The following is a 115,343-nucleotide window of genomic DNA, read 5'->3' as shown; positions in this document are numbered from 1 at the left end:
ATCTACACCATAACGTTGAAGAGCGGTTATCTCTGTTTCTTCGTTTGATGCTCCGTCCGTAGACACGGTCATAATCACATATCCATACTTGCTGGCGGCATCTTGAGCGCCTAAAATCATAAGACCTGCATAGGGTGTGGTTGCTACCTCTTCGCTGAGGAAGCCTAAAATATGCGTTTGGCTGGTGCGCAATCCGCGCGCCATCAGGTTAGGAGAGTAGCCGAGATCTTTGGCAATCTTTCGGATTTTTTCCGCGATAGCAGGTTTGATACGTCCAGAATCACGATTATTCAAAACCAGCGAGACGGTAGAGATGGAAACACCTGCAATCTGTGAAATCTCTTTCATTGTCGTCATTGAATCTATCCTTACAAGGCTTGTCTCTTCGTTGAACTGGCGCTTATGGTCAGACTCGTTACGAGTCTGCTTGAATATCCTTTTGCATGATACATGGCACTGAAAACCTTCACATGGGTGAGTCGCGTCCCGCACAATTTCTTGTATTGATTATGGGTGTCATCCCTTCTGAATCGAGGAATAACGCCCATAATCAAATACTTTTAGCCAATCAAGCTGTTAATCAAGCTGCTCAGAAGAAGCCATCTGAGCAGTCATGCCCTTGTTAATATGTTTCTTCAGAGGGTCTCCATCAACGTCCTGAGTATCTTTCTTAATAATAATCAAGCCGTAAACGAACGCTATAAAGGTAATAGCTGTCATAACCATAAAAGTAGTGGTGCTGCCTGTGCTATCGAGCAAGTAACCCAACGGGGTAGAGAAGATAATTTGACCGCCCTGAGAAGCAAACTGGAAACCAACCAAGTAGAGCGTAGCAGACATCTTCGTGTTGTAATGTAAAGCGAAGTAGCGCATAGCAGGCAAAACTGTAAATGACATCTGCAAAGCGTGCATCATGCGGTCTGCAGAGAGCAGATAAATGTTATTTCCCATAAGAAGAACAAGACCAATGCGAGCAAACATAACGAAACCGCCCAAAAGCAGAGAGTTACGCACGCCAATTTTTTCCATAATGATTGGAGCCAAAGCCATGCACGCTGCTTCTAAGAACACCTGAACGCCGTTAATAACAGCATATGTATCCGTTCCCACAACAGAATCAGAGAACTGATCAACATAGTAGGAAGGGAACATTTGCTGGTCGAAAACGTTATAGAAAGAGTTCGTGAACAGCATGAAGGCCATAATAATCCATACTTCTGGCATGCGCAGAACGCCTAAAATATCATGCAAAGATGGGGTAGTAGCAGCCTGCGATGTTGAGCCTGCTTCCTGATGCATAAGCTCGCGCTGTTCTTGTGGAATCCAGAAGGTGCAAATAGCCAAAACGCCTACTGCAAAGAATGATCCTAACCAGAAAATAAGTAATGGATGAATGGTGGAAGCTACGCCAGCAAAAAGAGCTACGATAGCATAGCCTAATGAACCCCAAGCGCGGGTTTGGCCGAATACAAAGTTGAATTTACGTGAGCATTTTTCGCCGATTGCCTCAACGAGCGAGTTACCAGCAATAAAGCCTGCGGATAGTACTACAGCGCCCACAAGAATACCAATAAAACGTACAGCTCCAGGGGTGCTCAACATAGGCGCATAGATGAAGGTGACGAACGGTCCAATAAGTGCTGCAATAGTGGATACTGCAATAATAAGATGACGACGAATACCCAACTGGTCTTGAACTGCACCGTACACGAGGAGAAGGATAAGGGCGACTAATGAGTTGGCAGAGTAAACCTGACCAACTTCGGTTGCGCTGAGATGAACACTCTCCTTTAACCAAATACGGAAGAATGACCACCAAATTCCATAGGCGCAGAAGAACAGGAAAATGCCGGCCGAATTTTGCAAGTAGGACGGATTTTTCCACATGGGTAAACTACGTTGTTTCATTTTTCGCTTTCGTTTCTGTTTCATTTTAGCGAGTGTGAACACTTGTGCTAAAAGCCCAAACAGACTTTATACTAAGCATTCAAACGATTGACGTCAAACGATTGAAATTAGTTTTTCTGGGAAAGAAAACCAATATGGGGGATATTGCTGGAAATGAACATATGATATGTTCGTTTTGTGCTGTTATATATCTTTATTCGTGTTAGATTTCGAACGGGTTCGAAGCATGAAAAATAGCTGATTATAGGGAAAGGCTATATGTTTGTTCGTTCGTTCACCTTTAGGACAGTGAACGACTGTGATAAATTGCACATTTGACACATTGTGAGACGAAAATATGAGAAAGCAAGTTAACGGTGTTGACTTACGTGATATGGGGAAGTGATTACTAGCTAGTGTGATGCTGATGGGATTTTGCTTCACTACATCTGGAGAGAAAGCAAAGCTGATACAGTGCGTGTGATTTTAGTGGGTGTTTTATTCTTTGGATTCCTGAGGCAGGTCGGAGTGCTTGGTTGGTTCGTGAAAATATGCTTTGCACTAGCACTTCACGATCCACGCATGTATGAGGACTTTAATCGCTCTTAAAAGTGCGTGTGTGCGTTGTTAGCGCTCGGTGCTAGCAACTTCTACGTAGTCGCGAGCGAGAATTGAGAGGGTTTTTCGAGCGCACTTTTAACCTTAAAATTGGACGCCGGCGTTGTTAGCGTTCCGCACCCACAACTTCCACGCACCTACAACCTACAAAACCTACAAAACCCCGGTAAATCGAACGAACCAGAAAAAGTAATTCCAGCAGCAACCAATCCCATATCTGATTCCAATATCCGATCCCATACCAATCCAGGGTTGTGCTTCCCAGCAAAGAAAACCTCCTTCATCTGCTCAAGAGCAAAAGAAGGAGGTCTCAATAAATCAATATAAATCAATAAACGTTATGCATAAGCTATATGCTCACCAATAACGCTTTTGCAATATTTACTCGTTAATCTCAGCGAAGTGCAAGAGAGTACGAATCATGTTGCAGGTGAAGCCATACTCGTTGTCGTAGAATGCTACGGTCTGAACGAGCTGCTTGTCGCCAGCAGTGTTTACTACGGTCTGAGTTGGATCGAATACGCCACCGTGAGTGTCGCCGATGATGTCAGAAGATACAATGCCGTCTGCATTGTAGCCGTAGTACTCAGTGTCGGAGAATGCTTCCTTGAATGCTGCGTTGATCTCATCAGCAGTTACCTTCTTGCGAAGCTGAGTGGTGAGCTCGGTGATGGATCCATCTGGAACCTGAACGCGCTGTGCATGACCTTGGAGCTTGCCGTCTACGGAAGGAACAACCTTACCAATAGCCTTAGCTGCACCGGTGCTGTGAGGAATGGTGTTCACAGCAGCTGCACGATTGTTACGACCGTTCTTGTTGCGAGGGCCGTCGAGAATCATCTGGGTGCCGGTGTATGCGTGGATAGTGGTCATGAAGCCAACTTCGATGCCCCACTTCTCATCGAGAAGCTTAACCATTGCAGCCATAGAGTTGGTGGTGCAAGAACCTGCGGAAACAATTGCATCTGCTGGGGTCAAGATGTCGTGGTTTACACCGTATACAACGGTAGGAGTGGTGTCGTCCTTAGCAGGAGCGGAGATAAGAACCTTCTTAGCGCCTGCATCCAAGTGAGCCTGGGACTTCTCAGCAGAAGTGTAGAAGCCGGTGCACTCAAGAACGTACTCAACACCATCATTCTTTACCCATGGGATATCCTTAGCATCGCGCTCTGCGTATACTGGATATTCCTTACCGTCAACCACGAGAGCAGTGTCAGTTGCGGAAATCTCATATGCAGTGCCATCGTCATGCTTGAATGGACCTTGGCTGCTGTCGTACTTGAGCAGGTAAGCGAGCATGGATGGGGTGGTCAAATCGTTGATTGCTGCAACATCGATGTCACCAGCTGCACCGCCACGGTTCTGAAGCTCGAGAATACGACGGAATGCGAGACGACCGATACGGCCGAAACCGTTAATACCAATCTTTACTGTCATTTAATACTTCCTTATAACTGTGCCGTGATTTATATTCTGTTATATACATCACGAAACGAGGCTTATTGCCAACGTGTTTTATTTTAATGTGCGCTATGTACTGAGTGAATCGTGTCGCATAGTTTTACGCTGCGTGCTTACCTCGGCGAGGTGTTGAAACTGTCTGTATATTCAAATGTTCAGACTTCTGTGTCTGCACTGCTCCGAAATCGCCGTCCTCTATCACATGACTATCTACGAGAGGAGATGGTGCCTCACTCGGATACATAATAACGAGCGATCCACCATCAACAGCAATCAAAGCAGGAGTATCAGGTAAAAATTCGTTACTCAATCCTACAGGATTAATACTGCTCATTTCAACGTCATCAAGAGTGTATTTCAAACCTTCTAACGACACATGAGCACAGGTGCTGGAATACGAAAAAACAGACAGCGGTCGCTTACTCGCAACATATCCTGCAGGAAAACGCAAAACAGAGTCAGTAATAACAGTGCAAATCATATGGTCAGCATGCATAAAAGCAATCCCACCATGCGCTGCAATTTTTGCGGCCAACTGAATGTTTGCAAAACTGTGGTCCATCCGACCGCCAAAAACGCCGTAAAATTCGAAACTACGAATGCCGAGCTGCCAAGCGTAACGCACAGCAGCCATCATATCGGAGTCATCTTTCTCTGCAGGCAATTCAATCATGCGTGTAGAAGCAGAAACAGAATAATCATCGACAACTGAATCCATATCTCCAATAAAAGCGTGAGGAGTAACGCCTAAAGCTGTTACGTGGTCGTAGCCGCCGTCAGCAGCAATAACATAAGCATCCGCTGGAATAAAAGGCATTTCATCGAAATACTCACCTGCGCCAAAAATAACTGCTTTTTTAGCTCTACGGAAACTTGACTGCTTATTGCTAGAAATGCTCATATGTCTAATATACTGTGGGCGTATGAGTAATGAAGCAAATACAGTAGCAAGCAATGACGATGCAAACTCGCGCGTGGCTTATTTTGCAGGCGGGTGTTTCTGGGGTTTGGAGGAATACTTCAAGAAAGTTCAGGGAGTTATAACGACCCGTGTTGGATACGCAAACTCAAGTGTTGTGAACCCGAGCTATGAACAGGTCTGTTCAGGCGCTACGGGAGCAGCTGAAACTGTTGAAGTTCTCTACAATCCTGACCTCGTTAGTTTGCGCGTGCTTACCCTGTTATTCCTCGACGTGATTGATCCATGGAGTGTAAACCGTCAAGGGAATGATGTTGGTGCTCAATATCGTTCAGGCTTGTATCTGTATGGTAGCGATGAACAGCAGCAAGAGCAGAAAGACGTTTTTCGCACCGCTATCGCTCAGTTAGAAGCTCGGGAGCAGCTCTCCGGCAAGGAATGCGCAGTTGAGGTTGTTCCTCTGCAGAACTTTTATGCTGCTGAAGACTATCATCAAGATTATCTTGACAAGAATCCTCAAGGATACTGTCATATTTCTGTGCAAGCCATGTTGCGTGCTCCTCAGCGACAGAAATATATTGAGCGCATTTGGCAGCTAAGCAATTTGAGTTATGCAGTTACGCAAAATGCAGACACTGAGCGACCTTTTGCGAATACTTATGACCGCACTTTTGAACCGGGAATTTATGTTGATATTGTTTCGCGCAAACCGCTGTTTGTGTCGTCAACAAAGTTTGATTCCGGTTGTGGCTGGCCGTCGTTTAGTAAGCCAATTAATAACGACGATCTTGTTGAAGTTGCTGATTACTCGCTCTTTGGTCGTCCGCGCATAGAAGTGCGTGCAAAAGATTCAGACATTCATTTGGGACACGTTTTTACTGACGGTCCGCAGGATATGGGAGGGCTGCGTTACTGCATGAACTCCGCTTCCTTGGAGTTTATTCCGCTTGAGGATTTGGAAGAAAAAGGATATGGCGATTTGATTGAGCTCGTGCTTCAGGGCGAGAACTGATTGCTGAGATAGCGCAGGATAGTAAAAGATAGCGCGAGATAGTACATAGCGCTTTTTCTGCTTTCTTCGCGTGCTTTTTTACTTTCTTTTTTGCTGCTTGGCATGACGGATAGGTACGTGTTATGCCAAGCAGCTGTTTTTGGACATTGATTTTGGTGATTTTTCACAGCCGCGCATGTACGTTCGCGCGCAACGTGCGCAACAGCGGCTTTCGTGAGTAAAAATGCGCTGTTCGGCGTTGTAGAACAGGACGGATGCGTACTCATCGTGTGCAATAGCAGATGAGCTAGGTAACATAATCGTTACATAAAAATTCTTGTAAGATAACAGCCCGTGTATAAAATAGCGTTTTACATGTTGAGATAAAGAAGAATTAAGGAGGATATATGGCTGCCAAAAGCGTTCATGTTGGCGAGAATATTGAAAATCCACTTGTTGAACTCAGCCATGTAGAGAAGCATTACGGTGATTTGCATGTACTTAAGAATATCAATCTTAAGGTAGGCAAGGGTCAAGTAATGGTGGTTTTGGGACCATCTGGTTCTGGTAAATCAACTATGTGTCGCACTATTAACCGCTTGGAAACCATCGACTCAGGTGTTATTCGTATTGATGGTGAACCTCTTCCAGAAGAAGGCAGAGATTTGGCTAATCTTCGAGCAGAAGTGGGTATGGTATTCCAGCAGTTTAATTTGTTCGCGAATAAGACTATTCTGCAGAACGTCGCTTTGGCTCCTATGAAGGTACGTCATATTGCTAAGCAAGAAGCTGAAGATGAAGCTATGGAGTTGCTTGCACGTGTAGGCGTTGATTCCCAGGCAGCGAAAATGCCTGCACAGCTTTCGGGTGGTCAGCAGCAGCGTGTAGCAATTGCGCGCGCTTTGGCTATGCATCCAAAGGTCATGTTGTTCGATGAGCCAACTTCTGCATTAGATCCTGAAATGGTTAATGAAGTTCTCGACACCATGACCGAGCTGGCACACGAAGGTATGACTATGATCTGCGTTACCCACGAAATGGGCTTCGCTCGCAAGGTTGCCGACAATATTGTCTTTATGGCAGACGGCAAGATTTTGGAAGCAGGCACGCCTGAAGAGTTCTTCGAAAATCCTCAAACAGCTCGTGCAAAGGACTTCCTGTCTAAGATTCTTAAGCATTAAGAGGGGCAGAAGTCATGAAGAAATTTATGCATAAAGCTCTGGCAACTGTTTTAGCTGTTGCCAGTGTGTCGTCACTTGCTGCATGCGGTTCTTCCTCCAGCAGCGATGACCGTAAAATTACTATCGGTATTAAGTTCGATCAGCCAGGTGTTGGTTTTAAGAAGGGCGGCACATACACAGGTTTCGATGTGTCTGTGGCACGCTATATTGCCAACTACATGGGCTATGAAGATTATCAGATTGAATGGAAAGAAGCTCCATCAAAACAGCGTGAAGCTATGCTGCAAAATAACGATGTCGACATGATTTTAGCTTCGTATTCTATTACTGATGATCGTAAGAAAACCGTTGATTTTGCTGGACCGTATTTAGTTGCTGGTCAGGATCTGCTTGTGCGTTCCGATAACACCACGATTAAAGGACCGAACGATTTGAACGGTAAACGTTTATGCTCGGTAACAGGTTCAACCTCGGCTGTTGTTATTAAGGAAAAGTATTCCGATAAAGTTCAGCTGATGGAACAGCCAGGTTATGCTGAGTGCGCAACCGCTTTGTTCTCGGGAATTGTGGATGCGGTAACCACCGATAATATTATTTTGGCTGGTTTGGCTGCTAACTCCCGCGGCCGCTTAAAGCTCGTAAACGCACCGTTTACTCAGGAATATTATGGTGTAGGTATTCACAAGGGCAACACCGGTTTGGCTCAGCAAATTAACGCTGCTATTAAAGAAATGGTTAGCTCGGGTGCATGGCAGAAAGCTATTGAAGATAACACTCGTGGCACTGGTTTCTCTCCAGATAAGGAATATAATCCACCAAAAGCAACTGAAGGGGAGGGAAAGTAATGAACGACGTTCTTAATCTGTTCACTGAATACGATGTCGTCGGCGCTTTCTGGGTGAATATTAAACTCACCTTCTGGTCGGCTGTTATCGCCACAATTTTGGGTGTTTTGCTTATTACGATGCGTATTAGCCCAATCTCGTCCTTGCGCGGTTTCGCAGCAGGATACACCGAATTCTTTAAGAATATGCCACTGACCATCATTATGGTGTTTATGGTTTTGGGTGTGTTCGGTCAGCTCAAGGTGAGCTTCTCCGACACCTTCGCTATTAACTTCTTCTGGTTGTCTGTGGTTGGTTTGGGTGTGTATACGGCTGCATTCGTGTGCGAATCTTTGCGCAGCGGTATTAATACTGTGCCGGTTGGTCAGGCAGAAGCATCGCGTGCGCTCGGTCTCACCTTTATGCAGTCTGCAACGCAGATTATTTTGCCTCAGGCTATCCGCGGTTCCGTGGCTCCGTTAGGAAATACTTTGATTGCTTTGCTCAAGAACTCCACTGTAGCGGCTGCAGCGTCTGTAGCTACAGAAACATCGAGTTTAATGAGCAGCATGATTGAGTTCCATTCGCAGCATATTATTGCTATCTTCCTTATTTTCGCGATTGGCTACCTCATTCTTATTATTCCTATTGGTTTGCTCACCACATATTTGTCTAACCGATTGGCGGTGCGTCGATGAAAAATCAAGATACTTCTACAAAACTGCTTTTCGACGAGCCAGGTCCACGCGGTCGTCGCCGTATTCGCATCCTCAACTGGGTGGCTATTGTTCTTATTGCACTGTTCGCCGTCTCCATTTTGATGCGACTGCATAACCCTCCTCAGGGCGAAAACCAGCTGTCCTGGCAGCTGTGGCAGCCAGCTTTGGAACTCGAAGCATGGACGGATTTCTATCTGCCAGGTTTGGGCCTTACTTTGGGCGCTTCGGTTACCGGTATTATTGGCTCGCTTATTTTTGGCTTGTTCTTTGGTGTGCTGCGTTTGTTGCCAAACGTTATTTTGCGCTCCATCGCCGGTCTGATCGTTGAGTTCTGCCGTGCAGTTCCAGTGCTTATTATGATGGTCTTCTTCTGGCGTTGGTTCGCCGGCATCGGCATTAAGCACTCGTCCTATTACTCGGTTGTGCTCGCTTTGATTTTGTATAACGGTTCCGTTATCGCAGAGCTTGTACGCTCGGGTGTAGGAAATCTGCCAGGCGGTCAGCGCGAAGCATCTTTGGCTTTGGGCTTAACACGCACTCAGTCGCTTATGAGCATTGAAGTGCCTCAGGCTATTTACGCTATGTTGCCAGCAACGGTTACACAGCTTGTGGTTGCTTTAAAGGATACCGCTTTAGGTTCGATTATTCTGTACACCGATTTGTTGCAGGAATCTCGCCGACTTGGCTCCATGTACTTCAATATTTTGCAGACGCTGACTGTTGCAGCCGTTGTCTACTTTATTGTGTGCTGGATCGTATCGCGTATTGCAGAAGCCTTGCCTCGCTGGATGGCTAGCCGCACCTCGGGTGCCGTGGAAGAAGAAGTTGTGCCTCCAATTGCAGTTATGGATGCAACAAACCGTAACCAGATTAAGGCAGCAAAAACTCCTCGACCATTCGGTGGTACGCAACCTGTGTATCCAGATCACTTCCATGGTTCACACGCCCACAACGAGCACTGGGCTCATAATCATTACGTTGAGCAGGAGAATTTGGAGCGCCCTCACTATTATCGTGAGGAAGCTAAGAAATACACGAAAGAGGCCATGCAAACCCTTGGTTTAAAGAAGAAACCAAAGAAGGATGAGCCTAAGAAGTAACAGCTCTACGATGCTCCTGTTGTCTTGCTAAGCGCGAGAGGGCAGGAGCATCTGCTTTTGTCTAGGCCTATGGTAATATTATCAAGGCTTGAGAAATCAAGAAAGTGGAATTTCCCACCTGGAAGTTTTTTGTGACTTCGGGTTCAGACTTAGGTCGCACTGCACGCAGGTGCTACTAAGAGCATCGGATTCTTTACAAGAATTTATATGCCGCATCTGTATGCAGGTAGACACAGGTCTCTGGGATGTACCCACGCATAGTTTTACGAATGGAGACATCATCACTGAACCGCGTATTAACGATGAAATTCGCACACCACAGCTGCGCCTGATTGGCCCTAAGGGTGAACAGGTGGGCGTTGTTGCCACTTCAGTCGCTCTCAATCTTGCTCGCGAAGCAAATTTGGATTTGGTTGAAGTTGCACCTAATGCAAAGCCACCGGTGGCTAAACTCATCGACTATGGTAAGTACAAGTACAACGAAAAGATTAAGGCTCGCGAAGCACGCCGCAACCAAAGCACTGCTGAGGTTAAGGAGATTCGTTTCCGCCTTAAGATTGACGATCATGATTTTGAAGTGAAGAAGGGTCACGTTGAGCGATTCCTTAATGGTGGCGACAAAGTGAAAGTCACTATTATGCTTCGTGGACGTGAGCAGTCTCGTCCAGTTGGAGGCGTGGAACTTCTACAGCGTTTGGCTGACGAAGTTCAGGAGTCTGGCTCCATTGAATCACGTCCTCGTCAGGATGGTCGCAACATTATCATGGTGCTCGCACCAAAGGGCAAGAAAGTTCAGACTCAGTCTGAGCAGCGCCGACGTGGTGCAGAGTCTCGTGCAGAGCGTCAAGCACGTCAAGCCGCTCGTCTGAACGCGAAGCGTGAAGCTCAGACACAAGCTGTGGCTGAAGCAGAAAGCAAGCTGGCAGACGCAACTGCGAACAAGACTTCTTCCCAGAAGACGACAAGCAAGGAGGGCAGCAATGCCTAAGATGAAAAGTAACTCCGCTGCATCTAAGCGAATCCGCGTGACTGGTTCCGGTAAGCTCATGCAGGCAGGTTCTGCAATGCGCCACAACTTGGAGCACAAGAGCGCACGTAAGCGTCGTGCTTTGAAGGCAGACCAGGTACTCGCACCAGCACAGAGCAAGAAGCTCAAGAGCATGATCGCTAAGTAAGCGCGTGCTGGATTAGGATTTTTTAGAAAGCAGAGGAAATACTATGGCACGTGTAAAGCGCGCAGTTAATGCTCACAAGAAGCGTCGTGTTGTTCTCGAACGCGCTAGCGGTTACCGCGGTCAGCGTTCCCGCCTTTACCGTAAGGCAAAGGAACAGCTCCTTCACTCATTTAACTACAACTTCCGCGACCGTAAGGCTCGCAAGGGTGACTTCCGCAAGCTGTGGATTACCCGTATTAATGTTGCAGTTCGTGCTGAAGGCATTACATACAACCGCTTCATCCAGGGTCTTCGCCTTGCAGGCATCGAACTCGATCGCCGTGCATTGGCAGAGCTCGCTGTAAGCGATGCAGAAACCTTCAAGGCAATTGTGGAGCAGGCAAAGGCAGCTCTTCCAGCTGATGTGAACGCTCCAGTTGAGGCTTAAGTAACACTCAAGAATTACTTGGCTTAACCTGTAAGTACACGAAACCTCCGCACAGTTTTCTGCGCGGAGGTTTCGTGTAGAGTAGCACATATGAGTTTTGGGCAGCAGATCGAACAATTTAGCGTTCATATTGGCGTGGAACGCGGTTTATCGCCCGCAACAGTTAGCGCCTATCAATCAGATCTCAATAAATATATAACGTGGCTTACATCGCGAGGCATCGAAAAAGCGGAAGAAATTCACCGTGAAGATATAGAGCAATTTATCACCTCTCTCAGTGGCATGAGCGCTCGAAGTATTGCGCGATCTTTAGCCTCTATCCATGAATTTCATAAGTTCCTCAGCGCAGAAGGTATTGTTCCTGCAGATGTTTCTCAAGGAGTAAAAGCGCCGAAAGTAGGCAGTTCCTTGCCGGACGTTCTCACTATCGATGAAGTATCTCGCATAATCGACATTGCAGCTCAGTCAGCGCAAACGGGTGATCCGGTTAGTATCCGTGACCGCGCACTTTTGGAGTTTATGTACGCCTCAGCTGCACGTGTTACCGAAACTGTTGGTTTAGATTTAACTGATCTCGATCTTAACGATCGTGTGGCTCGTTTACTCGGAAAAGGTGATAAACAACGCCTCGTACCGTTAGGATCATATGCCTGTGAAGCGCTCAGTGAGTATCTTGCAACTGGGCGTGAACAGTTAGCGCTGAAATCTAAAACGGGCATAGAGCAGCGCGCAGTTTTTCTCAATAAACGAGGTAAAAGGTTATCCCGTCAAAGCGTGTGGGAAATCGTTAAACACTATGCGGCTCTAGCTCAGGTACATAAAGATATTCATCCGCATACGCTGCGTCATTCGTGTGCTACGCATCTTATTCAAGGGGGAGCAGACGTGCGTACAGTACAGGAATTACTAGGTCACGCATCGGTTACCACAACGCAAATCTATACGCATGTTTCCCCGCAAACACTTATAGAAAGCTATATTTTATCGCATCCTCGAGCGCGCTAAAGTTCTGCAAAGTTGTCTGCAAAACTTTATTCATATCACTTATCTGCTCGCATATCCCACGAAAATACTATGATGGAAAGTGAGAGATGAGAGAAAGTTACTGGTAGATATGAATACTTTTGTGAAAAAATGTGTAAATCTAGCGCCAGGTATAGCAATAAGTTTGGTGATTGGTCTTGCTGCGTGGGTTTTAGGCAAGTTTCTGCCAGAAATTGGCGGACCTATTTTTGCAATATTGCTCGGAATGCTTATTGCTTTAGCATGGAAAAAGAAGGGCGCTGCAGCATCCGGTATTAGTTTTACCTCGAAATACGTTCTGCAAACAGCGGTAGCTCTTCTTGGTTTTGGATTAAATCTTGCTGTTGTTGCTCAAACTGGATGGCAGTCTTTGCCTATTATTGTAGTAACGATTACGGTTGCTCTCGTTTTGGCATGGCTGATGAGTAAAGCGCTACGAATGACCTCTAATACAGCCACTTTGATTGGTGTAGGCTCCTCTATTTGCGGAGGTTCGGCAATTGCTGCCACAGCTCCCGTTATTAAAGCGCGTGATGAAGAAGTAGCACAATCAATTTCTGTTATTTTTCTTTTTAACGTTATTGCTGCTTTGCTCTTCCCGCTGCTGGGTATGGCGTGCGGTATGAGTACGACCTCGGGAGAGGTTTTCGGTATTTTCTCTGGAACGGCAGTCAACGATACTTCGTCTGTTACAGCTGCAGCGGCTACGTGGGACACTATGTGGCGTTTGGGATCTGCGACTTTAGATACAGCTGTTACCGTGAAGCTCACTCGTACTCTAGCCATTATTCCTATCACCTTAGTTTTGGCTATTCTCGTGCAACGCAAACAAGCTGCGCAAGAGGGTAGTGAGTCGAAGTCTACTTTTTCCTTAAAGCGCGCCTTCCCACAGTTTATTCTCTGGTTTATTGTGGCATCTCTTATTACCACTCTTGCAGGATTCATGGGTGTTGCTCCTGAATCATTTAACCTGCTCAAAGAGCTGTCTAAGTTCTTTGTGATTATGGCGATGGCTGCGATTGGCTTGAACAGCGATATAGTTCATCTGATTAAGACTGGCGGAAAACCACTGCTTTTGGGCGCTGTATGTTGGATTGGTATTACTATATCGAGTTTGCTGATGATGATTGCGCTAGGATTACTATAAGAGCAAGTATTTAGCGAACGATTGCATATGCGGTCTTGTGACCTGATGGTTGGAGACCGCATTATTTATGCTGTTTTGAGTAGAGCGGGTGACATAGATACGAAAATACAAAGTTTTTGCAACACGTTTCTGACAACGTTTGCAAAATAAAAAAATGTAGTGCATAATGGTATTATCCGTTTTACGGTGCTTGTAATCGCAGAAGATTATAGCGGAAAGATATCGATATGGTGGAGACATATCGGGAGGAGGATTCGATGATGAATCGAGTGTTGAAGTCAACAATTGCAGTAACTGCTATGGCAGCAATGTCTTTGGGCACATTAGCTGCATGTGGTAATTCCAGTGCATCTAGCAATGGTAAGGGTAAAGTTTACTTCCTAAACTTCAAGCCAGAAAATGCAGATCAGTGGAAGCAGTTGGCTAAGGATTACACGAAGAAAACAGGCGTAGAAGTTAAAGTTCAAAACGCAGCTTCGGGCACATACGAGCAGACATTAAAGTCTGAAATTGCTAAGAGCGAAGCTCCAACTCTGTTCCAGGTAAATGGACCTGTAGGCTACCAGAACTGGAAGAAGTATACTGCTGACCTGTCTAAGACTTATCTCTACGATCAGCTGGTAGATAAAGATACTGCTTTGAAGGATGGTGACAAGGTTGTTGGTGTTCCTTATGTTACTGAAACCTACGGCATCATCTATAACAAGGATATTTTGAACAAGTACTTTGCTTTGTCAGATGCAGCAGTCAAGTCTGCTGAAGAAATCAATAGCTTCGACAAGCTCAAGGAAGTTGCTGATGGTATTCAAAAGCATAAGGATGAGCTTGGTGTAGACGGTGCTTTCACCTCTGCAGGTTTTGACTCTAGCTCTGACTGGCGTTTTAAGACTCACTTGGCAAATCTTCCTCTTTACTATGAATTCCAAGAGGATAAGGTAGATAACCAGCCAGCAACTGTTAAGGGTACATATTTGAAGAACTTCAAGAACATCTTCGATTTGTACATTACTGATTCCACCACACCTAAGACACAGCTCAGCTCCAAGACAGGTGATGACGCAAACTCTGAGTTCGCTTTAGGTAAGGCTGCGTTCTACCAGAACGGTACTTGGGCATGGTCTGATTTGAAGAAGGCTGGCATGAGCGCTGATTCGGTTGGTATGATGCCAATCTATATCGGTGCTAAGGGTGAAGAGAATCAGGGCTTAACCACTGGTTCTGAAAATTACTGGTGCATTAACGATAAGGCATCGGATAAGGATAAGAAGGCTACTGAAGACTTCCTCAAGTGGGTTATTAGCTCTGATGAAGGTAAGAAGTCGATGACTGAGGAAATGGGCTTCACTGTTCCATTCAAGACCTTCTCTGATGCTACTCCAGACAACCCATTGGTGAAGATTGCTGTGGAAGATGCGCAGTCTGGTAAGAAGCCAGTTTCGTGGAACTTCACCTTCATGCCTTCCGAAACATGGAAGAACAACCTCGGTAGCGCAATGCTTGAATATGCACAGGGCACCGGGAACTGGGATGCTGTGAAGACAGCATTCGTTGATGGTTGGAAGACTGAATACGATGCTTCGCACTAAATGTTGTGAGAAGTAACTAGCTCTCTGTTAAATCCTGAGTCTCCTTTTTGGGAGGGGCTCAGGATTTTTCTATTGGTGAGGGAGACTTTGCGGGCTTTGGTAATTATTCAACCTCTGCGTCTGAGCATTAGAAACCGCATTAAAGGTTCTTTGTTTTTTGGGAGAGCAGGTGCGTGGAGGTTGTGAGCGCGGTGCGCTGACAATGTGTGCGCTCGAAAAACTCTCTCGGCCCTCGCCCATGCGTAAATCATGGAACGCTATACCAAGTCATGCTTCACGCATCACTCAAGTTCCTACGCACCGCGATAATAACCAAATGAAATAAGCTAACCCCAATCAAATCCCACGAAATTCAAAGCCCTCCTAAAATCCAAAGAACCGCTTTCGCGTAAGCCTACGAACTGATTATCTAAAGCAAAGCCCGTCCGCACAATCCTGCAGACGGGCTATCTGTATGAGCGCTAAAATGTGTAATTACGCGCGAGGTCGGGAAGTAGAGGAGCGCACAATAAGCTCAGCCTTTTCTACTACAAAAGTCTCGTCAATCTCTTTGCTGTCAATCAGCTCTAATGCCATGCGTGCAGCCTTGCGAGCCATATCCACTGGGTTCTGGCGAATTGTTGTTAATCCCAAATCTGCGCTATACGAAGCATCGTCAAATCCCATAATCGACACGTCATGCGGAATGTGAATGCCACTACGTTCGAGTAAGAATTGCAGAGGGATGGCAATACCGTCTTCCTGACATGCAATAGCTGTTGGCAGCGGATCCATAGCAAGAACTTGAGAAGCCACATCACTAATATTGTATTGCCCATTCTCACTAATCTCGCATGCAATACTGCGAATGCGTACTCCGTGATCTTTGCAATAGTTCATAAACGAATCGGTACGATTTTGCACAGAGAAGTGCAAAGAAACTTCACGATGCGTACTCACATACACAATCTCTTTGTGCCCTAATTGAATCAAATGACGAGCAGCAATCTCAGATCCATGAATATCATCAATGTTAATAGCGGCGGTGAAACCGAGCTCCTCAGAGTTGTCGGCATTAATACCAATAACAGGAACCCCGATGGAATTGAGCTGTCCTACCTCGTCGCGGTCAATACTGAAAGATGAAACAATAACAGCATCCGCATTGCGTCGCACAGGCAGAGTTTGGAAAAACTCTTTGCGCTCATCAATGCTACCAATCTGGAACACAGAAACGTCATAGCCGGCTTCATGAAAAATCTCGTTAAGTCCCTCAAAAACCGAAGAAATGAACCATAAATTCATTTTGCCGCTCATCAGCAGCGCAATGCGTAATGACTTCCCGGATTTCAAAGCTGCTGCTGAACGCGAAAGGGAAAAATGCATCTGTGCAGCAATGGAAAGAATGCGGTCACGGGTTTTTGCCGATACTAAATCCGGTCTAGTGAACGCGCGAGAAACGGTGGACGTGGATACGCCTGCAGCCTCTGCTACATCCTGAATAGTGTGTCCCATGCTTCTAACCTCCGTACTAAAAGTAGCATATTGCGCAGTGAATGCGAACGCACCCCAACGCAACTACAAACGTTTGCAACAATCTATCAATTAAGAATGTGCACAGTCTATGTGCATGTCATTTCTTTTATTTTACGTCATAAACGCTGAAATATAGCGAAAATTACAAAGTTTATTGTATGTGCTTCTTGCGCTCATACGCAATACTGTTCAAAATATCTTGCGCGACATATTGCAATAAATTTGACATTCTATGCAAACGATGTCTATTATGGTTTTACTGTTTAGATCTGCCATGCCTAACCACAGCGGAGTGTGAGCGGTGCACGATACTAATGCATAGAGGCAGGGCAGTATTTCGAAGGAGGAGAGCCATATGGTAGATATGGTCGGAAAAGCAGTCAGAAAGTGGTGGGGCTTGTTTGCGCTTCCCACATTCCTGGCCTTTATTGTTGGCTTTATTGTGCCATTCATTATGGGTGTGTACTTAAGCTTGTGTGAATTTACAACAGTAACTGATGGTGAGTTTGTAGGCTTCAAAAACTACGCGAAAGCTTTAGCAGATAAAGAATTCCTTCACGCTCTCGGATTCTCTGCAGCCTTTACAGTAGTTACTACCATTGCTATTAATGTTATTGCTTTTGCTATCGCTTATATGCTTACTCGAGCAATCAAGGGTTCATCGTTATACCGTTCCGCACTGTTTATGCCAAACCTTATCGGCGGTATTGTGCTCGGTTATATTTGGTTGCTCTTACTCAACGGTATTCTTGCTCACTGGGGTCGCGCATTAACCTACTCAGGTGTGTACGGTTTCTGGGGTTTGGTGCTGGTGGTTAGTTGGCAGCAAATTGGTTATATGATGATTATTTATATCGCTGGTTTGCAATCCTTACCATCCGATGTTATTGAAGCTGCAGCAGTAGATGGTGCAACAGGAACGCAAACAATGTTCCGTATTATTATTCCTTTGATGATGCCATCGATTACTGTATGCTCCTTCTTAACAGTGACCAACGGCTTTAAGCTTTATGATCAGAACTTAGCATTGACTAACGGCGCTCCAAGTAATATGTCTGAAGGCTTGGCAATGAATATTACCCGCACCTTCTATGGACGTATGGGTTGGGAAGGTGTAGGCCAAGCTAAAGCAGTTCTCTTCTTTATCTTGGTTGCAGTTATTGCTTTGATCCAAAACAGACTCACCACAAGCAAGGAGGTGCAGGCATAATGAATAGCAATAATACGGTCAAGCACAGTGGATTCTGGTCTGCATTCTTCGCTGTTCTCAGCTTGTTGTGGATTTTCCCTATTGTTCTGGTATTCATCAACTCCTTCAAGCAGAAGGCATATATTTCTGAAAACGCTTTCTCTCTTCCTACGAGCAAATCCTTTGTGGGGCTTGAGAACTATACGCGCGGTATTGAAACCACGAACCTCTTCACCTCGTTTGGATGGACCTTCTTTATTACAGTGGGAGCGGTTACGCTGATTCTTCTGTGCACCTCCATGTGCGCATGGTGGATTGTGCGCGTAGACAATTGGGTAGCTAAACTGCTCTACACCCTGTTCCTGTTCAATATGATTGTGCCATTCCAAATGGTGATGTTTACTCTTTCGAAGTTTGTCGATATGCTCAAGCTGAACACTCCTTGGGGTTTGTGGTTCATCTACTTGGGCTTCGGAGCTGGTCTCGCGGTATTCATCTTCACTGGTGTTATTAAGGGTATTCCAAAGTCCTTGGAAGAATCAGCAATGATTGACGGAGCATCAGTGCCACGCACATTCTTCCAGATTGTTGTGCCAATTATGAAGCCATCGATTATCTCTGTAGCAATTTTGGAAGCTATGTGGATTTGGAATGACTACCTCTTGCCATACTTGACCTTGGATATTGAAAAATACAAGACTATTTCGGTAGCAGTACAGTATCTCAAGGGAGGCTACGGCTCGATTGATATGGGCTCAATGATGGCATGCCTCGTTTTGGCGATTATTCCAATTATTATCTTCTACCTCGCTTGCCAGAAGTACATCGTTAGCGGTGTTATGGCAGGTGCAGTTAAGGGATAAACTAGATTATTGCATCACGCTCAGGAGCGTAGGGAGAGCTATCCTTACGCTCCTGAACATATAGGGCAACGCATAACGAAGTACAGTTACAAGAGCAGTGAGCTAAGAACCAGAAATCCCAGAACTAGAAGTATTAGAAGCAGAGGAGATAGGCAATGAATTGGTTATCGCCAGATTCCAAGTTTATGGAAGCATGGAATAATACTACAGACGGTATTCTTATTAATCTGCTTATGTTACTGACTTCAGTTCCGCTTGTTACCATAGGAGTTGCCTTAGCTGCAGGTAACGAAACTGCGCGCAAAACGCTGCAAGGAGAGGGAAACTCGGTGGTGCGCACTTACTGGGCGTCATACAAATCCAACCTCGGTAAAGCAACACTATTATGGTTACCATATTTACTCACTGGCATTACTTTGGTTGGTATGTGGGCTTTTTTGCATGAACCTTGGGCTATGGTAATAGAGATTTTCCTCAGTATTATGTGGATTCTTGGTTTTGAATGGACTTTTGCTGTTCAAGCCCGTTTTGATAATACGGTTGCGCGCACATGGCTTAACGCTTTTGTTTTTGCATTGGGCAATCCGCTTTTTACCGCACTTTTGATTATTATTGACGTTGCTTTTATTTTTATTATTGTGGGAACTGTTATGTATCTTCCTCCTGCACTCTTTCTCGTGATTGTTTTTGGGTACGGAAGTATGCTCATGCTTCATGTGCCCTTTACTGAGCGAGCTTTTTCTCGCTATATTCAATAAAATGTAGTGTTATTAACATATCTGAGACGATCATAGTAACAACCACAAGAGCTTTCGCCTAGACGTGCTAATCTAATAACATGCCAACAGATCTTTTGGGTCGAGAGTACGAAACTTTCCCCGCACCGAAAACACTGGAACAACACGGTCCTGCTCGAATTATTGCTATGTGCAATCAAAAAGGTGGAGTGGGTAAAACAACCAGTAGCGTCAACATTGCTGGTGCGCTTAGCCAGTATGGTAGGCGAGTTCTTGTTGTGGATTTCGATCCACAGGGTGCGGCATCAGTTGCATTAGGTGTGAACGCAAACAAAGTGCCTAATACTATTTATACGGCTATGTTTAACTCGAGCATGGATGTGCATGACGTTATTCAACACACCCGTTTCCCAGATTTGGATGTTATTCCAGCAAATATCGATTTGTCTGCTGCCGAAGTTCAGCTCGTCACTGAAGTAGGTCGTGAACAGGTGTTGGCATCTGTTCTACGCCAGGTGCGTAACGAATACGATCTGATTTTAATTGACTGCCAACCATCATTAGGTTTACTTACTGTTAACGCTCTCACAGCCGCAGACGGAGTCATTATTCCTGTAGCTGCAGAGTTCTTCGCCTTACGTGGTGTAGCCTTGCTGATGGATTCCATAGAAAAAGTAAAAAGCCGTATCAATCCTCAACTGGAAGTTTACGGCGTTTTAATGACCATGTATACGCGCACTTTGCACGCTGAAGAGGTAGTCCAGCGAATTTATGATGCCTTCCCGGGTAAGGTTTTCCACACAGTTATTTCGCGTTCTATTAAAATTGCTGACGCATCGGTGGCAGCAAAACCAATAACCATGTTTTCTCCTCAGCATGCTACAGCGAAGGAATATCGTGAAGTAGCTCGCGAAATTGTGGCTCAAGGAATTGTTGCCTAGTTTTCAGGCTGTGCGTAGGTAAGGTAAGCGGTGGCTGAAAGTTTTCACGTCAATCTTGAGGAATATCAAGGTCCTTTTGACGTACTTCTCAGCCTCGTCAGCCAAAGGCAGCTAGAGCTTACTCAGATCTCATTATCTGCTGTTACTGAGGAATTCGTAGCCTACATTAAACAGCTGGATATGCGCGATAATGCTGACCAAGTCAGCTCATTTATCGATGTTGCATCGATTTTGATTGAAGCGAAATCCGCGCAGCTTATACCTCGTGAGCAAGCGGATGAAGATTTTGAAGCACATCTTGAAGCCTTGCAGCAACGCGATTTGCTGTTCGCTCGTCTGTTGCAGTATCGCGCCTTCAAAACAGCAGGTGAGGAGTTCCGTCGCAGCTTTGCCGCTCATTCAGGACGCTTCGCTCATCCGGGAACGTTGAGTCAGGCTTTGGCACAGCTTATACCAGAAGTAGAGATGACGTTGTCTCTTGATGATTTAGCCCGTTTAGCAGCTCGTGTTGTTGCCGATGCTCCTGCGAGTGAAGTATCTGTGTCCCAGCTACACGTTCCTCTGGTTGATTTGCGCATGCAAGCAGGTATTGTACGTGAACGTTTGCGTTTAGCAGGAGATAGAGCAGATGTTACTTTTGCTGAACTGATTAGTGATGCAAAGGAAAAGATTGAAGTAGTGGCTCGTTTTCTTGCTATTTTGGCTTTCTTTAAGCAGGGAGTTGTGCAGCTCAAACAGGCACAACCTTTTGATGATTTGCATGTTCGTTGGCTTAACGAGATGGATACGGCCGAAACAGTGGATGTGGTGGCGATTTCTGAAGGAGATTTTGCATGAGTACCGATACCTCTACCGCACTTCATACCGCCAGCGCAGAACGCTCAGAACTGCATAGTGCCCTAGAAGCAGTGCTTATGGTTACTGATCATCCGTTAGAATCCGCAGAACTTGTAAATATTATGCGTGATGCAGGTTTTATTAGCGGAACGGATAATGATATTGCTACTGCTATCGAGGAGTGCTTCGAGTACTTAGCACAGGAATATACACAGCAAAACCGCGGTTTCGAATTGCATCATAATCTACAAGGCTGGCAGTTAGTCAATGCCCAAGAATTTGAGCAAGTCGTGGCTCATTTTATTGCTGATGGTCAAACAGCACGTCTATCTCAAGCAGCCTTAGAAACCCTCGCTATTATTGCCTATAAACAGCCGATGACGCGCGCTCAAGTCAGTGGTATTCGTGGTGTAAGCTCAGACGGTGTTATTCGCTCTCTAACTGTGCACGGTCTTATCCGAGAGCAGGGAAGCGATGAACAAAGTCATGCAGCCCTGCTCGTAACAACCGGTCTTTTTCTCGACAAAATGGGTATTCAATCTTTAGAAGAATTACCAAGTTTAGCGCCGTTCTTGCCTGAATCTGTTCTTGCACAAACTGAACAAGAATAATCACCTTCTCTTTATCTTCTCTCTATCTTTTTCCGTATCGCGTGCTGTGTCTGCGTGAAAGCGTACACTTGCAAAGGTTTATGTCTCGCGCACGAGCGCTTGGCTCTCAATAAGCTTTTTCAATCAGCTAATAAAGAGGTAATGAATGGCAATTCGCTCTAATATCCGTAATGTGGCAATTGTTGCACACGTAGATCATGGTAAAACTACGCTGGTGAACGCAATGCTTCAGCAGTCTAACGTCTTCTCTGAGCGTGAAGAAGTTCCAGATCGCGTCATGGATTCTGGCGATATCGAGCGCGAGAAGGGTATTACTATTCTCGCGAAGAATACCGCTATTCATTATAATGGTCCAGCAGCCCAGGCTTTGGGCGAGAGCGATGGTATTGTTATTAACGTAGTCGACACTCCTGGCCACGCCGATTTCGGTGGCGAGGTAGAGCGCGGTATTTCTATGGTTGACGGCGTTGTTCTGCTCGTCGACGCTTCGGAAGGTCCATTGCCTCAGACGCGTTTCGTGCTGCGTAAGGCTTTGGAAGCTAAGCTGCCAGTTATTTTGGCTATAAATAAGACTGATCGTCCAGATGCTCGTATTAGCGAAGTCGTATCCGAAGCAACAGATTTGCTGCTCGGTTTGGCTCAGGACGTTGTCGAAGAGGGTGTGGACCTCGATTTGGATTCTCTGCTCGATCTGCCAGTTATTTACTGCGCTGCCAAGGCAGGACGTTCCAGCGTGAACCAGCCAGCAGATGGTGACGTTCCAGATAACGATAACCTCGAGCCTCTCTTCGAAATGATTGTGAAGAACATTCCTGCTCCTCACTACAACGAAGATACTCCTTTGCAGGCTCACGTCACCAATATCGATGCGTCAGATTATTTGGGACGTTTAGGTTTGGTTCGTATTTACTCCGGAGAGCTGCTTAAAGGTAAGCAGTATGGATTGGCACGAACAGATGGCAAGATTGTTAACTTTAAGTTGACCGAGATTTTGCGCACCGAAGGCTTGGACCGCGTTCCAGCAGAAAGCGCTGGCCCTGGCGACATCGTTGCTATTGCAGGTGTGGACGATATTATGATTGGCGAGACCATCGTCGATCCTCAAGATCCACAGCCATTGCCACTCATCCACGTGGATGAGCCAGCTATTTCTATGACTTTCGGTACGAATGATTCGCCTTTGGCTGGTACCGAAGGTAAGGATCACAAGCTGACCGCTCGTATGCTCAAGGACCGTTTGGATAAGGAACTGATTGGTAATGTGTCCATTCAGGTTATCGATACTGACCGTCCAGATGTATGGGAAGTTCGCGGTCGCGGTGAATTGGCTTTGGCTGTTTTGGCTGAAGAGATGCGTCGTGAAGGCTTCGAACTGACTGTGGGTCGCCCACAAGTTGTGACGCGCACTGTTGACGGCAAGGTTATGGAGCCATTCGAGCACTCGACTATCGATGTGCCAGAAGAGTACATGGGCGCTGTAACCCAGTTGATGGCTGCACGTAAGGGACGTATGGATTCCATGACGAACCACGGCTCTGGTTGGGTGCGCATGGAGTTTACTGTGCCTAGCCGCGGATTGATTGGCTTTAGAACCCAGTTACTGTCAAGCACTCGTGGAACAGGTATTGCATCCTCGATTTCTGCTGGCTACGATGAGTGGGCTGGCGAGATTGTGGTGCGTCAAAACGGTTCTATGGTTGCCGATCGTCAGGGTAAAGCTAGCCCATACGCTATGCAGAAGTTGCAGGCTCGCGGTAACTTCTTCGTGCAGCCACAGTCTCCAGTATATGAGGGTCAGGTTGTGGGCGTTACTGGTAAGCCAGGCGACTTGGACATTAACATTACGCTGGAAAAGCATATGACGAATATGCGTTCTGCAACAGCAGATGTTCTCGAAACCTTAACTCCGCCAATTCAGATGAGCTTGGAAGAGTCCTTGGACTTCGCGAACGATGATGAGTGCGTAGAAGTAACACCTGAATCCATTCGCGTGCGCAAGATTATTCTTAGCCGCGATGCTTGGTACAAGTGGCATGCTCAGCAGCGTCGTCAGTCTAAGCAGAAGTAAGCACAAGTAAAGGTTGATTATAAAGTGTCTACCCAGCCCAAAAGCCTCACATCTTGGCTCACCACTATCGCTTTTGCCATAGTGGTGGCTGTGGTAGGCACTTTTGCATACCGTTTGGGTGCTGCCTACAATATTCCCTATGGTTTGTTCTTAACCCTTCTTGCTGTGGGCATGTCGAGCTTTATGGCAGGAGTGCGCGGCAATATTTGGCATATTTTTGCGCATGGAGCTGTGTCTATTGGCATTACGTGGGCAATGGCATTATCGAGTACGAGTACGAGCACCGTGGTGGCTTTAGGCGGTTCCTCGCTGATTACCTATTGGTCGCAACATTGTTCGCTTTACTGGTTGTATGGCATTATTGTTGTACATCTGGTCGTTATGTTTTTACCGGCTCGATGGACGAAGGCTTTCCAAGACTAAAAACCCTTAGACGCAAAGGATGCTTATGCGCTTGTACTATTTAGGTCCGCACGGTTCGTTCACGCATCAAGCAGCACAAGCAGCAGCGCAGCAGTACAGTAAGAACGGCGACAGCGTTGAGCTGAGCGCGTGCGCGAACGAGCGAGAAATCGTAACTCACGTAGAAGCTGGTGACGGCTGGGGTATTCTTGCTTGGGAAAATAATGTCGAAGGCTATATCGCCCAAAATCTCGACCGTCTTATCGACGCGCATAATATTGCGGGCATCGACCGCCTGAGCGTAAACGTTGAGTTCGACGCTTTCGTGCGCGAAGATCACGCACAGCTTACCGAAGTGAGCGCTCATCCGCACGGTTTAGCGCAGTGCACGCAGTTTATCGCGGACAATCAGCTTCGTTTAGTTCCCGCGCAATCAAATACGGCGGCCTGCGAAAACCTGCAGCCGCATCAAATCGCTTTAGGACCGCAAAACTCGGGCGAGCTCTACGGTTTGGAAACGTATAAACGCGCGGTTCAGGATTATAGTGGCGCACACACAGACTTTCTCGTTCTCGCACCGCGCGAAGCCGTTGTAGAGCGTAACCGCTTGCGCTGCGCTTCGAAGGCTTCCTGCGAAAGCATTATTACTGTTATTCCGCTGTTTACTGGTCCAGGCGTAGTAGCGAATCTGTTGGACGTGTTCCGCGATAACGGTTTGAATATGACCAGCCTTATTTCTCGCCCGATTAAGGCGGCGGATGGCACGTACAGTTTTGTGATTACTTTAGACGCGGCACCGTGGGACGCGAATATGCAGGCAGTTTTCCGTGAGATAGAAGAGCACGGTGATTGGGTAAAGATTTTAGCCGTCTATGAGCAGCGCGATATAGCACATGTGCCGGTTGCACAATGGAATTTGCCGCAGGTGGGGATTAATCCGATGTTGGTGGAGGAGTAGACAGTGAAGATTGGTATTGCAGGACTCGGCTTAATTGGCGGCTCCTTGGCTTTAGCCTTGCGCGAGAACGGTTTCGACGTTGTGGCGTGGAATCATCGTAGCGCTCCTTACGGGGCTGCGCGCACAAACGGTATCGAATGCGTGCGCCGTATAGAAGAGCTTGCCGCGGCTGAGCCGGATATTCTCGTTTTGTGCACGCCTTTGAAGGCGATGGATTCGGTTTTGCAGCGTTTAGCGTCGGTATTATCGCACAAGACAACGCTTACCGATGTGGGCAGCGTAAAGCGCGAAGTATTAGACAGTGTATCTCGCCACGGTTTGCGCTCGGTTTTTGTGGGTGCGCATCCTATGGCTGGCAATGAGCTCGCAGGTTTTGACGCTGCAGATGCACGGTTATTTGATGGTGCAACGTGGGCGTTAACTGTAGAAAAAGATACTGACCGTGAGCGTTTTATTCACGTGGGACAAATGGTGTGCGATGGCGTAAAAAACCGTTTTATCGTAACCACGTCCGTTGAGCACGATAAAGCAACGGCTCAAATTTCTCATATGCCCCATGTGGTGGCTACCGCCTTGGCTGCACAGTTGGTGGATAATCCTGTGTCGAACGTGGCGTTGGCTTTGGCTGCAGGCTCGTGGCGCGATATGACGCGCGTAGCTCTGACCACTCCTGATCGTACGCAGGCGATGGTGGACGAGAATCCCGATAACGTGGCAGTTTTGTTGCATGGCATGGCGCAGCGACTTGAAGAAGCGGCAGAGCTTATCGAGAAGGGCGCGCCTTTGGCGAGCTTCTTTATGCGCGCGCAGCCGTATCGCGAGGTGAAGGCAAAGCTGAACAAAAAGATTCCAGAGGGAGTCTTTACTGTGCGCTGTGGGGAAAGCGACGATTCCTGGGCTTCGGATTTAGTAGCAGCATCGCGTCGTGGCGGTCGCGTTGAGCATATTGATGTTGTTGAAGCTACTGTGCGTCATTTCCCGCATTTGCGCGAGGAGGAATAGGCTTTAACCGCACAATCTTGCTGACTTCAATCCGCACAATCTGAGAGGGACGCGAACCGTTCGCCGCTGCATCGCGCTGCAAAACGAGAGCATCAGAGTGTGTCTCGAGAACGTGGCCCACGAAATCGCGGAACTGCGTACGCCCTGTGAAACTATCGATACCATCGGCAGTGCGCACAACAATGCGCGCACCCACCGGTATAGACTCTAAAGACACCATAGTGAGTATTATACTGAACACAGTTGCGCGAAGGAGGGTGCATGGACGAGGCGTTGGAGCAATATCTCAACTATATTCGCACGAATAAAGGCTTAAGCCCAGCAACTTTGCGCGCCTATCGAAGCGATCTTTCCGAAGCTTTCCGTGTGTTCGCCTTACGAGGACTTAACTCTCTCGAGGATATTACTCGCGATCATATCCGCTCTTGGATGGCACACGAAATGCATCGAGGAGCCACAAAATCAACAGTAGCGCGCAAAATCGTGGCGCTGCGCGGCTTCTTTTCCTACGCGTATATGCACGGCTTGTGCAGTACTAATCCTGCAGAATCAATCTCTACGCCCAAGCATTCCTCACGCCTGCCGGAAGTCTTAAGCAAAGACCAAGCAGAAGCTTTTATGGATGCGCCAAGTGGGGGAGAAGTAGAGGAAGATTCCGTCGCTCATGCGCATACTCTGCGTGATTCGGCCATGTTGGAGCTTCTGTATGCCACAGGAATTCGTGTGTCTGAGCTGGTCGGGCTTAATCTCGAAGATATCAACCTGAGTGAGCGGCTCCTAAAAGTAACGGGTAAAGGAAATAAGCAGCGCGTTGTTCCTTTCGGTCTGCCTGCGGCGCGCGCCTTAGAAGAGTGGATAGAGCAGGGGCGTTCTCTGGTGGCGAACAAAAAAACGCCGAGTGGAGCAGTGTTCTTGGGAAATCGCGGTGGTCGCATCGATCAGCGTATTGTGCGCGCGATTGTGCATCAACGTGCTCAGGCTGCTGGAGTGCCCGATATTGCGCCGCATGCGCTGCGTCACAGTGCGGCCACGCATATGCTCAACGGGGGAGCGGATCTGCGCGAGGTACAAGAGATTCTTGGCCATTCCTCGCTGTCTACGACGCAACGTTATACGCATGTGTCTATGGATAAGCTCAAAAAAACCTATGCGCAGGCTTTTCCGCGCGCATAAAGGCGTATTCCATATTCTGAAACGACAGCTGCGGTGCATAACTATAAATTTCTTTACTCACAAAAACACTCGTTTTGCCTGTATTTATGCAATGTTTTATACATGACTATGCATAAATATATAATAATAAATATCAGATTTCTTTGATTTGGTATCCAATTCGAAACAATTTTCTGATACATTGATGCGGTATGTTCATACGAGTAATCGTGTGAGTGTACTTCGTGCATAATATCCGCCAATAAGCGGAGATGAAGAAAGAGATAGACATGAAGAAGTCGAAGTTAATGATGATGACCGCGGCCGTTGCTGCAGCTGTCATGACATTAGGCGCATGCGGCGCCTCCAAGGGTGGCTCTTCTAACAGCGCCTCTAGTGATTCTGTAATTACGGCTTTCGGTTCCGAGCCAGAAAACGCATTGATTCCAGCAATGACCAACGAATCCGGTGGTTTCCGTGCCGTTGATTTGCTGTTCTCCGGTCTCGTAGGTTTCGATACTAAGGGTAACGCAAAGAACGAAGTTGCTAAGAGCATCAAGGCTAACGACGATAACACTAAGTACGACATCGAAATTAGTGGCGACTGGAAGTTTACTGACGGTACTAAGGTAACCGCCGAATCCTTCACAAAGGCATGGAGCTACGCTGCTGTTGCTGCAAACTCGATGCTGAACAACTCTTGGTTCTCTAATATTAAGGGTTACGACGAGCTTCAGGCAGACGGTACTGCAAGCGATGCTCAGTTGAGCGGTTTGACTGTAACCGACGATACTCACTTCTCTGTAGAGCTCAAGAACAGCTCGTCCACCTTCCCAATTCAGGTGGGTTACCAGGCATTCATGCCATTGCCAGAATCCTTCTACAAGGATCCAAAGGCATTCGGTCAGAAACCAGTAGGTAACGGTGCATACAAGTTCAAGTCTTGGGAGCACAATCAGTCCATTAATCTCGTAAAGAACGACGATTACAAGGGCAACTTCCCAGGTAAGGCAAAGGAAATCGACTTCAAGATTTACACCGATATGGATACCGCATATGCAGATATTCAGGCAGGTAACTTGGATGTTATGGAATCCGTTCCAACCTCTGCAACCACTACTTTCGAGTCTGACTCTTCCGTACAGGCATACAACAAGCCTGGTTCTGTAATTCAGACTCTCACCATTCCAACCGATATGGATCACTTCCGCATGGACGACGAAGGTCGTTTGCGTCGTGCAGCAATCTCTCGCGCAATTAACCGCGAACAGATTGTAAAGAAGGTTCTCGGTGGCACTGGTACTCCAGCAGTAGACTACGTAACTCCAGCAATGCCTGGCTACTCCGAAGACCTTAAGGGCAACGAAGTACTCAAGTACGATGCTAACGAAGCTAAGAAGCTGTGGGAAGAAGCTAACAAGATTAGCGACTGGGGCAACACTAAGCTCACTTTGAGCTACAACGCAGACGGTGGTCACAAGGACATCTTCGATGCATATGCAAACTCTATTAAGAATGCTTTGGGCATCGATGCAGAAGCAACTCCAGTTGCAACCTTCCAACAGCTGCGTCAGGAAATTAACAACCGTTCCCTCAAGTCCATCTTCCGCGCAGGTTGGATGCCAGATTACCCATCCCCAGAAAACTACTTGCAGCCACTGTACAGCTCTGCTGCTGCAGACGGTAACGGTTCGAACGATGGTGACTACAAGAACCCTGAATTCGATGCTCTGCTCGTAAAGGCTAACGCTGCAGCAAGCGTAGAAGATGCAAACAAGGTATACCAGGAAGCGGAAGAGATGCTGCTCAAGGATCTGCCAAGTATCCCGATCTACTATGCAAACAGCAAGGGCGTAGCAGCTCAGGGCGTTAAGGGCTTCACCATTGGTTGGAACTCTATGCCAGACTATCGCGCTTTGACTAAGTAAGTAAGATAACTTGCTCAGTTAAGCATTAGCGAAACTCAAGAATTGGTGCTCATCTCGGGTAACATACCTGAGATGAGCACCTTCGAGGTGTATAAGGGGTCTCACAACGTCCCGTTCATCTCGAAACGCGCAGTTCACATTGTGCGCGGTGTACTATGTCTAACCGATTAACACAAGTACACGAAAAACATCAAGAAAGATTGTGGGAAAAGCACAAGGAGATAATATATGTGGAAATACTTTCTACGCCGTGTGCTACAAATGATTCCAGTTGTTCTGGGTACCACGTTGCTTATTTACGCGTTGGTATTCGCACTTCCTGGAGATCCAGTTGTAGCAATGTTTGGCGATAAGCCAGTAAACGAGGCTATCGCTCAACAGATTCGAGCTGAGTACCATCTTGATCAGCCCTTCATCGTTCAGTATTTATACTTCCTCAAGAACGCCTTAACCTTGGACTTTGGTAACACCCTGCGCGGTGGCCGTCCTGTTATCGATGTTATTGCTTCTGCTTTCCCAGTAACCATTAAGCTGGGTCTTATGGCTTTCTGCTTCGAAGCTATTTTCGGCGTTATTTTCGGCATTATTTCCGGCTTAAAGAAGGGCAAGTGGTACGACTCCGTAATTCTTATCGTATCCTTGCTGCTCATCTCGGTTCCAACCTTCGTTGTTGGCTTCCTTATGCAGTACTTCTTGGGTGTGAAGTGGGAAATCTTGCCTGTAACCGCAGGTGCGAACCCTGGCTTTATCGATTTGCTTATGCCAGCAATGGTGCTCGGCTCCGTATCGATGGCCTACATTATTCGCTTAACTCGCCGCGAAGTGTCGTCTAACCGTACTCTCGATTATGTGCGCACTGCTCGTGCTAAGGGTTTGAGTAACCGCAATGTTATTGTGCACCACATTTTGCGTAACTCCCTTATTCCAGTTGTTACGTATTTGGGTGCAGATTTGGGTGCTCTTATGGGTGGTGCAATGATCTCCGAGCGCATCTTTAACATCAACGGTATTGGTAACACCTTGTACAAGGCTATTTTGCAGGGCGAATCGAACCTCGTTGTATCTATTGTTACCGTGCTCGTGCTCATCTTTGTTATCTGCAACCTCGTTGTCGATATGATTTACGCTGTTCTCGACCCACGTATTCGTTACGCTTAAAGGAGACGAACGATAATGACTCAGAATTATTCACCACTTCCAGGTCAAGAACGTTACGTTGCTCCACTGGAAGAGACACCACTCAAAGCAGTTGATTCCGTCGATACAGATGCCCCAGCAACAAGCATGTGGGCAGATGCATGGCGTAGCCTGCGCAAGAATCCGCTGTTTATTATTTCCGCAATTTTTATTCTCTTTATCGCCTTCGTAGCACTGTTCCCAAAGGTGTTTACGAATCTCAATCCTAACTATTGCGTGCTCGACAACTCGGCTGAGCCAGCAAGCCCCGGTCACTTCTTCGGTTTCGACCGTCAGGGTTGCGATATTTACGCTCGTGTAATCTATGGCACGCGCACCTCTCTGTCCGTTGGTATTCTCACCACTCTTATTGTGGTTCTTGCTGGTGGTCTTATTGGCGCTATTGCAGGTTACTTCGGCGGTTGGGTAGATGCTCTGCTGTCCCGCATCGTCGATATCTTCTACGCTATTCCGCTCTTGCTTGGTGCAATCGTAGTACTCCAGATGTTCACCACCTCGTCTTCTATTTGGAAGATTATTCTGGTTATGGCCATGTTCGGTTGGGTATCTATTGCTCGTATTGCGCGAAGTTCCGTTTTGGAAACAAAGAACCTTGAGTTCAATACTGCATCGACCGCTTTGGGTTCAACTCCAGTGCGTAACCTCTTCCGCCACGTTATTCCTAACGCTTTGGCTCCAGTTCTTGTTGTAGGTACCACATCGCTGGCGAGCTACATTGTACTGGAAGCAACCTTGAGCTTCTTGGGTCTTGGTTTGCCATCGAGCAGCGTAAGCTGGGGTGGCGATATCTCCACCGCTCAGACCATGCTGCGCACCAATCCAATGGTTCTGTTCTGGCCATCTGCTGCATTAGCGATTACCGCTCTCGCCTTCATTATGTTGGGCGATGCTGTAAGCGATGCCTTGGATCCTAAGAGCCGTACCGAGTAGAGTAGAAGAGATTTACGATGACTGAAAATACAAACATTCCATCCCCTCTTCTTGAGGTTACCGATTTAAACGTTGAGTTCAACACCTCCGCAGGCCCTGTAAAGGCTGTGCGCAACGCCAGTTTTAACGTGTACCCAGGCCAGTGGGTAGCTATTGTAGGTGAATCCGGTTCGGGTAAGTCTACGTCTGCTATGGCTGCTTTGGGTTTGCTCGCAGGAACCGGTCATATTACCTCCGGCTCCATTAAGCTCGAGGGTGAAGAGATTTCTGGTTTCACTCCTAAGCAGTTTGAGGCTATCCGCGGTTCGAAGATGGGCTTGGTTCCACAAGATCCGATGTCGAACTTGAATCCTGTTCACCGCATTGAGCGTCAGATTAAAGAAGCTCTAGTGGCCAATAACGTCGATATTAAGCGCGAAAAGCGTATCGTTCTTACCGATGTTTTGGAGCTGTCTGAGCGTGAGCAGTCTGCTCGTCAGTTTGTGAAGGGTGATGATGATGAGCTCTTCCTCGGTTCGGCTCAGCGCGACGATTTGATTGCTGCTGCACGCGCGGCAGGCGGTTCTGCTGTGTCGGAAGAAACGTACCAGCAGTGGGAGCAGGAGTGGATTCCTGGTTCTGTTACCCGCTGGCTCGTTCTGCAAGATATGGTTACGGCAGGCATTAGCGAAGACAAGGCCAGCGAAATCGTAACCAAGTATGTTATTGGTTCTACGATGAGCGACCGTATTGCTGGTTTGCTCGACGAAGCAGGTATGCCAGATGCTGCTATGCGTGCTCGCCAGTATCCACACGAGTATTCCGGTGGTATGCGTCAGCGTGCGTTGATTGCTATGGGTTTGGCTGCTCGTCCTCGTCTGCTTATTGCCGATGAGCCAACTTCTGCTTTGGACGTTACTGTTCAGAAGAAGATTCTCGATCATTTACATGATTTGACCGATTCGCTCGGAACTGCAGTACTTTTTATTACCCACGATTTGGGTTTGGCTGCAGAACGCGCTCAGCATATTGTGGTTATGTATAAGGGACAGGTTGTAGAGTCTGGTCCAAGTTTGGAAGTTCTCCAGCATCCTCAGCATCCATACACCAAGCGTTTGGTATCGGCTGCTCCATCGCTGGCTTCCAAGCGTATGGAATCTACTGTTAAGCGTGCAGAGGTACACGAAGAGCAGGCTGCAGCAGGGCATCCAGAAAACGTAAACGACACTGTTATTTCTGTAAAAAATCTGGTGCGTGAGTTTAAGGTTCCAGGACGCAAGGAAATGTTTAAGGCCGTAGACGACGTGTCCTTCGATGTGAAGCGTGGCACCACTTTGGCTATTGTAGGTGAGTCCGGTTCTGGTAAGTCTACTGTGGCGAACATGGTGCTCCATTTGCTCGACCCAACCAGCGGTACTGTAACTTACGAGGGAGAAGATATTCACTCTTTCGATAAGAAGCAGTTGCTCGACTTCCGTCGCCACGTACAGCCAGTCTTCCAGAACCCTTATGGTTCCTTGGATCCAACGTATACGATTTTCCGCTCTATCGAAGAGCCTTTGCGTATTCACAAGATTGGCAATCCTAAGAGCCGCGAAGCTCGTGTACGTGAGTTGCTCGATATGGTAGAAATGCCACAGTCGGTTATGAGTCGTTATCCAAACGAGCTTTCTGGCGGTCAGCGTCAGCGTATTGCTGTGGCTCGCGCTATGGCTTTAAATCCAGATGTTATTGTGGCCGACGAAGCTGTATCCGCATTGGATGTGCTGGTGCAAGATCAGGTTCTGCATCTGCTCAACGATTTGCAAGCAGAACGCGGCTTAACCTATCTGTTTATTACGCATGATTTGGCAGTAGTTCGCCAGATTGCCGATGATGTTGTGGTTATGCAGCACGGTAAGCTCGTCGAACATGCTTCCACCGATGAAGTGTTTAACAACCCTCAAACCCAGTACACGTGCGATCTTTTGGATGCTATTCCAGGTGGCAAGCTCGAACTCGGATTGGACGAATAACTCTATGGTTATTTCGATTACAACATCGAATTTGAATGGTATTCGTGCTGCAAAACGCAAGGATATGTATTCTTGGGTGGAGCAGCACACGCCAGACGTGTGGGCTATGCAGGAAGTGCGTGCGCCACAAAGCGAGATTGACCCGATTTTTAGCGAAATCAGTGGTATCTACGCGCAATCGCCGAAAGGCGCCAGCATGAGCGAGCCTTTGGCGTGCCAGAACGAGATTTGCCGTATTAAGGGACGCGCAGGTGTCGGTCTGCTCAGCGCTCTGCCAGTAGTGGAGCAACGTTACGGTTTGTTCAATCTGGAGGAAGACGTCGATTCGGGTCGTTGGATCGAATCCGATATTCGCACTCCAGAAGGCTATACGATAACGGTAGTTAGCGTTTACGTGCATGCGGGTAATGTGGATCATCCTGATAAAATGGAGCAGAAGTTCCGTTTCCTCGAGAAGATGACCGAGCGTATGCGCCAACTGCAAGATATCGCTGCCGCGGGTGGCAATCAAGCGGTTCTGTGCGGAGACTTTAATATCGCGCACACGCCTATCGATATTAAAAACGCGAAATCGAACGAGAAATCAGCAGGTTTCTTGCCGGAAGAGCGCGTCTATATCGATAAATGGCTTGATGAGCTCGAGTATGTGGACGTTATGCGCGACCTGGCGGGCGAGATTCAAGGTCCGTACACGTGGTGGTCGCAGCGGGGTAAAGCTTTCGATAACGATACAGGCTGGCGCATCGACTATCAGTTTGCAACACCTGAGTTAGCGCACACAGCACGCGGCTTTAGGATCGACAAAGCGCCGTCGTACGACACGCGATGGTCCGATCATGCGGCCTTAACCATTACGTACGAGGTGTAAAACCCGCATAAAGCAAAGCCATGAGTGGAACAGATACGTTCGGCTCATGGCTCAGCATTTTTTAAGGTGCGTACCCTAATGTATTCTTGAGTTTCGTAACGCTTGCGAAAGGATTATTATGGGATTCTTCGGCTTCGGTAAGAAGAAGATAGAGGATGTCGAGGAGGAAGTCCTCGACCAGACCAGCGACAGCACTCAAGAAGATGCGCAGGATATTGAACTTCATGGTCCATGGGATATCAATGATGATGACGCCCCAGACTACGATGAATACTTGAATATGGGAGCTTTGTATCTGCCATTCCTCTTTGGCATTGAATTGCGTTTGAAGGCTTCAAACGCTGACGGCAATATTGTAAGCACCACAATCACCTATAAGAATTCCTCATTGGAAATGGAGGTCTTTGCTGCTCCAAAGTCAATGGGTATTTGGGATGAAGTGCGTCAAGAGTTCCTCGATAATCGCGCAAAAGCAGAAGAAACAGATGGTTTCTTTGGCAAAGAAATTTTGCTGCCTGTAACCGTTCAAGGCAAAGAAGTAATGTCTCGCATTGTTGGCGTTGACGGTCCTCGTTGGATGGTTCGCGCGATTTTTACCGGTCCAGCAGCCACTGACGATAATTCAGAAGAGAAGCAAGCTCTCGATAAGTTCCTTTCTGACGTAGTAGTGAACCGCGGTTCCGAGCCTTTGGCTCCACGAGATCGTGTCTTCTTAAGCCGTCCTCTTACACCGTCACAGGTTAAGGAAATGGAAGCTGCTGCTGCCCAAGCTGCAGAGAATGAAAACGATCACAGCCAATTCGAATTACCTGAAGATCCAGATGGCTATGGTCAGCAAAGTCAGGTGCAGCACACGTTGCGTCGCGGTCCGCTTTTCTCTGAGATGCGCTAATGTCTACCAGCGAAAACGGAAAGGATAAAGGCCTTAAATCTTTGGCAGATTCCTCCGATGACTTCTCCGTATGGGAAGCCATCGGAGGTTGGCGTGGTGTAGCTGAAGCGGTTGTGCCATTCGTCGCTTTTACCGTGAGCTACATTTTCACTCAAAACTTGATTTTGTCACTGATTTGTGTGGGTGTTTTGCTCACCGCAATTATTGTGGCTCGTCTTGTTCAAAAGCAAACGCTTATGGGCGCTCTTTCTGGAACCTTCGTTACGTTTATTTCTGTGGCTTTTGCTGCGCTACAGAATTCAGCTCGTGATTTTTACAGTCCAGGCATTTTTATTAATACTTTTGCGGTTTTGATTCTTATGGCTTCTCTCATACTGAGAAAGCCAGGTATTGGTTGGATACTTGATCAGTTTACCAGCGAATCGACGATGCAGAGCTTATATAAGCCGTACGTGCGGGCCACGTGGGTATGGATTGGCGGTTTCGTCTTGCGCTTAGCTGTGGAAGTGCCACTGTATATTATGCATAACGTTGAAGCTTTGGGAGCGGCACGTATTATTACAGGAGTACCGCTTTTTGCTTGTATGTTGCTTATATCTTGGCTGATTATTGCTCCTGCTCGTAAGAAAGACAAAAATGACTGATAGCTCCACTGAGTCACAGCTTGAGAACGTGGGCGATGGACGCCTCGAAGCTGACGTTGTTATTGAACGTTTTGCTGATCAGGGGCGTTGCATAACACATATTGATGGTCGCGTAGTTTTTGTGCGCTTTGCTTTGCCTGGCGAAAAAGTACGTGTGCGTATTGATGAACCACATAACCGCAAAGACCGTTTTTGGACTGCTGAAGTAACTGATGTGTATGAAGCTAACCCATATCGTGTTGAGCCTTCATGGACTCTTGCTGGACCTCTGGCATGGGGTGGGGGAGTAGGTGGAGCGGATCTCACCCATGTGTCTTTGGAAGGGCAGCTAGCGTGGAAACAAGCCAGCATTGAGGAACAGATAAAGCGCATTGGCAAGATTGACGGCATACATGTTCCTGTTCTTCGCGTTCCAGAGGACGAGGATGCTCAGGGACTGCATTGGCGTACGCGCGTTGAATTTATTACAGATGACAATGGGTTTGTGTCTATGCGTCGCCGTGAATCGCATGATCGCGTGCGTGTTACCGATATGCCTTTAGCATCTGCGCAGGTTCTCAAGGTTACTGAACATCTAGACTTGTTTAATTGTCGTTTTGAGCCAGGTTCACATCTTCGTATTACGGCCCCGGAGCCACGCGAAGGGCAAGAAGATGTTCTAGCTTCCGGCAACTGGGCTCTTATGATTAACCAGGAACTGGCAGAAGGTCGCGAATACGTACGTGAGCGCGTGCAGTTGAATGATGGCAAAGCAATGGAATACAGTGTGCTTGCTTCCGGATTCTGGCAGATGCATCGTATGGCTCCACAAGTTTTAGCTAACGATGTGCTTGATCTTGCGCGTGAATATGCACAGATAGACGATAAGAGCGTGATATGGGATTTGTATTCCGGCTCGGGACTGTTTACTATGCCTCTTGCTTCTCATATAGTACCGAACGGGGAAGTGCTCGCGATAGAGGGCGCTGAACAGGCGGTTTCTTCAGCAATCAAAAATGCGAAACGCAATAATATTAGCAACGTAACCGAGGTTGCGGGCGATGTGCTTCAGTCTTTACGTCATGTGAAGAAAAACTATGCGAACCTTGATCAGCCGGATTTGGTTGTTCTCGATCCGCCGCGTGCAGGGGCGGGCAAGAAAGTTGTGGAACAGATTGCTGCTTCTGGCGCTTTCAGCGTTATTTATGTGTCGTGTAATCCTGCTTCTCTAGCGCGTGATTTAGCTGTTTTCACTGCGCAGGGTTACGAGCTGAGCTTTATTCATGCGCATGATATTTACCCGATGACGCATCATGTTGAGACAATCGTGTTGCTTTCCAAACTAGATTCTCAGAAATATATCAGTGTAGAACTTTCGATGGACGATATGGACTTAACATGTGTCGAAAGTAAAGCAACCTATAAACAAATTCAAAAATATATTTTTGAGAAGTTTGGGTTTAAGGTAGCTACTCTGTATATTGCACAGGTTAAGAAGAAGCATGGGTTAGACGTTAGGGAACACTATAATATTTCAAAGAATGAGAAGCAGAAAATACCAAAGTGTCCAATTGAAAAAGAAGAAGCTATTTTGGATGCGCTGAGACATTTTAAAATGATATAAGCATGATAAAAAAGAAAGGACGATTCGTATGTTAAAGAAAATAGTGTATAAAAAGTTGTTTGGTGTGTTTGATTATGAAATAAACCTTAAAGAAGATGGTGTTACGATAATAACTGGCCCAAATGGATTTGGGAAATCTACTATTTTAAAATCAATAGATGCATTTTATTCATTCAATATAATATTTTTTAGTAGATTAGATTACGAAAAAATATCATTTTTTTCAGTTGAAGGCAAAGAGCCAATTTCTATCGAAAAAAAAGGTCAAAAAATAATAATAAATGGATTTGAAATAAATGTTAATGATTTTCAGGATGAAATTTTAAGAAAATTTAGAAGACCTTATTATTATAGAATTGATGAATCTAGGTGGATTGATAGACGAACAGATGAGATTATTAGCGAAGATGATTTAATTCAAGATTATATCTCAAGTCGCTACATGGATGGTGAAATTGGAATTCAAAATACTGAATTTCAGAATTTAAGAGAAAAGGTTAAAGACTATTCAGGTGAGACCAAATTTATAAAGGAACAACGCCTTTTAAGAGAGCGGTTTTATGGAAGAGATGAAAGACAGACTGTAAATGTTATTGATGAATTGCCAAAACAATTTAAGGAAAAGATAAATCGGGTTTCTAGTATCTACTCATCAGAGGCAAATAATTTAGATAGTTCGTATCCAAACAGACTATTTGAAACTAAAAAGGGAATAACAAAGGAAGAGTACACTAAATATTTGAAGTATATGAATGAAAAATTTGAAAAACTGAATAAATACAATATTTCCGATATAAAAATTCTTGGAAAACAAGTGAAATTTTTAGAAGAACATTCAAAAGCTTTAAAAGTATACTTTAATGATTTTGAAAAAAAGTACAAAGTATTTGAAGAACTAATAGAACAATTAGATTTATTTACTGATATTATCAATTCCAGACTTAAATTTAAAGATATAAGAATATCTAGAGATGAGGGAATTGTAGTATACAAGTCAAATACAGATGAGCAATTAAAACTAGCTCAACTTTCTTCTGGAGAAAAGCAAGAAATAATATTATTTTATGAGTTAATATTTGAAAGTGATAAGAACATTCACTTACTGATTGATGAACCTGAAATTTCTCTGCATATTGAATGGCAATTGAAATTTATGGATGATTTATTAAGAATAGCTGAAAAAAAGAAGTTCAAAGTTACTGTTGCAACACATTCTCCTCAAATAATAAATAATCATTGGGATATTCAAATTGATTTAGGAGAAATGTATGGGAATTAATTCGATTAAAACTAATTTGACTAAAGATAGCATCATTTCAGATATAAAGCTGTTGTTAGGGGCAGATATTAATAAGGAGAATGTATACGTTGTTGTTGAAGGGGAAGATGATATCAAATTTCTGAGGAGATATTTAAATAGCAATATTATGATTTATGAATCATTTTCAGGTAAAAATGGTGTTGAAGAGATTGTTCAATCAAAAAATATTTGTAGCTCTAGAGTGATTGGTATAAGAGATAAGGATTATTGTAATGATGACAAAGGTAAAAAAATATTTTTTTATGACAGATGTTGCCTAGAAATGATGATTACAGAATTCGATAAGGCGTTTAATGGCATATATTCTGAATTTTATAATGGAGAAATGGAGCCTGATGAGCTAAAAGAACACATATTGACTGAATTATTTATAGTTAGTCAAGTAAGAAAATATAATGAAGAAAATAAAAGAGGAATAAATTTTAAAGGATTATCTTTTCGTTCTATAATTAATGATAAATTTAAAATAGATACTAAAAAATTAATTGATCAATTAAGAAGATTGAATTCAGAAAAATCAATTGATTTTACTAGTATTATTGATGACTTATCATATCAAAATACAGATAATAAGCTAGATATTACTAATGGACATGATTTCATTTTGTTATTTAAAGTTATTAGTGACAAGGGGTGTAGTAAAAAATCTGCAAATGAGAAGGACATATCTTCGGTATTAAGAAGTTCATTTAGTGAAGAATTTCTTAAAGAAACAACTTTATATAAAAGTGTTAATGATTATTTTGTTAATGAGGTTAAAGTATGGTGTTGTTGATTTAATTTTTTACTCTGTTGTAATGGTTTGGACAATTATTCTTATGTTGAGTGTGTTGTATTGATGTCAAAAGTTGCACCCAGTAAGTAAATAAAGTATAGAAAATAAAGGCTTATTCATAAGCTATCGTTAAAAGGTATCGGTAACTAGGGGTAAGCCGGGTTATAGGTCAAAAAGTGTGTAAGGCTAAGCTGATGAATATTCTGAGAATAGAATTAGTCGGCTTAGCTTTTTAATAACTACTGATAGTACTCACTGTTCTTATGAAACTCATTCCAATCAACACCAGTACCATATCTTGCTGGTATTCCAAATACTTTAGATAATCCGTTTTCAGAACGCTCCCAAGCTTGCTGATAAAGTTGTTCTATACGTTTACTAGTAAAAGAATGATTGATTATCCAAGACTTATCTCTTGGCTTACTCGTGTTTAAATAACACCACCAGCATATAGCATGTATACGTTTTAACAAGCTTAATCCACGATGATTACGTAGCATAGCGCGAATTCTACTATTCATTGATTCAATAGCATTATTAGTTGGTGGAATAGGATGAATGCAATCTTCTGGAGGGTTAAGAAAAGTAAACATGTAGCCCTCGCGAATACGCCTATCAATCATTGATTTAGCACGAACTAGCCTTTGGCGAGTATCAGCAATACTACCATCACAATACTTGCTCTTCTCTTTAAGAAAATCACTCCAAGTGTTCACCCAATTATTGTAAGAAATAAGCCAATTACGAGCTTGATCTTCTGTTTTTATATCAGAAACAATGTTAGCTAATGATAGTAACTGCTTACCAGGAGTAAGACGAGGATTAACTCCAGTTAAAACTTTAATGTTAAGACCTATATGGAATAAACAACGTTGTATTTTCATATTAGGCCAATATGTTTTTACTGCTTTACGAATACCTCCAGAACCATCACAAACTACTACTAGTGGTTCCGCAACACGCTGCATGAGATAACCCCACGCGCGACTATCCTCACTACGAGCCACGTACCGGCCTAAAACATGTTTACCAGAGTAAGCGATTAATATTACAACGTTACGCCCTAAATGAATACCATCAACATGAATGTAATCATAAACTTCGTCTACGAATGGTACTTGTGGTCATAAATCCCATAAAAGCTTATTTCTACGTCGTAGGGTGCGGGCTGAGAAATCGTAGGAATACTTATCTTGAGTTTTATTAGATAAAAGCCAATTTAAGCCAACTGTTAAATCGTTTGATTGCCTATCATATGTTCTGCTTTTAGAAGCACCGCGGTTAGTACAACGGTATCTAGTAGTACCAGAATTGGTGTGACCATTCTTGCTCATTTTATAATGACAGTTATCGCATAGTGGGTTATTCATACAAATGAAGAATAATCTACATTCGATATACTACGAGCCTTACTGCTATAAGGGTTATGAGCTTATTTTTTACATACTTTTTGTCCGGGTGGCGAATGTGCAGAAAACGGTTTCGATTACCGCAAAACGCTTGTATTGCAATACGTGAGACATGATTTTTTACACACTTTTTGGCCTATAACCCGCGATTTTTGTATAAAACGCTCTTGACTTATTTATTGGAACGATTTAGTATATTTCAATAACGAACAAAATAATGTGCAATCTAAAGTAATCCTCGCTTAGTCAGTAAAGCAAGATACAAAAGGCACGCGTCTAATGCTCGACGATGAGGCATTAGCAAAAGTGATTGTTCATGAGTGAAAGGAGTAAACGACGCTGTTTGCAGCATAAGTCTGGCGTTGCTATATATCAAATGGTGCATTGGGCGGTATGTCCAAGAACCTTTAAGTTTCTCTAATATTTCTAAGGAAGAATAACGATGTTGAAACTAAAAAAGTTTGGAGCGATCTCTATGATGCTCGCTGCTGTGCTGTCTCTTACTGCATGTGGTGGCGCAAGCTCTACAAGTGATACTCAAGATAAAACAACCGTTTCTGTTTGGCACTACTGGGATGGTGCTAATGCGGATATTTTCGATAAAAAAGTAAAAGCATTTAATGCTTCGCACAAGAACATTGAGATTAAAACTACAAATGTTCCTAATGCTGATTTCTTAACAAAATTACGCGCATCTGCTACGTCAAATACTTTGCCAGATATGGCTATAGGTGATTTGATTTGGATGCCTCAAATGGCGCAAATTGGCAAATCTGCAGACTTAAAAAAGCTTCTCAATACTGAAGTAATTGACAATATTAACCCAGCATTAAAGAATTTCGGCTCAATTGACGGTCATTTAGTATCAGTTCCAATGTCAGCCAATAATCTTGCGTATATGTATAATCGCACAGTATTTAAGAAGGCTGGTTTAGATCCAGATAAGCCGCCAAAAACTTGGGATGAATTAAAGCAAATGGCCAAGCAGATTAAGGATAAGACTGGTCTTCCAGGTTACGATTTGCCAACTGAAGCAGGAGACAGTGGTGAGGCTCTTACCTGGAACTTCCAAGTCAATCTTTGGCAAGCTGGTGGCGAATTCTTAAAGAAAGATAACTCTGCTGCAGCATTTAACACTCCTGCAGGTAAGAAAGCTGCAAACTTCTGGATGGATCTTATCAAAAGTGGAGTGAGTCCATACGCAGGATGGGGCAAGTTCGAAAAAGGTCAAGGTGGTTCTGCTCAGGAAGGTTCATGGATGGTAGGTATTTGGGCTGCTGATCCTCCATTTGATTTTGCTGCAGCGCCATTGCCAACCCCTGAAGGTGGTAAGGCATCTACAAACCTTGGCGGAGAACAGGCAATGCTGTTTAATAATGATGATGCAAAAGTAAAAGCCGCTGCTGAATTTGTGACTTGGTTCTTGCAAGATAAGCAAGTTCTTGATTGGTGCGAGTCTACTGGCTTCCTGCCTGCAACAAAGAGTGCTGCTAACAACGCAGAGTATCGTTCTTGGGTTGAGAAGAAAGAGCCTCGCTTGCTGCCATACATTGAACAAATGGCAACTGCTCATACTCGTCCAAACACCAAACTATACCCACAGATTTCGTTGGCATTCGCAAAGGAAATGGAAAAAGCATTTTCTGGCGAAGTAAATGTTGATACTGCATTAAAGAATGCAGAAAAAGCAGTCAACGACGTAATAGCGCAAGGTAAGTAATCATGCGTAACCCGATAGCACAGCTAAAAAATAAGCAGACAGCTGCTAGTGTCAACGTAAAAGTTGGCAGTAGTGAGCTGATGCGAAATGGTCATAAAACTGTAGGAAAATGGGAGCAAATTCTCACAGCGTGGGGATTATTGCTTCCTGGATTAGTGATTCTCGTCATCTTCACTTTTTATCCAATTATTTCTGCAGCCTACACGAGCTTAACGAATTGGAACGGTTTTTCTGCAAATCCAGATTTTATTGGATTGAAGAATTATGTAAAACTATCTCAAGATCCAGAATTTTGGAATAGTTTAACCGTGACTGTTATATATGCGTTTGGTGTAGCTGTGCTATCGGTTATTTCCGGCTTGATTTTTGCGGTATTACTAGATGCGCCAATTCGCGCTCGCGGATTGTATCGCACCATATATTTCCTTCCTGTCGTTACCTCCTCGGTGGCTGTAGCAATTGTATGGAAATATATGTTGGATCCATCGGGTCTTGTAAATTCTGTACTCTCGTCCCTAGGTATTGCAGGACCCGACTGGCTCCACAATAAGTGGCTAGCATTATTTGCTACTATATTCCTTACAGTTTGGAAGAACCTCGGTTTTAATATCATTCTATATTTGACTGCTTTACAATCTCTTCCTAAATCGACTTATGAAGCGGCAAGTCTCGATGGTGCTACGAGCTGGCAACAGCTGCGTTATATTACAGTTCCTCTGTTGAGGCCAATGACGTTCTTTGTGGTTGTGCAAGCGCTGATTAGTAGTTTCCAATCATTTGATTTAATTTACGTGTTTACTGAAGGTGGTCCTCGAGGAGGCACTGACGTACTAGGAATGTTTATGTATCGTCAAGCATTTAGGTTAGGCAATTTTGGTTATGGTACGGCAATCGCAATAGCGTCGCTGATATTGGTACTTATCGTAACTCTTGTGCAATGGAAGGTAAGCAATGCAGAAAATAAGTAAAGTCTTTACGAGATTGAGTTCATTGCATCTTGCTCGACATATTGTGCTCATTATTGGTGCAGCTTCGGTACTTATTCCATTTATGTGGATGTTTACAACGTCGTTGCAAACAAAAGCCGAAACGTATGCTGTTCAATCAGTAATTCCAACATCATGGCATTGGGAAAATTATCTGCACGCGTGGCAAAGCGCTCCGTTTGCAAACTATTATATTAATAGCTTGATTATGTCGGCAATTATTGTAGTTGGTCATCTCGCGTTTGATGCTATGGCAGCTTTTGCTTTTGCTCGATTAGAGTTTCCTGGAAAGAAAATATTATTCGTGTTGCTGCTTTCTGCTTTCATGGTTCCAGCCTTCGTAACAGTTATACCCATGTACGGTATTATCGCTCAGTTGCGTTGGATTGATACTATGGCAGCCTTAACAGTTCCGCGTTTGGCTGATGTGTTCGGCATTATTTTGCTACGCCAGCATTTTAGTACTATCCCGCGTGAACTAGATGAAGCTGCAAGGATTGACGGATGTTCAAGCCTGGGTATTTTTATTAAAGTTATTCTGCCACTTTCTAAGCCAGCTCTCGCAACTCTTGGTGTATTCTCATTCCTATTTGCATGGAATGATTTCCTGTGGCCTCTGTTGGTTACAAATGCAGAAGAAATGCGTACTATTCAAATTGGCTTAAGCGGTTTTGTTGGACGTTATGGCACGTCATGGAATTATTTAATGGCTGGAACTTTGACGTCAACTTTGCCATCAATCATTATTTTCTTCTTCTTCCAAAAAGCTCTTGAACGAGGAATAGCTTCTACTGGTCTTAAAGATTGAAGAAGTGCTAAAGCTTTCGTAATTTGTAAAATTTACTATTTGTTAGGAACAAGTCATGCAACCTGAATGGGTAAAATCAAGTGTATTTTATCAGATTTTTCCGGAGCGATTCGCAAATGCAAATGCTTCTATTAACCCTAATCCTGTAGAATCATGGGATAAATCTCCAACTAGGGATAATTTTTTCGGTGGTGATTTGAAAGGGATTAGTGAGCATCTGTCATATCTTTCGGATATGGGTGTAAATGCTTTATATCTCACTCCAATTTTCAAAGCAGATACGAATCATCGCTATGACGCTATTGATTATTTCAAAATTGATTCACGACTTGGCAATGACGCAGATTTTGATGAATTTATTAAGCGCGCTCATGAATTGCAGATTCGTGTAGTTTTAGATGGTGTATTCAATCATTGTGGAATAGGCCACTGGGCATTTCAAGATGTTGTGCGTAATGGCGAACAATCGCAATATGTTAATTGGTTTTCAGTAGAGGGTTTTCCTGTAGTGTCTCATCCGGAACCAAATTATAAAACATGTTCAGGCTGCTACTATTTGCCAAAATGGAATGTATATAATCCAGAAGTGCGTAGACATCACTATAACGTTGCTAAATATTGGTTAAATCGTGGTATTGATGGTTGGCGTTTAGATGTTCCATATTTCGTCAATAAAACATTTTGGAAAGGTTTTCATAAAGTAGTGAAATCTTTTGGTGACGATAAATACTTAGTAGCTGAAGAATGGCGTAATCCTTCTAAATGGCTTACGCCGGAACTTATGGATGGAACCATGAATTATACTGTTCGTGATTTAGTCCTAGGTTTTTGCGCTGATGAAACATTGGATGCTTATGATTTTGCAGATGGTATGAATGCTTTGTATAACGATATTCCAGAAGAACACCGCTCTTGTATGTTGAATTTGCTTGGGAGTCACGATACTGAGCGATTGCTTACGCGCATAAAAGCTCATGAATATGCTTGGGATACGCCTGCTGAAGACGCTGAGAATTTAGCCTATGCGTTGTTATTCGCTGCTGATGGTGCTCCTATGGTGTATTACGGCGATGAAAATGGCATGGAGGGAGAAAATGATCCGGGTTGCCGCGCTCCTATGATTTGGAATGAGAATGCTTGGAATTTATCTGTTCGTAAAACAGTTTGCAAATTAATGCGTCTGCGTAGAGAAAATGCTGCTCTCCAATATGGCAGGCAGCATGTAGCTGCTTTAGGTAAACATACTGTGTGTATTACGCGCAACTTACCTTCGGGGCGTGCATGCTTATGCTTAGTGCATCGCGGATCTGGAGCTTACATTAATTGTGATGATTTGCCTGTGCGTATGGATTGTTCGCTATTTGGTGTGCCAAGTATAATAGGTAACCAGTATCGTTTGGGAGAAAAATCCATTATAATGTATGAGGGTGAAGCAGCGGGGAAACTATGAATGTTCGTAGAGTGACTATTAAGGATGTTGCAGAAAAAGCTAATGTTTCCAAGTCTGCAGTATCTTTTGCATATAATGATCCGTCAAAACTATCTGAGGCGACGGTTGAACATATTATGCAAACTGCTGAAGAAATGGGATATGTGAGAAGTGCAACAGCTAGAGCATTGCGTACAAATTCTTCGAATGCTTTGGGCTTGTTGCTTCCGCAAGGTATTGATACGATTTTGCAAAATCCTTATTATTCACTTTTGATTCAGGGTATTGGGCAGGTTTGCCAGTCGGAAGGCTACACTTTGATGCTTGTTCCTCCATTACGAGGTTCAATGTTAAAAGCTATTCCTACGGCTGCAGTAAGCGGTTTTATAATTTGCGGCCTGGAAGCTGAACGTGCAGAAGTTGTTGAAATCTTGAATAAGCATGTTCCTGTAGTGATTGTGGATCCTGCTCAATCTATTAACGTCCCAACTGTAGAAGTTGACGATGAGCATGATTTTGAAGATTTAGTAGATCGCCTTATTGATTTAGGTCATAGGAATATTGGTATTGCGGCAATTGAAACGAAATCGCATACTGATTATCCTAGATGGCAAGGAATAGTTGGTAGGCGCATGGCAAGTGTTGTGCGTGCGCTTAAAAAGCATAACTTATCACCAGAAGATAAAGAGATTACCGTTATAGAAACGCCTTGCACGTATCAGGGTGGCGCTGATGTTTTTAATAAAATGTGGAATGATACTAATCTCGAATACAGACCTACTGCGATTGTGTCGTTTAGTGACATTATTGCGCTAGGTGTGCTTGGAGCAGCTCAACAACAAGGGTTGCGTGTGCCTGAGGATCTTTCCATTACTGGTTATGATGATTTGCCTTTGTCTACAATTTGTACGCCACGATTAACTACGGTTCATCAGCCAATTACTTCAAAAGGACGTTTGGCTGCAGAAAGTTTGATTGAGCAAATACGCTTTGATGAAGGAGCTTTGCCTGTTTCGCATAAAAAACTAGGAACTGCCCTCATTGTGCGTGAATCGGTTGGGGCAGCTCCTCTTAATAAGTAATTGGCTTTAATATATTTTGCAGTTTTTACCTAGAAGTTGCAGCCGTTCCGATTGTTAATTCATATTGTTAGCAATCAAGCAATATTATAAAATTGATATTTAAAGAGGGAATAACTGTAGTTGAGGGGAGGGATCAACATTGGTAATGAAATTAAAATATTTGAAGGCAAGCAAGTGCGTTCCGCTTGGGATAACGAAAAAGAAGAATGGTATTTTTTTGGTAGTGGATGTAGTTGCCATTTTGACAGATAATAAGAATCCAAGCGACTATCTGAAGAAGACGCCCAAGCGTGACGAGCAGTTAGTTGCCTAGTGGGGACAAATTGTCCCCTGGTGGAATTTGGTGATAGCCTGCATAGTTTGAAGTTGCTTGAGAAAACTGTAAAAGTTGGAGAGGTGGATGTGAAGTTTAAATCTTCAGCCACCATTCCAAGATTATATTGTATTAAGTTTAAGAGGGATATTTTCAAAGACCTTTCAAAACTTGAAAAATCATATAAGACTAGTGAGGGTTCATTTGAGATTGAGAATCTAGAAATCTTTAAAAATGTCGCCTATATTATGGCTTATCATGCTGATAAAAGTATTCCATCATCCATTGATAACTGGCTTGAAGATTTTGAGATGTTTTCCGTCTATGAAATCCTACCGGAGATATTAGAACTATGGGGCGTGAATATGCAGACCGAAGTAGAATCTAAAAACTTCAAAAAAGTTCAAGGGAGATGACAACTCCCTTGTTTCTACTTAGGTGCTTAGAGATAGGCTTAAGTATAAGGGACTTAGATGAAGTAACCATTGGTTTAGTCCTTGATAGTTGGACAGAAAAAGCCAATGATGGCGTGAGGTATAAGCAGGTGGCAGGACAAGAGGAGTTTGATAGATTCTAACTCTGATTTAATAAAAGTTATAAGTGGCTTATCTGCAGTGAGTGTGGGTAATATTTGATGGAATAACGCGTGTATTGCTTATAGATATGCGTATTTTTGAAGTTTTATAGATAACAAAAAAGCTTGTGTGATATTTTTAGGTCTCTAAACAGAAATATAGGTCACATAAGCGTGAAAAGGTTACTAAAATAATTACTCTTTGTCAACGATTGCCATGTTGATGAGATTGAACTTGATGAGGAAAATTATCAAGTTCATATACATATCAAACCACTAAAAAGAGTTCGCCATCGGTGCTCAATCTGTGGGAAAAGTGCATAGTATATGATTATCGACCTGAAGTCTCAACGTGGAGACACTTAGATTTTTGTGGTTTCCAGACATTTCTACATGTAGCACTTTGTCGAATCGAATGTAGCGAGCACGGTGTGAAAACTGAAGCAGTCCCTTGGGTTTCCTACGGTTCAAGATTTACTAATCTCTTTGAATCATCCGTTACTTTTTTCGTAGTACGTATGAGCAAAGTAGATGTTGCAAGAGTGATGAACGTTGATTGGTGCACTGTTGGCTCAGTCATCAAGAGAAGAAAAGGTATGTTGGAACCAGGTGAGACTTTAAGGCTTACAAATTTAAGGCATATTGGTATTGATGAAACCGGCTATAAGAAGGGGCATAAGTACATCACTGTTGTAGTAGATCATGACCAAAATCAAGTTGTGTGGTGTCATGAAGGAACTGGAAAAGAAGTATTAGATTAGTTTTTTGAATCATTGACACACAAACAGCGGGACAACATTGAGGCGTGTTCGGCAGATGGAGCAAGGTGGATCAAATCATGCTTAGACTATTGGATTCCTAACTGTGAAAGATGCGTTGATGTATTCCATGTGATCGAATGGGTAACAAAAGCAGTAGATGAAACAAGAATTGAGGCGTGGAGGTCAGTTAAGAGTGAAGAATTGAAACTTCCAAAACGAAAAGTCGGCAGACCAAAGACAGGTGAGGAAGTACCAGAATACGCAGCAAGAACAGTACATAAAAGTATGAAAAATGTATTGCAGAAAGGTAAGGAAAATCTAAGCGAAAATCAAATGAAGAAACTAGAATCAATCCAACTGTTATACCCCAAAGTTGGGAAGGCATACGTATACAAAGAAGGCTTACGAGAAGTGTTTAAAACAGTGGATGCATTCATAGCAGAACAAGCACTAACGAGGTGGATCGCAAGTGCTTGTCATTGTAGGATAGAGCCAATAGTAGAGCTGAGCAAAAAGATACGAAGGCATAAAGAAGCTATACTCAATACGATGAGACTTAAACTATCAAATGCGCGAATCGAAGCGACAAATAACAAAATCAAAGTGATCATACGTAAAGCATATGGATTCAGAAACATAGAAAATATGAAAGCGATGATTATGCTAGTTTGTTCAAAATTGTTTAACCGAATAAAAACACCAAGAGAAGAATTATTGGAAACCAAGAAACAATTTGAACAACTCTCATTTTCGATTTGAGCTTGGAAGATTATATGGGAGCTTGGGGAGAGGTCAAGGGCTACGCCCTACGGAATAGATTCCTTGACATCTCCCCAAAGCTCCCAAACCCTACTGGTTAGCTCGAATCGAAAAAAGAAAAATGTGGGTTAACTAGTAACAGTTTTACCCACACTTAGCGCAGATGCCTCTAAATAGAGCTTTAAAATATGGTATAACACCAGTATAAATTATTAAGCTAAATTGGGATGGTAATATCTATGAAAAAGTACATCGTTTTGTTTATTATCGGAATCTCTGTTCTCCTTTTGATGGGATGCTCTAATCCGAATGAGGATAAGGCGAGAATTGATAGGTATCTCGACAATGTATATGGGGAAAATGAGTATACTTTGGAGCAAAATCCGGAGAATAAGCGATATTATATTGTCAAGCTCAAGAAATATCCGGATCTCAAATTTAATATTACAGTTTCGCATCAGCCATTTATGGGTTCCTTTGTATGGAATGATTTTGATGATGTTTTTACTGAACATGCAATTAAGACTTTCCAATCTTCAACGGATATGGGAAAGGACCATATTGAGTATTTGGATCCGGAACTAGTATATTCTGCCCATATAAAATCGATTGATGAACTAAAAACTTCATATGACAGATTTGTTGCTTTTATTAACACAGTGCGTGAGAAGTATAGTGCTTTGATTGATGTAGAGAACTTACCTCTAAGATTTGATATCCATGGAATCAGATTCAAGGGCGATGTAAGCGATGAGAGCAAATATGTGGATGTTGGAAGAGCTGAGAATGGTAAGGTTACAATGAAGAGCTTTGATGAGCTATACGCAGAGCTTGCCCCACAGATTCAGACGCATGCTATGAATCCAAATGGTGTAAAGATTAGAGCAAGCTCGGGACGTATATTTATGCTCGGAGGTGACAGCTTTGAAGATTGCCTTTACAAGGTTATGGATCTAGATAATCCGACAGGTGCTGATTTAAGCAGCATAGTTTTACAGCCGGGTGAAATCAGCGAAACATATACACTGGCTAAGAAAGACGATTATAGAAGTGCAAGAATAGAGATTCAGGTGAAGAATATGACAGATTCGCCTTGCTCGCTATACGATGCGACCCTATACAAGATGGTAATCTCAAATTCTGATACTATATTTATCAAAGATAAGTCGATAGAGCTAATTTATGACGAGCGCAGGGAGTGGGTTGATCCGTATAAAGCTTTGAATATATCAAAGCCAAATAGCGAGCAGGAGAGAACCGAAGGTGTCGCTTTTAAAAATATAAAGGTTCTATTCTCTGAATCTCAAAGTTCAAAGAGCATTAAGACTGTTATTGTAACGTTTAATCAGTAGATAGCCATAAATTTATTGATGAATTAGTGGGGGAAGCATGGAAAAATACGAATTTACAGCAACAACATCAAAATCTGATATCATCATAGGATTTGCCTTTCCAGCACTGCTGATGTTTCCTATACTAGGTATAAACTTGGCACTATTCTATCTTGGACCAAACAATTTTATCAAAGAGAATCAGGTAATCCTATTTTGTAATGGTCGTAATCTGCTTAGCGGGCGCCTATGCCCTAATCAAAAAAATACAGCAAAGCCTGATTCAGCAAGAGTTGAAAATTGAGTTTGAACAAGTAAATGATTTTTGGCGTATTTGCGCTATGAATACCATTTTATCAGCCAGATAGCAAAGCCAGCCTGGCCAGTCAACAGTAATCTAAAAAATCCACCCACAGTGGGGGAGAAAATAGGGGAATGACAAATCGGAACTTATCACAATAGGGAGAGGTATAGAATAATAGATGGATTACTATTTACAGGCATTGCAAACAATGCATTATATTTTGAATTCTCAAAACGATCCAAATGCTTGGTTTGAGAATTGGGTTAAATGGATAAGTAAAGATATAACCGATTGGGAATTTAGACAGAATACAGACCATCATATCAGAGCATATGGCGGTATGGGTTCATTTAATGATTTGCCACAGATTAGGGGAGGCAATGGAAATTATTCAATTATATTTGACCTTTTGCGTTCCTTTTGTTATCGATTTGCACACCTATATGGAAAGGTCAATAAGCCATTAGATGAGTTGGAAGAAGAAATTCTTCATGATATTTGTAACGCCGATTATCACCCATATAAGGTTGTTAATGAGCAGGTTACAGATTATTTGCGAGCAGGTACTTTATTGAAAAATATTGATGTAATTCGTTGAGCAATAACCTTTCATTTATCAGCCAGATAGCAAAGCCAGCCAAGCCAGTCAACGACAATCTGAAAAATCCAACCCACAGCGGGGCGGAAGTAAAGAACAATACAGTAAAATATGGAGGAAAAATAAATGGGAATGATTGCAAATTATCAGTCAACTACTGACATTGAATTAGAAAAATTTATGTGTCTTGATGATGTGGAAGACGCACAGGAAAATGAGAACTTAGAAATTTGTGATATAGATAAAATGTGGGACGCACTTCATTTTTTGTTGACAGGAAAATCTGCCAGCGAAGCGATTGAAGATAATTTAATCAGCGAAGCGATTGTAGGACAGTTTAATATTTCTGGGGAAGAAATCGAAGAATTTATATCTGGAACGAAAAGTGATAGAGTGAAAGAAATTGCAAAGGCATTGCACGAGCTTGATTTTGAAACATATATTGATAAATTTGATATGAGTGCGTTTCGCCAAAACGATATTTACCCTAATATTTGGGAATACGAAGATGAAGCTGATGAAATTAAAAATGATTTAAGAACCTCATTTGAAAGTTTGAAAAAATTTTATGAGAAAATGGCAGCACAAGAGAGCGCCGTTTTAGTGTCAATCTATTAACTGTACAATTTCAAAATTTAGAAAAATTTGTGTAGGGAGGGAGTTGCAATGTGTGACTACTGCCATAATATTCAGAAATGGAAGAGATTTAAGGCACCGAGAGATTATCTGGCGTGTATTGAATACATCCAACAACTTGTGACGAATGGCGGTTTTGAACTGCTTGAGGAAGAATCCACTTGCCCGTTGAATCAGGTAAAGACCGAAGACGGATGGGCAGATGAAATTATGGTTCACATGGTACGGTGCAAACACTGTGGACAAGTCTTTACCTGTGTTGTCAACACTTATCGTGGTAGTGGTTCTTTCAAAAAGGGTAAAGGTTGACAAGTGCGCTTGTTTATCAAAATGGTTTGGGACATTTTCTCCCGAAGTCTGGTGTAGGACGAAGGAGAAACTAACAATGTTTGAAAATGGTGATTTAAAGGATTTTTGGAATAGTCATGAATACTATACCGAAAACTATGTAGAAGAAGCATTAACTGATGAAATAATAGCATTTTATGAAAATAAATTGGGGCTTAAATTTCCTCAGTCTTATATTCAACTTATGAAAACACAAAATGGCGGTCATCCAAATAAATCTTATTGGTTTAATGAACATGCTAAAAGAAATGAGGTAAACACAATTGGGCTTGTTGGATTTTTTGGAATAGGGGGTAACAAGCACAACTCTTTATTTGGAAAATTTGGAAATGAATTTTGCTTTAATGAATGGGAATATCCACGAGATATAGGAATTGTTATTGCAGATACAGAATCTGGTGGACATGATATGATTTATTTAGATTATCGTGAATGTGGAAAAGATGGAGAACCCAAAGTATCCGTTTGTTTTCAAGAATATGATTATGAAGTTCAAGTCCTTGCAAATAATTTTGAAGAATTTATAGGGATGCTAATATCAGAGGAAGAACTTGAATAAAATGCAACTTGTCGGAAATTCCGACAAGTTCGCACCGAAGGAAATTAAGAAGAAATAAAGGTGTTAGTAAATCCCCGTTCTCAAGCCAGCTTAAACCTTTTAACGATAGCCTTGTCATATCGTTAAAAAGTATGATTGATAAGTTTCCCCGAACGAACACTATGACTTGCTATTCATCCTGTTTTTGCGTGCCAGGTCGTGTGCTTCGATCGCATGACTGAACTAGTGCTTAAAAATACTGCAGAGTAATTAAAATATGACTTTTACTTTTGAATGGAAATCGACGGTTATTTCGATATAGAAGTAAGTAGCTCTTCTTCGCACAAGTCCACAAACTCCCGTACAAACTTTCGAACATCCTCAACGGTGAGCGAACTGTATTGCACAACAAAACCCTCAGAGCTTTTCGCGTTCTCATGGCGTATATACCGATCAATCGGTTGAAGTAAAATCCCTCGCTGAGCTAGTCGAGCAGACACGTTACGAGTAAAACCATCTGGCATATGCTCGCTGTCGGTCAGCTCAAGAACGCAGTGTAAGCCCGCGTCAGAGCCGACGAAACGGAAAGGGCTGGCGAGGGAAGTGCTCTCAAAAGAGTCAATCAAAGTGTCACGTACCTCGCGATGATGTTTGCGCAAACGGTTCACGTGCCGCTCATACGCTCCCGAACGCATAAATTTCGCTAAAGTCAGCTGCTCTACGGTTGAGACAGTAGAAGAATAAAAACCCATTTTCTCGAAAAACTCGTCACGTAGAGAATCGGGCAAAACCATATAACCCACGCGGAAAAGCGAACCGAGCGTGTGTGAAAACGTGTTCATATAAATAACACTCTGCGTAGTATCGATGCTAAACAGGCTGGCCAGTGGCGGTCCGGAAAAACGAAACTCTGCATCATAATCGTCTTCAATAATCAAGCGGTTCGGTGCGCTCGCAGCCCAAGCGAGTAGCTCATAACGGCGCGGAACCGAAGTGATGCGGCCGGTAGGGAACTGGTGCGAGGGCATAACGTGGGCGATGCGCGCGCCTGTCATGTCGAGAATGTCGGTGCGAATGCCATGCTCATCCATGGGAATATGTGCGGTGTGCACTTCGTGCGCGGAATATATATCGGCCAAACGTGGGTAACCTGGATCTTCCACGGCATACATGGCGGAGCGACCTAGGAACTGAATGAGCAGATTGTACAGGATTTGTGAGCCGGCAGCCACCACAATATTGTTGGCGGATACGTTCATTCCGCGCGTGGTGTGTAGTTGTTCGGAAATCGCCTGACGCAGTGGTAAACAGCCAAACGGCTCAGAGTCAGGTGGTCCTTGATGGTCGAGGTCAGCAATAACCGAACGCATGGTGCTCAACCATGTTTGGTAAGGGAAAATTCCTTGAGGGAGAGCATTGGAGCTGAGGTTAATACGCCAGGTTTTCGCGGTGTGAGTAGGGGCGGTGTGTTCAGGCTGGAGTTGAGCAATCTGCACTGGCGCAGGCACAGAAATCTTCGCCACATAAAAGCCCTGACGAGGCTTCGAATAAATATAGCCTTCGGAAGCAAGCTGCACGTATGCGTTCTCCACAGTAATAACAGAAACGCCCAGATGCTGTGCAAAAGCGCGCTTGGCAGGCAGCTTCGTGTGTGCAGGCAGGGCGCCTTGCGTAATATCAGCGCGGATGAGCTCGTATAAATACATGTAGCGCGTGCAATCGCCACGCGCAGATAAATCGTAGGTGAGCATGTTCTTCCTGACCTTATTGTGACCTTATAAATATTTCATAAATTGAGTATTTTCACAAAGTCACAAGGCTAATAGTCTGAATTGTGGACGGAAAAGTTCGATGCATAAGAAAAAGGTGGGGAAAATGACCGACAATCACAACGATACTCAATCACGTGTGGCTCTCAACAAGCAGCTGGCTCAAATGCTTAAAGGTGGCGTCATTATGGACGTTACCAATGCCGAACAAGCTCGTATTGCTCAGGATGCGGGTGCTTGTGCGGTTATGGCGTTGGAGCGTATTCCAGCAGATATTCGCGCGGCGGGCGGTGTTTCGCGCATGAGTGATCCACGACTGATTAAAGAGATTCAAAATGCTGTGAGTATTCCAGTTATGGCGAAGGTGCGTATTGGCCATTTTGTGGAAGCGCAAGTTTTGCAGGCTCTTGAAATTGACTACATCGACGAGTCTGAGGTGCTTTCGCCGGCAGATAACGTTTTTCATATTAATAAGAACGATTTCGATGTTCCATTCGTCTGTGGTGCTAAGGATTTGGGCGAGGCTTTGCGTCGTATTAGCGAGGGGGCGTCCATGATTCGTACGAAGGGGGAGCCGGGCACGGGTGATGTTGTGCAGGCTGTAACGCATATGCGCCTTATTCAGTCGCAAATTCGTCACGTTGCGTCTTTGCGCGACGACGAGTTGTTTGAAGAGGCTAAGAAGCTTGGTGTAGTAGTAGACCTGCTGCGTTTTGTACATGACAACGGCAAGCTTCCAGTGGTCAATTTTGCTGCTGGTGGAGTAGCAACTCCTGCCGATGCTGCCTTAATGATGCAGTTGGGCGCTGAAGGTGTGTTCGTGGGCTCGGGCATTTTCAAGTCGGGTAACCCTCACAAGCGTGCAGCGGCTATCGTGAAGTCTGTAACAAACTATACGGATGCAACGCTTATTGCTGAACTTTCTGAAGATCTAGGTGAAGCAATGGTGGGTATAAACGAGCAGGAGATTGAGCTGCTCATGGCTCAGCGCGGCGAATAGCGCGGTCGAGGGAGAAAGCATGAAGAAAGTAGGAGTTCTCGCCGTTCAGGGCGCGTTTATCGAGCATGAGCAGCGCTTAGCTCAGCTGGGTATTTCTGCGCTCGAGCTGCGCCAAGCCAGCGATATCTCGGAGGGTTTCGACGGTCTTATCTTGCCGGGCGGTGAAAGTACGGTTCAATCAAAACTGCTGCGAGAGCTGAACATGTTCGAACCGTTACGCGAACTGATTGACAGCGGTTTGCCTGTTCTGGGTACATGCGCGGGTTTGATTTTATTAGCTCGCGAAATAGAAAACGATGCGGTTGACGGTTTTGCAAGTCTGCCCGTGCGCGTGCAGCGCAATGCATATGGACGTCAGCTCGGCAGCTTCCATACAGTCGCGCGCTTAAACAGTACTGATGGTTCGCGCGACATACCAGCAACGTTTATTCGCGCGCCGCGCATAAGCGCTCTTCTCGATAACGAGGTGCAGCCTCTTGTTGAGCTAGAAGATGGAACTATTGCGGGCGTGCGCTACAAAAATCTGATTGGATTAAGTTTTCATCCAGAGTTAGATGAGGATCTGAGTATCTATGAGCAGTTCTTGAGCTATGAGTAAACTGTGAGGCACCATAATTACAAGAAGAGGGGTAAAAATAGCTCGACAACCTATGGGATTCTTTGGTACTGGCGGGCATAAGGGTTATTTAGGAATTGCCATAATGTCTTTGCAGGCATTTGCTACTATAAACAAGGTGAAAGTGAAGCCAGAAAATATCGCAAATTATAATGAGAAAAATGGTGAAGAGCTGACTTCTGGGGACATTGAGAAACTTTACCGCTTCTGTGGCTATGAACCGCCAGAACAGTAATAGTTTTCTATGTGAGATATATTTACGCGGTAATATTCGTTAGGGTATTCTTTAAAGTTAGCTTAATTGGGGGAGGAAGTAATGGTCGCAGTAGCAATCAATGGTTATGGAAATTTGGGACGTGGTGTAGAACGTGCTCTCGCTCTGGCTCCAGATATGGAATGTGTGGGTGTTTTTACTCGTCGTGACCCTGCAAGTGTTACTACTTACGGAGCTTCTGTGTATGCGCTCGAGCAGCTTAGCGAGTTCAAGGGTAAGATTGACGTAGTTATTAATTGCGGTGGATCTGCTACTGATTTGGAAGTGCAGACTCCGCAAGTAGCCAAGTTGTTTAATGTTGTTGATTCCTTCGATACTCATGCAAAGATTCCACAGCATTTTGCAACTGTAGATGCAACTGCTCGAGAAGCAGGTACAACGGCAATTATTTCTGTGGGTTGGGATCCAGGTCTGTTTTCTATGATTCGTGTGCTTGGTGAAGCAGTTTTGCCTCAGGGGTGTTCAACAACCTTCTGGGGACGTGGTGTTTCTCAAGGCCATTCTGACGCTATTCGCCGTATTGAGGGCGTTCTCGATGCTCGCCAATACACAGTTCCTGTAGAAGAAACAGTAGAGGCTGTGAAGGCGGGTAAAGATGTAGAACTGACTGCACGTACTATGCATACTCGTGAATGCTATGTTGTGGCAGAACAGGGTGCTGATTTAGAGCGTATTGAACGCGAAATCGTGACTATGCCAAACTATTTCGCAGACTATAACACTACTGTGCACTTTATTCCTGCTGAGGAACTCGCAGAAAAACACAACGGTATTCCTCATGGCGGTCAAGTGATTCGCACGGGAAGCACTGCTGAAGATGTTAACCATGCAATTCACTTCGAGCTGGCTTTGGATTCTAATCCAGAATTTACTGGTTCTGTGCTTGTAGCAACCGCTCGCGCTTGCGCTAAGAAGTCAGCAGCAGGATTGACTGGCGCATACTCTGTTTTCGATCTGAGCTTGGCAGAGCTTTCTGCACGTTCTGCAGAAGATTTGCGTGCACATTCCTTGTAAAAGCTAAGTAAAGTATTAATTGAGTATTGACTCTGGCTCGAAGTTGTTTATGTGATTTTGAGCCTTTGCTTATTTAGGTTTGGTCGATGAGATGCAGATGCGCATGTTATACTCACTATTACATGTTGAGTAAGGGAGTGTGCTATGCAATTTTCAAACCGCTTTGCCATTGCTATTCATATGTTTGCATACATTCATACATATGAAGGCGAAGAGAAAATGACGAGCGCCAATCTTGCTCGCAGTGTTAATGTTAATCCAGTAGTGATTCGTCAGATTCTCTCTAAGCTCAAAGCTGCGGGGTTGCTTAATAGTAGTCAGGGAAGTTCGCACATTGAAATTGCTAAGAATCCTGAAGATATTACACTTCTCGATATTTTTCGTGCTCTCGATATGATGCGCGAAGATAGACTTTTTGGATATCACAGTAATCCTTCGACTGAGTGCCCAGTGGGACGCAATATTCATGCGGTGCTTGATGATCAACTTCTTGATGTGCAACGGGCGATGGAAAATAGTCTGCAATCTGTGACTTTGGCGGATGTGTTTAAAGATACTGCTTCTTATGTGTGGCGCTAAAGTTTGTTTTATCTATACGGCTCTTACCTTTAGGTAAGAGCCGTTGTTTTTATGCGAAGTATCACGTAACACGCCGAAAACATGTAAGCATTGACGTTACAAGTAAAAGGGTTTATAAATAGACATGTAATTATTATAGTTACATGTATGAAATGGAGATACTGAGATGAAAAACGTAGTAGTAATTGGTTCGAATGGTAAATCTGGACGTCTTATCGTAGAAGAACTTGTAAATCGTGGCTTCGATGTTACAGGTATTAGCCATGGTAATGAGAACAAGTCCCAGGCACAGCATTATGTGAGCAAAGATTTGTTTGACCTCACTAAGGAAGATGTGGCACATGCAGATGTAGTAGTCAGTGCTTTTGGTACATGGACTGAAGGAACTTTGCCTTTGCATGTAAAGGTTGTGAATCATATTTCTGATTTATTGTCGGGCACAGATAAGCGTTTCTTGGTTGTAGGCGGTGCTGGTAGCTTATATGTTGATGATGCTCATACCGTACAGTTGCTTAACACTCCAGAATTTCCAGTGCAATTCCGTCCTTTGGCTCAAGCTCAAACTGATGCTTTAGAGCAGTTGCGCAAGCGCGATGATGTGCGCTGGACTTTTGTGAGCCCTGCGGCTGATTTCCAAGCTAATGGTGAACGTGCGGGACGCTATATTCTTGCGGGTGAGAAGTTTACTGTCAACAGCAAGGGAGAAAGCGTGCTGAGCTACGCTGACTATGCTATTGCTTTTGCTGATGAGATTGAAAAGGGTAATCATATTCGCGAGCGTATTAGCGTACTAGGTGAGTAATCTAGAAAAAATACGCCATTATTGCTGGAGCTATCATGAACACTGCATATATAAAATCGTATGCGTGAACATGAATTATTGTGTGACGAGAGCGAGATGCGTCTTCATCAAAGCCTTTGGATTGCATGGCTTCAGCAAGTAGCTCCGACGTTCTCATGGAATGAACGAGCATAGGAGCAAGCGGTTTCAAGGAAAGCTTGCTCATGCGTATGCCGCGAGCCGATGAGTTGTGTTTTTTTCATCAAATTTCTTTTCGGTATCTTTTAAGGCTCTTGTAGTCTTATAATTCTTATCTCTAAGGATAACTATATTTTCTTTAAGCTCGGATAATGAAGTGATGTTTTTCTCTTTGAGTAGCTGATAACTTTCAATATATTTCTCTAAGTCTGCATTATTCTTATCTGTGTTTTTGCGGATAAGATTTTCAAAAACTGATAACAGATTTTCTTTTTGTGAGAGGGTGGATTTTGTATTTTCGCTCTCTGCTTTTCTTCTTTTCCTATTCCCCTTATCCAATTTAGTAAGGCCTTTATTCTTCTTGAAATTTCTCTTAAAATCGCATTTTGATGTTTGATTTCTCGGTTGATATTTCCTCTATCTGTGGCTATGCCTTTCTTCTCCATTTGTGTTGCTGAGACTCCTAAATGAATGGTCGGTATTTGTTCTATACCTTGTCTTTGATAAGAACGATGATCCACTTTGTCCTGTATGCTGTTTTCTTCAAGATATTTGTTTGTAATGTCTGCCCATGCTTTTTCTCCAGTGTTCCGCTTTCTCTTGCTCGTTCCAATCTGTTGTATTTATCTTTCTTGTTTTGTAATTGCCATTTCTAAGTTTTACTTTCTCGCCATTTTCATCAATGATATATTCCTTTTTTGATTTTGCTCCCCATGTTGTATCTTCATTTAGTGGTCGCATAGTAAGTAAGATATGGCAATGTGGGTTTCCATCATTTTTATCATGTAGGGCAATATCGGCACACATACCGACTTTTACAAAATTTTCTTTTACATATTCTCTAATAAGTTCTATTTGTTTTTCTCTGTCTAATTCTTTGGGTAAGGCAACTTCAATTTCTCTTGCAAGCTGTGAGTTTTTACTCTTTTCTATTTTCTCAACACTGTTCCATAATACAGAACGGTTTACAAATTCCTGTGGTGCATTTTGTGGTAAAAGAATTTCTGTATGTGCTATTCCGCCTTTTCTTGTAAAGTCATGGACAATACCGTCATATTCGTTTTTTATCTTTTCGCCACTGCGATAAGTGGAAGCTGCTACTGCACTTTTGCCTTTGCCTCTTGAAATAATCTTTATGCAAAGATGATATATCGCCATAAGAAAAAACCTCCTTTCGTTTTTCTGATACTTTGATGTGGCGATAGATAAGACTTCCAAAAAATCGGATAGCTTTTTATCCGATTTCTTTTGGGAAGTACACAAGTGGTAGGAAATTTATTTTCGTAGGGGAATGTAGTTCCCCTGTATCAGCGTTAGCTGATATGCTCTCTGCTAAGAGCCTTCGGAGAACGCACGCACCTGTTAAGGTGTATATGTGCGCCCTTGTAAACAAGGGACTATTCTTCGATGTCCATTTCTTCATCTTCTTTTCCTGTATTTTCTACTTCTATTTGTTCTCTTTTCTCTATGATTTTCTGTATTTTGATATTGGCTTCTTCTTTACGAATTAGAGATGTGATTAACTGATAAAATTCATCTTTGCTTAAGTTCTTGCTTTCTGTAAAGATACTTTCAAAGACTGCTCCTTTTTCATATATTCTTTTATCTCTCTTTTTTCTTTCTTCCTGTTTCTGCTGACTTATGAGTTTTTTCTTTTGTTTTGTAACTGCTTAATTTCTTCATCTGCCATTAAGATTTTTTCTTCTATGTTTTTCATTTTTTTGTTTCCTCTCTTTTTATTTTTGAGCAAAGAAAAAACAGTAAACCGAATTTGATTTACTGTTTCATATATCTATTTTTTATTTGAAGCTATTTTCTATTAGCATCTGCACTTGCCCTAATGGGATATTAAATATTATACCGTAAATAGACATTCCAAGTAGCAATACTGCAACAACTATGCCTATTCCATAAAGACATCCGTTACTAGCTTTAGCTTTTTCAACTTTTATATTTATATAGCTATATATGAGAAATATTGCAATTATAAAAGTCAAAATATAATTTGGTAACATACTCATTGTACTTTACCTTTTAGTTGCAAAATTTATTCCAAAACTCAACCCAGTCACTGTGTTCTTCTCTTTGGTCAACGTAAGTGAATGTTTCTTCGTCATACCAATCGTGATTTACTATATCGTCAATAGTCTTAGGAACAAAAAAGTTGAAAAATTCTTTTTTGAATGAGTTTCCGTATTGTAGATAATAGGAACCTACCATCTTGGTGAAATTAGTTCTCTTTACATCTTGTGGTCTATAAAGAAGTGCTTCACCAACCTGAGTTAAATCAGGGCTTACCTCAAGAAAAACTAAACTTAAATCGCTTTTTTTATAGCCAAGTATAAAACTTCTGTACTTATAGGAAACAGTACGAAGTACCGCGAAATTAGCTCCACCTATATCTTCTGAATAAGCATAGATTATTTTATATTCTGAGCCATTATCTACTTTCCTATCAAAGATTTCTCTCATCAACGACTTGTTTCCATCACTCTTTGCTTTATCTAGTTCAACTTCTTTTTTTCCTCCAAACAGTCCGAATAGACCCATTTTTTGTTCCTCCGTTCATTTTGTTTTTGAATATAATTATGCTTTATTATACTACTTTTTAGTTGTTTTTTATCACTTTTTATCTGGATTCAATTATTTTTGTCTTTCATATTTTAGGAGTGGTATACCTATTTATTGTTTTTCATTCTTTTTAGAATGTATTACCTTAAACAGCTTATCTTGAAATGTTTCTTTTCCTTTTTTATCAGAATATATCTCTGTTACAAAGATCTTTCCATTTATCTTTTTTGTAAGAATACCGTCAGGCTTTCGTTGTGGTTGTTCTTCTGCCTGTATTTCTTTAATATCTTTTTTCTCATTTTCTGCCATTTAGTTCCTCCTTTCGACTTACACAAAAAAGATTTCCTGTAATTAGGAAACCTCTTTTGTTTGGTTGATATTTAATTTTAGCTTGTTGCTTGTTGTAGCTTCTTTTTTGCTCGATATTCTCTTGCTTTTAATTTTTCATACTCTCGGCACTTTTCAAGGTTTTTGGCTCGGTATTCTTTGTAATATGCCCTACGATATGCTCTGGCTTTTTCTTTCTTTGCTTCTTCTATTTCTTCCCTCATCTGTAGCATTTCTTGTTCTGTCGGCTCTATCTGTTTTGTAAGTTCATTTTCAAATTTGCCTATATAGTTAAAATAAACCTCTATTCGCTGAACGACATATTTTGCTCTTTTTACATCTCTTTCATGCACTATGATTTTACTGATAAACTCATTGATAATTGTAGGGGGTAGGTTCTTCAAAGTTGGAATAGCTTTCTGCAAGTCTGATAAACTTCTTTGCTCTTTGGGTTGCATTTTCACATTCGGATAAGCGTTCTTTGATTTCTTCTTTTTCTGCTTTTAAGGTGTAGTATTCTTCTGCATACTTTCTTGATAACTGCTCATAGCGTTCTGTATCCATATTTCCAAGTGCATTATCTTCATAGAGTTTATTCATCACTCTTTCTATCTGTTCCATTCGTTCTGTGATTTGTGGCATACGCTTTTGATTTCTCTTGACTTCTTCGGTCTGCTCTTTATACAGACTTTTCTTTACAAGTTTCTCAAACTCTGCTTTGTTTTCTAAGGAATACTGTGCTATCTTTCGCAAAACCTCTTTGAGCGTTTCCATTACCTCATCTACATCAATGCGGTGTGGGGAATTGCATTTAGGGTGCTTTGCTTTTCCTTTGGCATATTCACTGTAATAGGTTACATGCTGTACTTTTTGTTTTTGTGTATGGTGCGAATGTGCATTTTTGTTCCGCAATCCTTACAGTACATCAGTCCTGATAGTGCGTGAATTTCTCCGTCTCCGTTTGGTCTTTTGACAGGTGCGTTTTTTAACATACGCTCTACATTTTCAAAGGTAGTTCTATCTATTATCGGCTCATGGGCATTTTCTGTTATTTGCCATTTGCTTTTATCTACATAATGGTTTCTCTTATCTCTGTAATGCTTTTCGGTCTTGAAGTTGACTACATCACCACAATACTCTTGTCTTTTCAGTATGCGTGTTATGGTTGCTTTGTTCCAGTTATAGCGATTTTCTTCATTGAGAGGTTTGCTTTTGGCTGTTCCTCTGCCTTGTTGTTTCATATAAAAGGTTGGGGTTAGTATTTCTTTTTCTTTCAGATAAACGGCTATCTGATTTCTGTTTTTCCCCTCCATAAATAGCCTAAAAATGAGTTTTACAACTTCGGCAGCTTCTTTATCGACCATCCAATAATCTTTGTTCTCAGGGTCTTTTATATAGCCGTATGGAGCTTCTGTTGCGACAGGTTTTCCGTTTGCTCCTTTGGTTTTAATTCCTGTTTTTACTTTCTTGCTGATGTCTCTTGCATACCACTCTGACATGATGTTGATAAAGGGAGCAAATTCCAATGTGTTTTGGTCAATACTGTCTATACCGTTATTGATGGCGATAAAGCGTACATTGTTTCTTCTAAATATCTCCATCGCATTACCGACTTGAAGATAATCTCTTCCCTATCTCGTCATATCTTTCATGATGACAATACCGATTTTGCCTTGCTCTACATCGCTTATCATCTGTGTATAAGCTGAACGGTCAAAGAACCTACCACTTTCGTCATCGTCAATATAGTGGCGAATGTTTATCAGCTTTTTATCTCTTGCATATCTTTCTAAAAAGGCTTTTTGATTGACAATACTATTACTCTCGCCACCATCTCTATCTTCATCACCAACTGAAAGGCGGGAGTATAGCGCTGTAATTTTATATATGATATTCTATCATGCAATATCCTCCTTTTCTCGTGTCTATATATCACTCCTGTTCAGTTAATATTATGCAACCCAGCCTTTGGAGAAGGTTGCCTCCATAGTCATGTGAACGTTTGGCTGCTCGGCACCTGTGAAAAATGCTCGAACTGCATCTACTACATGAATATCGCGACCACGATAAACAGTAGACATCCCATCTGTATCTGACCAGATCTTTGAAGTATCTGTCTGAGCGATAGCGTTCATAAGAATATCAACGAAATTATCGCACATCGGGGAGGCTGAAAAACGACAACCAGTAATCTGCAAACTTGCTCCATCGATACCGCAGACAGCATTGCCATACGTAACATGTTCAGTGGAGGTGGTCATGGTTGTAGTCTCCTTTTCTAGACCTTCTATGATCCAGGAGACTCGTTGCACTCCTTGAGTGGTGTACACTCGTTTTGTGCTCGTCACTTCCTTCGCTGGTATTAATCAGATCAGGTTCAATGGGTTTTATTCTCAGTCACGCGACTCCCCAGGACTCGGTAAGCGTAACATAGAAAGATGACATGAGTTTGTTTTCATAATGTATTAAAGGAGCTTTCGTTTGGATATTATCCCACCGCATCATCGCCGAAATATAGCTATAACCCTAGGATTTATCGGTGGCGCCATTGACGTCTATTGCCACACTCAATTCAAAACTCTTGTTGCTACGCAAACAGGAAATGTTGTGATGATGGCAAGCGATATTTTTGATAAAAAGTACTCGTTTTTTATTGCTAAACTCGTTGCTATTATCCTTTTTGCTATTGGTTTTGTAGCGGGCATATACATAAAGCAGCATGCTCGCACAGCATTATGGCGCATTTACGCACTTATTCCCATGACAGTTGCCACTGTTATTTTGCCTTTTATTCATTCGCATACCGTACTGAGCATAATGGTATTGTCTTTTGGCACCGGAATTGTAATGAATTCTTATGCTGGCACAAAGATTGAAACCGTTCCCTATACCATCATGATGACCTCAGGAAATTTCCGCCGCATGCTCAGCAGCATCTATGCTTTCGTCACTACGCCAGCAAAAAAACGTAGTGCACAAGTTCGTCGCGATGTGAGTAATTATGTAATTATTGTGCTTAGTTTCTTAGCAGGAGCTTTTGTTAGTGCTGTTGCAGTGCATGTATGTGGAGCGTATGCTGTATGGCTTGTAACCCTTGCATTACTTGTTGTTTCATATCTGTATGCCACCTCGGTTTTGCGAGAAAATTTGAAGGATAAGGTATTCTAAAAGTTTCATACAGTTTGCCAGTGGGTAGCACTCTGGTTAGTATAGCTATGTGATAAAGATGGATTATTCCAAGGAAATGGTATGTGCGGTTTTGTAGGATATCTCAGTTCAAGCGTTACTGATGCTCAAGTTATTAAGACTATGAGTGACGTTATTGCTCATCGTGGCCCGGATGACTGCGGTTATTACGATAACGGATACGCGCATTTCGGCTTCCGTCGCCTCAGTATTATTGATGTGCAAGAAGGTGCTCAGCCTATTTATAACGCTACAAATGATATTGTTATTATTTTTAACGGCGAAATTTACAATTACAAAGAACTGCGTTCAGAGCTGATTGAAGAAGGCTACACTTTTAAAACACATACTGATACAGAAGTTATTCTGCATGGTTACGAAGCATGGGGAGAAGAAGGCGTTCTTTCCAAATTACGCGGTATGTTTGCTTTTACTATTTGGGATGATAACGAGAAAAAACTGTTTGGTGCTCGTGATCATTTCGGCATTAAACCGTTCTACTACACGCAGATTGGTGATGACTTTGTATTTGGTTCCGAAATCAAATCTTTCTTGCCATATCCTACGTTTAAGAAGGAAGTAAATCCTCAAGCTCTCAAAAATTATCTGGTATTCCAATACAATCCTCTGGACGAAACCTTCTTCAAGGGAGTTCACAAGCTACGTCCAGGTCACTACTTCATCTTCAAAAACAACAAACTGACTATTAAGCAATACTTTAAGATTGAACTCGACTATAAAGACGAGGGTTTTGAGCAAACGGTTGCCAATATAGATAAGGAAGTTGAAGATTCCATTCGCTACCATAAGCGTAGCGATGTGGAAGTGGGAGCTTTTCTATCTGGTGGAGTGGACTCAAGCTATGTTGTAGCTAAAGCACATGTTGATAAAACCTTCTCAGTTGGTTTTGAGAATAAAGGTTTTGACGAAACGATGTATGCGCGCGAGCTCTCAAAAGACTTGAACATCGATAATTTTACGAAGATGATTACGCCAGATGAGTTCTTCGAAGGTGTTCAAAAAGTACAGTATTATTCCGATGAGCCACATGCCAACCTGTCTGCTGTACCATTGTATTTCTTAGCTCGTATGGCAAGAGAGCAAGTGAAAGTGGTGCTTTCAGGTGAAGGTGCAGATGAGCTTTTTGCTGGATATAACGACTATGAGATGCCATGGTTAAACCGAGCATATCGTGTTTTGCCATTCTGGTTGCGCAACTGGTTGTATAAGAAAACCAAGGATTTACCGCATTTCCACGGCAAGACGATTATTACCAAGTTTGGTGAAAAACTCGAGGATTCCTATATTGGTTTAGCAAAGATTATGAGCGATGACGAAGCAAATGATATTGTGACGTCACAGTACAAGAATCCTGTGAAGGCAAGCGATTTAACTCGTAAATATTATGACGATGTTAAAGACATGGATGAAGTATCTAAGCGTGTGTACTTAGATATGAATATGTGGATAGTAGAAGATATTCTTCTTAAGGCCGATAAAATGACCATGGCTAATTCGCTTGAGCTTCGCGTTCCTTTGCTCGACAAGGAGATGTGGAATCTTGCACGCCGTATTCCACCAAAGTATAAAGTGCATAACACTACAACAAAGTACGCCTTTAGAGAGGCTGCTCGTCGAGCATTACCTGAAGCTTGGTCGAAGCGCCGTAAAGTTGGTTTCTTGGTGCCGTTTATTAAGTACATTGAACAAGACAAGTACTATAACATCGTTAAGAGCATGTTTAATGAGCCATTTGTGGGTCGATTCTTCGATGTAGACAAGATTAATGCCTTGCTTGATGATCATTACCATGGTGTGAAAAATAATGGACGTAAAGTCTATACAATTTATACTTTCTTAGTGTGGTATAGCATTTACTTTGTTCATAACACGGTAGAAAACTCTGTACAGAACGCGGGAGTAAGCCATGAATAAAGCCGTTGTTTTAGGCTGTAACTACTATATTGGTTTAAGTATTATTCGATGCTTAGGCTCCGAAGGTGTGCCTGTGGTCGCATGTGATTACAACTTTAAGAAGGCTTATGCTGCCCGATCGAAGTATGTGAGTGAACGTTTGAACGTGCCGAGCTTGAATAAGTTCGACGCTCAAGCATGTGCTGACCTTATAGAGTATGGCAAAAAACAGTCAGAAAAACCTGTGCTTTTTCCTACTCATGATAAATATGTGGAGTTTATCGACACATATTATGATCAGCTGTCTGAGTATTTCTTAGTAAGCCAAGCAGAGAACGGTTTGAACTCTCGTGTTCTTGATAAGTGGACTTTAGGTAAGCTTGCTCAAGAACATGACGTGCGTATTCCGGCAACTATTAGCGTTAACGATGAGCAATTTGAGAGCAAAGTGCTCGGTATTGGTTTTCCTTGCATGATTAAACCAGTAGATACAGTTGTGTTTACGAAAGTTTTTAGACAGAAGATTTTCTTATGCAATGATATGGAAAGCCTGAAAAGTAGGATTGCTGCGTGTGCTGAACATAATATTGATGTTTTTGTTCAAGAACTTGTGCCAGGTTTTGATGATCATATGTTGACATATGATTTTTACATTAACAGAGAAGGTAAGACCACACATTACATGACTGCTCATAAGTTTAGGCAGTGGCCGATTAATTTCGGTGCCTCTGTTTTTACGGAGCAGAAGTATGACAAGCGCTTAGTGGAAATTGGCAAAGACTTCGTAGAAAAAATTGGCTATCGTGGTTTTGGCGAGATTGAGTTCAAAGAACACGAGAACACCAAAGAAATCTATTTGATTGAAATTAACGCGCGAACAACCAACTTTAATAATCTTATTTATAAAGTTGGTCTCAATATGCCGTATGTAGCATACCTAGATGTAACGGGACAACTCAACGAAACAAAGTTCCTTGAGCACAATACAAATTATGCCTTTATTTATGGTTTAGAAGACTTCTTTGCTTTGCTTGCTTATTCGAAAACAAAGCAGCTGTCTTTCTGGAAGGGATTCTTCCAGATTTTCACGAAGAAACTCGCACCTGCAATATTCTCATGGTCGGATCTTAAACCGTGGTGTGCTTTTAACGCTATGCTTATGGGCAGGGCGTGGCGCAAGATAACAAGGAGATAATGCATGTATAAAGGTGGAGTTATTGGTGGCATGGGCCCATTAGCTACGGTCGAATTTTATAACCGACTGGTGCGTAAGAGTCCCGCGAACTCTGATAATGAGCATGCTGATATAATTATTCTGAATCATGCAACCATTCCTGATCGCACACGATGCATTACGAATCATCGTGATGATGATTTTCTTAATGCAATCCGTCCTGATTTTGATTTGCTGAATTCTTTAGGTGTTAAGGTTATTGCTATTCCATGTAATACCAGTCATTACTATTACGATAAGCTGTGCGAATTCACAGATATTCCCATTGTCAATATGGTGGAAAGTTCCATTATTGAAGCGAAAAAACGTGGGTTCACTCGTGCTTGTGTTTTCTGCACAGAAGGAACAGCATCGTCAGGTATTTATGAAAAGTATGCGCTCAAACATGGTCTGACTATTGTTGAGCTGGACGAGGCTGATCGTACAGCTATGATGGACACGATTTATTCCATTAAGGCAAAAAATTCTACAGAAGGGGAGAAGCTCAACGATGTTATCTCCCAATACTGTGACGCTCAGACTGTGGGTATTATTGCGTGTACCGAGTTAAGTTTGATTGATTTAAACGAGGCGAATAAGCCTTTGGCGTTGGATGCTCTCGATGTGTTGGTTGCACGCACATTAGAGTATCTGTATGAAACGAAGTAGATTACCACTTTATCTTTCATGCTGTGGCTTATCTTGTGGACATGACGATAGTCACAGCATGAATATTTTGCTGCCCCCCCTAATATTTTGCCCTGAGAATATTCAGGAATTTTTCAGCTTGCTTATGTAAGAATGCTAGTCTGAAGAATTCAAGACGTTTAAGGGTAAAATGAAAACGGATTTACCAAGTTTTTGACCGGTTGTTGTCGGTAGCGATACGAATGCATACAATGTGGCACGATCTTTTCACTCTGTATAGGGTGGGGTAACGAAGGTTTTCTGCAAATCTGAGCTGCTTATGGTTGCTCACTCCAAGATTTGCGATGTGAGTGTTATTCCTGATTTCGCTGATGACGCTGTGCTTGTGCGTACTTTGATTGAATACGCACAGCAGCATGCTCAGGCGCGTTTGGTTCTTTTTGCTGCGAGTGAAGAGTATGTGCATCGGATTTTATCGGTTCGTGATGAGCTATCACAATATTACATTATTCCGTATGCTCAGAAAGACCTAGGATTACGTATTTCCGATAAGCCACAGTTCTATGCGATGTGTGAGCAATACAATCTGCCATATCCTAGAACAACAGTTGTTACGCTTTTAATGATCTTGTGTGCAATCAGCCTGCCAAATCGCAGACCGTGTATGGAACTCAGAAGTTTGTATGGCTCAACTGTGGGCAGAGATTATTTAATCATGTAGTGAAAAAATATCATTCACAGCTCGCTGAACATGTTCCTTCTACCACGAATATTGGTAATACCTTGGATTACCGTCGAGATGGGCACTGGAAACGCAGAATACTAATTAGACGCTATTTGCGTGGATATAATAAGCGCATACTTGCTCAATATCGTCAGCAATCTTAGTCGAAACGTTTTCAACGCGCAACGAGCACGGTCTGCACGGCTATATCAAAACTATCGGGCGTAAAATCGCATACCTGACAGCCATATGCCGTGCTGATCGTTGAGCCAGCAAAACCGCTCAAAAAACGATCGTAATACCCGCCGCCATAGCCGATACGAAAGCCGTTGTGATTGACGGCAACGAGTGGCACATGAATCATGTCAATCGAATCAATGCTCACTATACTGTCTGCAGTATGCGCAAGCGGCTCAAGAATTCCAAAAGATGAGCGCACTAAATCACTGCTAGTTATATCGCAAAACTCCATACCTCGGTGAGCTAAGGTACGGGGGATAAGCACCTGCTTGCCATCCTTTAACGCTCGTTCAATAAAATCTTGCGTATTATATTCGTGAGGCAGAGCCATATATGTGGCTATAACCCTAGCATGCACATATTCAGGCGTGTTGCACAACTTCTCGAGAAGATACTTGTCGTCGCGACCTTTCTTCTTCCTATCTAGCGCTTTCATAGCCTGTAAAACATGGGCGCGAATTTCTTTTTTGCTCATACCTATGCTCATAGTGCTAGTGTACTCTGTGCATTCTCATTAGAATGGGAAAAGAGTAAATGAGGGCACTGCTGTAAAGCATGTGCATAAAGGAGCAGAGGATATGACTAATCGCGACAAATCCGACAAAACACAGGCATCGTTGCATAATAAACGCGCCTCATTGTCGGAGGTTAATCGCAGTATTACCGTTACGCAGTCACAGTCGTTCTGGCGAAACTTTTTTACTTTCTCTGGTCCGGGTGCTCTTGTGGCAGTGGGATATATGGATCCAGGAAATTGGATTACCAGTGTTGTAGGCGGTGCAACTTATAAATATGCTTTGCTCAGCGTTATTTTGCTGTCATCTCTGGTTGCTATGCAGCTTCAGCATATGTGTGGGAAACTGGGATTAGTAACCCATCAGGATTTAGCCCAGCATCTGGCTGCGCGTTCTCCAAAATGGCTGCGTTGGATACTTTTCGTTGTGATTGAACTTGCTCTGGTTGCCACTGATTTAGCAGAAGTATTAGGCTCGGCTATTGCTCTTCATCTGCTTTTTGATATTCCTATATTGATTGCGATTATTATTACTGTTCTCGATGTGATTATTTTGCTGGGGCTTATGCATTTGGGCTTTAGAAAGATAGAAGCTGTTGTGTCGGCTCTTATCTTTACGATTGTAGTTATTTTTGGTTATTTGGTTGCTTTGTCTGGACCAGATTTTGGCGATATTATGCGCGGATATATTCCTAATCCTGGAACTTTTATGAGCGGTAAGGATTCAGCAACAATTTTGGCGCTGAGTTTGGGTATTATCGGTGCAACAGTTATGCCGCATAACTTATATTTACATTCTTCGATTGTGCAGACACGAGATGTTGATTCTCGCAATGAGCAGGAGCTGGATAAAGCTGTGCGTTTTATGACTTTAGATTCAAACGTACAGTTAAGCATGGCTTTTGTAGTTAATTCGCTTTTATTGATTTTGGGAGCTTCTGTTTTTTATGGTCATGCTCAGGATGTTATGGCTTTCGAACAAATGTACAATGCTCTGGCAAATCCTCACATCGCGGGGGTTATTGCTAGTAAATTTGTGGCAACTCTTTTTGCAGTCGCTTTGCTGGCGAGCGGTCAGAATTCAACAATTACGGGTACTTTGACTGGTCAGATTGTTTTAGAAGGCTTTATGCATATTAAAGCGCCACAATGGATTATCCGTTTACTGACTCGTGCTATTACTCTTGTGCCAGTTATAGTTGTAGCAGTTCTGAGCAATGGTTCCGAGCATAGTTTGGACGATTTAATTGTGTATTCTCAGGTATTCCTTTCACTTGCTCTGCCGTTCTCTATCTACCCGCTGATTTATTTCACGTCTAAAAAGTCTATTATGGGGCGTTATGCTAATGCGCGATGGAACACCATTCTTGGCTATGTGGTGGCAACAGTACTTACTATATTAAATCTTCAGCTCATAGTGTCTGTGGTGATGTAAGATGCTTCGCGGAATAAATTTAGGTAACTGGTTGGTTCTGGAAAAGTGGATGGATTCCACGCCTTTTCACGGGAGTGAAGCTGCAGATGAAGTATGGCTCCATCGTGACTACGGTCACTCTGTACATGATGTGCTTCGCAAACATCGTGACACGTATATTACTGAGGAAGATTTTGAATCTTTGCATGGTGCAGGGGTTGAGCTCGTCCGTATTCCTGTTCCATATTTCGTTTTTGGTGACCGTGATCCATACCTTGGCTGTATTGAATATATTGACCGTGCTTTTGAATGGGCAGAAAAACGTGCTATGCGTATTCTTTTAGACTTACATACCGTGCCAGGCAGTCAAAACGGTTTTGATAATGGTGGATTATCTGGAGTAGCACGATGGCATAGCAATGAAGAAGAAGTGCTCTTCGCCTTGTCTGTTATTGAACGTTTGGGCATACGCTACGGTAAACGGGCTGGCCTCTATGGTATTGAAGTTTTGAACGAACCTGCGAGTTGGAGTGTATGGCGTGCGAATAAGAAGACATATGTGGCGCGCGATCCTCAAGAAGCAGAAGGTTCAGCGCATGTTCCTATAAAGTTTCTCATACGTTTTTACAAAGCGGCATACAGCAGATTGCGTCGCGTATTAGGAAACGATAAAGTCATAGTTTTTCATGATGGTTTTCGTTTGATGTCTTGGCCGTGGATACGCATAACGCGCTTGAGAACAATGCATAATATTGCTTTCGATACGCATATTTATTCTACCTTTATAGAACGTTCAATGCCTGCATGGATTGCGCGGCTTGTGCAGTATGCGTCATGGCGGCGTAATTTTTATCGGTTCTTTTATGATATGCAACAGTTACGTATTCGTTGTGTGCGTGCGGCCGGTGCAGATGTGATAGTGGGCGAGTGGTGCGTAGAAAATCAAGAAAGTTTAGTTCTTGAAGAATATACGCATGATTTTGAGGATATGCAGTTATCTGCGTATGAGTCTGCAGGCGTGAGCGCTGAATTTATGTGGAGCTACCAGACAGAAAGAGATGAGAAAAAACGAGAGCGATTAGCAACATCGTGGAGGAGATTTTGGGACTGGCGTTATTGGCATAGGGGAAACGAGAACTAGAATGAACATATAGTATGGGGAGAACCGATAGCATCGATTCTCCCCTTCATCCTTTTCATATCTTGCTGTTGAGTTTTCCTATAGTTTTAATCGTGGACTGCGAAAACTGCTCGCTGAAGATCACTTCGCCAAGAAGAATGACCAATAAGAACTTCAAATTCGCCATTTTCTACAATTCGATGACCTTGAGCATCTACAATAGAGCAGTCAGACACCGGAATATTGAACTCCACAGTGCGAGTTTCTCCGGCTTCTAAAGTAATGCGCTTAAATGCTTTCAGTTCACGATCTGTCCAGCTCACTGACGTTACAATATCGCCAATATACAGTTGCACGATTTCCGTGCCTGAGCGTTTACCTGTATTGGTTACGTCAATCTGTGCATGAATTACTTCTCCATGAGCATACGCAGGAACAGTTACTTGTGGAGTATTCTCATCTGGCATAGCCCATACAGTACTCGAAATATCTTCGACACTTTCTTGAGCACGATGAGTGCCCAATAGGGTAATATCGCCATATTCAAAACTCGTATACGATAAACCTTCTCCAAAAGCGAAAGCTGGGTCTTGCGTCAAATCTGCATAACGGTTACCATGCTGACCGCGAATCTGGTTGTAATATACAGGCAATTGACCAGCATGACGAGGGAAAGTAATAGGTAAACGACCTGATGGATTAACCACACCATAGACGATTTCGGCGAGCGCTTGGCCACCCTTCATGCCCGGACTTGGAGCCCATAACAGAGCGTTAGCTTGTAGAGCGCTGTCAGGCAGAACTTGAGGCTTACTCGACATAAGAACAATAACTGTTGGAGTGCCGGTAGCAGTTACTGCATCAATGAGCGCGTTTTGACCGCCTAACAGTTCTAACGTGGCTGTAGAGCAGCCTTCGCCAATAAGCTGTATAACGTCGCCAACAACAACGACGGCAACATCAGCGTTCTTCGCGTTCTCTACGGCTTCATCAATAAGATGTTGATCAATTGCAGCGCTTTGACCTACAAGAGGACGAGGCTGCCCATCAGGATAAAACTCGCCATCTGGATCTGGAACGAGGTCAATAATATTCGCTCCCTGAGCAGTGGTCATGCTCCAACCTTCAGGTAGAAGTTTTTCTAAACCGTCTTTAATAGTTGTAATTTTCTCGCGTGGATGACCATCTTTAATCCACTCAACTTGACCTGAGCTTCCTGCCCAATCGCCCAACTGTGTTTGAGCATCATCAATCAGCGATCCAATCAAAGCGATAGAACCATATGCAGCTTCAAGAGGTAAAGTACCGTCATTGCGTAACAGAGTAATGCTTTCGCGGGTTAGTTCAAGATTAGCTTGAGCATGTTCATCGTTACCAATAATACGAGCAGCAGCATCCGCATCTGGCAGACGAGGATCTTCAAATAATCCCATACGGAACTTCAAAGCCAAAATGCGGCTGACTGGATCATCTAACTCACTTTCATCGAGCAGACCTCGCTGAACAGCCTCATACGTAGCTTCAAAGAACTCAGGGGAAGTCATAATCAAATCATTGCCTGCACGTACTGCTGCAACCGCTGCTTGCACAGGATTTTGCATTACGCGCTGCTCCCATACTAAACGGCTCACATTAGCCCAATCAGTAATAAGCGTGCCCTTATAACCCCACTGATTGCGCAAAACATCGTTGAGTAACCATTTATTCACGGTAATAGGTACGCCTTCAATCGACTCGTAACCCAGCATAAACGTGCCAATACCTTCTTTTGCCACACGTTCAAAAGGAGGAAGGAACCATGAGGCGAGCTTGCGGTGAGATAAATCTGCTTCAGAAGCATCGCGTCCGCCTTGAGTTTCGGAATATCCGGCAAAATGCTTTGCAGTAGCCAAAATCGAGTTCTTTCCCAGCGGCTTGTCGGAGTTGGTCATGCTGCCGCCTTGGTATCCGCGAGTCATAGCAGAAGCTAATTCGCCGATGAGATAAGGGTCTTCTCCGAAAGTTTCTCCTACACGACCCCATCGTGTGTCGCGAGAAATACATAAGACAGGGGAGAAAGTCCACTGCACGCCAGTCGTCACAGCTTCTCGCGCAGTAATGCGAGCAGCTTCCTCAATCTTTTCGCTATCCCAGCTGCACGCCATACCAAGCTGTTCAGGGAAAATCGTTGCACCAGGATAGAAAGAATAACCGTGAATAAGATCATCACCCACTAGCAGAGGAATTCGCAAACGAGTGCGTTGAACTAAATCGTTTGCTCGATATAAGTCAGCGGGAGATGTATGCAAAATAGAACCAGCGGTTTTGCCAAGAACTATATCATCCAAATCATCCTGAGCATTGAGTTGTAACATCTGACCAATTTTCTCGCGCAATGTCATGCGTGAAAGCAGATCAGCCACACGCTCATCCACACTGAGCTGAGAATCCCAATACGCTTCTGTGTTGTTTGCTTCTGTTGTGTTAGGTGCGTCGTTGCTAGTCATTTAAGTCCTCTCTGAATTAAATGTTTGCGAGTACTACTCTAAGCAGTGGCGTTGAAAAGTTGAGTATGGTGTGTTGATATTCCCTGCGAACTCATACCTACGACACACGGTATTCCCATATCGTGGACGACATGATTTTTATTTTCCTAAGGCTTATGGTAACTTCATAGCAACGCACAAACAAGAAAGGAGCATGGCATGCGTAATCTGTCCCTCATCGCATGGCGTAGCTGGCGTGCTTGGCGCACTTGGCAAGGATAGATTGCATGTATGTTCCTCACATAGATGCATATTCCTCAGCAGGACCTGTATCTATGTGAGATACTCGAAAGCTACACTCCACTGTTTGGCTCAGCAGAATTCTCATCTAGATAGACGATGAGAATTTTTTATATGTTCTCTCTAAATGGTTCTGATGAATCCTTCACTCATACACAACCAATACATAACGAACAGAAAGAACATAAGATGACCACTACAGCAGCTCAACCAATCACATCAGCAGGATACTTCGGCGAATTTGGAGGCAGCTTCGTTCCTGAGCCAATCCAAAAACTGCTCGATGAGTTAGAAACAACTTTCAACGCTTCCAAGGATGATCCAGAATTCATTGCGCAATATCATCAATTACTTGCGCAGTATGCTGGTCGTGAAACACCACTGTATTATGCTGAGTCTCTCACACGCTATCTTGGTGGCGCGCGCGTGTACTTAAAGCGCGAAGACCTCAATCATTTAGGTTCTCACAAACTTAATAATGTTCTCGGTCAGATTTTATTAGCGAAACGGATGGGCAAAACCCGCGTTATTGCTGAAACTGGAGCAGGACAACACGGCGTAGCAACAGCCGCAGCGGCAGCACGTTTCGGCATGCAATGCGATATTTATATGGGAGCAGTCGATGCTCAACGTCAGCAACTCAATGTTTTCCGCATGGAACTCATGGGCGCAACCGTACATGCTGTTGAGGATGGAACAGCCACACTGAAAAATGCTGTAGACGCAGCATTCGCCGCATGGATGAACGATCTCGACGCCTTCTATGTGCTCGGATCTGCAGTAGGTCCACATCCTTACCCAAGCATTGTGCACGAGTTCCAAAAGATTATTTCTGTGGAATCACGTCGTCAAATTCTTGAACAAGAAGGTCGCTTGCCAGACGCTGTTATTGCCTGCGTAGGTGGAGGCTCGAATGCTATTGGTGCATTCTCGCAATATATTGACGATGAAAACGTTAGTCTCATTGGCGTGGAAGCAACAGGTAAAGGTTTAGATACTCCTCTTCACGCTGCAACCATGGAAAAAGGACGCATTGGTATTATTGACGGCATGAAAACCTACTCACTGTTTGACGATAATGGTGAGATTGCAGAAGTATATTCCATTTCTGCTGGATTAGATTATCCAGGAGTAGGACCAGAACACGCTTTCCTTAAAGATTCAGGTCGCGTTGAATATACAGGAGCTACCGATGATGAAGCTGTGGATGCTCTTGTTACCTTGAGCAAAACTGAAGGTATTTTGCCAGCCATTGAAAGTTCTCACGCTTTGGCAGAAGCTATCAAACGCGCGCCACACATGAGCCCTGACCAGATTATTATCGTGAACGTTTCAGGGCGTGGCGACAAAGACGTACAGCAAGTAAAAGATTATTTGGCTCAACGCGCATAAATCCTAAACCTACAATACGAAAGACACTACTATGGCTCCTACTATCGCTCTGGCTGCATTAATGATACTATTCGCCTTCAGTGAGTATATTGCGTCCAAAACTCGGGCAACTATTTCGAGCGTTCTCGCTCTAGCTGTGCTCATGCTAGCAGGATTTTGGACAGGAATATTGCCAAAAGATATTTTTGAAACGACAGGCATTAAAACTTTTGGTACGTTGATTGCCGGTTTATTAATTACATCGCTTGCTACCACGCTTGATTTTGCGGAAATGAAACGACAAATCAAGGTTATTATTATTGCGCTAGTAGGAGTTGCGGGTGGAACAGCTTTGATTTTTGCTGCAGGTTACGCTTTCCATATGTTTGATTTTGCACTGGCGGGAAGTCCGATTTTTGCGGGCGGAAGTGCGGCAACACTGCTGATAACCACTGCTTTAGATGGAAAAGGGTATGAATTAATTATTACTTTCTGCTTGGGGCTACTTATTTTCCAAAAGTTCGTGGGTATTCCTATAGCATCATACTTCTTAAAGAAAGAAGCACGCGCTTTTATAGCTGATAATAATGCTGTTGCCCAGTACGCGCATGATAACCAGTCAGACAGTGCAACAAAACCTAAACTGTTACAGATTCCTGAAAAAGAACAGAAAGCTTCTACATATTTAGCAAAACTTTCATTGATCGCAGCAATCAGTTATGTGCTTGCAGGCTTAACGCATGGGGTAGTGCACTATTTTGTGATGTGCTTGATTGTGGGAGCAATCGCATACGCTCTAGGTTTTCTCGAATCCGGTATTCTGCAGAAAGCACAATCTAATGGGCTAATCATGTTCTTGGTCACAGTGCTTATCTTCTCCAATCTGGCATCGGTAACCCCAGCCATGATTGCACATATTGTTGGTCCCCTCATCCTTTTTATGAGCATGGGTGTTATCGGGGTGCTCGCACTCAGTTACCTCACAGGTAAACTCCTGCACGTCAGCCCATATCTCGCCATGACCCTAGGTATCAGCTGCACATTCGGATTCCCAACCACACTCGTGATGCCTCAAGAAGTGGCATCGAGCGTAGCAAGCAACGACACACAGAAACAAGCTATCGAAAACTATCTCGTACCAAAAATGCTGGTAGCTGGAATCATCACCGTCACCATAGCCTCAGTACTTATGGCTGGCGCAGTCGTCAACTATTTCTAAACCTATAAAAAGATAAACCAATGAACGTAACAGACGCAATCATCAGCGCTTTTCTTCACGAGCGCGAACAAGAAATCATCGATACTGTTGAAAACATCGTCAACATAGATAGCGGATCGAGGAATATTGAAGGAACAACCGCGGTCGCCACAGTTTTGAGCGAACGGCTCGCACAGTACGGAATTGAGGTACAACTCGAACCAAGTCAAGGAGCAGGGCCTCTACTTGTTGCGCATATTAATCAAGACAACACGAGCCAAGCTCCCATCAGCTTCCTGGGACATATGGATACTGTTTTCCCAGACGGCACAGCAGCTGAACACCCGTTCAGTATCGACGATAATGGCAATGCGCACGGGCCAGGCGTTGTCGATATGAAACCAGGCGCAGTCATCGCCGTCTATACACTGATTGCTCTGAACCAACTCAGCACTTTTACACAACCAGTGCAGCTCGTGTTAGTCAGTGATGAAGAAAACCTCCATATGTTTTCTAACGCTCGAGAAATCATCCAACAACACACACAAACGAGCCAATACGTGCTCAACTTTGAAACTGGACAGCTTGATGATGGCATTGTGCTCAGCCGAAAAGGCGGCATGATTGTAGACATTGAAGTTTTCGGTAAAGCAGCACACTCAGGTATGGCAGTGCGCGAAGGACGATCAGCCATTCTCGATATAGCACACAAAATCATCGCTATAGAAGCACTCAACGATATAGATAATGGCATACTTCTTAACTGTGGAAAAATAGAAGGCGGAATTGGCGAAAACGTCATACCAGACTACGCAAAAGTTAGTATCGGCGCACGATTCGATACGGTAGAACAACGCGATTACATTATTAACGAGCTTACACAACTATCTGAGACTGCATACGTAGAAGATACGCGCACACACATGAATATTCGCACCATTATGGACGCCATGATGTGCACAGACGAAAGCGAAAAACTCTTTGAGAAACTCAGTGCAACAGCACGACGTATAGGCTACGGCTCAATCCACGCTAGCCATGTGAATGGTGTATCTGACGCAGGTATTACCAGCTCATTAGGTATTCCTACATTATGCGCTCTCGGCGCTCGCGGTACAGGCGCACATAGCAGTACAGAAGAATACTCTCAGGTGGCATCTTATGTGCAGCGTGCGCAATTAGCTGCGTGTTTTGTGGCGCAGCAGGGGGGGGGAATAGAGTGAACAGCGGGAGTAGCCGGTGTGCCGGTGAGTAGTGGCGTAAGGGGGAGTAGCGGGAGTAATGTCGCTGAGAAATTATATAGCTACGTTGTAGTTGACGACACGTTGAACGGGTTCTCTCTTGCAACGGGTAGAACACTGAAAAGTGGCGTGTTCACTGTTGTAGTTTATGACACGTCCAACGTGTCATAAACTACAACAGCCAAAACCTTTAAGTCAGCCCTAGTAAAAGCAATAGCACACGCAACTAGGGTGTGTCAGGGTTTTTGCAGATGGTGGGTTGCCCTATGGCGAGTTATTTTTGGGGTCTTGAGGCTGGTCGCAATGAGGTTGTACTTGACCTGGGGATATTTTTGGTTCATCACACAGTCAACCAAAAAAGGTTAGCCAGTATGCTGTGCACACCATAACCTTTCGTCTTTCTCGTGCAGCACACACAACCATAAGGGGTATTGCTCTTGATTTAAGAGTGCTGCATGGCAACACACTGCTCCCAGTCAGACTGCGTTGAACACGCCATGTTTGAGAACAGAAAAACAAGCAATAATCAGACTCAAATGTGTTCCCAGTAAGTCCGCGTTCAACACGTCATGTCTGGGAACATACAAAACCACATACACAAAAACCTGACACGCCCGTGTGTGCCCATCTATGTGCGACTTTAACCTAAAACCCGCGATTTTAACCTAAAACTCACGCCTCGCCCTACAATAAAAACATGATGAAAATCAAAATTATTGCAGTGGGCAAACTGAAAGAAAAATATTGGAAACAAGCCATCGACGAGTATGTGAAGAGACTGGGTGCTTACTGCACTATAGATATTGTGGAGCTGTCGGACGAAAAAACACCTGATAAAGCCAGCGCTAAAGAAGATGAACATATTCTCGCAACAGAAGGTGAACGCATTCTAGGCAAAATCGGTCATGATGATTATGTTATTGCTCTCGCGATTGAAGGCACACTGATTACAAGCGAAGCTTTAGCATCCCAACTAGAAAAACTCAGTGTGCATGGAACAAGCAAAATTACTTTTGTTATTGGTGGGTCACTTGGTTTATCTCCTCAGGTCAAGCAACGCGCCAATGAACTTATTTCTTTCGGACGTATTACTTTGCCTCATCAGTTAGCTCGTGTTGTGCTTAGCGAGCAGATTTATCGCGCATACAGAATCATGAATCATCAGGCATACCATAAATAGGAAACACGCAGTTAGTATGCTTAGCAAACAAAGATAATTAGCACGCAACTCTACGGAAACTTAACAAAGTACTACTCCTATGACCACTCACACAACACATGAAACCAACGCGCACGAAGAACTATCACCCTCAAACCCTCATACTCTAACCATCGGTCTGCTCGTCAGCTTGAAGCGTGGTGAAGTCGAGCAGATTGCAGAGCGTTCGGGCATAATAGCGTAGTTTTATGCCTGTTCAAGACGATGAGAACGCGCGTACACCTCGTGCAGTTTCATCCGTGCAGCTGGATGTGAATGATTTAGCACACTGCGATATTATTTTTGGTTGGCATCCCCATCTTGCTCAGGCTGTTGCTATGCCTGGCTCTCAGATTTGCTGGATACAGTTGTTTAGCGCAGGCGCTGATTACGTTCCTTTGGACTGTATGCGTCACAATAACATCATAGTAACCACGGCAAGCGGTGCAAATGCTCCAAATATTGCACAGCAAGTTCTTGCATATATGCTGATGTTCGAGAGGCGCTTGCACTTACATGTGCGCGAAGCTCAGCTGGGTTTATGGACGCAGTGGGGCGGTTGGGGTGAGTTGACCGGTAAAACCGTCTGCGTTCTTGGAACAGGAGAAATTGGCACAGAAACAGCACGTTTATGCCATGCTATGTCCATGACAACCATCGGCGTTAATAGGTCAGGGCATAGCAGTGAGAATTTTGATTCATGCCTAGACCTTACACATATGAGAGAGGCGATTGCGCAGGCTGATTATGTGGTGAACGCTTTGCCTTTGACTGCCGATACAGCAGATTGTGTGAATGCTCAGGTATTTCAAGCGATGAAAAGTAGCGCATATTACATCAACGTAGGTCGTGGAAAAACTACTGTGAGCCGTGATTTAGTAAGCGCTATTCAATCGGGCAATATTGCTGGCGCTGCTTTAGACGTATTCGATACTGAGCCATTACCGCACAGCGATATTTTATGGACTCTGCCTAATGTTATATGCACTCCACATACAGCTGGTTATAGTGATATGTACACTCAGCGCGTGTTGAATTCTTTTCTTGATAATCTTAATTCGTTTGCATGCGACGGACAGCCGAAAAAGCATATTCTTAACCTCAACGCAGGCTATTAGGAAGACTTCAGGCTCGCACATGTAAGCGCAGCGGTAGAGAGCAGAACGTAGCGAAAGAATACCACGGACGTTTAATATGAACCTTTGCCACGAACTGTCGCCACGAACGAGAAGAGAGCATGAAAGTGTGGATGAGGTCTGATGACACAACACCTGAGCAGCGAGCCTGGAAACATTGAGATAGGCGAGGGAGCACAGTTAGTACACGCGCGTGATTCCTCACACATACTGTTTTCGCTGTTTCTTATGCTCGCAGGCCTCATCATGCGAGCACCCATAGTAGTTTTGCCAATTTATATTGAGCCTATGGCAGAGCACATGCATCGTGATGTGGGAAGTTTCGGTATTATTACGAGCCTTCCTTTAGTTATGTTTGTTGTGGTCTCACTTCTTGTGCCATGGTTAGTGCAAAAGATCAATCTCACGCGCACATTCCAAGTAGCATCTGTTTTTATTTTTGTTGGCTCTATGCTGCGTGGAGTACTAACGTGGAATACCATGCTTGCTGGCACGGTTTTAGTGGGCATTGGTATAGCTATTTTGAACATTGGTATGCCAACTTTAGTGTCTGAGAAATTCTCACAACAGCCTGGGCTGTATACCATGCGATACTGCGCTGCCATAGTTGTGGGCGCTATTGTCCTCGTTCTTCTCTCACCTTTCGTATCTGCAACGATTGGCTGGCAAGCTATGCTGTGGGTGATGGCTGCTATGACCGCGTGTCCGATGCTTTTGTCGTTCTTTTTACCTCAACTAACAGTAGAAACTCCTGAGGCAACGGACTCTGAGAACAAAGGGATGCATAACTCGGTTATTGATCTGAGCCTTCTTCGAGATGTGCGCATATGGCTTTTTATTGGCATGTTCGCTGGTCAATCGTTCTTGAGCTATACGATGAGCGCATGGCTTCCCAGTATTTTGAACGCAGACGATGTTCAGTCTGTGCATAACACCATTATTATGCTTATTTTTAATGCAATCGGTTTACCTATTTCTGTGGGCATTCCATTCTTCGTAGCACGTACTTCACGTCGTTATCATATTATTGCGGTAACGGCTTTAACAGCTTTACAGGTTGGCGTAGCTGCTCTTTTCCCTCTGCACTCAGTTTTGGGCATCTCATACTGGTACGTTTTTGCTACGGTTACCTGCGCCTTCTTTACGACTATTTTCGTGATGGTTTTGACCTTTTATCCGATTAAGGCTGCTACTGCTGCAGATGCTGCAGAGATTTCCGGCATGTCTCAATCAGTGGGCTATCTTATTGCAGCAACAGGTCCTGTTTTGTACGGCTGGATGTATGGAGATGCTATGCCAGGCGTATCCTTCGTTTTTGCCATGATTTTAGTTGTCGTGATTAATGCGTGGTGTTCATGGCATGTTATTCGTATGAATGTGTTCAGCGTTCGTAACACACAGGAGAAGCACTAATGACTCGCGAGATTCAACTGTACAGTGTATACCGTCATTTTAAGGGTAATTATTATTACGTAGAAGACTGCGCTACAGACAGCGAAAGCGGTGAAACGGTCGTGATTTATAGGCCTTTATATGGTGAGCGTCGTCTGTGGGTGCGTCCGTTAAGTATGTTTTTATCTGCTGTTGATAGGCAGAAATACCCTCATGCTGAGCAAGAGTATAGATTTGAACAGATAGATTTGTGACATTTTCTCTATTTTGTCATCTTTATTATTGAGTAGGAGTTCACTCGCATAATATCGATGGCAACGATTCCATAACGGGATGGGATTGAGAAAGACATGCAGCACACTGTAGTGCATAGGGGGGTTATTATGTTATTCCAAGTATATGGGGCACATGCCGCCACCCAATGGTTGGGTTGGATTATGGTTTTTGTGGCACTGATTGCTTTGAACGAGTTATCTCGCCGTTCGAAAGCTGGCGGTTTGATTATGTTTGCCGCTTTACCAGCAGCAATGACCGTCTACTGTATAGCTGTTATTAGTGGAGCAGCTATGGGAGCTGACTGGGCTGTGAACAATCCAACGAATGTTTTTGCTAATGGATGGTTCCACTACGCTAAAGTTTACGCAGCTCTAGCAGGATGCCTCGGCTTTATGGTGATTAAATATCGCTGGGGAAAGCTTGGTAAAGCCCGTTGGTTTAGAGCTTTTCCTTTCGCTATTGTTGCGTTAAATATTTTAATTGCAGTTATTTCTGATTTTGAATCAGCAGCGCACTTCTTTACCGGCAACTACACCATGATGAACGGTTCTCCAGTATGGACCACATCCGAGCATATTACCGTGGTTACTGGCTGGCACAATGTATTTAATGGTGTGGCAGGTTTGATTAACATCATGTGCATGACTGGCTGGTGGGCAGTCTACTCGTCAAAGAAAAAAGACGATATGATTTGGGCAGATATGACATGGGTATTCATCGTATCTTACGATTTGTGGAACTTCTGCTACACTTACAATAATTTGCCAAATCATTCTTGGTATTGCGGTTTTGCTTTGTTGTTGGCTCCAACCGTGGCAAATATGCTATGGAATAAGGGAGGATGGATTCAAAATCGTGCTAATACCTTGGCTATCTGGTGCATGTTTGCTCAGGTCTTCCCACAATTCCAAACATCCATGCCTGAGCTGGGAGTAGATAGTCCATTCGCAGTTAATTCCACAATGAATGCTACAGCAAATCTGTGGGTATCTGTTCTTGCCTTACTCGCAAATATTGCAGCCATTGGTTATATTGCCTACCGTGCACACAAGTTGCAGGTTAACCCGTACACGCATGAAGTCTTTACGGGAACTCGTGACTTTGAAAAGGCGAATGCTCGCGTTGATGAATTCGATCGAGAAGCAATTATTGCTGTGAAGTAAAAAAGTTGGTCGGCATGTGAACTGCCGACCAACTTTTATATTTACTCTGATAAGAAGTGTTTCTCGTCTGGCAGTACCCAACTAAGGATGAGCGCTACCACAAAGGCAATAGCAATCGCATTAGAGAAGACTGACTGGAAGAGAGCAGGGAAGTACTGGAAAATACCCTGAGCCTGAGTAAAACCAATACCGATGGTTAAAGCCAAAGTCACAATAGTAATATTGCGTTGCGTAAAACCGGCTTTGGCAATCATCTGAATGCCTGCCAACACAATCGAGCCGAACATCATAATCGTGCAGCCGCCCAAAACAGCCTGAGGAAGCGAATTAAATACTGCAGCTAAACAAGGGAAGAAGCTTGCCAGAATCAAAATCAAACCACCGGTCAAAATAACTTTACGGTTTACTACCCTGGTAATAGCCACCAAGCCAACGTTCTGCGCAAAAGAAGTTAATGGCAAAGCGCCAAAGAAACCTGCAACAGAAGAGATAAAACCGTCACCGGCAATAGCTCCAGCAGTTTCGCGGTCTGTTGGTTCACGGTTAAAACCAACCTGAGTTAAAGACGAGGTATTACCCAAAACTTCTACAGAAGAAACTACATACAGCAAAGTGAAAGATACAATCGCATTCACATCAAACTTAATACCAAAAGGCATAAGTGGAGCAATATGAGGTAAAGATACAATGCTCAAGCCTTGGAAATTACTAAAATCTACCATATGAGGAGCAATGCCGCTGAGAGTAAAAATCAAAGCAATAATATAGCCAACAACAAGACCGAAAAGCACGGATAATTGTTTAGCAATACCTCGAGTTAAAACTTGGAAAGCAAGGCAAGCAACCAAAGTGATAGTAGCGACGGTGAGGTTCTGCCACGAACCAAAATCTTTCGTTCCAGATCCGCCACCAAAAGAGGTAGCGCCCACAGACAGCAAAGAAAAACCAATAGTTGTTACCACTACTGCAGAAACAATCGGATTAATAAATGGTTTCCAATATTGTGCGGTAAGCCCCAAAAGCAACTCAACAAAGCCGCCCACAATCACAGCACCAATTACTGCTCCATAACCTAACTTAGGGTCAGAAGCGACTAAAGTTGCTGCGGCTACATAGGTAAAAGATATGCCCGTAACGATTGGTAGACGACCGCCAATTCGCCATAAAGGGTAAAGCTGCAAACATGTGCCCAAACCGGCCACAAGCAGAGCGGAACTAATAATCCATGCACTTTGCTCTGCGGTGAGTTGAGCAGCAGCAACCACAATCGCAATAGGCGCAAGGTTGGCAACGAACATGGCGAGCACATGCTGAATACCAAAAGGAATGCCAGTCCATAGGGAAATCTTGCCATCGAGCTGACGCAAAGCAGCTTCAGTTGAGCCTAAACTCGATGGAGGAGTAGTGCTGTTTGTCTCAGCAGAAGACGTACTCGTCATCTGTAATCTCTCTTTCTCTCTTACAGTTCTTCTTGACGTGTAGCACGTAGGGCGAGCCTGAGTTGTTACCTTGTGTTGTCACCTGAGTTGCGCCGCACATCAAGAAGATAAATAGTTAAGGCTGTGCGATTGCTTTCGTGTGATTGCGCTCGTACAGCCTTAGCCTACATTTTAATAAAACTCAATGCTTCCATCGGTGGCATCCATAGTGCGGATTCTCGCTAAAGATTCCACGCGATACCCACGTTGACGTAACGCATCGCCACCGCCTTGGAAGCCTTTTTCCACAGCAATACCGAAGCCTTCAACAACAACTCCGGCGCTTTCGCAAATATGAAGTAAACCATTGAGAGCATTACCATTGGCTAAGAAGTCATCGATAATAAGCACATGCTCACCTTCAGTAAGGAACTTCTTTCCCACAATCACAGGGAATTCCTTTTGTTTTGTAAAGGAATAAATTGACGTGGAATACTGCTCGCCATCAAGGTTAATGGACTGAGCTTTCTTTGCGAAAACAACAGGGACGTTCTGGAAGTGACGTGCAGCCATGCACGCGATGCCAATGCCAGAAGCTTCGATGGTCAGAATCTTATCGATGCGCGTGCCTTCGAATAAACGCGCCCATTCTTCGCCCATTTTATCGAATAACGTAATATCGCACTGGTGATTCAAAAACGCATCTACTTTGAGCACGTCGCCAGGCTTAACAGTTCCCTCTTCGCGTATGCGATCTTCAAGAAGCTTCATGGAAAATCCAATTCTTCATACACTTGTCTGGCGTCAACATGACCTGCTTAAAGCAAGACGGTCTGCTTAAAGCGAACTGACCCGCTGAAAGCAAGCACGCGAACAGCGCTAACAAGTTGTGTCGGATAGTGTGTGCGCAACATAAGTATGCGCCCACATAGCATAACGCGCGCGTGTGACGTGAGCGGGGTTGGGGTGGTGAGGTGGAATTGGGGGTGAGGTTGTGTTGAACGGGGCTGGGTAGTCTGCGGTGGTGGTAATCGGATTTGGCTGGTTTTGGGGCGCGGTCGGGCGCAAAAGCGAATGCATGTTGTGCGCAACGCCGCTTTAATCCGTGATGAATAAATATGTACATTTCTGGTCTGTAAGCCGCGTGTGCTAAAAAAGAGCAATGAGTTTTTCGCAGTCGGGTTTCGATTTTGATGGTTATGCACACGAAGGTTATGCACACGAAGGCACGAACAATACGCATACTAATGCTGATAGTCAGAGCCTTACAGAAACAGGAGTGTATGCTCGCACAGCTCAGGATCTGCTTGGCGGTCTGAACGCTCATCAGCTCGAAGCCGTACAATACGAGGGGCCTGCACTGTTGATTGGTGCGGGTGCTGGTTCAGGTAAAACGCGCGTGTTAACGCGCCGTATTGCATGGGCTTTAACGCAATGGCGTGCTTATCCAAGCCAAATTCTGGCTATTACCTTTACGAACAAGGCTGCAGCTGAAATGAAGGAACGTTTGGGTTCTCTTATTGGTCCGGTTGCACAAAAGATGTGGGTATCGACTTTCCACTCCGCTTGTGTGCGTATTTTACGTCGCCACGGAGAATCTATTGGTTTGAAATCAGGTTTTACCATTTACGATACTGCTGACTGCCAGCGCTTGGTAAACCTGATTGCAGGTGAACTCAATATTGACACGAAGCGTTATACTCCGCGCAGTATTTTGGGCGCTATTTCGGATTATAAGAATCAGCTGATTGGTTGGCGTGAAGCTTTAGCACATGCTGCCAGCGATTATGCGCCCGGAAAGCGCGGTCAACATATTGCTAATTTAGGCAATAAAGAAGAAGTTTTTGCAGTGTGCTATGCAGAGTATCAGCATCGTTTGAAGGCTGCAAATTCTGTTGACTTTGATGATTTACTTGTGCGCACTGTAGAACTTTTCCGCACAGATATGCAGGCTTTGGAGTTTTACCGCAGGCGTTTCAGCTTTATTTTTGTAGATGAGTATCAGGATACCAACCACGCTCAGTATGTGCTTATCCGTTTATTGGCAAGCAAGGAATTACCTGACGCTACGCCAATGGCTCGTCCTGCGTGGGTAACAGTTGTGGGTGATTCTGATCAGTCAATTTATGCTTTCCGTGGCGCAGATATTTCGAATATTTTGGATTTTGAGAAAGACTTCGATAATGCTCGAACTATTATGCTCGAACAGAATTATCGGTCTACTCAAAATATTTTGAACGCTGCCAATGCAGTGATTTCTCAAAATTCGAATCGCACGCCAAAGAAATTATGGACTGATTTAGGTGAAGGTGCTTTGATTACTGGTTATGCTGCAGATAATGCCCAGCAGGAAGCACAGTGGATAGCGCAGGAAATTGCGCGTATGGAAGCTGAAGGCGAATTCCCATATTCCCAGATGGCTATTATGTATCGTGCGAATGCTCAGTCGCGTTCCTTAGAAGAAGGGCTGATTAATGAGCATATTCCATATCAGATAGTGGGAGGAACACGTTTCTACGAGCGTGCTGAAATTAAGGATGCTATGGCTTATGTGCATGCCATTGCAAATCCAGCTGATGATGTGAGTACGCGGCGTATTTTGAACGTGCCTAAGCGAGGTTTGGGTGCGCGCGCGGAAGCGTTACTTAACGAGGATGCTGCTTCACGTGGCGATACGTTTTGGAGTGCAATTGAGTTTATTGAGCGCAATAGTGCAATTTCTGCGCGTAGTAAGAAGGGGATTGTTGCTTTCCGTGATTTAATGCGTTCGTTGCGTGCTTTTGCTGTGGAACATGACAATAAGCCAAGCGAAATTATTGCTGAAGTGCTTAACAAGTCAGGATTGCTTGAGACTCTAAGACAATCAGAAGACCCTCAGGATGCTACGCGCGTAGATAATCTCAGTCAGTTGCAGTCCGTGGCTGCTGAATACGAGCAGAACACGCCTGACGCTACTTTAGCTGGTTTCTTGGAGACTACTGCTTTGGTTGCTGATTCTGACCAGTTACCGGGAGAAGGCGAAGACCACGGCACTGTTACTTTAATGACTCTACATACCGCGAAAGGATTGGAATATCCTGTGGTCTTCTTGCCTGGTATGGAGCAAGGAACCTTCCCTCATTCACGCAGTATTGAAGACGAAAAAGAGCTTTCTGAAGAACGACGTTTAGCTTATGTGGGTATTACTCGAGCTCAGCGAAAACTGTACGTGACGCGTGCAGCAGTTCGCTCGCAATGGGGGCAGGCTAGCGAAATGATGCCAAGCCAGTTTTTAGATGAAATTCCTGATAATTTGATGCGCTGGGAACGCCGTGAAGCAACGGTAGAGAAGATGCGTAGCAGCTGGGCAGGGGGAGATGAGTTCGGCAGCGATGATTTCGATGATTTTACTGATTACGGTAGCTGGTCGTCACGTCCATCACCGAAATCAACTTATGGATCTGCGCGTTCTTCTTCACGCTCGACTTTCGGAGGCGGATCATCATCCCCACACATGCATTACGGTACGAGTTCTGTGGGAACACGGTCAACGTCTCGACGTAATCAAAGTTCTGGAGCCTTCTCCTCCGCGCGTAGCGGTCAAATAACAACGAAGCGTGTTAGCGCAACGAAAACCGCTGCGTCTTCTTCAGTCAAGGAAAACTCCTTTACTATTGCTGACTTTTGTGTGGGTGAAAAAATCATCCATGAAAAGCACGGCTTAGGAACAATCGTTTCTATGGAAGATAAAGGAACAAATTCCGTTCTCGTGGTGAACTTCGGTTCTTCAGGAACAAAACGGTTGCTTATTCGTTTATCACCTATCGAAAAACTCTAATCCTCAAGCTTTTGTAGATATGCAGGTGTAGACTCATGAACGTTGTGTGCGTAATGCTTCATGCATTGCGTGCATAACTCTGGAGTCTTGGCCCATCTGCGGGTCGGCAGTGCACAGCACTGTTAAACGTTGAACGAGTAGACGATGTTCAGCGCTAAGCGCAGGAGTGGCTGACTCGGTGAATAAACAGACGGTTTATCCACCTTGCATATCTACAACAGAAGGAAATTAAATGACTAAGGTACAGCGTGCACGCCGTCAGGTGCGTCTTTCCCGCTCCCTCGGCATCGCTTTGACCCCAAAGGCTCAGCGTATCTTCGAAAAGCGTCCATACGGTCCAGGTGAACATGGTCGCGATCGTCGTCGTGCAGAGTCCGATTACGCAGTACGTTTGCGCGAAAAGCAGCGTCTCCGCGCACAGTACGGCATCTCTGAAAAGCAGATGCGTGCGATTTATGAAAAGTCACGTCGCGAAGCTGGTCAGACCGGTAACGCAATGTTGGTTAACCTCGAATCTCGTCTCGATGCTCTCGTGCTTCGTGCTGGCTTTGCTCGCACATCTGCACAGGCTCGTCAGTTCGTTGTTCACCGTCACATCCTCGTTGATGGAAACATCGTGGATCGCCCAAGCTACCATGTAAAGCCAGGTCAGACCATTCAGGTTAAGCCAAAGAGTCAGACCATGGAGCCATTCCAGGCAGCAGCTGAAGGCGTACACCGCGACGTTCTCCCAGCAGTTCCAGGCTATCTTGACGTCAACTTGGCAGCTCTCAAGGCTACCTTGACCCGTAAGCCAGAAGTAGAAGAAATCCCAGTAACTGTTAACATTCAGTACGTGGTCGAACACTACTCTCGCTAAAAAGAACTGTGTTTCTGCTGTTTACACGGCAATACACGCAGCAGAAACGAAACAATTTACGGCATACATACACGGAAACCATCGCCACATGGCATTCTCTTCGAAGAGAGCGTCATACAAGGCGGTGGTTTTTCGTTTGTAAATTCATGTGTTGTAGATTATGACACGTTGAACGTGTCCTCACTTACCACAGTCAGAACTCTCAAAAGCAACGTGGTGAGGTTTTCAGCGTACATCTATCGAATACGTCACGTCTTACAGCTGTTTCTCCATGTAAATCAGTGTAAATCAGTGTAAATCAGTCCTAGTGAAAGTGGAGCGGCACAGACAAGCGAAGATGTAAAGCCTAAAACACCGTAACTGCGTCAATCTCAATCAGAACCTCGCTCATAATTGTTTGGAATCTTGCTCGTCCTGTCTGCACCTCATTGCTCAACCCCGCTAAGCCCCAAGAGCACAGTAAAAGTTAATCAGGATTAATCCATAGCCAACATATTCAAAATATTCGAAACGATGGAAACGACTATCGCGCCAAGCAGAGACCATCCGAAACCGTCTGATATAACGCCGGTGCCAAACAAAGAGTGCGACATGAGCGAGGCGATTTCGAAGCAAAAAGTGTTGACAATCAAAGCAGCCAAACCAAAGGTCAGCACCGTGAGCGGCAACATAAAAATATGTAGGATAGGTTTAATCGAAACGTTAATAAAGGCCAAAAAGAGCGCGAAAGTTCCATACGCAACCCACGAATAATCGCCGATAATATGCAGACCAGGAACGAGCCATACAGTAACACTTGTAGCAATGGTGAGAACAAGCCAATTCAACAGAAATCTTTTCATATGTACAGTATAAACGAGAGGGCGTAGGCTTTGCAGAGCTTAAGCATGGTAGAGCGGAACTAAACAGCCGGAAGAAAGTTAGCCAATGAACTAGAGTAGTAGCATGACTATTCATTTATATCTGGTACGACATGGTCAAACCTATTTTAATCTGTATAACCGTCTGCAAGGCTGGTCAAATTCACCGCTGACCGAGGCTGGCCGAGCAGACGCAGTGAAAGCTGGAAACAAGCTAGCAAAAGTTCCGCTCAGTGCAGCATTCTGTTCAGATACGACGCGCGCTCAAGATACCGCTCGCGCGATTTTGCAGCTCAATACGCACTCACTCGATGCGAACATAACTGAGCCAGAAGCGCATATGGAGTTCCGCGAGCAATTTTACGGGTATTTCGAAGGGCGCGATATGAGCGAAGCATGGTGGGCAGCTGGAGCGCCACACGGAGCATCAACCTACGCTCAAATCCTAGAAAAATTTGGTCCGCAAGCGACGCGCGACTTTTTGAAGGAAGCCGATCCCTTCCATCACGCAGAAAATAACGAAGAGTATTGGCAGCGTATCGAGCGCGGCTTTAAGATTATTGCTGATTCGCCTAATGTTGACGATGAGAGTCACGTTTTGTTAATTTCTCACGGTAACACGCTACTCAGTCTTATGCAGCGCTTAACTGTTAACACAGATGCCAACAGTTCACACAGTTTTGATTTAACGGTTCGTCCGGCAAACGGTTCTGTGACGCGCATTGATTGTGATGCAGATAAGCTCGGCTCTGATTTTGAGGCGGCGCTAACAGTTGTGGGATATAACGAGTAAGTATCGTTCAAGCGCACATGTTGCGTAGCGCGAATACAGACGCTTGCGTGGCGTGCGAACACGAGCGTTTAGTAGTGCGCGAGCGCAAGTACAAATACCTACAATACCTACGCCTACGCCTAGTGGTAGCCTAGTGCCATATGTCTTTTATGCGGACATGAGGCCACAGCACATAATTGCACATAAAGGAGAGACTATGGATTTAGGACAGGTCGCGAGCCTAATTGCAGCAATCGTTTTTGCTATTCTTGCAGGCTTCCTTATTTATCCGCTCATTCGTTTGGGTAAGCTGTTCGATCAGATTGCGCAAACCGTAAAGGAAACAGGCGATCACGCCATTCCTGCCCTCGATGAGAGCGTAACGACTGTGCAGAAGGTAAATCAGTCTCTCGAGGATGTTAACCAGATTTCCTCGGCTGCCTCCACAACGGCAAATAATGTGGGCGCTTTAACAGATTTGTATGGTGCTGTGCTGGGTAAGCCACTCATTAAGGTGGCCGCTGTGTTTTACGGTGCGAAGCAGGCGGTGAGCGGTTTCGTAAAGAACAGCGATGGCAGCACAACAAGTAGCACGACAAGCGACAACAAGTAGGAGAGTAGATGATTAAGCGAATCTTCTGGTTTTTAGTGGGCTTTGGCGCCGGACTTGTTGTGGCTAGTAAAGCGCAGGCCTACGTTCGCGCGCATACGCCGCGCATGGCTCGCGAGTTCGTGCTGGGACCGGATCAAGATAATGTGGCGATGCGCACTTTAGGCTCTTTGATTGCTGATTTTAGAAAGTACAGCAGCGAAAAAGAAGCTGAGATGAACGAAAAGTACGCTCGTAAGTTTGGCGAGAACTAAGACGAACTTAGACCAACTAATACAAGTTTTTTAGATAGATAGTAATTCAAGGAGTAATGCGTTTATGCGCACGTCAGAAATTGCACAGAGATATACAGGATATTTTGAGAAACATGGTCATTTGGTTGTTCCATCTGCCTCACTTATTTCCCCTAATCCAACCACACTGTTCACTATTGCAGGTATGGTTCCTTTCGTTCCTTATTTGCTGGGTGAACAAACACCTCCAAGCAAGCGCATTACCAGCAATCAGAAGTGTGTGCGCACACTCGACATTGATGAAGTAGGTAAAACAACACGACACGGTACCTTCTTCCAAATGTTGGGTAACTTCTCCTTTGGTGATTACTTCAAGGAAGAAGCTATTCACTACGCATGGGAGTTGCTCACCACGCCTCAAGACCAGGGCGGTTACGGCTTTGACGTGGAGAAGTTGTGGGTGACCACCTTCACCGATGATGAAGAAGCACGTGCTATTTGGCGCAATGAGGGCATGGATCCAGAACACATGCAGGTTATGGGCATGGAAGACAATTTCTGGACTATGGGCGGACCTGGTCCTGGTGGTCCTTGCTCGGAGATTTATGTTGATCGTGGACCACAGTACGGTAAAGAGGGCGGTCCGATTGCCGATGAAGACCGCTACACCGAGATTTGGGACTTGGTGTTCGAAAACTACGAAGTCGATAACGTGAAGTCGAAGACCGACCTGCATATTGTGGGAGAACTGGCACACAAGAATATCGATACCGGCATGGGATTGGAGCGCGTGGCTTACTTGCTGCAAGGCAAGGAAAATATGTATGAGACCGATGAGCTCTTCCCAGTTATCGAAGCTGCCGAGAAGCTCTCTGGCCTCACGTATGGCGAGAACGAAGAAAACGACGTGCGTTTCCGCGTTGTAGCAGATCATGTTCGTTCTGCTTTGATGATTATGAGCGACGGCGTGCGACCATCGAACGAAGGCCGCGGCTACGTTTTGCGTCGTTTGCTGCGTCGCACTATGCGTTCGATGAAGACCTTGGGTGTGCAAGAGGAAGTTCTTCCACACTTGCTGCCAGTATCCAAGGGCTTAATGAGCGCAAGCTACCCAGACTTGAATGACTCCTTCGCAGACATCGAAAACGCTGCGTACGGCGAAGAAGATGCTTTCCGCCGCACTTTGGATAACGGTACAACCATTTTGGATGTTGCTGTGTCTAAGGCAAAGAAGAATGGTACTGCCGTTTCTGGTGCAGACGCTTTCTCCTTGCACGATACTTATGGCTTCCCGATTGAGTTGACTCTCGAAATGGCTGCTGAACAGGGTGTGCAGGTTGATGAGGTATCCTTCCGCTCTCTGATGGCTGAGCAAAAGGCTCGTGCTCGTGCTGATGCTTTGAAGAAGCGTGGAAACGTTGATCTGAGCGTTTATGATGATGTGAAGAAGGAACTTGAAGCTCCTATCGACTTCTTGGGATATACAGACATGTCTGCACGCGGTCGTGTGTTAGGCATTATCCAAGAGGGCAAAGGTGCTGTTCCAGCAGTTACTGCTCCTGCTCAGGTTGAAGTTATTCTCGACCGCACACCTTTCTATGCAGAAGCTGGTGGTCAGCTTGCTGATCAAGGTGAGATTCTTTCTGATGACGGTGCAGTACTTGAAGTAGATGATGTGCAAAAGCCTGTTAAGGATTTGATTGTTCATCAGTGCCGTTTGGTTGAAGGTACCTTAACTGTTGATGCTTCTGTTACAGCTTCTATTGATGTTGAACGCCGTGGAGCTATTGCTCGCTCTCATACTGCTACCCATATGGTGCATAAGGCTTTGCGTGAAGAACTGGGGCCTCAGGCTACACAGCGCGGTTCGGAAGATGCTCCAAATCGTTTGCGTTTTGACTTCCAGTGGGCATCGGCACCGTCAGATCAGGCAATGAATTCCGTAGAAGCTCGTGTGAACGAGAAATTGCGTGAGAATTTGTCTGTAACCACTGAAGAGATGAAGTTTGACGATGCTCTCGCTTTGGGTGCTATGCATTTGTTCGGTGAAAAGTACGGCGATATTGTGCGCGTCGTATCTATTGGCGAAGATGGTTGGAGCCGAGAACTATGCGGCGGTACTCACGTAGACCACGTGGGTAAGCTTGGTGTTGTAACCCTGATGAGTGAGTCTTCTGTGGGTACTGGTGTGCGCCGAGTGGATGCAGTTGTAGGTCAAAAAGCTTACGATTTCCATGCTCGCGAGCATGCTTTAGTATCTCAGTTGTCTGACGTATTGCATGCTCGTCCAGACGAGTTAGCAGATCGTATTGCAAGCTTGATGGATAAGCTCAAGGAATCTGATCGTAAGCTTGCTGCGCTTTATGAATCACAGCTCAAAGCACAAATTCCTGCTTTGGTGGAATCTGCCCGCTTGTCAAGCGATGATGTGGTTGTTGTGGCTTCTCATGTAGGCCAGTTCGGCTCCACAGATGCTTTGCGTTCAGCAGTAATGGATGTGCGCGCACAAATTGGTGATAACAAGCCAGTTGTTGTTGCATTGGCTGGTGTAGGAGAATCTGGTAGCCCATCGATTATTGTGGCCACTAACGACCCAGCACGAGATAAAGGTTTGAAAGCTGGAGATCTTGTGCGCAATGCATCCAAGATGCTTGGCGGTGGCGGTGGCGGTAAGCCTGATTTCGCTCAAGGTGGCGGTCAGGATGCATCGCGCATCGACGCAGCACTTGAAGATTTAACTGCTGCAGTACAGTCACGTTAAGGCTTAACGTGACGAATAAAAACGTGTGGATGGGAGTAGATTTAGGAAACGCTCGCGTAGGTATTGCGCTGAGCGATCCTGATTTACTCCTGGCACATCCAGAAGATAATATTCATGCTTCTGGAGACTATTTTTACGTTCTTGATGATGTTATTGCATGTGTAGACGACTATGATGTCAATCATATTGTTGTCGGTTATCCTCTACAATTAAATGGGGAAGAGGGCAAAAGCGCTAAAAAAGCGAAGCGCTGGACTCAGACACTACGGAAAAAACTCGACCTCTATGGTTTGAATGACGTAACGATAGAATTAAAAGATGAACGATTGAGTTCTGTGGCAGCTCATGATCAGTTGCTTGATGCAGGTATTTCGATGCGTCACCACAGAACAATAATTGATAGTCAGGCCGCTGTAATCCTGTTACAATCGGCATTAGATGATCATAGAGCTCGTATGCGGAGATAAACTCAATGACCAACGATAATGATTTGTTCGATATGTTCACCAATGGTGGTGAACATCAAGACCAAGAAAAAAATGCGAGACAGATTGCATCAGATATAAGTATCCAATCTGATCCTTCTGCACCTCCATTGCCACCACATCGTCGCCGTGAAGCACGTTTAGCACGTAAACGTGCTCGTCAGAAGAAACGCCGCCGTTTATATGCGCTTCTTCTCATCTTGGCTTTGATTGCCGGCATAGGTTTTGGCGGTTATAAAGTATTCAACGTTATTAAACGCGCAACGCAGAGCACCGTTCAAAAAGAATCTCAATCTCTTGACTATCCAGGACCAGGAGAAGGAAATGTTCTCTTCGTAATTAACGAGGGCGATGATACCTCAGTTATAGCGAAAAATTTGGTGAACGCTGGCGTTGTACGCAGTGCTGGAGCTTTCCTTAAAGCTGTGGAGCTTGCAGATGCATCGAAAAAATTGCAAGTTGGTTCTTTCGAATTAAAGAAGAAGATGTCTGCCGCTCAAGTAGTCGCTATTATTACTGATCCGTCGCAAATTAGCGGCGCACTTGTTATCAAACCGGGTGAACGCAATACGGATATTATTAAAGCTGCAGTGCAAATTACAGATTTCTCTCAAGAAGATTTTGATGCTGTGCTCAATGATGCTAATGCGGGCATTCTGCCTGCAGTGGCTCAGGGCAACTATGAGGGCTGGTTTGAACCAGGCACCTACAATGCAAAGAATGCAAGCTCTGCTCGCGAAATTATTAGCCAAATGGTAGCTAAGCGCATTGCTAAACTAAAGGCGTTGAATGTAACAGAAGATCAGTATCGCACAGTGCTGATTAAGGCATCAATTGTGGAAGCTGAAGTTAATAAGTCGGATTATTACGGTAAGGTATCTCGCGTTATTGAAAACCGTTTAGCACAAGATATGAGTTTAGGTATGGATTCTGTGGTGGCTTATGGTTTGGGAATTCGCGGCACAGAACTGACTAATGCTCAGCTGAACGATTCAAGTAATCCATATAATGTGCGTATTCATAAGGGATTACCACCAAGTGCTATTGGCAATCCAGGTGATTCTGCTATTAAAGCCGTACTGGAGCCTGAAGAAGGAAATTGGTTGTACTTCGTTACTGTCAATCTCGATACTGGTGAAACGAAGTTTACGGATTCAGATGCTCAGTTCGAGGAATACGTGAAAGAACTTCGTCAGTGGGAAGTAGATAATCCACGATAAAACTAACTAAGGGCGTGGCATAGCTGTGCCCTTAGTTATATGCAAAGAAATATAATGCTATGGTCAGTAACGCGCAGAAAAATTGAGTGGGCACACACGCTATCGAGGTTTTCCTCTTTCTCAGCAGTAAAAACATAATTTGAAGCAAAAGAACAGCAGACATGAGCAGCCACCAAATAATCAGCAAAACCCAAGATCTCAGTCCTGTCGGTACAAAAAATAATACGCTGACGGCAATAGCCGTCACATCTCCCAGACCTAATCCTCCTCGAGCAATCAGGAATAAAACGAACTGAGTGCCACACGCAATCAGAATAAAAACTGAAGCAGTACGCACAGCTGTAACGCCTAGAAAAACATAAAACCATATCAACTGAATGGACACAGCACTGAGTACTGCCCAACGAGGTACTGAACGCGCCAAAAAATCGTAAATACTTAAGAAAAGTCCGCCTAGTAAACAGGGAAGCACATAAAAGCTATATAAAAGGTAGTCCATTCCGTAAGATATACCCTAGAAAGTTCAGCCAAACAAAAAAACAGTACTGATACTGTGCATAAGTAGGTACGCTGTGAATAACTTCAGCTACTTGAGCGAGAAGGCTGACCATACGAGGATAGCGAGGAGCATACATGTTACGGTGGCAGACAGCAGGCGAATCTCACGGTGAGGCACTTGTTGCCATGATTGAAGGTCTTCCTAGCGGCGTAGATATTACCAGTGAAGACATTCAGCAAGCTTTAGCTCGCCGACGTCTGGGATATGGTCGCGGAGCACGCATGAAATTTGAACAAGATCAAGTACGTTTGCTCACGGGTGTTCGTCACGGTTCAACCTTAGGTTCACCGATTGCTATTGAAATTGGTAATACGGAATGGCCAAAATGGACGCAAGTGATGAGCGCGGATCCTCTGCCAGACGATGTAGAACTTCCTGACAACGGACGCAACGCAGCCCTGAGCAATCCTCGTCCTGGACACGCTGATTTAACAGGTATGCGCAAATACGGTTTTACTGATGCTCGACCAGTTTTGGAACGTTCCTCGGCACGCGAAACCGCATCACGGGTAGCTCTTGGCCAGGTTGCTGCGAACTTTTTGAAGCAAGTTGCTGGCATTGAAACTGTGGCTCATGTTATTTCTATCGGCGGTGAATACGTCAGTGAAGACGCTCCACTGCCAACTCCAGCAGATGTAGAAGCTCTTGACGCATCCGCCACACGTAGTTTAGATGCTGAAGCCGTTGAGCGTATGAAAAAGCGTATTGATGAGGTAAAAAAGCAAGGAAACACTCTTGGTGGAGTAATTGAAGTTATTGCCTATAATGTGCCTGCAGGAGTAGGAACCTACGTGGAATCCGAACGTCGCTTGGATGCTGCTTTGGCTGCTAATGTGATGAGTATTCAAGCCATTAAAGGTGTGGAAATCGGTGATGGCTTCAAAGAAGCAGACCGTTTAGGTTCAGAAGCACACGATGAAATTGCTCGTGAAGATGGCAAGATTTACCGTTTAACAAATCGTGCTGGCGGTATTGAAGGATCGATGTCTAACGGTGAACCTATTCGTGTGCGCGCAGCAATGAAGCCGATTTCTTCCTTGCCTCGTGCTTTACGCACTGTTAATGTGCTCACGGGGGAAGAAGCAACAGCAATCCATCAGCGTTCGGATGCTACCGCAGTTCCTGCTGCATCTGTAGTAGCTGAAGCTATGGTGCGTTTAACCTTGGCACAGTTTATTATCGAAAAGTTCGGTGGAGATAGCGTAGCAGAAACACGCCGTAATATTGAGTCATATCTGGCAAGCTGGCCTGAATATTTGCAGTAGTTGAGTTTCGAGGAGTATATATGGCGCGTGTTCCGCAAGTAGTATTTATTGGTATGCCTGGTTCGGGCAAAACTCGTATTGGCAAGGAAATTTCATCTCTGATGTCTGTATCTTTTTATGATTCAGACGATGAGATTGAACGCAGCGAGGGCATGCGCATTCCCGATATTTTCGAGGAGCTGGGTGAGCGCCGTTTCCGAGGGATAGAACGCGATATTATTGCTGATTTTGTTGATGTATCTGACGCGGTACACAAGGGTGAGCGCATTATTTTTGATGGAGTTCTTTCTTTGGGCGGCGGTGCTCCTATGCGCCCAGAAACTCAAGAAAACTTGCGTATGTATACCCAGGCAGGTGGGCACGTTGTGTATTTGAATGCACAAGCTGATGAAGCTATTGAACATGCAACCCGCTCAGGAAATAGACCTTTGCTGGCGCATAATCCAGAAAAAGTGTGGATGGATTTATATGCTCAGCGTCACGACACATATATGGATTTAGCCAGTTACGTTCTTTCCACACATGGTAAAACTCCTCGACAGGCAGCTCAAACAGTTATAGATATGCTCAACGAACACGTTATTCACGTCAGCGGTGCTCAACCTGAATATGATGTGCGTATTGGCACATCAACTATGCGTCATTTACCAGCAATTTTAGGTGAAAATACAGTACGTGCGGCTCTTATTCACACCACTCAAGTGCAACGACACAGCGATAAAGCACGCGCTATTTTGCGTCGAGCAGGCTACGAGGTTACAGAAATCGTTATTCCTGATGCAGAACACGGCAAAACTTTGCCCGTCGTTTCCAGGGCATGGAATACTCTGGGCGAAATTGGCTTTACTCGCTCAGATGCCATTGTTGGCTTAGGTGGTGGTGCGGCAACTGATGTTGCTGGTTTTATTGCTGCTACATGGTTACGAGGCATTCGCTATGTTAATTGCCCAACATCGCTTCTCGCTATGGTTGATGCCTCAACCGGTGGGAAAACTGGTATTAATACGGAAGCCGGTAAAAATCTCGTGGGTAGTTTCTACACGCCCGCAGGCGTTTTGGCTGATGTTGATACATTGCGCACACTCGATCAGCGTATTTTTATTGAAGGTCTTGGTGAGGTTATTAAAGCAGGCTATATTGCTGACCCACAGATTATTCGTATTGTGCGCGCACATGCTGATATGCTCAAAAATCTTGATCCCGCACAGATAAGTGATGATGAGATGGATGTGATTATTGAACTGATTGATCGCAGCGTGCGCGTGAAAGAACGTCATGTGAGTGCAGACCTTAAAGAGCAGGGCTTGCGCGAGTTCTTAAATTATGGGCACACCTTGGGTCATGCTATTGAAAAGATTGAACATTTTACATGGCGTCACGGTGAAGCGGTTGCAGTGGGCATGGTATTTGCTGCCGAGTTAGCTCGTATTCATGGCATTGTTAATGATGATTTTGTGCGCGATACTCGCAACATATTGGAATCAGTAGGATTACCAACCGTATGGGACGCTCCTGATGATGAGACTGTTTTGCAAATTATGCATCGCGATAAGAAAGCACGCGGCAATATGCTGCGTTTTGTAGTTGTCGATGAGATTGGTCATGCTCGCCGTTTGGAAGATCCAAGCGAAAGCAGTGTTTTAGAAGCCTTGCATGCAGTAAGCAGCCATCATAATAAATAATCGCAACGCACACTAAACGCTCAAAGTGTGACAAGAGAAACGATATAGAGACGTAAAGGAAGCGGTATGGTAAAAAGGGCAGAAGTTTCGAAAATTGTAGTGATTAATGGTCCTAATCTTGGTCGTTTAGGGGTACGCGAGCCAGAAATCTATGGTAGTGCTACTTTAGAGGACTTGCGTGCAGCTTGTACTCAGTGGGGGCAGGAACTGGGCATTGACGTAGAAGTGCGTCAAAGCGATAGCGAAGCAGAAGTTATTGGTTGGATGCATCAAGCTGTTGATGAGAAAACTCCTGTTGTTCTCAATCCTGCCGCTTTTACGCATTATTCCTATGGTTTAGCTGATGCTGCGGCTCAGGTTACAGACGTTCATATTCCACTGATTGAGGTGCATATTTCTAATCCTGCAGGGCGCGAAGCTTTCCGTAAGCATTCTGTTATTTCACCTATTGCTACGGGAACTATTACAGGCATGGGATTTTATGGATATAAGTTAGCGGTTGACGCTGCTGTTCATGCTCTCGAGGATTAAATTGAGGAATGATATGCTCGCTTTTCACAACGATTACCATGCAGGCGCACATCCTGAGGTTTTGAAGGCTCTCGTAAGTACGAATGGTGCTGCTCAGGATGGTTACGGAGCAGATGAATACAGTGAATCCGCACGTGCGCGTATTCGTCACGCAATAGGGGATGAGCAAGCCGAAGTTTTCTTTGTAACAGGTGGTACGCAAACGAATCAGCTGGTTATTGATACCATGCTATCTGCTTGGGAAGGCGTTATTAGCGCAGATACCGGTCATGTGAGCGTGCATGAAGCAGGTGCTATTGAGTTTTGCGGGCATAAAGTTTTGACTGTGCCAAGCGAAAACGGTTTGATGGATCCGAACGATGTTCGCTCGTTAGCACGTAACTTTTATGATGATCCTAATCATGAGCATATGGTTTTTCCAGGCATGGTGTATTTGAGCTATCCATCGGAATACGGCACGCTGTATAGCGCTGACCAGTTGCATGAGATTCGTGCTATTTGTGATGAGTTCAATATGTGCTTGTTTATTGATGGCGCTCGTTTAGCGTATGCGCTTGGCTCTGCAAGTGAGCATCTCAGTTTGACTCAGTTGGCGCAGATAGCTGACGCTTTTTATGCGGGCGGGACAAAAGCTGGAGCGCTGCTAGGTGAAGCGGTTATTTTCCCTGCAGGGCGTGGTGAGCGTGGTAGCTCTCCGGCACATTTTATTACTCAAATGAAGCAGCATGGCGCTCTACTTGCTCAAGGGCGTGCTATGGGAGTACAGTTCGACGCACTATTTACCGATAGCTTGTATGAGCGCATCGGAACTCAGGCAGATGAGTTGGCACAACGTCTGGTAGGTGTTATGCGTTCTCATGGTTTTGAAGAGTATTTGATTAGCTCCACGAATCAACAGTTTTTTGTGATGAATAAAAAGCAGTTTGAAGCGTTAAGCGCAGTAGCTCAGGTGAGTTTATGGGAGGCTCCTCGTAATGGGCGCTATATTGTGCGTATGGTGACGGGCTGGGATACGACTGAAGAGATGATTGACCAGTTGGATAAAGCTTTATCGATATAGTATCGATAAAGTTGGGGAGCGGGCGTGTCAGGCTTCTCCGTGGGGTTTTAGTGGATTCGTGTGCCCCCAGACATGACGTGTTCAACGCAGTCTGACTGGGAGAGGTTTGTTGCCATGTAGCACTCTTAAATCAAGAGTAATACTTCTTATGGTCGTGTGTGCTGTACGAGAAAGACGAAAGGTTATGGTGTGCACAGTATATCGGCTAGCCTTTTTTGATTAACTGTGCGATGAACCAAGATAGCCTAAGGTCAAGTACGACCTCATTGCGAACAGCCTCAAGACCCTGAAAAATAACTCACCATAGGGCAACCCACCGCCTACACAAAAACCCTGACACTCTCTGGGGAGTGGTAGTGAGGAATTCTGCTGTAACGGAACTCCTCACTATACAACCTGTTAGTCGCAGCTATTAGATACGTCTTGCAAAGTTGAATCGCGTAAAAATTGCATCGGCAATAATTCCTGTAATCAGTAGAACACTTGTGCTTATCGGAATACTATCGATAAAAATAAAACCAATAATTTCTCCTGCAATAATGGTTATGACAATTGAAACAGAGGTTACGCGATCGAGACGATGGATTTTCTTATTAAAAATCGTATGTAGTAGCACGCCAATATAAAACAGACCGACTCCACTAATCAAAAACATATGCGCGCTACGTGGATGCGCAATATTTATGTAATCATAAGCAATCGTCACGAGATTAATGCCGAACCAAATCAAGTAATGAAAATGTACCATAATTGTTGCTTTACGACCATCTCCTTCTTCATCTATAGCATGGTCAAATTCAGCAAAAATAGAACACAAAGAGGTTCACAATAATCAGATAACTAAGCACATTAACAATGGAGAAAGATTTCACATCGAAATAGAGCGAAATGCCTACCAGAAGCTCACCCAGCGTAATAATAGTTAATAATCCTAAACGTTCAATAAGATGCGGAGCATTAATCGGCACGATGGAAACACGGTTATTCATAATGAGTGGATAGATTAAGAAAATCGTAACCGATATGCATACAATAATAACTCCTGCAATGCCGCCTATAGCTGTGCCAATAACTAGCCCAGCAAGACGCATAGCAAGCATTTTTAGGAGGACTAAACTCACCTGCGCATCAGGGGTGTGCGCACAAGAATAGGCAATAAAAGCATATTGAGCAATATGGATAACTGATAAAGCAATTAATCCAAAGGAAAAGAGCTTAAAGTCTTCGAAAGATTCAGAGGTTGCGTAATGTCCCATAAAAGCAGAAGACGCATTTGCAGCACAGTCATAGAAATAATATCTTTCAGATTGTGCTCGCCGAAACGATTAAAATAAATATTTTGAATATTCCATGATCCAATGAAGCTAATAAAGACTGTGATATATAGTAAGACCGTTATCCATGTGACGGCATGGTGACGTAAAGGTTCAAAAATCTCAGTTATTTGAGATACGGCGTAGACAAAAACGAGATCATAGAAAAGCTCAGTAGCAGAGACTTTCTTTGCTATTTTTCTGGCATATGTATGTCCTCGCGTAGATTCAGTTGATTTTATGAGTAGTTGTGCAACACAGACTACGATTGAACGTTTTCTTAAAGCTCTACAATATAGCAAAAAATGATGAGAGTGAATGGTTAAAATACGCGATTAAATGATTTTTTTACTGCTGAAAGTAAAATCTAAACGAGCATAATATAAACTTATTGTCTATTGAACAGAGAATGAAAGTATGCTGAAAAGTTGCAGCGTGTTTAGGCTTTGAATTCGTCATGTGAAACTGATACACTTGAATCCCATGGTTAATGAACATGGCAATAATTCTGAGCATATTACAAAGCATATTTTCGTCACTGGTGGCGTTGTTTCTTCTCTTGGTAAAGGTCTTACAGCTTCCTCATTGGGGCGCTTATTACGTAGCCGTGGTTTAAGCGTTCTTCAGCAGAAGTTGGATCCATATATCAATGTAGATCCAGGTACCATGAATCCGTTCCAGCACGGTGAAGTATATGTTACTGAAGATGGTGCGGAAACTGATTTGGATATTGGTCACTACGAGCGTTTCTTGGATGTTCCTTTAAGTCAGAGTGCTAATGTGACCACAGGTCAGATTTACCAGAACGTGTTGCGTAAGGAACGCGCCGGAGAATATTTGGGTCAGTGCGTGCAGGTGATTCCACATATTACCAACGAGATTAAGGAACGTATGCGTTCCCAGGCTGGCGACGATGTGGACGTTATTATTACCGAAATTGGTGGCACGGTTGGCGATATTGAGTCGCAGCCATTCTTGGAAGCAGCACGTGAAGTGCGCACTGAGCTTGGTCCAACAAACTGTATGTTCGTGCACGTCTCTTTGGTACCATGGATTGCCTCCGCTCATGAGCTCAAGACCAAGCCAACTCAGCATTCTGTAATGATGTTGCGTCAGTTGGGTATTCGCCCAGATGCTCTGGTGTTGCGTTCCGATCGTCCACTCAACCAGGGTATTAAAGACAAGATTTCCTTGATGTGCGATGTGGCAGAAAACGCAGTGGTCAACTGTGTGGATGTGCCAAGCATCTACGAAATCCCAACCATGTTGCACACCGAAGGTCTCGATTCCTATGTTGTCGAGCATTTGGAGCTTAAGTGTGGCGACGTTGATTGGGCTGAATGGGGAGACCTGCTCGACCGGGTGCACCATCCAAAGGACGAAATTACCATCGGTATTATTGGCAAGTACATTGATTTGCCAGATGCATACTTATCGGTTACTGAGGCTATTAAAGCTGGTGGTTTCGGCAACTATGTGCGTGCCAAGATTGAGTGGATTTCTGCCGATAATTGCGAAACCGACGAGGGTGCACAGCGCTACTTAAGTAACTTGGACGGTATTGTTATTCCAGGTGGTTTCGGTATTCGCGGTATTGAAGGCAAGATTAACGCATTGCGTTACGCGCGTGAAAATAAGCTGCCTGCACTGGGTATCTGCTTGGGCATGCAGTCTATGGTTATTGAGTACGCTCGCAACGTTTTGGGTTATGCTGATGCGAACTCTTCGGAATTCGAAGATGGCACCACGCATCCAGTAATCGCTACGATGGAAGAGCAAAAGGATATTGTGTCCGGTCACGGAGATATGGGTCACACCATGCGTTTGGGATCCTATCCTGCAGTGCTTAAGGAGAAGTCTTTGGCTGCAGATCTGTACGGTTCTACGAAGGTTACCGAACGTCACCGCCATCGTTATGAGGTTGCTGTAGCTATTAAGCCAGAACTCGAAGCTGCGGGCTTGTCTATTTGCGGTTCGAGCCCAGACGGTCAGCTTGCAGAATTCGTTGAGCTTCCTCAGGATGTGCACCCATTCTATATTGGTACACAGGCACACCCAGAGTTTAAGAGCCGCCCAACCAAGCCACACCCACTGTTCGCTGGTTTGGTGAAGGCTGCCGTAGATCGCAAGCATAAGAACGCTTAATTAAGTGTTCTTAAGTGTTCGAACGAGCCAAGCGCCACGGTTGTGAGTATTGTCACATCTGTGGCGCTTTGTGTTCGCTTATAAGAAAAAGACTTCTCAACGCCCGTACAATGGGAACTTAGAGGATGTTTTAAGGAGGTGACGCGTGTCTCACGAAGATGTAGAGATGAATAAATACATCGATGCCCGCGGTGGTGTAAACACAGAGAAACTTCAGCAAGATGACGAGCTGATTTCTCAGTTTGGTGAATACAGCTACGGTTGGCATGACTCTGACGAAGCAGGTAAAGCTGCTAAAAAGGGTATTGATGAGAACGTTGTTCGAGAAATTTCGGCAGACAAGGGTGAACCTGATTGGATGCTGGAGATGCGTTTGCGAGGCTATAAAGCTTTCGTAGACAAGCCAATGCCAGATTGGGGAGTCGACTTATCTGGTTTTGATGCCGACGATTTTAAGTACTATGTGAAGCCTATTGAAAAGCAGGCGAAGAGCTGGGAAGAGCTTCCCGACGATATCCGCACCACATACGATCGTTTAGGTATTCCAGAAGCAGAAAAGAATCGTCTGGTCTCTGGCGTGGCAGCACAGTACGAATCAGAAGTTATCTACAACTCCATTCGCGACGATTTGGCTGCCCAGGGCGTTATTTTCGTCGATACCGATACGGCAGTGCGCGAATACCCAGACCTCGTAAAGAAGTATTTCGGTACGGTTGTTTCTCCAGAAGACAATAAGTTTGGCGCGTTGAATACCGCAGCATGGTCGGGTGGTTCCTTCGTATACGTGCCAAAGGGTGTGCATGTAGAAATTCCTCTGCAGGCGTACTTCCGTATTAATACTCCTGCTATGGGTCAGTTCGAACGCACGCTTATTATTGCCGACGAAGGCTCCTACGTGCATTATGTAGAAGGCTGTACGGCTCCTATCTATTCTGAGGATTCGTTGCATGCTGCCATCGTGGAAATTATTGTAGAAAAGCATGCTCGCGTGCGCTACACCACGGTGCAGAACTGGTCGAATAACGTGTACAACCTGGTTACCCAGCGTGCGTACGTGCGCGAAGGAGGCACCATGGAATGGGTGGATGGAAATATCGGTTCCAAGGCCACCATGAAGTATCCGGCATGTATTTTGGCAGAACCTTATGCCAAGGCAGAAACCATGTCTTTGGGCTTTGCTGGTAAGGGACAGTACCAAGATACAGGTGCGAAGATGATTCACCTGGCACCTCATACCAGTTCCACGATTGTTGCGAAGTCTATTTCGCGCGGCGGTGGTCGCTCTGCTTATCGCGGTTTGGTCAAGATTGTGAAGGGCGCCGAAGGTTCGAGCTCCAACGTTGTGTGCGATGCTTTGCTCGTAGACGATTTCTCTCGTTCCGACACCTATCCACACGTGGATGTGCGCGAAGACGATGTGTCGATGGCGCACGAAGCAACCGTGTCGAAGGTATCCGAAGATCAGCTGTTCTATCTTATGAGCCGCGGTATTGAGGAGAAGGAAGCTATGGGCATGATTGTGCGCGGCTTCGTCGAACCAATTTCGCGTGAGCTTCCTATGGAATACGCTTTGGAGCTGAACCGTTTGGTCGAGCTGCAGATGGAAGGATCGGTGGGATAGTGGACACACGTAAAGAAATTCAGATTCCTGTTGCAGACCCCAATAATCCGTATGCGATTCCTGCAGCAATGCCGTCGAGCGCAGACCGCAACCCTCGCTCTTTTGAGGTTGTTGATTTTGCTGTGCCAACGCGCAAGCAGGAAGATTGGCGTTTTACCCCAGTCGAGCGCATCGCTGAGTTTGCAGAGATTTTTGAACCAGCTCAGCAGCTGAGCTATGAACTCAGTTCGATTGATGGGTCTGAAGCTCCTGCATCGGTTACTCTTGAAACTATCAGCAAGAGCCAGGCTCCTGCAGGTACCGTGTCTAAGCCGAATGACCGTGTTTCTGCTGTTGAATGGAATACTGGCAACAACGCTGTGCATTTGCATGTTGCTGAAGATACTGCTGTGCCAGTTTTGCTCAAGATTACGAGCTCCAGCTTTGATTTAGATAGTTTCCATTTAGTGATTACCACTGCTGCCAATGTGCATGCTGACGTGGTTGTGGAGCACTTTGGTGATGCACATATCGCTGAAGGTGTGGAGATTTCTACTGGTGATTTCTCTGAAGTATCGACCACATTTATTCATGAATGGTCTGATAAGTCTAAGCATGTGGGTAATCATCGTATTCATGTGGGTAAAGCTGCTACCTTGCGTCACAGTGTTGTTACCCTCGGTGGCGATGTGGTTCGCATTCGTATGGATCAGGATTTCGGTGGTGAGCAAGGTGATTTAACCATGCTTGGCATCTACTTCTCTGAATCTGGTGAGCACATTGAGCATCGCACTATGGTGGTACATAACCATCCTGAATGCAAGTCTCGCGTTATTTATAAGGGAGCTTTGTCAGGCAAGGATGCACACTCCACGTGGGTGGGTAATGCTTTGATTGAGCCAACTGCTCCAGGGACAGATTCCTACGAGTTAAACAGAAACTTGATTTTGGTGCCGGGCGCTATTGCAGATTCGGAACCAAATTTGGAAATTGAAAATGGAAATATTGTGGGCGCCGGACATGCCAGCTCGGTAGGACGTTTTGATGATGAAGAGCTGTTCTACCTTATGAGCCGCGGTATTCCAGAGAAAGAAGCACAAAAACTTGTGGTTGCGGGCTTCTTCAACGAATTGATTGAACAAATCGATATTCCAGCGATTTCCGAGCACTTAATGAACACTGTTCACGCCCGTCTTGAAAGGTAATCATGTCTGTTATTGAAATTAAAGATCTTCACGCATCCGTGGAGACAAACGAGGGTCGCAAGCAGATCCTTAAAGGCGTTAACCTAACGATTAATTCCAACGAAACTCACGCTATTATGGGACCAAACGGTTCCGGTAAATCCACTTTGGCATATACCTTAGCTGGTCATCCTAAGTATGAAGTAGATTCTGGTGAAGTTCTGCTCGATGGCGTTGATATTTTGCCAATGACTCCAGATGAGCGTGCACAGGCAGGCTTGTTCCTGGCTATGCAGTATCCAGTAGAGGTTCCAGGCGTGGCAATGACTAACTTCTTACGCACTGCTAAAACCGCTATTGATGGTGAAGCACCAGCTATTCGCCAGTGGACCAAGGATCTTAACGCAGCGATGAAGAACCTTCGTATGGATCCCAAGTTCGCTACTCGTTCTGTGAACGAAGGATTTTCTGGCGGTGAGAAGAAGCGTGCAGAAGTTCTCCAGCTTGAACTACTTAAGCCGAAGTTCGCTATTTTAGACGAAACAGATTCTGGTTTGGATGTGGATGCTTTGCGCATTGTGTCTGAAGGCGTGAACCGTGCAAAAGATAATACAGGTTTAGGCATTATGATGGTGACCCATTACACCCGTATTCTCAAGTACATTAAGCCAGATATTGTGCATGTATTTGCCGATGGTCATATTGTAGAAACAGCAGGTCCTGAACTGGCTGATTATTTGGAAGAGCACGGTTACGACAAGTATCTTCCAGAAGGTACAACCGAGTCTGCTCAGGCATAAACACCCAGAGACTGTTCAGCTTATGGCGATGTTCCTCATAACGTTGTCATAAGCTGTATTGTTATTTTTACGTACGTTATGAGGAGTTATCCATGTCATTTAATAGCAACACTATTCGTTCTCAATTCCCTCTTCTCACACAGGAAGTGCATGGATATCCGTTAGTGTACTTAGATTCTGGCGCTACTTCTCAAAAACCTCAGGCTGTTATTAATGCTGAATCCGCGTTTTACAGCACAATTAATGCAGGCGTTCACCGCGGTGCACACGAATTAGCATCATTGAGCACGGATGAATACGAAAACGGCCGCTACGCAGTGGCACGTTTAATCGGTGCGCATTATGGAGAAGGTTCTGATGAAATCGTTGTAACTGGGGGAGCAACCGCTGGCCTGAATATGCTTGCTAATGCTTTTGATCATGCCAGTCATGACGGTATAGAACCTTTTGCTGTAGGACCTTCAGATAGCATTGTAACTTCTCGAGCAGAACATCATTCAGTTCTTTTACCTTTCCAAGAGCTTGCTCGTAGAACAGGTGCGCGTTTAGACTTCTTTGATTTAGATGATTCAGGACGCATTGTTACTACTTCTGAATCTCTTGCACGTGTTATTACTGAGCATACGAAAATAGTGGCTGTTACTCATATATCGAATGTGACGGGAGCTACCACCGATATTCCAGCTATTGTGCGTAGGGCGCATGAAGTTGGTGCAATAGTTGTACTCGACGCCTGCCAAAGCGTTCCTCATCTTCCTATCGATGTACATGAACTTGATGTTGATTTTGCCGCTTTTAGCGCGCATAAAATGTATGGACCTACAGGTGTTGGTTTCCTCTATGGCAAACGCGAGATGCTCGAAAAACTACCTCCGATGAATTTCGGAGGGTCTATGGTGGAGCTTGCATGGTTAGATAAGCCGGCACAATATATGGCTCCTCCAGCTAAATTTGAAGCGGGTACACAGCCGGTTGCTCAAGTTGTGGCATCAGGAGTTGCTGCTAACTGGATGATGGACTTAGGTATGGAAAACCTAGCCGCACATGAACATGAGCTTGTAGAACACCTTATGCAGATTCAAGATATTGACCATGTGCGTATTTTAGGACCAACAGATACAACAGATCGCATAGGCACAGTAGCGTTTGAGATTGACGATGTTCATCCTCATGATGTGGGGCAGTTTATTGATTCTCGCGGTATTGCTATTCGTGTGGGACACCACTGTGCTCAACCAATTCACCGTCATTTCGGCGTGTATGCGTCTAACCGTGTGTCTCTAGGCGTGTACAATACGCATGAGGATATTGACCGTCTTTTAGAAGCTGTTGCAGAAGTATACGGTTTCTTCCACCGCTAAACGAGGAGTTGTATGTTCGAGTCAATGAGTAATGCTGAGCTGGAACAGATGTATCAAGAGGTTATTCTCGAAGCATCGAAAGCGCCTCATGGTAAGCAGAAGTTTGCAGCGGACATTACCAGTGCTGACGCAGAAAAATCAGATAATGCTGTAGCACATGCAACTTTGAGTGCAGAACATGAGTATTGCGTTACAGCACAATCTCATCAATTCAATCCAACCTGTGGAGATGAAGTAACTGTGTGGGTAGAGCTTACGAATGGAAAAAACGGCGAACCTATCCGCATTGAAAAACTTATGTGGGACGGACAAGGATGCTCTATTTCTCAAGCAAGCCTATCTATTATGTATGATCTGGTTGCTGGAAAAACTCTCGACGAGGCTATGGAATTGTTCCGAACCTTCCATAAACTCATGGAATCACGTGGAGCAGGTCTAGAAAATGAAGAAGAAATCGAATCGCTCGACGATGCCATAGTTTTTCAAGGCGTATCGCGCTATCCGATGCGTATTAAATGCGCTCTTTTAGGATGGGAAGGTCTTAAAGATTCAGCCGCTCAAGCGCTCACTCATATCAATCAATAAAATCAGGGAGAAACAAGATTATGGCAGCCAACAATCTGGTTCCACAACCTTCGGGCAGTATTCTTGATGCAGTGTCACGTGTTTTTGATGACTCACAGCTTGCACAACAAATTGCCCAGAATCCTTCCTCAGCAGGTATGCTAGAAGAATCATATAAAAAAGCTCAGGTCAAGGAGGCATCCCAAATGACTGAGGCACAAAACACAGAGGAATTTAAAGGCGTTACCTTAACATTCATTGATGAAATCGGTAGGGTAACGGCTAAAGATGTAAAGGAAGCTCTCCATCAGGTTACTGATCCTGAACTGGGTGTGGATGTTGTTGATCTCGGTTTAGTCTATGGCATTGAAATCGATGAACTCGGCCGAGCTATTTTAACTATGACGCTTACCACACCAGCATGCCCATTAACCGATCTTATTGAAGATGAATGTGCTGCTGTTCTTGCTGGATTAGTAGAGGAATTCCGTGTTGATTGGACGTGGACACCTGCATGGAATGTGGACATGATTACAGAAGAAGGCGCAGCGCAACTCGCCGCTCTGGGCTTTAATCTCAATAATTTACCGCGTGCATACGCATAAATTCTCATGCTCGCGCTACAATAAAATCTCAACGATGTAGTAAAGACGCTCCTAGTGAGCTTAGGCTAATAACATAATGCTTGAGCTGATTGGGAGCGCTTTTTTGAGAGAAAGATTGAGAGATTATGTCGTTGAATTTCACATGGCAACTCCATGGAGATGGAAAACATATTGCTCCAGGCGAAGTAATTGAGCCTGAAGAACGTTTAACTATTATTCGTACAATGAGCGTAGGTGCTCAGCATGTGATTGCAATGTTTGGTGCAACATTCCTCGTTCCAATTTTGACGGGTTTTGATCCATCGACAACATTGTTCTTCACCGCATTGTCGACTGCACTATTTCTTCTTATTAATAACAACAAGCTACCTAGTTATTTAGGTAGCTCGTTTGGTTTTATAGCACCTATTGCTGCGGTAACTACTGCTCATAAAGGTTTGGGCGTAGCTAGCTTTGGTATTTTATGCACAGGTTTAGCTTTAGCCCTTGTTGGTGCTATCGTGCACTTCGCAGGCTCTGCATGGATTGATAAAATCATGCCTCCTGTGGTCAATGGTGCTATTGTAGCGATTATTGGCTTTAATTTAGCTCCTTCAGCATGGAATAACTTTAAGAGCGCTCCAGATACTGCTCTCGTAACTCTGCTTGCTGTTATGCTGTGCGCAGTTTTGTTTAAGGGTATGCTTGGTCGCTTGAATATTTTGCTCGGCGTTTTGATTGGTTATATTTATGCTGTTGTACGTCAGCAAGTTGACTTCCAACCGGTAAAAGAAGCAGCGTGGATTGGTCTACCTAAATTCCATACTCCTGAAGTTGATTTCTCCATTTTGCTTATGTTCCTGCCAGTAGTATTAGTGCTTATTGCTGAGAATATTGGTCACGTAAAGTCTGTGTCCTTGATGACTGGTCGAGACTATGATCCACAGATTGGTCGCTCATTGTTTGCTGATGGTTTGGGTACTATGCTCGCCGGTTTGGGTGGCGGTTCCGGTACCACAACATACGCAGAAAATATTGGCGTTATGGCAGCAACGAAGGTATATTCCACATTGGCATACTGGTTTGCTGCAGGATTCGCTCTTATCTTGAGCTTGTGCCCTAAGTTTGGCGCTATTATTAACACAATTCCAACCGGCGTTCTTGGCGGCGTAACCACATTGCTTTACGGCATGATTGGTATGCTCGGTGTGCGCATTTGGGTAGAAAACAAGGTTGACTTTGGTAAGACCGTAAACATGATGGTGGCAGCAGTAGTCATGATTGTGGGTATTGCAAACTTTACCTTCGCAGTTCAAGGCGTGAGCTTCAATGGTATCGCTATCGGCTCTTTTGCAGCTTTGATTGTTTACCACGGTTTGAAGAATCTCGGTAAGCTCACCGGAGCTGTTGTGGACCAAGATGATTATATTGGAGAAAATCCAGATACTCCTTACTCCGTCCACGAAAACTAAAGACATGAATAAAGCCGAGGCACAGGTCTCGGCTTTATTTTTTTACATGGTTGCGTAAAATGCTACCGCACTTGAAGCTGCTACATTCAAACTATCTACACCGTGACTCATAGGAATTTTTACTGTAAGATCTGTGGCAGCTAAAGTATATCGGCTCAATCCGTCACCTTCAGTACCAAAAATCAAAGCAACTTTTTCAATATGTTGCGGATCTTCAGGCGCGCTATGTATACGTGCCGATAATTCTTGCATGCTTATAGAATCATCGGTCAAAGCCATAGCAACAGTAGTAAAATCTAAATCTTTAAGCTCCTCAATAGAGGGATTTGGCCAATTCTTACGATTATCTCCGCCAATGCGCGTCCAAGGAACTTGAAAAACAGTTCCCATAGATACCCGGATAGCACGCCTATATAACGGATCTAAACATGATGGGGTAGCGAGCACAGCATCAACACCTAAAGCAGCTGCTGAACGCATGAGAGCACCAACATTTGTAAAGTCAACAATATTTTCCATAACAGCTACTCGCCGAGCATGCGCACAAATATCAGAAACACTTGGCAACTCCCAGCGACGCATCGCACACATAGCGCCACGGTGTAAACGGTAGCCAGTCAATTGTTTAAGTAAAGCTTCAGAAGCCACAAAAACGGGAATATTCATGCCCCAGCGAGCATCGACTAGCTCAAAAGTTGAACGCATGCCTTCGAGCCATGCCTCCTCGACAAGGAAGGAAAGCGGCTCGCGGTCGGCTGCTAAAGCTCGATCAATAACTTTAGGACTTTCTGCAATAAAGATACCCTCATCTGGCTCTAAACGATTACGCAGCTGAACTTCGGTTAAATTGATGTAGGCGTGTAAACGCTTATCTTCTAGGCTGTCAACATGGATTATCTGCATGGTTTTGATGGTAGCGCGAGGAGGGGAGGATGCTGGAAAAGGTACAACCCGTGATACTCATCAAAGATTAATTTCTTTTTGAACGAATATTTTTGATACGCTTTTGCATGTGATGAAGTCGGACATTGTTCGATTCACAAAGGGCTACACATTATGTTGTAGCCCTTTGTGAATAAGGGGAGATGATGCGTCAGATGCATAAACTATTCATGTCAATTCCTGAGCAAATAAATATTCTTAGAAGACGTGGTTTAATCTGTCTTTTGGGGTTTTCGTGGGGTTTTGGTTGTGGTTGGGCTTATCTGGTTATTATTGCGGTGTGTAGGAGTCCTGGGGTGGTTCGTGAAGCGTGACTTGGTAGA

The 115,343-nt window shown here is 44.2% G+C and carries 107 protein-coding genes, 7 pseudogenes and 1 riboswitch (1 of these 115 running past the window's edge); of the genes and pseudogenes, 86 read left to right on the top strand and 28 right to left on the bottom strand.

All coding sequences use genetic code 11. The annotated features are described in order from the left end of the window. From G464_RS0100565 to G464_RS08325, 4 genes are all read right to left on the bottom strand, one after another. Positions 1-357, bottom strand: partial view of a LacI family DNA-binding transcriptional regulator gene (locus G464_RS0100565; protein WP_022856327.1) — the beginning only. Its footprint begins 729 nt before the window's first position; only the first 357 of its 1,086 coding nucleotides appear in the window; its start codon is at positions 355-357; the stop codon falls past the left edge of the window. A 219-nt stretch (positions 358-576) separates the two neighbouring features. After that, positions 577-1,908 (bottom strand): oligosaccharide MFS transporter, encoded by a 1,332-nt coding sequence (locus G464_RS0100560; protein ID WP_026472483.1) that lies wholly within the window; start codon positions 1,906-1,908, stop codon positions 577-579. Between the two features lie 978 nt (positions 1,909-2,886). Continuing rightward, positions 2,887-3,942: a type I glyceraldehyde-3-phosphate dehydrogenase gene (gene gap / locus G464_RS0100555; RefSeq protein ID WP_022856325.1), complete on the bottom strand. Its 1,056-nt coding sequence runs from the start codon at positions 3,940-3,942 to the stop codon at positions 2,887-2,889. A 124-nt stretch (positions 3,943-4,066) separates the two neighbouring features. Next, positions 4,067-4,867 carry a thiamine diphosphokinase gene (locus G464_RS08325; RefSeq protein WP_021618208.1) on the bottom strand — a complete coding sequence of 267 codons (801 nt, stop codon included), beginning with the start codon at positions 4,865-4,867 and terminating at the stop codon, positions 4,067-4,069. 22 nt (positions 4,868-4,889) lie between these two features. Here G464_RS08325 and msrA point away from each other — a divergent pair, with 22 nt between their 5' ends. The 11 genes from msrA (at position 4,890) to G464_RS0100495 (ending at position 15,058) form a co-directional block, all read left to right on the top strand. Next, positions 4,890-5,897 (top strand): peptide-methionine (S)-S-oxide reductase MsrA, encoded by a 1,008-nt coding sequence (gene msrA / locus G464_RS0100545; RefSeq protein ID WP_022856324.1) that lies wholly within the window; start codon positions 4,890-4,892, stop codon positions 5,895-5,897. A gap of 386 nt (positions 5,898-6,283) precedes the next feature. Further along, the gene (locus G464_RS0100540) at positions 6,284-7,057 is read left to right on the top strand and encodes an amino acid ABC transporter ATP-binding protein (protein ID WP_021618211.1); all 774 of its coding nucleotides are present in this window, start codon (positions 6,284-6,286) and stop codon (positions 7,055-7,057) included. A 14-nt stretch (positions 7,058-7,071) separates the two neighbouring features. Next, positions 7,072-7,902, top strand: coding sequence for a glutamate ABC transporter substrate-binding protein (locus G464_RS0100535; RefSeq protein WP_022856323.1), 831 nt, complete (start codon positions 7,072-7,074; stop codon positions 7,900-7,902). Beyond that, positions 7,902-8,579 carry an amino acid ABC transporter permease gene (locus G464_RS0100530; RefSeq protein ID WP_022856322.1) on the top strand — a complete coding sequence of 226 codons (678 nt, stop codon included), beginning with the start codon at positions 7,902-7,904 and terminating at the stop codon, positions 8,577-8,579. The genes G464_RS0100535 and G464_RS0100530 overlap by 1 nt, the downstream gene beginning before the upstream one ends. After that, the gene (locus tag G464_RS0100525; protein ID WP_022856321.1) at positions 8,576-9,700 is read left to right on the top strand and encodes an amino acid ABC transporter permease; all 1,125 of its coding nucleotides are present in this window, start codon (positions 8,576-8,578) and stop codon (positions 9,698-9,700) included. The genes G464_RS0100530 and G464_RS0100525 overlap by 4 nt, the downstream gene beginning before the upstream one ends. A 220-nt stretch (positions 9,701-9,920) precedes the next feature. Further along, positions 9,921-10,688: a translation initiation factor IF-3 gene (gene infC / locus G464_RS0100520; protein ID WP_021618215.1), complete on the top strand. Its 768-nt coding sequence runs from the start codon at positions 9,921-9,923 to the stop codon at positions 10,686-10,688. Next, a complete protein-coding gene (gene rpmI / locus G464_RS0100515; protein WP_021618216.1) occupies positions 10,681-10,875 on the top strand; it encodes a 50S ribosomal protein L35 in 195 nt (64 codons plus the stop codon). Before infC ends, rpmI begins: the two co-directional genes overlap by 8 nt. 43 nt (positions 10,876-10,918) lie before the next feature. Further along, on the top strand, positions 10,919-11,302 hold the full coding sequence (gene rplT, locus G464_RS0100510) for a 50S ribosomal protein L20 (RefSeq protein ID WP_021618217.1): 384 nt from the start codon (positions 10,919-10,921) through the stop codon (positions 11,300-11,302). A 90-nt stretch (positions 11,303-11,392) separates the two neighbouring features. Then, positions 11,393-12,307: a site-specific tyrosine recombinase XerD gene (gene xerD / locus G464_RS0100505; RefSeq protein WP_022856320.1), complete on the top strand. Its 915-nt coding sequence runs from the start codon at positions 11,393-11,395 to the stop codon at positions 12,305-12,307. 109 nt (positions 12,308-12,416) lie between these two features. Then, complete coding sequence (locus G464_RS0100500) at positions 12,417-13,472, top strand: YeiH family protein (RefSeq protein ID WP_022856319.1); 1,056 nt, start codon at positions 12,417-12,419, stop codon at positions 13,470-13,472. Between the two features lie 257 nt (positions 13,473-13,729). Further along, the gene (locus G464_RS0100495; protein ID WP_022856318.1) at positions 13,730-15,058 is read left to right on the top strand and encodes an ABC transporter substrate-binding protein; all 1,329 of its coding nucleotides are present in this window, start codon (positions 13,730-13,732) and stop codon (positions 15,056-15,058) included. A gap of 474 nt (positions 15,059-15,532) precedes the next feature. On the opposite strand, the gene G464_RS0100490 is transcribed toward G464_RS0100495, so the two are convergent. Continuing rightward, positions 15,533-16,552, bottom strand: coding sequence for a LacI family DNA-binding transcriptional regulator (locus G464_RS0100490; RefSeq protein WP_021618222.1), 1,020 nt, complete (start codon positions 16,550-16,552; stop codon positions 15,533-15,535). Positions 16,553-16,928: 376 nt separating this feature from the next. Between G464_RS0100490 and G464_RS0100485 the strand changes: the two genes are divergently transcribed. The 10 genes from G464_RS0100485 to G464_RS0100440 all read left to right on the top strand — a co-directional run bounded on the left by G464_RS0100485 (position 16,929) and on the right by G464_RS0100440 (position 26,181). Beyond that, the gene (locus G464_RS0100485; protein ID WP_022856317.1) at positions 16,929-17,783 is read left to right on the top strand and encodes a carbohydrate ABC transporter permease; all 855 of its coding nucleotides are present in this window, start codon (positions 16,929-16,931) and stop codon (positions 17,781-17,783) included. Then, the gene (locus G464_RS0100480; protein WP_021618224.1) at positions 17,783-18,625 is read left to right on the top strand and encodes a carbohydrate ABC transporter permease; all 843 of its coding nucleotides are present in this window, start codon (positions 17,783-17,785) and stop codon (positions 18,623-18,625) included. The genes G464_RS0100485 and G464_RS0100480 overlap by 1 nt, the downstream gene beginning before the upstream one ends. A 155-nt stretch (positions 18,626-18,780) precedes the next feature. Further along, positions 18,781-19,383 carry a DUF624 domain-containing protein gene (locus tag G464_RS0100475; RefSeq protein ID WP_022856316.1) on the top strand — a complete coding sequence of 201 codons (603 nt, stop codon included), beginning with the start codon at positions 18,781-18,783 and terminating at the stop codon, positions 19,381-19,383. Positions 19,384-19,463: 80 nt separating this feature from the next. Then, a complete protein-coding gene (locus G464_RS0100470; protein WP_021618226.1) occupies positions 19,464-20,303 on the top strand; it encodes a ParA family protein in 840 nt (279 codons plus the stop codon). A gap of 30 nt (positions 20,304-20,333) precedes the next feature. Beyond that, the gene (locus G464_RS0100465) at positions 20,334-21,140 is read left to right on the top strand and encodes a segregation and condensation protein A (RefSeq protein ID WP_022856315.1); all 807 of its coding nucleotides are present in this window, start codon (positions 20,334-20,336) and stop codon (positions 21,138-21,140) included. Next, entirely contained in the window at positions 21,137-21,751 is a 615-nt protein-coding gene (scpB, locus tag G464_RS0100460) for an SMC-Scp complex subunit ScpB (RefSeq protein WP_021618228.1), read from the top strand. The genes G464_RS0100465 and scpB overlap by 4 nt, the downstream gene beginning before the upstream one ends. 145 nt (positions 21,752-21,896) lie before the next feature. Then, positions 21,897-23,819: a translational GTPase TypA gene (gene typA / locus G464_RS0100455; RefSeq protein WP_022856314.1), complete on the top strand. Its 1,923-nt coding sequence runs from the start codon at positions 21,897-21,899 to the stop codon at positions 23,817-23,819. Positions 23,820-23,843: 24 nt separating this feature from the next. Next, a complete protein-coding gene (locus G464_RS0100450) occupies positions 23,844-24,242 on the top strand; it encodes a hypothetical protein (RefSeq protein WP_022856313.1) in 399 nt (132 codons plus the stop codon). A gap of 25 nt (positions 24,243-24,267) precedes the next feature. Next, positions 24,268-25,179: a prephenate dehydratase gene (locus G464_RS08320; RefSeq protein ID WP_022856312.1), complete on the top strand. Its 912-nt coding sequence runs from the start codon at positions 24,268-24,270 to the stop codon at positions 25,177-25,179. Between the two features lie 3 nt (positions 25,180-25,182). Further along, positions 25,183-26,181: a prephenate dehydrogenase gene (locus tag G464_RS0100440; RefSeq protein ID WP_022856311.1), complete on the top strand. Its 999-nt coding sequence runs from the start codon at positions 25,183-25,185 to the stop codon at positions 26,179-26,181. Here the strand turns inward: G464_RS0100440 and G464_RS0100435 are convergent. Continuing rightward, positions 26,141-26,401 (bottom strand): DUF6725 family protein, encoded by a 261-nt coding sequence (locus G464_RS0100435; RefSeq protein ID WP_022856310.1) that lies wholly within the window; start codon positions 26,399-26,401, stop codon positions 26,141-26,143. The two genes, G464_RS0100440 and G464_RS0100435, sit on opposite strands and share 41 nt — an antisense overlap. A 41-nt stretch (positions 26,402-26,442) precedes the next feature. On the opposite strand from G464_RS0100435, the gene xerC reads away from it, so the two are divergent. From xerC to G464_RS0100380, 11 genes and pseudogenes are all read left to right on the top strand, one after another. Continuing rightward, the gene (gene xerC / locus G464_RS0100430) at positions 26,443-27,354 is read left to right on the top strand and encodes a tyrosine recombinase XerC (RefSeq protein WP_022856309.1); all 912 of its coding nucleotides are present in this window, start codon (positions 26,443-26,445) and stop codon (positions 27,352-27,354) included. Positions 27,355-27,623: 269 nt separating this feature from the next. Next, a complete protein-coding gene (locus G464_RS0100425; protein WP_022856308.1) occupies positions 27,624-29,261 on the top strand; it encodes a peptide ABC transporter substrate-binding protein in 1,638 nt (545 codons plus the stop codon). A 228-nt stretch (positions 29,262-29,489) separates the two neighbouring features. Next, positions 29,490-30,419, top strand: coding sequence for an ABC transporter permease (locus tag G464_RS0100420; RefSeq protein ID WP_021618235.1), 930 nt, complete (start codon positions 29,490-29,492; stop codon positions 30,417-30,419). Between the two features lie 15 nt (positions 30,420-30,434). After that, positions 30,435-31,388, top strand: a complete 954-nt coding sequence (locus tag G464_RS0100415) for an ABC transporter permease (RefSeq protein ID WP_021618236.1) — start codon at positions 30,435-30,437, stop codon at positions 31,386-31,388. A 44-nt stretch (positions 31,389-31,432) separates the two neighbouring features. Then, a pseudogene (locus tag G464_RS0100410) lies at positions 31,433-33,382 on the top strand (dipeptide ABC transporter ATP-binding protein); the annotation flags it as partial. Positions 33,383-33,386: 4 nt separating this feature from the next. Then, entirely contained in the window at positions 33,387-34,250 is an 864-nt protein-coding gene (locus G464_RS0100405; protein ID WP_022856306.1) for an exodeoxyribonuclease III, read from the top strand. A gap of 118 nt (positions 34,251-34,368) precedes the next feature. After that, positions 34,369-35,142, top strand: a complete 774-nt coding sequence (locus G464_RS0100400) for a DUF3710 domain-containing protein (RefSeq protein WP_022856305.1) — start codon at positions 34,369-34,371, stop codon at positions 35,140-35,142. Then, entirely contained in the window at positions 35,142-35,786 is a 645-nt protein-coding gene (locus G464_RS08315) for a DUF3159 domain-containing protein (protein ID WP_022856304.1), read from the top strand. The genes G464_RS0100400 and G464_RS08315 overlap by 1 nt, the downstream gene beginning before the upstream one ends. Continuing rightward, positions 35,779-37,107, top strand: a pseudogene (locus G464_RS08310) (class I SAM-dependent RNA methyltransferase); the annotation flags it as partial. The gene G464_RS08315 and the pseudogene G464_RS08310, both read left to right, overlap by 8 nt. A 310-nt stretch (positions 37,108-37,417) precedes the next feature. After that, positions 37,418-38,668, top strand: coding sequence for an AAA family ATPase (locus tag G464_RS0100385; RefSeq protein WP_022856302.1), 1,251 nt, complete (start codon positions 37,418-37,420; stop codon positions 38,666-38,668). Then, positions 38,658-39,485, top strand: coding sequence for a hypothetical protein (locus G464_RS0100380; protein WP_022856301.1), 828 nt, complete (start codon positions 38,658-38,660; stop codon positions 39,483-39,485). The genes G464_RS0100385 and G464_RS0100380 overlap by 11 nt, the downstream gene beginning before the upstream one ends. A 239-nt stretch (positions 39,486-39,724) precedes the next feature. Here G464_RS0100380 and G464_RS09835 read toward each other — a convergent pair. Beyond that, positions 39,725-40,855, bottom strand: a pseudogene (locus G464_RS09835) (IS1249 family transposase). A 481-nt stretch (positions 40,856-41,336) separates the two neighbouring features. Between G464_RS09835 and G464_RS0100370 the strand changes: the two are divergent. The 12 genes and pseudogenes from G464_RS0100370 to G464_RS0100295 all read left to right on the top strand — a co-directional run bounded on the left by G464_RS0100370 (position 41,337) and on the right by G464_RS0100295 (position 53,102). Next, the gene (locus tag G464_RS0100370; RefSeq protein ID WP_022856299.1) at positions 41,337-42,614 is read left to right on the top strand and encodes an ABC transporter substrate-binding protein; all 1,278 of its coding nucleotides are present in this window, start codon (positions 41,337-41,339) and stop codon (positions 42,612-42,614) included. A 2-nt stretch (positions 42,615-42,616) separates the two neighbouring features. Then, complete coding sequence (locus G464_RS0100365) at positions 42,617-43,582, top strand: carbohydrate ABC transporter permease (RefSeq protein WP_021618244.1); 966 nt, start codon at positions 42,617-42,619, stop codon at positions 43,580-43,582. Beyond that, the gene (locus G464_RS0100360) at positions 43,566-44,408 is read left to right on the top strand and encodes a carbohydrate ABC transporter permease (protein ID WP_021618245.1); all 843 of its coding nucleotides are present in this window, start codon (positions 43,566-43,568) and stop codon (positions 44,406-44,408) included. The genes G464_RS0100365 and G464_RS0100360 overlap by 17 nt, the downstream gene beginning before the upstream one ends. A 55-nt stretch (positions 44,409-44,463) precedes the next feature. Then, the gene (locus G464_RS0100355) at positions 44,464-45,858 is read left to right on the top strand and encodes a glycoside hydrolase family 13 protein (RefSeq protein WP_022856298.1); all 1,395 of its coding nucleotides are present in this window, start codon (positions 44,464-44,466) and stop codon (positions 45,856-45,858) included. Beyond that, a complete protein-coding gene (locus tag G464_RS0100350) occupies positions 45,855-46,919 on the top strand; it encodes a LacI family DNA-binding transcriptional regulator (RefSeq protein WP_021618247.1) in 1,065 nt (354 codons plus the stop codon). The genes G464_RS0100355 and G464_RS0100350 overlap by 4 nt, the downstream gene beginning before the upstream one ends. Before the next feature lie 333 nt (positions 46,920-47,252). Next, positions 47,253-47,648 carry a hypothetical protein gene (locus G464_RS0100340; protein ID WP_244264103.1) on the top strand — a complete coding sequence of 132 codons (396 nt, stop codon included), beginning with the start codon at positions 47,253-47,255 and terminating at the stop codon, positions 47,646-47,648. Positions 47,649-48,102: 454 nt separating this feature from the next. Continuing rightward, positions 48,103-49,326, top strand: a pseudogene (locus tag G464_RS08295) (ISL3 family transposase). A 239-nt stretch (positions 49,327-49,565) separates the two neighbouring features. Next, a complete protein-coding gene (locus G464_RS0100320) occupies positions 49,566-50,678 on the top strand; it encodes a hypothetical protein (RefSeq protein ID WP_022856295.1) in 1,113 nt (370 codons plus the stop codon). A gap of 37 nt (positions 50,679-50,715) precedes the next feature. Then, complete coding sequence (locus G464_RS10005; protein ID WP_155237033.1) at positions 50,716-50,961, top strand: hypothetical protein; 246 nt, start codon at positions 50,716-50,718, stop codon at positions 50,959-50,961. Between the two features lie 178 nt (positions 50,962-51,139). Further along, positions 51,140-51,559, top strand: a complete 420-nt coding sequence (locus G464_RS0100310) for a DUF6966 domain-containing protein (protein WP_022856293.1) — start codon at positions 51,140-51,142, stop codon at positions 51,557-51,559. A gap of 126 nt (positions 51,560-51,685) precedes the next feature. Next, positions 51,686-52,177 (top strand): YfbM family protein, encoded by a 492-nt coding sequence (locus G464_RS0100305; protein WP_022856292.1) that lies wholly within the window; start codon positions 51,686-51,688, stop codon positions 52,175-52,177. A gap of 403 nt (positions 52,178-52,580) precedes the next feature. After that, on the top strand, positions 52,581-53,102 hold the full coding sequence (locus tag G464_RS0100295) for an SMI1/KNR4 family protein (protein ID WP_022856291.1): 522 nt from the start codon (positions 52,581-52,583) through the stop codon (positions 53,100-53,102). 287 nt (positions 53,103-53,389) lie between these two features. Here G464_RS0100295 and pdxR read toward each other — a convergent pair whose 3' ends face one another. Next, positions 53,390-54,832: a MocR-like pyridoxine biosynthesis transcription factor PdxR gene (gene pdxR / locus G464_RS0100290; RefSeq protein ID WP_022856290.1), complete on the bottom strand. Its 1,443-nt coding sequence runs from the start codon at positions 54,830-54,832 to the stop codon at positions 53,390-53,392. Positions 54,833-54,956: 124 nt separating this feature from the next. Here pdxR and pdxS point away from each other — a divergent pair, with 124 nt between their 5' ends. The 6 genes from pdxS to G464_RS0100260 all read left to right on the top strand — a co-directional run bounded on the left by pdxS (position 54,957) and on the right by G464_RS0100260 (position 59,135). After that, complete coding sequence (gene pdxS, locus G464_RS0100285) at positions 54,957-55,850, top strand: pyridoxal 5'-phosphate synthase lyase subunit PdxS (protein WP_022856289.1); 894 nt, start codon at positions 54,957-54,959, stop codon at positions 55,848-55,850. Between the two features lie 19 nt (positions 55,851-55,869). Then, the gene (gene pdxT / locus G464_RS0100280; RefSeq protein ID WP_022856288.1) at positions 55,870-56,448 is read left to right on the top strand and encodes a pyridoxal 5'-phosphate synthase glutaminase subunit PdxT; all 579 of its coding nucleotides are present in this window, start codon (positions 55,870-55,872) and stop codon (positions 56,446-56,448) included. A gap of 52 nt (positions 56,449-56,500) precedes the next feature. Further along, a complete protein-coding gene (locus G464_RS0100275; RefSeq protein WP_021618262.1) occupies positions 56,501-56,701 on the top strand; it encodes a hypothetical protein in 201 nt (66 codons plus the stop codon). An 81-nt stretch (positions 56,702-56,782) separates the two neighbouring features. Then, positions 56,783-57,754: a diaminopimelate dehydrogenase gene (locus G464_RS0100270; RefSeq protein WP_022856287.1), complete on the top strand. Its 972-nt coding sequence runs from the start codon at positions 56,783-56,785 to the stop codon at positions 57,752-57,754. 144 nt (positions 57,755-57,898) lie between these two features. Next, on the top strand, positions 57,899-58,333 hold the full coding sequence (locus tag G464_RS0100265) for an Rrf2 family transcriptional regulator (protein WP_021618264.1): 435 nt from the start codon (positions 57,899-57,901) through the stop codon (positions 58,331-58,333). 166 nt (positions 58,334-58,499) lie between these two features. Further along, positions 58,500-59,135 carry an NAD(P)-dependent oxidoreductase gene (locus G464_RS0100260; protein ID WP_022856286.1) on the top strand — a complete coding sequence of 212 codons (636 nt, stop codon included), beginning with the start codon at positions 58,500-58,502 and terminating at the stop codon, positions 59,133-59,135. A gap of 380 nt (positions 59,136-59,515) precedes the next feature. Here G464_RS0100260 and G464_RS10540 read toward each other — a convergent pair whose 3' ends face one another. The 11 genes and pseudogenes from G464_RS10540 to G464_RS08280 all read right to left on the bottom strand — a co-directional run bounded on the left by G464_RS10540 (position 59,516) and on the right by G464_RS08280 (position 64,471). Then, positions 59,516-59,845 (bottom strand): MobA/MobL family protein, encoded by a 330-nt coding sequence (locus G464_RS10540; RefSeq protein ID WP_230467090.1) that lies wholly within the window; start codon positions 59,843-59,845, stop codon positions 59,516-59,518. 10 nt (positions 59,846-59,855) lie between these two features. Beyond that, complete coding sequence (gene mobQ, locus G464_RS10535; RefSeq protein WP_021618268.1) at positions 59,856-60,470, bottom strand: MobQ family relaxase; 615 nt, start codon at positions 60,468-60,470, stop codon at positions 59,856-59,858. Positions 60,471-60,709: 239 nt separating this feature from the next. After that, positions 60,710-60,961 (bottom strand): annotated as a pseudogene (locus G464_RS09825) (hypothetical protein); the annotation flags it as partial. A gap of 150 nt (positions 60,962-61,111) precedes the next feature. Next, positions 61,112-61,333, bottom strand: a complete 222-nt coding sequence (locus tag G464_RS0100245; RefSeq protein WP_022856284.1) for a hypothetical protein — start codon at positions 61,331-61,333, stop codon at positions 61,112-61,114. A gap of 13 nt (positions 61,334-61,346) precedes the next feature. Beyond that, positions 61,347-61,862 carry a hypothetical protein gene (locus G464_RS0100240; protein ID WP_022856283.1) on the bottom strand — a complete coding sequence of 172 codons (516 nt, stop codon included), beginning with the start codon at positions 61,860-61,862 and terminating at the stop codon, positions 61,347-61,349. Between the two features lie 132 nt (positions 61,863-61,994). Next, positions 61,995-62,192 (bottom strand): transposase, encoded by a 198-nt coding sequence (locus G464_RS0100235; RefSeq protein WP_022856282.1) that lies wholly within the window; start codon positions 62,190-62,192, stop codon positions 61,995-61,997. A gap of 77 nt (positions 62,193-62,269) precedes the next feature. After that, positions 62,270-62,563: a hypothetical protein gene (locus G464_RS10530; RefSeq protein WP_472235951.1), complete on the bottom strand. Its 294-nt coding sequence runs from the start codon at positions 62,561-62,563 to the stop codon at positions 62,270-62,272. A 19-nt stretch (positions 62,564-62,582) separates the two neighbouring features. Beyond that, on the bottom strand, positions 62,583-62,984 hold the full coding sequence (locus tag G464_RS10525) for a hypothetical protein (protein ID WP_244264102.1): 402 nt from the start codon (positions 62,982-62,984) through the stop codon (positions 62,583-62,585). A gap of 80 nt (positions 62,985-63,064) precedes the next feature. Further along, positions 63,065-63,574, bottom strand: a complete 510-nt coding sequence (locus tag G464_RS10520) for a recombinase family protein (protein WP_338058095.1) — start codon at positions 63,572-63,574, stop codon at positions 63,065-63,067. Positions 63,575-63,646: 72 nt separating this feature from the next. Beyond that, positions 63,647-64,090 (bottom strand): annotated as a pseudogene (locus tag G464_RS10515) (recombinase family protein); the annotation flags it as partial. A gap of 72 nt (positions 64,091-64,162) precedes the next feature. Then, positions 64,163-64,471 (bottom strand): HMP/thiamine-binding protein YkoF, encoded by a 309-nt coding sequence (locus G464_RS08280; protein ID WP_022856281.1) that lies wholly within the window; start codon positions 64,469-64,471, stop codon positions 64,163-64,165. Between the two features lie 69 nt (positions 64,472-64,540). Beyond that, positions 64,541-64,632, bottom strand: a riboswitch (TPP riboswitch). A 59-nt stretch (positions 64,633-64,691) separates the two neighbouring features. On the opposite strand from G464_RS08280, the gene G464_RS0100220 reads away from it, so the two are divergent. The 5 genes from G464_RS0100220 (at position 64,692) to G464_RS0100200 (ending at position 69,892) form a co-directional block, all read left to right on the top strand. Further along, positions 64,692-65,378, top strand: coding sequence for a YoaK family protein (locus G464_RS0100220; RefSeq protein WP_021618277.1), 687 nt, complete (start codon positions 64,692-64,694; stop codon positions 65,376-65,378). Between the two features lie 81 nt (positions 65,379-65,459). Further along, entirely contained in the window at positions 65,460-67,331 is a 1,872-nt protein-coding gene (gene asnB / locus G464_RS0100215) for an asparagine synthase (glutamine-hydrolyzing) (RefSeq protein ID WP_022856280.1), read from the top strand. After that, on the top strand, positions 67,324-68,505 hold the full coding sequence (locus G464_RS0100210; RefSeq protein WP_022856279.1) for a carboxylate--amine ligase: 1,182 nt from the start codon (positions 67,324-67,326) through the stop codon (positions 68,503-68,505). The genes asnB and G464_RS0100210 overlap by 8 nt, the downstream gene beginning before the upstream one ends. A gap of 3 nt (positions 68,506-68,508) precedes the next feature. Then, complete coding sequence (locus G464_RS0100205) at positions 68,509-69,192, top strand: aspartate/glutamate racemase family protein (protein WP_022856278.1); 684 nt, start codon at positions 68,509-68,511, stop codon at positions 69,190-69,192. Between the two features lie 298 nt (positions 69,193-69,490). Next, positions 69,491-69,892, top strand: a complete 402-nt coding sequence (locus tag G464_RS0100200; protein WP_021618281.1) for a hypothetical protein — start codon at positions 69,491-69,493, stop codon at positions 69,890-69,892. Positions 69,893-70,070: 178 nt separating this feature from the next. Here the strand turns inward: G464_RS0100200 and G464_RS0100195 are convergent, their stop codons facing one another. Continuing rightward, positions 70,071-70,622, bottom strand: a complete 552-nt coding sequence (locus G464_RS0100195; protein WP_022856277.1) for a 5-formyltetrahydrofolate cyclo-ligase — start codon at positions 70,620-70,622, stop codon at positions 70,071-70,073. Positions 70,623-70,713: 91 nt separating this feature from the next. Between G464_RS0100195 and G464_RS0100190 the strand changes: the two genes are divergently transcribed. Together G464_RS0100190 and G464_RS08275 are read left to right on the top strand one after the other, a co-directional pair. Next, complete coding sequence (locus tag G464_RS0100190) at positions 70,714-72,084, top strand: Nramp family divalent metal transporter (RefSeq protein ID WP_022856276.1); 1,371 nt, start codon at positions 70,714-70,716, stop codon at positions 72,082-72,084. 1 nt (position 72,085) lies between these two features. Continuing rightward, positions 72,086-73,204: a glycoside hydrolase family 5 protein gene (locus G464_RS08275; protein ID WP_022856275.1), complete on the top strand. Its 1,119-nt coding sequence runs from the start codon at positions 72,086-72,088 to the stop codon at positions 73,202-73,204. An 86-nt stretch (positions 73,205-73,290) separates the two neighbouring features. Here G464_RS08275 and G464_RS0100180 read toward each other — a convergent pair whose 3' ends face one another. Then, positions 73,291-75,669 (bottom strand): glycoside hydrolase family 3 N-terminal domain-containing protein, encoded by a 2,379-nt coding sequence (locus tag G464_RS0100180; protein ID WP_022856274.1) that lies wholly within the window; start codon positions 75,667-75,669, stop codon positions 73,291-73,293. 393 nt (positions 75,670-76,062) lie between these two features. On the opposite strand from G464_RS0100180, the gene trpB reads away from it, so the two are divergent. The 9 genes from trpB to G464_RS0100140 all read left to right on the top strand — a co-directional run bounded on the left by trpB (position 76,063) and on the right by G464_RS0100140 (position 84,923). Then, on the top strand, positions 76,063-77,340 hold the full coding sequence (gene trpB / locus G464_RS0100175; protein ID WP_230467087.1) for a tryptophan synthase subunit beta: 1,278 nt from the start codon (positions 76,063-76,065) through the stop codon (positions 77,338-77,340). A 31-nt stretch (positions 77,341-77,371) separates the two neighbouring features. Continuing rightward, positions 77,372-78,538, top strand: a complete 1,167-nt coding sequence (locus G464_RS0100170) for a hypothetical protein (protein ID WP_022856272.1) — start codon at positions 77,372-77,374, stop codon at positions 78,536-78,538. A gap of 20 nt (positions 78,539-78,558) precedes the next feature. After that, a complete protein-coding gene (locus G464_RS0100165; protein ID WP_022856271.1) occupies positions 78,559-79,740 on the top strand; it encodes a M20/M25/M40 family metallo-hydrolase in 1,182 nt (393 codons plus the stop codon). Positions 79,741-80,458: 718 nt separating this feature from the next. After that, positions 80,459-80,938 (top strand): 23S rRNA (pseudouridine(1915)-N(3))-methyltransferase RlmH, encoded by a 480-nt coding sequence (gene rlmH, locus G464_RS0100160; RefSeq protein ID WP_022856270.1) that lies wholly within the window; start codon positions 80,459-80,461, stop codon positions 80,936-80,938. A 79-nt stretch (positions 80,939-81,017) separates the two neighbouring features. Continuing rightward, positions 81,018-81,161, top strand: coding sequence for a hypothetical protein (locus tag G464_RS09995; protein ID WP_155237032.1), 144 nt, complete (start codon positions 81,018-81,020; stop codon positions 81,159-81,161). A gap of 4 nt (positions 81,162-81,165) precedes the next feature. Then, on the top strand, positions 81,166-82,074 hold the full coding sequence (locus G464_RS08270) for an NAD(P)-dependent oxidoreductase (RefSeq protein WP_022856269.1): 909 nt from the start codon (positions 81,166-81,168) through the stop codon (positions 82,072-82,074). 141 nt (positions 82,075-82,215) lie between these two features. Next, on the top strand, positions 82,216-83,505 hold the full coding sequence (locus G464_RS0100150) for an MFS transporter (protein WP_022856268.1): 1,290 nt from the start codon (positions 82,216-82,218) through the stop codon (positions 83,503-83,505). After that, a complete protein-coding gene (locus tag G464_RS0100145; RefSeq protein WP_021618293.1) occupies positions 83,505-83,738 on the top strand; it encodes a DUF1653 domain-containing protein in 234 nt (77 codons plus the stop codon). Before G464_RS0100150 ends, G464_RS0100145 begins: the two co-directional genes overlap by 1 nt. 129 nt (positions 83,739-83,867) lie before the next feature. Then, positions 83,868-84,923, top strand: a complete 1,056-nt coding sequence (locus G464_RS0100140) for a DUF5692 family protein (protein WP_022856267.1) — start codon at positions 83,868-83,870, stop codon at positions 84,921-84,923. A gap of 41 nt (positions 84,924-84,964) precedes the next feature. On the opposite strand, the gene G464_RS08265 is transcribed toward G464_RS0100140, so the two are convergent. Together G464_RS08265 and G464_RS0100130 are read right to left on the bottom strand one after the other, a co-directional pair. Then, a complete protein-coding gene (locus G464_RS08265) occupies positions 84,965-86,362 on the bottom strand; it encodes a uracil-xanthine permease family protein (protein WP_022856266.1) in 1,398 nt (465 codons plus the stop codon). Positions 86,363-86,533: 171 nt separating this feature from the next. After that, positions 86,534-87,112: a xanthine phosphoribosyltransferase gene (locus G464_RS0100130; protein WP_022856265.1), complete on the bottom strand. Its 579-nt coding sequence runs from the start codon at positions 87,110-87,112 to the stop codon at positions 86,534-86,536. Positions 87,113-87,503: 391 nt separating this feature from the next. Between G464_RS0100130 and G464_RS0100125 the strand changes: the two genes are divergently transcribed. Both G464_RS0100125 and rpsD read left to right on the top strand, forming a co-directional pair. Continuing rightward, positions 87,504-90,158, top strand: a complete 2,655-nt coding sequence (locus G464_RS0100125; RefSeq protein WP_022856264.1) for a UvrD-helicase domain-containing protein — start codon at positions 87,504-87,506, stop codon at positions 90,156-90,158. Between the two features lie 232 nt (positions 90,159-90,390). After that, positions 90,391-91,017, top strand: a complete 627-nt coding sequence (gene rpsD, locus G464_RS0100120) for a 30S ribosomal protein S4 (RefSeq protein WP_021618298.1) — start codon at positions 90,391-90,393, stop codon at positions 91,015-91,017. Positions 91,018-91,493: 476 nt separating this feature from the next. Here rpsD and G464_RS0100115 read toward each other — a convergent pair whose 3' ends face one another. Continuing rightward, a complete protein-coding gene (locus G464_RS0100115) occupies positions 91,494-91,859 on the bottom strand; it encodes a phage holin family protein (RefSeq protein WP_021618299.1) in 366 nt (121 codons plus the stop codon). 103 nt (positions 91,860-91,962) lie between these two features. Between G464_RS0100115 and G464_RS0100110 the strand changes: the two genes are divergently transcribed. From G464_RS0100110 to mltG, 6 genes are all read left to right on the top strand, one after another. Then, a complete protein-coding gene (locus tag G464_RS0100110; protein ID WP_022856263.1) occupies positions 91,963-92,670 on the top strand; it encodes a histidine phosphatase family protein in 708 nt (235 codons plus the stop codon). A 196-nt stretch (positions 92,671-92,866) separates the two neighbouring features. Further along, positions 92,867-93,262, top strand: a complete 396-nt coding sequence (locus G464_RS0100105) for a DUF948 domain-containing protein (RefSeq protein WP_022856262.1) — start codon at positions 92,867-92,869, stop codon at positions 93,260-93,262. An 8-nt stretch (positions 93,263-93,270) separates the two neighbouring features. Next, positions 93,271-93,513, top strand: a complete 243-nt coding sequence (locus G464_RS0100100) for a hypothetical protein (RefSeq protein ID WP_022856261.1) — start codon at positions 93,271-93,273, stop codon at positions 93,511-93,513. A 64-nt stretch (positions 93,514-93,577) separates the two neighbouring features. Continuing rightward, positions 93,578-96,253, top strand: a complete 2,676-nt coding sequence (gene alaS / locus G464_RS0100095; protein WP_022856260.1) for an alanine--tRNA ligase — start codon at positions 93,578-93,580, stop codon at positions 96,251-96,253. A gap of 29 nt (positions 96,254-96,282) precedes the next feature. Continuing rightward, on the top strand, positions 96,283-96,720 hold the full coding sequence (ruvX, locus tag G464_RS0100090) for a Holliday junction resolvase RuvX (protein ID WP_021618304.1): 438 nt from the start codon (positions 96,283-96,285) through the stop codon (positions 96,718-96,720). A 5-nt stretch (positions 96,721-96,725) separates the two neighbouring features. After that, the gene (gene mltG / locus G464_RS08260) at positions 96,726-97,958 is read left to right on the top strand and encodes an endolytic transglycosylase MltG (RefSeq protein ID WP_022856258.1); all 1,233 of its coding nucleotides are present in this window, start codon (positions 96,726-96,728) and stop codon (positions 97,956-97,958) included. A 31-nt stretch (positions 97,959-97,989) separates the two neighbouring features. On the opposite strand, the gene G464_RS0100080 is transcribed toward mltG, so the two are convergent. Then, a complete protein-coding gene (locus tag G464_RS0100080; protein WP_022856257.1) occupies positions 97,990-98,457 on the bottom strand; it encodes a hypothetical protein in 468 nt (155 codons plus the stop codon). 134 nt (positions 98,458-98,591) lie between these two features. Here G464_RS0100080 and aroC point away from each other — a divergent pair, with 134 nt between their 5' ends. The 4 genes from aroC to G464_RS0100060 all read left to right on the top strand — a co-directional run bounded on the left by aroC (position 98,592) and on the right by G464_RS0100060 (position 103,055). Then, the gene (gene aroC, locus G464_RS0100075) at positions 98,592-99,782 is read left to right on the top strand and encodes a chorismate synthase (RefSeq protein WP_022856256.1); all 1,191 of its coding nucleotides are present in this window, start codon (positions 98,592-98,594) and stop codon (positions 99,780-99,782) included. Between the two features lie 20 nt (positions 99,783-99,802). Next, complete coding sequence (locus tag G464_RS0100070; protein WP_022856255.1) at positions 99,803-101,464, top strand: bifunctional shikimate kinase/3-dehydroquinate synthase; 1,662 nt, start codon at positions 99,803-99,805, stop codon at positions 101,462-101,464. Positions 101,465-101,530: 66 nt separating this feature from the next. Beyond that, on the top strand, positions 101,531-101,995 hold the full coding sequence (aroQ, locus tag G464_RS0100065; protein ID WP_022856254.1) for a type II 3-dehydroquinate dehydratase: 465 nt from the start codon (positions 101,531-101,533) through the stop codon (positions 101,993-101,995). A 13-nt stretch (positions 101,996-102,008) separates the two neighbouring features. After that, positions 102,009-103,055 (top strand): threonine aldolase family protein, encoded by a 1,047-nt coding sequence (locus G464_RS0100060; RefSeq protein WP_022856253.1) that lies wholly within the window; start codon positions 102,009-102,011, stop codon positions 103,053-103,055. 412 nt (positions 103,056-103,467) lie between these two features. On the opposite strand, the gene G464_RS0100055 is transcribed toward G464_RS0100060, so the two are convergent. After that, on the bottom strand, positions 103,468-103,803 hold the full coding sequence (locus tag G464_RS0100055; protein WP_022856252.1) for a hypothetical protein: 336 nt from the start codon (positions 103,801-103,803) through the stop codon (positions 103,468-103,470). A gap of 49 nt (positions 103,804-103,852) precedes the next feature. Continuing rightward, positions 103,853-104,670 (bottom strand): annotated as a pseudogene (locus G464_RS10245) (low temperature requirement protein A). A gap of 181 nt (positions 104,671-104,851) precedes the next feature. On the opposite strand from G464_RS10245, the gene G464_RS0100045 reads away from it, so the two are divergent. The 8 genes from G464_RS0100045 (at position 104,852) to G464_RS0100010 (ending at position 114,078) form a co-directional block, all read left to right on the top strand. After that, positions 104,852-106,513: a CTP synthase gene (locus tag G464_RS0100045; RefSeq protein WP_022856250.1), complete on the top strand. Its 1,662-nt coding sequence runs from the start codon at positions 104,852-104,854 to the stop codon at positions 106,511-106,513. 166 nt (positions 106,514-106,679) lie between these two features. Beyond that, positions 106,680-108,134: a Fe-S cluster assembly protein SufB gene (gene sufB, locus G464_RS0100040; protein WP_021618314.1), complete on the top strand. Its 1,455-nt coding sequence runs from the start codon at positions 106,680-106,682 to the stop codon at positions 108,132-108,134. Further along, complete coding sequence (gene sufD / locus G464_RS0100035) at positions 108,134-109,318, top strand: Fe-S cluster assembly protein SufD (protein ID WP_022856248.1); 1,185 nt, start codon at positions 108,134-108,136, stop codon at positions 109,316-109,318. Before sufB ends, sufD begins: the two co-directional genes overlap by 1 nt. A 2-nt stretch (positions 109,319-109,320) precedes the next feature. Next, a complete protein-coding gene (sufC, locus tag G464_RS0100030; protein ID WP_021618316.1) occupies positions 109,321-110,097 on the top strand; it encodes a Fe-S cluster assembly ATPase SufC in 777 nt (258 codons plus the stop codon). Positions 110,098-110,189: 92 nt separating this feature from the next. Beyond that, the gene (locus G464_RS0100025) at positions 110,190-111,458 is read left to right on the top strand and encodes a SufS family cysteine desulfurase (protein WP_022856247.1); all 1,269 of its coding nucleotides are present in this window, start codon (positions 110,190-110,192) and stop codon (positions 111,456-111,458) included. 12 nt (positions 111,459-111,470) lie between these two features. Continuing rightward, positions 111,471-112,043: a Fe-S cluster assembly sulfur transfer protein SufU gene (sufU, locus tag G464_RS0100020; protein WP_022856246.1), complete on the top strand. Its 573-nt coding sequence runs from the start codon at positions 111,471-111,473 to the stop codon at positions 112,041-112,043. Between the two features lie 20 nt (positions 112,044-112,063). Beyond that, entirely contained in the window at positions 112,064-112,627 is a 564-nt protein-coding gene (locus tag G464_RS0100015) for a metal-sulfur cluster assembly factor (protein ID WP_021618319.1), read from the top strand. Between the two features lie 125 nt (positions 112,628-112,752). Further along, entirely contained in the window at positions 112,753-114,078 is a 1,326-nt protein-coding gene (locus tag G464_RS0100010) for a uracil-xanthine permease family protein (RefSeq protein WP_021618320.1), read from the top strand. Positions 114,079-114,120: 42 nt separating this feature from the next. On the opposite strand, the gene G464_RS0100005 is transcribed toward G464_RS0100010, so the two are convergent. Beyond that, the gene (locus tag G464_RS0100005) at positions 114,121-114,981 is read right to left on the bottom strand and encodes a TrmH family RNA methyltransferase (protein ID WP_022856245.1); all 861 of its coding nucleotides are present in this window, start codon (positions 114,979-114,981) and stop codon (positions 114,121-114,123) included. Positions 114,982-115,343: the final 362 nt, after the last annotated feature.

It is taken from the genome of Alloscardovia omnicolens DSM 21503 (assembly GCF_000420505.1).
Lineage (GTDB): Bacteria > Actinomycetota > Actinomycetes > Actinomycetales > Bifidobacteriaceae > Alloscardovia > Alloscardovia omnicolens.
The sequence above is the reverse complement of the archived record's forward strand: the minus strand, read 5'-3'. Positions and strand labels throughout refer to the sequence as shown.

Coding starts and splice junctions, on each gene's coding strand:
- G464_RS08325 (WP_021618208.1), bottom strand. CDS start 4,867: ATGAGCATTTCTAGCAATAAGCAGTCAAGTTTCCGTAGAGCTAAAAAA.
- G464_RS0100495 (WP_022856318.1), top strand. CDS start 13,730: ATGATGAATCGAGTGTTGAAGTCAACAATTGCAGTAACTGCTATGGCA.
- typA (WP_022856314.1), top strand. CDS start 21,897: ATGGCAATTCGCTCTAATATCCGTAATGTGGCAATTGTTGCACACGTA.
- G464_RS0100055 (WP_022856252.1), bottom strand. CDS start 103,803: ATGGTACATTTTCATTACTTGATTTGGTTCGGCATTAATCTCGTGACG.
- G464_RS0100235 (WP_022856282.1), bottom strand. CDS start 62,192: ATGGCAGAAAATGAGAAAAAAGATATTAAAGAAATACAGGCAGAAGAA.
- pdxT (WP_022856288.1), top strand. CDS start 55,870: ATGAAGAAAGTAGGAGTTCTCGCCGTTCAGGGCGCGTTTATCGAGCAT.
- G464_RS08320 (WP_022856312.1), top strand. CDS start 24,268: ATGCGCTTGTACTATTTAGGTCCGCACGGTTCGTTCACGCATCAAGCA.
- G464_RS0100480 (WP_021618224.1), top strand. CDS start 17,783: ATGAATAGCAATAATACGGTCAAGCACAGTGGATTCTGGTCTGCATTC.
- asnB (WP_022856280.1), top strand. CDS start 65,460: ATGTGCGGTTTTGTAGGATATCTCAGTTCAAGCGTTACTGATGCTCAA.
- sufC (WP_021618316.1), top strand. CDS start 109,321: ATGTCTGTTATTGAAATTAAAGATCTTCACGCATCCGTGGAGACAAAC.
- G464_RS08265 (WP_022856266.1), bottom strand. CDS start 86,362: ATGACGAGTACGTCTTCTGCTGAGACAAACAGCACTACTCCTCCATCG.
- G464_RS0100080 (WP_022856257.1), bottom strand. CDS start 98,457: ATGGACTACCTTTTATATAGCTTTTATGTGCTTCCCTGTTTACTAGGC.
- G464_RS0100355 (WP_022856298.1), top strand. CDS start 44,464: ATGCAACCTGAATGGGTAAAATCAAGTGTATTTTATCAGATTTTTCCG.
- mobQ (WP_021618268.1), bottom strand. CDS start 60,470: ATGGCGATATATCATCTTTGCATAAAGATTATTTCAAGAGGCAAAGGC.
- G464_RS0100270 (WP_022856287.1), top strand. CDS start 56,783: ATGGTCGCAGTAGCAATCAATGGTTATGGAAATTTGGGACGTGGTGTA.
- mltG (WP_022856258.1), top strand. CDS start 96,726: ATGACCAACGATAATGATTTGTTCGATATGTTCACCAATGGTGGTGAA.
- G464_RS0100130 (WP_022856265.1), bottom strand. CDS start 87,112: ATGAAGCTTCTTGAAGATCGCATACGCGAAGAGGGAACTGTTAAGCCT.
- G464_RS0100380 (WP_022856301.1), top strand. CDS start 38,658: ATGGGAATTAATTCGATTAAAACTAATTTGACTAAAGATAGCATCATT.
- G464_RS0100110 (WP_022856263.1), top strand. CDS start 91,963: ATGACTATTCATTTATATCTGGTACGACATGGTCAAACCTATTTTAAT.
- G464_RS0100060 (WP_022856253.1), top strand. CDS start 102,009: ATGCTCGCTTTTCACAACGATTACCATGCAGGCGCACATCCTGAGGTT.
- G464_RS10005 (WP_155237033.1), top strand. CDS start 50,716: ATGGAAAAATACGAATTTACAGCAACAACATCAAAATCTGATATCATC.
- G464_RS0100180 (WP_022856274.1), bottom strand. CDS start 75,669: ATGACTAGCAACGACGCACCTAACACAACAGAAGCAAACAACACAGAA.
- G464_RS0100525 (WP_022856321.1), top strand. CDS start 8,576: ATGAAAAATCAAGATACTTCTACAAAACTGCTTTTCGACGAGCCAGGT.
- G464_RS0100265 (WP_021618264.1), top strand. CDS start 57,899: ATGCAATTTTCAAACCGCTTTGCCATTGCTATTCATATGTTTGCATAC.
- G464_RS0100400 (WP_022856305.1), top strand. CDS start 34,369: ATGGGATTCTTCGGCTTCGGTAAGAAGAAGATAGAGGATGTCGAGGAG.
- rlmH (WP_022856270.1), top strand. CDS start 80,459: ATGAAAATCAAAATTATTGCAGTGGGCAAACTGAAAGAAAAATATTGG.
- rplT (WP_021618217.1), top strand. CDS start 10,919: ATGGCACGTGTAAAGCGCGCAGTTAATGCTCACAAGAAGCGTCGTGTT.
- G464_RS0100310 (WP_022856293.1), top strand. CDS start 51,140: ATGGATTACTATTTACAGGCATTGCAAACAATGCATTATATTTTGAAT.
- G464_RS0100435 (WP_022856310.1), bottom strand. CDS start 26,401: ATGGTGTCTTTAGAGTCTATACCGGTGGGTGCGCGCATTGTTGTGCGC.
- G464_RS0100535 (WP_022856323.1), top strand. CDS start 7,072: ATGAAGAAATTTATGCATAAAGCTCTGGCAACTGTTTTAGCTGTTGCC.
- G464_RS0100425 (WP_022856308.1), top strand. CDS start 27,624: ATGAAGAAGTCGAAGTTAATGATGATGACCGCGGCCGTTGCTGCAGCT.
- msrA (WP_022856324.1), top strand. CDS start 4,890: ATGAGTAATGAAGCAAATACAGTAGCAAGCAATGACGATGCAAACTCG.
- G464_RS0100275 (WP_021618262.1), top strand. CDS start 56,501: ATGGGATTCTTTGGTACTGGCGGGCATAAGGGTTATTTAGGAATTGCC.
- G464_RS0100005 (WP_022856245.1), bottom strand. CDS start 114,981: ATGCAGATAATCCATGTTGACAGCCTAGAAGATAAGCGTTTACACGCC.
- G464_RS0100540 (WP_021618211.1), top strand. CDS start 6,284: ATGGCTGCCAAAAGCGTTCATGTTGGCGAGAATATTGAAAATCCACTT.
- G464_RS0100240 (WP_022856283.1), bottom strand. CDS start 61,862: ATGGGTCTATTCGGACTGTTTGGAGGAAAAAAAGAAGTTGAACTAGAT.
- sufB (WP_021618314.1), top strand. CDS start 106,680: ATGAATAAATACATCGATGCCCGCGGTGGTGTAAACACAGAGAAACTT.
- aroQ (WP_022856254.1), top strand. CDS start 101,531: ATGGTAAAAAGGGCAGAAGTTTCGAAAATTGTAGTGATTAATGGTCCT.
- G464_RS0100170 (WP_022856272.1), top strand. CDS start 77,372: ATGGCTCCTACTATCGCTCTGGCTGCATTAATGATACTATTCGCCTTC.
- G464_RS0100295 (WP_022856291.1), top strand. CDS start 52,581: ATGTTTGAAAATGGTGATTTAAAGGATTTTTGGAATAGTCATGAATAC.
- G464_RS0100195 (WP_022856277.1), bottom strand. CDS start 70,622: ATGAGCATAGGTATGAGCAAAAAAGAAATTCGCGCCCATGTTTTACAG.
- ruvX (WP_021618304.1), top strand. CDS start 96,283: ATGGGAGTAGATTTAGGAAACGCTCGCGTAGGTATTGCGCTGAGCGAT.
- G464_RS0100415 (WP_021618236.1), top strand. CDS start 30,435: ATGACTCAGAATTATTCACCACTTCCAGGTCAAGAACGTTACGTTGCT.
- G464_RS0100015 (WP_021618319.1), top strand. CDS start 112,064: ATGGCAGCCAACAATCTGGTTCCACAACCTTCGGGCAGTATTCTTGAT.
- rpsD (WP_021618298.1), top strand. CDS start 90,391: ATGACTAAGGTACAGCGTGCACGCCGTCAGGTGCGTCTTTCCCGCTCC.
- G464_RS08270 (WP_022856269.1), top strand. CDS start 81,166: ATGCCTGTTCAAGACGATGAGAACGCGCGTACACCTCGTGCAGTTTCA.
- scpB (WP_021618228.1), top strand. CDS start 21,137: ATGAGTACCGATACCTCTACCGCACTTCATACCGCCAGCGCAGAACGC.
- G464_RS0100560 (WP_026472483.1), bottom strand. CDS start 1,908: ATGAAACAACGTAGTTTACCCATGTGGAAAAATCCGTCCTACTTGCAA.
- G464_RS0100470 (WP_021618226.1), top strand. CDS start 19,464: ATGCCAACAGATCTTTTGGGTCGAGAGTACGAAACTTTCCCCGCACCG.
- G464_RS0100365 (WP_021618244.1), top strand. CDS start 42,617: ATGCGTAACCCGATAGCACAGCTAAAAAATAAGCAGACAGCTGCTAGT.
- G464_RS0100115 (WP_021618299.1), bottom strand. CDS start 91,859: ATGAAAAGATTTCTGTTGAATTGGCTTGTTCTCACCATTGCTACAAGT.
- G464_RS0100145 (WP_021618293.1), top strand. CDS start 83,505: ATGACTCGCGAGATTCAACTGTACAGTGTATACCGTCATTTTAAGGGT.
- G464_RS08280 (WP_022856281.1), bottom strand. CDS start 64,471: ATGACCACCTCCACTGAACATGTTACGTATGGCAATGCTGTCTGCGGT.
- G464_RS0100385 (WP_022856302.1), top strand. CDS start 37,418: ATGTTAAAGAAAATAGTGTATAAAAAGTTGTTTGGTGTGTTTGATTAT.
- G464_RS0100260 (WP_022856286.1), top strand. CDS start 58,500: ATGAAAAACGTAGTAGTAATTGGTTCGAATGGTAAATCTGGACGTCTT.
- pdxR (WP_022856290.1), bottom strand. CDS start 54,832: ATGCTCACCTACGATTTATCTGCGCGTGGCGATTGCACGCGCTACATG.
- G464_RS0100150 (WP_022856268.1), top strand. CDS start 82,216: ATGACACAACACCTGAGCAGCGAGCCTGGAAACATTGAGATAGGCGAG.
- G464_RS0100490 (WP_021618222.1), bottom strand. CDS start 16,552: ATGGGACACACTATTCAGGATGTAGCAGAGGCTGCAGGCGTATCCACG.
- xerC (WP_022856309.1), top strand. CDS start 26,443: ATGGACGAGGCGTTGGAGCAATATCTCAACTATATTCGCACGAATAAA.
- G464_RS0100360 (WP_021618245.1), top strand. CDS start 43,566: ATGCAGAAAATAAGTAAAGTCTTTACGAGATTGAGTTCATTGCATCTT.
- G464_RS0100405 (WP_022856306.1), top strand. CDS start 33,387: ATGGTTATTTCGATTACAACATCGAATTTGAATGGTATTCGTGCTGCA.
- sufU (WP_022856246.1), top strand. CDS start 111,471: ATGTTCGAGTCAATGAGTAATGCTGAGCTGGAACAGATGTATCAAGAG.
- G464_RS0100010 (WP_021618320.1), top strand. CDS start 112,753: ATGTCGTTGAATTTCACATGGCAACTCCATGGAGATGGAAAACATATT.
- pdxS (WP_022856289.1), top strand. CDS start 54,957: ATGACCGACAATCACAACGATACTCAATCACGTGTGGCTCTCAACAAG.
- G464_RS0100205 (WP_022856278.1), top strand. CDS start 68,509: ATGTATAAAGGTGGAGTTATTGGTGGCATGGGCCCATTAGCTACGGTC.
- G464_RS08315 (WP_022856304.1), top strand. CDS start 35,142: ATGTCTACCAGCGAAAACGGAAAGGATAAAGGCCTTAAATCTTTGGCA.
- G464_RS0100140 (WP_022856267.1), top strand. CDS start 83,868: ATGTTATTCCAAGTATATGGGGCACATGCCGCCACCCAATGGTTGGGT.
- G464_RS0100485 (WP_022856317.1), top strand. CDS start 16,929: ATGGTAGATATGGTCGGAAAAGCAGTCAGAAAGTGGTGGGGCTTGTTT.
- G464_RS0100370 (WP_022856299.1), top strand. CDS start 41,337: ATGTTGAAACTAAAAAAGTTTGGAGCGATCTCTATGATGCTCGCTGCT.
- trpB (WP_230467087.1), top strand. CDS start 76,063: ATGTTCTCTCTAAATGGTTCTGATGAATCCTTCACTCATACACAACCA.
- gap (WP_022856325.1), bottom strand. CDS start 3,942: ATGACAGTAAAGATTGGTATTAACGGTTTCGGCCGTATCGGTCGTCTC.
- G464_RS08275 (WP_022856275.1), top strand. CDS start 72,086: ATGCTTCGCGGAATAAATTTAGGTAACTGGTTGGTTCTGGAAAAGTGG.
- rpmI (WP_021618216.1), top strand. CDS start 10,681: ATGCCTAAGATGAAAAGTAACTCCGCTGCATCTAAGCGAATCCGCGTG.
- G464_RS0100070 (WP_022856255.1), top strand. CDS start 99,803: ATGGCGCGTGTTCCGCAAGTAGTATTTATTGGTATGCCTGGTTCGGGC.
- G464_RS0100045 (WP_022856250.1), top strand. CDS start 104,852: ATGGTTAATGAACATGGCAATAATTCTGAGCATATTACAAAGCATATT.
- G464_RS0100025 (WP_022856247.1), top strand. CDS start 110,190: ATGTCATTTAATAGCAACACTATTCGTTCTCAATTCCCTCTTCTCACA.
- G464_RS0100210 (WP_022856279.1), top strand. CDS start 67,324: ATGAATAAAGCCGTTGTTTTAGGCTGTAACTACTATATTGGTTTAAGT.
- G464_RS0100125 (WP_022856264.1), top strand. CDS start 87,504: ATGAGTTTTTCGCAGTCGGGTTTCGATTTTGATGGTTATGCACACGAA.
- alaS (WP_022856260.1), top strand. CDS start 93,578: ATGCGCACGTCAGAAATTGCACAGAGATATACAGGATATTTTGAGAAA.
- G464_RS0100475 (WP_022856316.1), top strand. CDS start 18,781: ATGAATTGGTTATCGCCAGATTCCAAGTTTATGGAAGCATGGAATAAT.
- aroC (WP_022856256.1), top strand. CDS start 98,592: ATGTTACGGTGGCAGACAGCAGGCGAATCTCACGGTGAGGCACTTGTT.
- G464_RS0100165 (WP_022856271.1), top strand. CDS start 78,559: ATGAACGTAACAGACGCAATCATCAGCGCTTTTCTTCACGAGCGCGAA.
- G464_RS0100320 (WP_022856295.1), top strand. CDS start 49,566: ATGAAAAAGTACATCGTTTTGTTTATTATCGGAATCTCTGTTCTCCTT.
- G464_RS0100305 (WP_022856292.1), top strand. CDS start 51,686: ATGGGAATGATTGCAAATTATCAGTCAACTACTGACATTGAATTAGAA.
- G464_RS0100530 (WP_022856322.1), top strand. CDS start 7,902: ATGAACGACGTTCTTAATCTGTTCACTGAATACGATGTCGTCGGCGCT.
- G464_RS0100105 (WP_022856262.1), top strand. CDS start 92,867: ATGGATTTAGGACAGGTCGCGAGCCTAATTGCAGCAATCGTTTTTGCT.
- G464_RS0100100 (WP_022856261.1), top strand. CDS start 93,271: ATGATTAAGCGAATCTTCTGGTTTTTAGTGGGCTTTGGCGCCGGACTT.
- G464_RS0100200 (WP_021618281.1), top strand. CDS start 69,491: ATGGTTGCTCACTCCAAGATTTGCGATGTGAGTGTTATTCCTGATTTC.
- G464_RS09995 (WP_155237032.1), top strand. CDS start 81,018: ATGACCACTCACACAACACATGAAACCAACGCGCACGAAGAACTATCA.
- infC (WP_021618215.1), top strand. CDS start 9,921: ATGCAGGTAGACACAGGTCTCTGGGATGTACCCACGCATAGTTTTACG.
- G464_RS10520 (WP_338058095.1), bottom strand. CDS start 63,574: ATGGTCGATAAAGAAGCTGCCGAAGTTGTAAAACTCATTTTTAGGCTA.
- xerD (WP_022856320.1), top strand. CDS start 11,393: ATGAGTTTTGGGCAGCAGATCGAACAATTTAGCGTTCATATTGGCGTG.
- G464_RS0100420 (WP_021618235.1), top strand. CDS start 29,490: ATGTGGAAATACTTTCTACGCCGTGTGCTACAAATGATTCCAGTTGTT.
- G464_RS0100245 (WP_022856284.1), bottom strand. CDS start 61,333: ATGAGTATGTTACCAAATTATATTTTGACTTTTATAATTGCAATATTT.
- G464_RS10525 (WP_244264102.1), bottom strand. CDS start 62,984: ATGGAAACGCTCAAAGAGGTTTTGCGAAAGATAGCACAGTATTCCTTA.
- G464_RS0100500 (WP_022856319.1), top strand. CDS start 12,417: ATGAATACTTTTGTGAAAAAATGTGTAAATCTAGCGCCAGGTATAGCA.
- G464_RS0100350 (WP_021618247.1), top strand. CDS start 45,855: ATGAATGTTCGTAGAGTGACTATTAAGGATGTTGCAGAAAAAGCTAAT.
- G464_RS0100190 (WP_022856276.1), top strand. CDS start 70,714: ATGACTAATCGCGACAAATCCGACAAAACACAGGCATCGTTGCATAAT.